102 protein-coding genes, 2 tRNA genes and 2 pseudogenes are annotated in these 115,343 nt (G+C 61.9%); 44 read left to right on the plus strand and 62 right to left on the minus strand.

The annotated features are described in order from the left end of the window. Positions 1-46: 46 nt before the first annotated feature. The 7 genes from ACX3OZ_RS06105 to ACX3OZ_RS06135 form a co-directional block, all read right to left on the minus strand. Positions 47-2,116: a methyl-accepting chemotaxis protein gene (locus ACX3OZ_RS06105; protein WP_459104036.1), complete on the minus strand. Its 2,070-nt coding sequence runs from the start codon at positions 2,114-2,116 to the stop codon at positions 47-49. A 106-nt stretch (positions 2,117-2,222) separates the two neighbouring features. Further along, a complete protein-coding gene (locus ACX3OZ_RS06110) occupies positions 2,223-4,748 on the minus strand; it encodes a methyl-accepting chemotaxis protein (protein WP_459104037.1) in 2,526 nt (841 codons plus the stop codon). A gap of 248 nt (positions 4,749-4,996) precedes the next feature. Further along, on the minus strand, positions 4,997-5,386 hold the full coding sequence (locus tag ACX3OZ_RS06115; protein ID WP_459093876.1) for a response regulator: 390 nt from the start codon (positions 5,384-5,386) through the stop codon (positions 4,997-4,999). A gap of 140 nt (positions 5,387-5,526) precedes the next feature. After that, the gene (locus tag ACX3OZ_RS06120; protein WP_459093877.1) at positions 5,527-6,576 is read right to left on the minus strand and encodes a protein-glutamate methylesterase/protein-glutamine glutaminase; all 1,050 of its coding nucleotides are present in this window, start codon (positions 6,574-6,576) and stop codon (positions 5,527-5,529) included. Beyond that, a complete protein-coding gene (locus ACX3OZ_RS06125; RefSeq protein ID WP_459093878.1) occupies positions 6,573-7,418 on the minus strand; it encodes a CheR family methyltransferase in 846 nt (281 codons plus the stop codon). The genes ACX3OZ_RS06120 and ACX3OZ_RS06125 overlap by 4 nt, the downstream gene beginning before the upstream one ends. 30 nt (positions 7,419-7,448) lie before the next feature. Next, entirely contained in the window at positions 7,449-9,011 is a 1,563-nt protein-coding gene (locus ACX3OZ_RS06130; RefSeq protein WP_459093879.1) for a methyl-accepting chemotaxis protein, read from the minus strand. Between the two features lie 209 nt (positions 9,012-9,220). Then, complete coding sequence (locus ACX3OZ_RS06135; protein WP_459093880.1) at positions 9,221-9,811, minus strand: chemotaxis protein CheD; 591 nt, start codon at positions 9,809-9,811, stop codon at positions 9,221-9,223. Positions 9,812-9,974: 163 nt separating this feature from the next. Here ACX3OZ_RS06135 and ACX3OZ_RS06140 point away from each other — a divergent pair, with 163 nt between their 5' ends. Both ACX3OZ_RS06140 and ACX3OZ_RS06145 read left to right on the plus strand, forming a co-directional pair. Beyond that, positions 9,975-10,322, plus strand: coding sequence for a hypothetical protein (locus ACX3OZ_RS06140; RefSeq protein WP_459093881.1), 348 nt, complete (start codon positions 9,975-9,977; stop codon positions 10,320-10,322). A gap of 240 nt (positions 10,323-10,562) precedes the next feature. Continuing rightward, the gene (locus tag ACX3OZ_RS06145; RefSeq protein ID WP_459104038.1) at positions 10,563-11,552 is read left to right on the plus strand and encodes an aldo/keto reductase; all 990 of its coding nucleotides are present in this window, start codon (positions 10,563-10,565) and stop codon (positions 11,550-11,552) included. Between the two features lie 75 nt (positions 11,553-11,627). Here the strand turns inward: ACX3OZ_RS06145 and ACX3OZ_RS06150 are convergent, their stop codons facing one another. The 4 genes from ACX3OZ_RS06150 to ACX3OZ_RS06165 all read right to left on the minus strand — a co-directional run bounded on the left by ACX3OZ_RS06150 (position 11,628) and on the right by ACX3OZ_RS06165 (position 15,248). Beyond that, on the minus strand, positions 11,628-12,116 hold the full coding sequence (locus ACX3OZ_RS06150) for a chemotaxis protein CheW (protein WP_291363876.1): 489 nt from the start codon (positions 12,114-12,116) through the stop codon (positions 11,628-11,630). Between the two features lie 81 nt (positions 12,117-12,197). After that, entirely contained in the window at positions 12,198-14,555 is a 2,358-nt protein-coding gene (locus tag ACX3OZ_RS06155) for a chemotaxis protein CheA (protein WP_459104039.1), read from the minus strand. Positions 14,556-14,592: 37 nt separating this feature from the next. Beyond that, entirely contained in the window at positions 14,593-14,961 is a 369-nt protein-coding gene (locus tag ACX3OZ_RS06160; protein ID WP_459093884.1) for a response regulator, read from the minus strand. Continuing rightward, positions 14,958-15,248 carry an STAS domain-containing protein gene (locus ACX3OZ_RS06165; protein ID WP_459093885.1) on the minus strand — a complete coding sequence of 97 codons (291 nt, stop codon included), beginning with the start codon at positions 15,246-15,248 and terminating at the stop codon, positions 14,958-14,960. The genes ACX3OZ_RS06160 and ACX3OZ_RS06165 overlap by 4 nt, the downstream gene beginning before the upstream one ends. Before the next feature lie 225 nt (positions 15,249-15,473). On the opposite strand from ACX3OZ_RS06165, the gene ACX3OZ_RS06170 reads away from it, so the two are divergent. Then, positions 15,474-16,790 (plus strand): NAD(P)H-dependent oxidoreductase, encoded by a 1,317-nt coding sequence (locus ACX3OZ_RS06170; protein WP_459093886.1) that lies wholly within the window; start codon positions 15,474-15,476, stop codon positions 16,788-16,790. Positions 16,791-16,811: 21 nt separating this feature from the next. On the opposite strand, the gene ACX3OZ_RS06175 is transcribed toward ACX3OZ_RS06170, so the two are convergent. Continuing rightward, a complete protein-coding gene (locus tag ACX3OZ_RS06175; RefSeq protein ID WP_459093887.1) occupies positions 16,812-17,780 on the minus strand; it encodes a zinc-binding dehydrogenase in 969 nt (322 codons plus the stop codon). Between the two features lie 186 nt (positions 17,781-17,966). Between ACX3OZ_RS06175 and ACX3OZ_RS06180 the strand changes: the two genes are divergently transcribed. From ACX3OZ_RS06180 to ACX3OZ_RS06215, 8 genes are all read left to right on the plus strand, one after another. Further along, positions 17,967-18,764: a siderophore-interacting protein gene (locus ACX3OZ_RS06180; protein WP_459093888.1), complete on the plus strand. Its 798-nt coding sequence runs from the start codon at positions 17,967-17,969 to the stop codon at positions 18,762-18,764. Positions 18,765-18,982: 218 nt separating this feature from the next. Next, a complete protein-coding gene (locus ACX3OZ_RS06185; RefSeq protein ID WP_459093889.1) occupies positions 18,983-19,990 on the plus strand; it encodes a Gfo/Idh/MocA family protein in 1,008 nt (335 codons plus the stop codon). 7 nt (positions 19,991-19,997) lie between these two features. Beyond that, a complete protein-coding gene (locus ACX3OZ_RS06190) occupies positions 19,998-21,014 on the plus strand; it encodes an SDR family oxidoreductase (protein WP_459093890.1) in 1,017 nt (338 codons plus the stop codon). A gap of 74 nt (positions 21,015-21,088) precedes the next feature. Continuing rightward, a tRNA-Ala gene (locus tag ACX3OZ_RS06195) sits at positions 21,089-21,164 on the plus strand. Between the two features lie 93 nt (positions 21,165-21,257). Beyond that, on the plus strand, positions 21,258-22,982 hold the full coding sequence (locus tag ACX3OZ_RS06200) for a DUF6538 domain-containing protein (RefSeq protein ID WP_459104040.1): 1,725 nt from the start codon (positions 21,258-21,260) through the stop codon (positions 22,980-22,982). A gap of 214 nt (positions 22,983-23,196) precedes the next feature. Beyond that, a complete protein-coding gene (locus ACX3OZ_RS06205; RefSeq protein WP_459104041.1) occupies positions 23,197-23,760 on the plus strand; it encodes a hypothetical protein in 564 nt (187 codons plus the stop codon). Positions 23,761-24,398: 638 nt separating this feature from the next. Further along, positions 24,399-24,950, plus strand: a complete 552-nt coding sequence (locus ACX3OZ_RS06210) for a DUF488 domain-containing protein (RefSeq protein WP_459104042.1) — start codon at positions 24,399-24,401, stop codon at positions 24,948-24,950. Further along, positions 24,947-25,996 (plus strand): site-specific integrase, encoded by a 1,050-nt coding sequence (locus ACX3OZ_RS06215; RefSeq protein ID WP_459104043.1) that lies wholly within the window; start codon positions 24,947-24,949, stop codon positions 25,994-25,996. Before ACX3OZ_RS06210 ends, ACX3OZ_RS06215 begins: the two co-directional genes overlap by 4 nt. A gap of 72 nt (positions 25,997-26,068) precedes the next feature. Here ACX3OZ_RS06215 and ACX3OZ_RS06220 read toward each other — a convergent pair whose 3' ends face one another. Beyond that, positions 26,069-26,314, minus strand: coding sequence for a hypothetical protein (locus ACX3OZ_RS06220; RefSeq protein WP_459104044.1), 246 nt, complete (start codon positions 26,312-26,314; stop codon positions 26,069-26,071). Between the two features lie 227 nt (positions 26,315-26,541). Here ACX3OZ_RS06220 and ACX3OZ_RS06225 point away from each other — a divergent pair, with 227 nt between their 5' ends. The 6 genes from ACX3OZ_RS06225 (at position 26,542) to ACX3OZ_RS06250 (ending at position 37,901) form a co-directional block, all read left to right on the plus strand. Beyond that, positions 26,542-27,285 (plus strand): NYN domain-containing protein, encoded by a 744-nt coding sequence (locus ACX3OZ_RS06225; RefSeq protein WP_459104045.1) that lies wholly within the window; start codon positions 26,542-26,544, stop codon positions 27,283-27,285. A 195-nt stretch (positions 27,286-27,480) separates the two neighbouring features. Beyond that, complete coding sequence (locus ACX3OZ_RS06230; RefSeq protein WP_459104100.1) at positions 27,481-30,567, plus strand: BPTD_3080 family restriction endonuclease; 3,087 nt, start codon at positions 27,481-27,483, stop codon at positions 30,565-30,567. After that, on the plus strand, positions 30,567-33,626 hold the full coding sequence (locus tag ACX3OZ_RS06235) for a site-specific DNA-methyltransferase (RefSeq protein ID WP_459104046.1): 3,060 nt from the start codon (positions 30,567-30,569) through the stop codon (positions 33,624-33,626). Before ACX3OZ_RS06230 ends, ACX3OZ_RS06235 begins: the two co-directional genes overlap by 1 nt. A gap of 2 nt (positions 33,627-33,628) precedes the next feature. After that, positions 33,629-34,012, plus strand: coding sequence for a DUF4357 domain-containing protein (locus ACX3OZ_RS06240; RefSeq protein WP_459104047.1), 384 nt, complete (start codon positions 33,629-33,631; stop codon positions 34,010-34,012). Positions 34,013-34,053: 41 nt separating this feature from the next. Next, positions 34,054-35,808, plus strand: coding sequence for a DUF262 domain-containing protein (locus ACX3OZ_RS06245; protein WP_459104048.1), 1,755 nt, complete (start codon positions 34,054-34,056; stop codon positions 35,806-35,808). Next, positions 35,805-37,901 carry a 3'-5' exonuclease gene (locus ACX3OZ_RS06250; RefSeq protein ID WP_459104049.1) on the plus strand — a complete coding sequence of 699 codons (2,097 nt, stop codon included), beginning with the start codon at positions 35,805-35,807 and terminating at the stop codon, positions 37,899-37,901. Before ACX3OZ_RS06245 ends, ACX3OZ_RS06250 begins: the two co-directional genes overlap by 4 nt. A gap of 746 nt (positions 37,902-38,647) precedes the next feature. On the opposite strand, the gene ACX3OZ_RS06255 is transcribed toward ACX3OZ_RS06250, so the two are convergent. Both ACX3OZ_RS06255 and ACX3OZ_RS06260 read right to left on the minus strand, forming a co-directional pair. Further along, positions 38,648-39,727, minus strand: coding sequence for an AbrB family transcriptional regulator (locus ACX3OZ_RS06255; RefSeq protein WP_459104050.1), 1,080 nt, complete (start codon positions 39,725-39,727; stop codon positions 38,648-38,650). 23 nt (positions 39,728-39,750) lie between these two features. Then, a complete protein-coding gene (locus tag ACX3OZ_RS06260) occupies positions 39,751-40,830 on the minus strand; it encodes a 4-oxalomesaconate tautomerase (RefSeq protein WP_459104051.1) in 1,080 nt (359 codons plus the stop codon). A gap of 252 nt (positions 40,831-41,082) precedes the next feature. Between ACX3OZ_RS06260 and ACX3OZ_RS06265 the strand changes: the two genes are divergently transcribed. Further along, positions 41,083-41,745: a cysteine hydrolase family protein gene (locus ACX3OZ_RS06265; RefSeq protein ID WP_459104052.1), complete on the plus strand. Its 663-nt coding sequence runs from the start codon at positions 41,083-41,085 to the stop codon at positions 41,743-41,745. Positions 41,746-41,787: 42 nt separating this feature from the next. After that, a complete protein-coding gene (locus ACX3OZ_RS06270) occupies positions 41,788-42,705 on the plus strand; it encodes a dihydrodipicolinate synthase family protein (RefSeq protein ID WP_459104053.1) in 918 nt (305 codons plus the stop codon). Here ACX3OZ_RS06270 and ACX3OZ_RS06275 read toward each other — a convergent pair. Next, entirely contained in the window at positions 42,702-43,640 is a 939-nt protein-coding gene (locus ACX3OZ_RS06275; RefSeq protein WP_459104054.1) for a LysR family transcriptional regulator, read from the minus strand. The genes ACX3OZ_RS06270 and ACX3OZ_RS06275 overlap by 4 nt on opposite strands. Before the next feature lie 198 nt (positions 43,641-43,838). On the opposite strand from ACX3OZ_RS06275, the gene ACX3OZ_RS06280 reads away from it, so the two are divergent. The 4 genes from ACX3OZ_RS06280 to ACX3OZ_RS06295 all read left to right on the plus strand — a co-directional run bounded on the left by ACX3OZ_RS06280 (position 43,839) and on the right by ACX3OZ_RS06295 (position 48,760). After that, positions 43,839-44,765, plus strand: coding sequence for a dihydrodipicolinate synthase family protein (locus tag ACX3OZ_RS06280; RefSeq protein WP_459104055.1), 927 nt, complete (start codon positions 43,839-43,841; stop codon positions 44,763-44,765). Between the two features lie 38 nt (positions 44,766-44,803). Then, complete coding sequence (locus ACX3OZ_RS06285) at positions 44,804-45,886, plus strand: ABC transporter substrate-binding protein (protein ID WP_459104056.1); 1,083 nt, start codon at positions 44,804-44,806, stop codon at positions 45,884-45,886. Positions 45,887-45,950: 64 nt separating this feature from the next. Next, the gene (locus tag ACX3OZ_RS06290; RefSeq protein ID WP_459104057.1) at positions 45,951-47,666 is read left to right on the plus strand and encodes an ABC transporter permease; all 1,716 of its coding nucleotides are present in this window, start codon (positions 45,951-45,953) and stop codon (positions 47,664-47,666) included. Positions 47,667-47,680: 14 nt separating this feature from the next. After that, entirely contained in the window at positions 47,681-48,760 is a 1,080-nt protein-coding gene (locus ACX3OZ_RS06295) for an ABC transporter ATP-binding protein (RefSeq protein WP_459104058.1), read from the plus strand. A gap of 1,131 nt (positions 48,761-49,891) precedes the next feature. On the opposite strand, the gene ACX3OZ_RS06300 is transcribed toward ACX3OZ_RS06295, so the two are convergent. After that, on the minus strand, positions 49,892-50,659 hold the full coding sequence (locus ACX3OZ_RS06300; protein WP_459093891.1) for a FadR/GntR family transcriptional regulator: 768 nt from the start codon (positions 50,657-50,659) through the stop codon (positions 49,892-49,894). Positions 50,660-50,785: 126 nt separating this feature from the next. Here ACX3OZ_RS06300 and ACX3OZ_RS06305 point away from each other — a divergent pair, with 126 nt between their 5' ends. Continuing rightward, complete coding sequence (locus ACX3OZ_RS06305; protein WP_459104059.1) at positions 50,786-52,186, plus strand: M20/M25/M40 family metallo-hydrolase; 1,401 nt, start codon at positions 50,786-50,788, stop codon at positions 52,184-52,186. A 143-nt stretch (positions 52,187-52,329) separates the two neighbouring features. On the opposite strand, the gene ACX3OZ_RS06310 is transcribed toward ACX3OZ_RS06305, so the two are convergent. The 4 genes from ACX3OZ_RS06310 to ACX3OZ_RS06325 form a co-directional block, all read right to left on the minus strand. After that, positions 52,330-52,692 (minus strand): DUF1304 domain-containing protein, encoded by a 363-nt coding sequence (locus ACX3OZ_RS06310; RefSeq protein WP_459093893.1) that lies wholly within the window; start codon positions 52,690-52,692, stop codon positions 52,330-52,332. Beyond that, entirely contained in the window at positions 52,689-53,168 is a 480-nt protein-coding gene (locus ACX3OZ_RS06315; protein WP_459093894.1) for a hypothetical protein, read from the minus strand. The genes ACX3OZ_RS06310 and ACX3OZ_RS06315 overlap by 4 nt, the downstream gene beginning before the upstream one ends. Before the next feature lie 61 nt (positions 53,169-53,229). After that, positions 53,230-54,114 carry a carbohydrate kinase family protein gene (locus ACX3OZ_RS06320; RefSeq protein ID WP_459104060.1) on the minus strand — a complete coding sequence of 295 codons (885 nt, stop codon included), beginning with the start codon at positions 54,112-54,114 and terminating at the stop codon, positions 53,230-53,232. Further along, positions 54,111-55,058: a pseudouridine-5'-phosphate glycosidase gene (locus ACX3OZ_RS06325; RefSeq protein WP_459093896.1), complete on the minus strand. Its 948-nt coding sequence runs from the start codon at positions 55,056-55,058 to the stop codon at positions 54,111-54,113. Before ACX3OZ_RS06325 ends, ACX3OZ_RS06320 begins: the two co-directional genes overlap by 4 nt. Positions 55,059-55,491: 433 nt before the next feature. Here ACX3OZ_RS06325 and ACX3OZ_RS06330 point away from each other — a divergent pair, with 433 nt between their 5' ends. From ACX3OZ_RS06330 to purU, 5 genes are all read left to right on the plus strand, one after another. After that, the gene (locus ACX3OZ_RS06330) at positions 55,492-56,583 is read left to right on the plus strand and encodes a polyamine ABC transporter substrate-binding protein (RefSeq protein WP_459104061.1); all 1,092 of its coding nucleotides are present in this window, start codon (positions 55,492-55,494) and stop codon (positions 56,581-56,583) included. Between the two features lie 56 nt (positions 56,584-56,639). Then, entirely contained in the window at positions 56,640-57,791 is a 1,152-nt protein-coding gene (locus tag ACX3OZ_RS06335; protein ID WP_459093898.1) for an ABC transporter ATP-binding protein, read from the plus strand. Next, positions 57,788-58,744 carry an ABC transporter permease subunit gene (locus ACX3OZ_RS06340; RefSeq protein ID WP_459093899.1) on the plus strand — a complete coding sequence of 319 codons (957 nt, stop codon included), beginning with the start codon at positions 57,788-57,790 and terminating at the stop codon, positions 58,742-58,744. Before ACX3OZ_RS06335 ends, ACX3OZ_RS06340 begins: the two co-directional genes overlap by 4 nt. Before the next feature lies 1 nt (position 58,745). Further along, entirely contained in the window at positions 58,746-59,558 is an 813-nt protein-coding gene (locus ACX3OZ_RS06345; protein WP_459093900.1) for an ABC transporter permease subunit, read from the plus strand. A gap of 318 nt (positions 59,559-59,876) precedes the next feature. After that, on the plus strand, positions 59,877-60,731 hold the full coding sequence (gene purU, locus ACX3OZ_RS06350) for a formyltetrahydrofolate deformylase (RefSeq protein WP_459093901.1): 855 nt from the start codon (positions 59,877-59,879) through the stop codon (positions 60,729-60,731). A gap of 64 nt (positions 60,732-60,795) precedes the next feature. On the opposite strand, the gene ACX3OZ_RS06355 is transcribed toward purU, so the two are convergent. The 25 genes and pseudogenes from ACX3OZ_RS06355 to ACX3OZ_RS06475 form a co-directional block, all read right to left on the minus strand. After that, the gene (locus ACX3OZ_RS06355) at positions 60,796-61,224 is read right to left on the minus strand and encodes an RrF2 family transcriptional regulator (protein ID WP_459093902.1); all 429 of its coding nucleotides are present in this window, start codon (positions 61,222-61,224) and stop codon (positions 60,796-60,798) included. A gap of 87 nt (positions 61,225-61,311) precedes the next feature. Beyond that, on the minus strand, positions 61,312-63,066 hold the full coding sequence (locus tag ACX3OZ_RS06360) for a cation:proton antiporter (RefSeq protein WP_459093903.1): 1,755 nt from the start codon (positions 63,064-63,066) through the stop codon (positions 61,312-61,314). 145 nt (positions 63,067-63,211) lie between these two features. Then, entirely contained in the window at positions 63,212-63,907 is a 696-nt protein-coding gene (locus tag ACX3OZ_RS06365) for a hypothetical protein (protein WP_459093904.1), read from the minus strand. A gap of 10 nt (positions 63,908-63,917) precedes the next feature. Then, positions 63,918-64,967 carry an ABC transporter ATP-binding protein gene (locus tag ACX3OZ_RS06370; RefSeq protein WP_459093905.1) on the minus strand — a complete coding sequence of 350 codons (1,050 nt, stop codon included), beginning with the start codon at positions 64,965-64,967 and terminating at the stop codon, positions 63,918-63,920. 13 nt (positions 64,968-64,980) lie between these two features. Then, a complete protein-coding gene (locus ACX3OZ_RS06375) occupies positions 64,981-65,823 on the minus strand; it encodes a carbohydrate ABC transporter permease (RefSeq protein WP_459093906.1) in 843 nt (280 codons plus the stop codon). Beyond that, positions 65,813-66,733 (minus strand): carbohydrate ABC transporter permease, encoded by a 921-nt coding sequence (locus tag ACX3OZ_RS06380; protein ID WP_459093907.1) that lies wholly within the window; start codon positions 66,731-66,733, stop codon positions 65,813-65,815. Before ACX3OZ_RS06380 ends, ACX3OZ_RS06375 begins: the two co-directional genes overlap by 11 nt. A 159-nt stretch (positions 66,734-66,892) precedes the next feature. Continuing rightward, positions 66,893-68,167: an extracellular solute-binding protein gene (locus ACX3OZ_RS06385; RefSeq protein ID WP_459093908.1), complete on the minus strand. Its 1,275-nt coding sequence runs from the start codon at positions 68,165-68,167 to the stop codon at positions 66,893-66,895. A 24-nt stretch (positions 68,168-68,191) separates the two neighbouring features. Then, a complete protein-coding gene (locus ACX3OZ_RS06390) occupies positions 68,192-69,808 on the minus strand; it encodes an FAD-dependent oxidoreductase (RefSeq protein ID WP_459093909.1) in 1,617 nt (538 codons plus the stop codon). After that, a complete protein-coding gene (locus ACX3OZ_RS06395; protein ID WP_459093910.1) occupies positions 69,805-70,836 on the minus strand; it encodes a LacI family DNA-binding transcriptional regulator in 1,032 nt (343 codons plus the stop codon). The genes ACX3OZ_RS06390 and ACX3OZ_RS06395 overlap by 4 nt, the downstream gene beginning before the upstream one ends. A 213-nt stretch (positions 70,837-71,049) precedes the next feature. Continuing rightward, entirely contained in the window at positions 71,050-71,736 is a 687-nt protein-coding gene (locus tag ACX3OZ_RS06400) for an aspartate/glutamate racemase family protein (RefSeq protein ID WP_459093911.1), read from the minus strand. Continuing rightward, entirely contained in the window at positions 71,733-72,266 is a 534-nt protein-coding gene (locus ACX3OZ_RS06405; RefSeq protein ID WP_459093912.1) for an RNA pyrophosphohydrolase, read from the minus strand. The genes ACX3OZ_RS06400 and ACX3OZ_RS06405 overlap by 4 nt, the downstream gene beginning before the upstream one ends. A gap of 9 nt (positions 72,267-72,275) precedes the next feature. Then, positions 72,276-73,400: a divergent polysaccharide deacetylase family protein gene (locus tag ACX3OZ_RS06410; RefSeq protein ID WP_459104062.1), complete on the minus strand. Its 1,125-nt coding sequence runs from the start codon at positions 73,398-73,400 to the stop codon at positions 72,276-72,278. Positions 73,401-73,501: 101 nt separating this feature from the next. Further along, the gene (locus ACX3OZ_RS06415) at positions 73,502-74,926 is read right to left on the minus strand and encodes a S41 family peptidase (protein ID WP_459104063.1); all 1,425 of its coding nucleotides are present in this window, start codon (positions 74,924-74,926) and stop codon (positions 73,502-73,504) included. A gap of 7 nt (positions 74,927-74,933) precedes the next feature. After that, entirely contained in the window at positions 74,934-76,289 is a 1,356-nt protein-coding gene (locus ACX3OZ_RS06420) for a murein hydrolase activator EnvC family protein (RefSeq protein ID WP_459093915.1), read from the minus strand. Positions 76,290-76,398: 109 nt separating this feature from the next. Continuing rightward, entirely contained in the window at positions 76,399-76,881 is a 483-nt protein-coding gene (gene rlmH / locus ACX3OZ_RS06425) for a 23S rRNA (pseudouridine(1915)-N(3))-methyltransferase RlmH (protein WP_459093916.1), read from the minus strand. 6 nt (positions 76,882-76,887) lie between these two features. Continuing rightward, positions 76,888-77,280, minus strand: coding sequence for a ribosome silencing factor (gene rsfS / locus ACX3OZ_RS06430; protein WP_459093917.1), 393 nt, complete (start codon positions 77,278-77,280; stop codon positions 76,888-76,890). Positions 77,281-77,455: 175 nt separating this feature from the next. After that, positions 77,456-78,097: a nicotinate-nucleotide adenylyltransferase gene (locus tag ACX3OZ_RS06435; RefSeq protein WP_459093918.1), complete on the minus strand. Its 642-nt coding sequence runs from the start codon at positions 78,095-78,097 to the stop codon at positions 77,456-77,458. Positions 78,098-78,128: 31 nt separating this feature from the next. Continuing rightward, positions 78,129-79,409, minus strand: a complete 1,281-nt coding sequence (locus tag ACX3OZ_RS06440) for a glutamate-5-semialdehyde dehydrogenase (RefSeq protein ID WP_459093919.1) — start codon at positions 79,407-79,409, stop codon at positions 78,129-78,131. Beyond that, positions 79,406-80,536, minus strand: coding sequence for a glutamate 5-kinase (gene proB, locus ACX3OZ_RS06445; RefSeq protein ID WP_459094779.1), 1,131 nt, complete (start codon positions 80,534-80,536; stop codon positions 79,406-79,408). The genes ACX3OZ_RS06440 and proB overlap by 4 nt, the downstream gene beginning before the upstream one ends. A gap of 20 nt (positions 80,537-80,556) precedes the next feature. Beyond that, the gene (gene obgE, locus ACX3OZ_RS06450) at positions 80,557-81,600 is read right to left on the minus strand and encodes a GTPase ObgE (protein ID WP_459093920.1); all 1,044 of its coding nucleotides are present in this window, start codon (positions 81,598-81,600) and stop codon (positions 80,557-80,559) included. Next, on the minus strand, positions 81,597-82,133 hold the full coding sequence (locus tag ACX3OZ_RS06455) for a GNAT family N-acetyltransferase (protein WP_459093921.1): 537 nt from the start codon (positions 82,131-82,133) through the stop codon (positions 81,597-81,599). Before ACX3OZ_RS06455 ends, obgE begins: the two co-directional genes overlap by 4 nt. 46 nt (positions 82,134-82,179) lie before the next feature. Then, positions 82,180-82,707 (minus strand): GNAT family N-acetyltransferase, encoded by a 528-nt coding sequence (locus ACX3OZ_RS06460; RefSeq protein ID WP_459104064.1) that lies wholly within the window; start codon positions 82,705-82,707, stop codon positions 82,180-82,182. 123 nt (positions 82,708-82,830) lie between these two features. Beyond that, positions 82,831-83,097 (minus strand): 50S ribosomal protein L27, encoded by a 267-nt coding sequence (gene rpmA, locus ACX3OZ_RS06465; RefSeq protein ID WP_459093923.1) that lies wholly within the window; start codon positions 83,095-83,097, stop codon positions 82,831-82,833. Positions 83,098-83,247: 150 nt separating this feature from the next. Next, positions 83,248-83,670 (minus strand): annotated as a pseudogene (rplU, locus tag ACX3OZ_RS06470) (50S ribosomal protein L21); the annotation flags it as partial. A gap of 223 nt (positions 83,671-83,893) precedes the next feature. Then, on the minus strand, positions 83,894-84,658 hold the full coding sequence (locus ACX3OZ_RS06475; protein WP_459104065.1) for an MBL fold metallo-hydrolase: 765 nt from the start codon (positions 84,656-84,658) through the stop codon (positions 83,894-83,896). A 221-nt stretch (positions 84,659-84,879) separates the two neighbouring features. Here ACX3OZ_RS06475 and ACX3OZ_RS06480 point away from each other — a divergent pair. After that, a tRNA-Ser gene (locus tag ACX3OZ_RS06480) sits at positions 84,880-84,969 on the plus strand. A 784-nt stretch (positions 84,970-85,753) separates the two neighbouring features. On the opposite strand, the gene ACX3OZ_RS06485 is transcribed toward ACX3OZ_RS06480, so the two are convergent. From ACX3OZ_RS06485 to ACX3OZ_RS06500, 4 genes are all read right to left on the minus strand, one after another. Beyond that, the gene (locus ACX3OZ_RS06485; RefSeq protein ID WP_459104066.1) at positions 85,754-86,104 is read right to left on the minus strand and encodes a VOC family protein; all 351 of its coding nucleotides are present in this window, start codon (positions 86,102-86,104) and stop codon (positions 85,754-85,756) included. 213 nt (positions 86,105-86,317) lie between these two features. Next, complete coding sequence (locus ACX3OZ_RS06490; RefSeq protein ID WP_459104067.1) at positions 86,318-86,452, minus strand: hypothetical protein; 135 nt, start codon at positions 86,450-86,452, stop codon at positions 86,318-86,320. Continuing rightward, complete coding sequence (locus ACX3OZ_RS06495) at positions 86,427-86,654, minus strand: hypothetical protein (protein ID WP_459104068.1); 228 nt, start codon at positions 86,652-86,654, stop codon at positions 86,427-86,429. The genes ACX3OZ_RS06490 and ACX3OZ_RS06495 overlap by 26 nt, the downstream gene beginning before the upstream one ends. 264 nt (positions 86,655-86,918) lie before the next feature. Then, positions 86,919-87,992: an AbrB family transcriptional regulator gene (locus ACX3OZ_RS06500; RefSeq protein WP_459104069.1), complete on the minus strand. Its 1,074-nt coding sequence runs from the start codon at positions 87,990-87,992 to the stop codon at positions 86,919-86,921. A gap of 390 nt (positions 87,993-88,382) precedes the next feature. Here ACX3OZ_RS06500 and ACX3OZ_RS06505 point away from each other — a divergent pair, with 390 nt between their 5' ends. From ACX3OZ_RS06505 to ACX3OZ_RS06525, 5 genes are read left to right on the plus strand one after another with little or no spacing between them, the layout of a single operon-like run. Beyond that, entirely contained in the window at positions 88,383-89,414 is a 1,032-nt protein-coding gene (locus ACX3OZ_RS06505) for a putative B6 ABC transporter substrate-binding protein (RefSeq protein ID WP_459104070.1), read from the plus strand. A 21-nt stretch (positions 89,415-89,435) separates the two neighbouring features. Further along, positions 89,436-90,974, plus strand: coding sequence for a putative B6 ABC transporter ATP-binding protein (locus ACX3OZ_RS06510; protein ID WP_459104071.1), 1,539 nt, complete (start codon positions 89,436-89,438; stop codon positions 90,972-90,974). Then, on the plus strand, positions 90,971-92,047 hold the full coding sequence (locus ACX3OZ_RS06515; RefSeq protein ID WP_459104072.1) for a putative B6 ABC transporter permease subunit 2: 1,077 nt from the start codon (positions 90,971-90,973) through the stop codon (positions 92,045-92,047). Before ACX3OZ_RS06510 ends, ACX3OZ_RS06515 begins: the two co-directional genes overlap by 4 nt. A 3-nt stretch (positions 92,048-92,050) precedes the next feature. Beyond that, a complete protein-coding gene (locus tag ACX3OZ_RS06520; RefSeq protein WP_459104073.1) occupies positions 92,051-92,986 on the plus strand; it encodes a putative B6 ABC transporter permease subunit 1 in 936 nt (311 codons plus the stop codon). A gap of 1 nt (position 92,987) precedes the next feature. After that, positions 92,988-93,434: a hypothetical protein gene (locus ACX3OZ_RS06525; RefSeq protein WP_459104074.1), complete on the plus strand. Its 447-nt coding sequence runs from the start codon at positions 92,988-92,990 to the stop codon at positions 93,432-93,434. A gap of 4 nt (positions 93,435-93,438) precedes the next feature. Here ACX3OZ_RS06525 and ACX3OZ_RS06530 read toward each other — a convergent pair whose 3' ends face one another. The 3 genes and pseudogenes from ACX3OZ_RS06530 to ACX3OZ_RS06540 form a co-directional block, all read right to left on the minus strand. Further along, positions 93,439-93,930 (minus strand): GNAT family N-acetyltransferase, encoded by a 492-nt coding sequence (locus ACX3OZ_RS06530; RefSeq protein WP_459104075.1) that lies wholly within the window; start codon positions 93,928-93,930, stop codon positions 93,439-93,441. 39 nt (positions 93,931-93,969) lie between these two features. Then, positions 93,970-94,173: a flavin reductase family protein gene (locus tag ACX3OZ_RS06535; RefSeq protein WP_459104076.1), complete on the minus strand. Its 204-nt coding sequence runs from the start codon at positions 94,171-94,173 to the stop codon at positions 93,970-93,972. Between the two features lie 437 nt (positions 94,174-94,610). Then, positions 94,611-96,039 (minus strand): annotated as a pseudogene (locus tag ACX3OZ_RS06540) (NAD-dependent succinate-semialdehyde dehydrogenase). A 210-nt stretch (positions 96,040-96,249) separates the two neighbouring features. Between ACX3OZ_RS06540 and ACX3OZ_RS06545 the strand changes: the two are divergent. The 5 genes from ACX3OZ_RS06545 (at position 96,250) to ACX3OZ_RS06565 (ending at position 102,283) form a co-directional block, all read left to right on the plus strand. Continuing rightward, positions 96,250-97,365: a phosphotransferase gene (locus tag ACX3OZ_RS06545; RefSeq protein WP_459104077.1), complete on the plus strand. Its 1,116-nt coding sequence runs from the start codon at positions 96,250-96,252 to the stop codon at positions 97,363-97,365. Further along, the gene (locus ACX3OZ_RS06550; protein WP_459104078.1) at positions 97,362-98,678 is read left to right on the plus strand and encodes an aspartate aminotransferase family protein; all 1,317 of its coding nucleotides are present in this window, start codon (positions 97,362-97,364) and stop codon (positions 98,676-98,678) included. The genes ACX3OZ_RS06545 and ACX3OZ_RS06550 overlap by 4 nt, the downstream gene beginning before the upstream one ends. A 9-nt stretch (positions 98,679-98,687) precedes the next feature. Then, positions 98,688-99,389, plus strand: coding sequence for a GntR family transcriptional regulator (locus tag ACX3OZ_RS06555; RefSeq protein WP_459104079.1), 702 nt, complete (start codon positions 98,688-98,690; stop codon positions 99,387-99,389). After that, positions 99,271-100,776 carry an NAD(P)-dependent oxidoreductase gene (locus ACX3OZ_RS06560; protein WP_459104080.1) on the plus strand — a complete coding sequence of 502 codons (1,506 nt, stop codon included), beginning with the start codon at positions 99,271-99,273 and terminating at the stop codon, positions 100,774-100,776. Before ACX3OZ_RS06555 ends, ACX3OZ_RS06560 begins: the two co-directional genes overlap by 119 nt. Before the next feature lie 85 nt (positions 100,777-100,861). Further along, entirely contained in the window at positions 100,862-102,283 is a 1,422-nt protein-coding gene (locus ACX3OZ_RS06565) for an amidase (RefSeq protein WP_459104081.1), read from the plus strand. On the opposite strand, the gene ACX3OZ_RS06570 is transcribed toward ACX3OZ_RS06565, so the two are convergent. Further along, positions 102,264-102,911, minus strand: a complete 648-nt coding sequence (locus ACX3OZ_RS06570; RefSeq protein WP_459104082.1) for a FadR/GntR family transcriptional regulator — start codon at positions 102,909-102,911, stop codon at positions 102,264-102,266. The genes ACX3OZ_RS06565 and ACX3OZ_RS06570 overlap by 20 nt on opposite strands. Positions 102,912-103,184: 273 nt before the next feature. Between ACX3OZ_RS06570 and ACX3OZ_RS06575 the strand changes: the two genes are divergently transcribed. Both ACX3OZ_RS06575 and ACX3OZ_RS06580 read left to right on the plus strand, forming a co-directional pair. Further along, positions 103,185-104,237 (plus strand): BMP family protein, encoded by a 1,053-nt coding sequence (locus tag ACX3OZ_RS06575; RefSeq protein ID WP_459104083.1) that lies wholly within the window; start codon positions 103,185-103,187, stop codon positions 104,235-104,237. 53 nt (positions 104,238-104,290) lie between these two features. Beyond that, positions 104,291-104,689: a nuclear transport factor 2 family protein gene (locus tag ACX3OZ_RS06580; RefSeq protein WP_459104084.1), complete on the plus strand. Its 399-nt coding sequence runs from the start codon at positions 104,291-104,293 to the stop codon at positions 104,687-104,689. Between the two features lie 3 nt (positions 104,690-104,692). On the opposite strand, the gene ACX3OZ_RS06585 is transcribed toward ACX3OZ_RS06580, so the two are convergent. Genes ACX3OZ_RS06585 through ACX3OZ_RS06620 form a run of 8 tightly spaced genes read right to left on the minus strand, consistent with a single transcriptional unit; the run spans position 104,693 to position 113,015 of the window. Next, complete coding sequence (locus tag ACX3OZ_RS06585; protein WP_459104085.1) at positions 104,693-105,982, minus strand: ArgE/DapE family deacylase; 1,290 nt, start codon at positions 105,980-105,982, stop codon at positions 104,693-104,695. A 29-nt stretch (positions 105,983-106,011) separates the two neighbouring features. Further along, on the minus strand, positions 106,012-106,869 hold the full coding sequence (locus ACX3OZ_RS06590) for an isocitrate lyase/PEP mutase family protein (RefSeq protein WP_459104086.1): 858 nt from the start codon (positions 106,867-106,869) through the stop codon (positions 106,012-106,014). Continuing rightward, positions 106,862-107,530 carry a 3-isopropylmalate dehydratase small subunit gene (gene leuD / locus ACX3OZ_RS06595; RefSeq protein WP_459104087.1) on the minus strand — a complete coding sequence of 223 codons (669 nt, stop codon included), beginning with the start codon at positions 107,528-107,530 and terminating at the stop codon, positions 106,862-106,864. The genes ACX3OZ_RS06590 and leuD overlap by 8 nt, the downstream gene beginning before the upstream one ends. Positions 107,531-107,542: 12 nt before the next feature. After that, entirely contained in the window at positions 107,543-108,949 is a 1,407-nt protein-coding gene (locus ACX3OZ_RS06600) for a 3-isopropylmalate dehydratase large subunit (protein WP_459104088.1), read from the minus strand. After that, entirely contained in the window at positions 108,946-109,788 is an 843-nt protein-coding gene (locus ACX3OZ_RS06605) for an adenylyltransferase/cytidyltransferase family protein (RefSeq protein ID WP_459104089.1), read from the minus strand. Before ACX3OZ_RS06605 ends, ACX3OZ_RS06600 begins: the two co-directional genes overlap by 4 nt. Continuing rightward, positions 109,785-110,447 (minus strand): isochorismatase family protein, encoded by a 663-nt coding sequence (locus tag ACX3OZ_RS06610; RefSeq protein WP_459104090.1) that lies wholly within the window; start codon positions 110,445-110,447, stop codon positions 109,785-109,787. Before ACX3OZ_RS06610 ends, ACX3OZ_RS06605 begins: the two co-directional genes overlap by 4 nt. Before the next feature lie 22 nt (positions 110,448-110,469). Continuing rightward, on the minus strand, positions 110,470-111,504 hold the full coding sequence (locus ACX3OZ_RS06615; protein ID WP_459104091.1) for a leucyl aminopeptidase: 1,035 nt from the start codon (positions 111,502-111,504) through the stop codon (positions 110,470-110,472). A gap of 11 nt (positions 111,505-111,515) precedes the next feature. Beyond that, positions 111,516-113,015: a 4-hydroxyphenylacetate 3-hydroxylase N-terminal domain-containing protein gene (locus ACX3OZ_RS06620; RefSeq protein ID WP_459104092.1), complete on the minus strand. Its 1,500-nt coding sequence runs from the start codon at positions 113,013-113,015 to the stop codon at positions 111,516-111,518. Positions 113,016-113,365: 350 nt separating this feature from the next. Between ACX3OZ_RS06620 and ACX3OZ_RS06625 the strand changes: the two genes are divergently transcribed. Continuing rightward, positions 113,366-114,031 (plus strand): FadR/GntR family transcriptional regulator, encoded by a 666-nt coding sequence (locus tag ACX3OZ_RS06625; RefSeq protein ID WP_459104093.1) that lies wholly within the window; start codon positions 113,366-113,368, stop codon positions 114,029-114,031. A 32-nt stretch (positions 114,032-114,063) separates the two neighbouring features. Continuing rightward, the gene (locus ACX3OZ_RS06630; RefSeq protein WP_459104094.1) at positions 114,064-114,603 is read left to right on the plus strand and encodes a flavin reductase family protein; all 540 of its coding nucleotides are present in this window, start codon (positions 114,064-114,066) and stop codon (positions 114,601-114,603) included. Positions 114,604-115,343: the final 740 nt, after the last annotated feature.

Below are 115,343 nucleotides of genomic sequence, written 5' to 3' on the forward strand. Positions count from 1 at the left end.
GAAAAACCGCTCACCGGGACGCGATGGCGCCCCGGTGAGCTGGTTTTTAGAACTCGGTCCAGTCGACGTCGACCGCGGCGTTGCCCCGGCTCAGATAGCTGCGGGCCGCCGACTTGAGCGCCTGTTGCTGCGGCGCCCGCGCCCGGGTCGGCGGCATGGCGCGCGCCGGGCTGGTCGGCATCTGATCGAGCGTGAACACCTCGACGATCCGGTCCAGCTCGCTGGCCTGCGCCTCGGTCTGCTCGATGGCGGCGTTGATCTCCTCGACCAGCGCCGCATTATGCTGGGTCATCTCATCCATCTGCCGCACCGCCGTGCCGACCTCTTCGATGGCCGAGGCCTGCTCGCGGCTGTCGCGGGCAATGCCGGTCATCAACTCGTCGGAGGAACGGGCGGCGGTCAGCATCACTTCGAGCTTGCCCGCCGCATCATGCACCAGCCCCGAGCCCTGCCGCACTTCGCTGGCGCTCTGCTCGATCAGCACCTTGACGTCAGCCGAGGCATTGGCAGCGGACTGGGCCAGCCGCCGCACTTCGACGGCGACCACGGCAAAACCCTTGCCGGCGTCGCCGGCGCGGGCTGCTTCCACCGAGGCGTTGAGCGCGAGCAGGTTGGTCTGGAAGGCGATGTCGTCGATCAGCCCGATGATGTTGGAGATCTTGCCCGAGCTTTGGGTAATGCGTTCCATCGCCTCGGTGGCGCGCTGCATCACCGCCCCGCCATCTTCGGCGGCGGTGCTGACGGTGGCGGCAACCGTGCTGGCCTGCCGCGCCCGTTCGGCATTCTGCATCACGGTGGAGGCCAATTGCTCCATCGCCGCCGAGGTTTCCTCGATGGTGGCGGCCTGGCGTGTGGTGCGTTCGGAAAGGTCATTGGCGCCGGAGAGGATTTCGCCAGTGGCGGTCTTCAGCGTGCCCGAGGTTTCGCGCAATTGCCCGACCACATCGGTCAGCTTGTCGGCCACCGCATTGACGTCGGATTTGAGCGTGGCAAAGGCGCCGTCATAATCGCCGCCCATGCGCCGCGTCAGGTCGGTATTGGCCAGCGCGCCCAGCACCGAGCCGATCTCGGTGACGCCATGGTTAAAATTAGACACCAGCGTGTTGACGCTGCTGGCCAGGTTGTTGAGTTCGGGATCGGGGAATTCGCTGGTCACCCGACCGCTGAAATCGCCGGCCACGGCGGCATCGACCACCTGGCCGAAGGCGTGCTGCAATTCGCTCATCATCAGCTGGCGGTTGTCGCGGTCGGCGATGATGCGGGCCGCTTCGGCCTCGGTCATTTCGCTGACGCGCAGGCCATTAGCGCGGAACACTTCCACCGCGCGCGCCATGGCGCCCAGCTCATTGCCGCGCGCCACATAGGGCACTTCGGTGGTGTAATTGCCGTCGGCAATCGCCTGCATCGCCCCGGCGATACGCGGGATCGGGCCGGTCAGCCGGCGCGACAGCAGCAGGCAGATGCCGCCCATCACCACCAGAAGCAGCAGCCCCATAATCGCCATGCCCGGCAGCGACCCATCGGCGGCGGATTCGGCCTGCTGCGCATCGCCACCGACAAAGAAGGCGCCGAGCGGCACATTCTTGAGATCGGTGAAGGGTTGGAAGGCGCCGTGGAAGCGGGTGCCCTGCATCATCACCTCGCCGTAAAACGGCAATCCTGCCGCCAGCGCCGCATGCTCGGGCGACGTCTTATCAATGGCAAAGCCAAGGGCGCGCTTGCCGTCGGGCAGCTCGAAGCTGGTGGATTTGGCGAGGAACTCGCCGGTGGCCGTATCGAGGCCGAAGATCGCGGCGGAACCCTGGGTGATGCGGGTGACCGAGTCGATGGCGGCGCTATCGTGGAAAAACGGCAGCGAAAATGCCTGGAACGCGGCCATCTGGCCGTCCTCCGCCCAGGTCAGCACCGAGCCGGACAGGCGCTTTTCCAGAATGGTGCCGGCCAGTTGCAGATTGGCCGCCTGCTGCGCCACGCTCTGATTGATCGACTGCCGCCGCAGGTCGATATAGCCATTGACCGAATAGGCCACGATGGTGACGAGAATGCTCATCAGCACCAGCCCGGCAATGGCTGTCGTCAGTTTGATATTGCCCCAGAAATCCGAAATCGACCGCATCGTCCGCCTGCTCCCCCGCTGGCATCTGCTTGTATGGAAGGCTTATAGCGGGGCGGAACTTAACGGCGCGTTGCTCTTGTATGGAAGACTGGCGGGCGAGCCTGCGCTAGAACTCGCTCCAGTCCTTCTCGACGGCGGCATTGCCGTGGCTGAGATAGGATTTGGCGACGCTGCGCAGCTTGTCCTGCAGGCCACGCGCGCCGTCGGCCACCGCCTGGATCGGCGCGGGGCGGCGCTGCGGCGCCGGGGCTACCGCATCGATGGCGAAGATATCGACGATGCGGTCGAGCTCGGTCGCCTGGGCCTCGGTCTGCTCGATGGCAGCGTTGATCTCCTCGACCAGCGCCGCATTGTGCTGGGTCATCTCATCCATGGTGCGAACCGCCAGATTGACCTCTTCGATGGCCCCGGCCTGTTCGTGGCTGTCCTTGGCGATGCCGCTCATCAGCGCATTGGACGAGCGCGCCGCGCTGACCATGGCTTCGAGCTTGGCGGCGGCATCGAGCACCAGCCGGGAGCCGCCCTTGACCTCGCCGGCCGACTGCTCGATCAGCACTTTGACTTCCGAGGAGGCATTGGCCGCCGATTGCGCCAAGCGACGGACCTCGACGGCGACCACGGCAAAACCCTTGCCGGCATCGCCGGCGCGGGCGGCTTCCACCGACGCGTTCAAGGCCAACAAATTGGTCTGGAAGGCGATATCGTCGATCAGGCCGATGATGTTGGAAATCTTGCCCGAGCTTTGGGTGATGCGCTGCATCGCTTCGGTGGCCTGCGCCATCACCTGCCCACCCTCTTCGGCGGTGTGGGTCACGGTGGCGGCGACGCCGCTGGCCTGCTTGGCGCGCTCGGCATTCTGCAGCACGGTGGAGGCCAATTGCTCCATCGCCGCCGAGGTTTCCTCGATGGTGGCGGCCTGTTTGGTGGTGCGCTCGGACAGGTCATTGGCGCCGGAAAGGATTTCCCCGGTCGCCGCTTTCAGCGTGCGGGAGGTATCCTTGAGCTGGCCGACAATATCGGTCAGCTTGTCGGCCACCGCATTGGTATCGGCCTTCAGCTGGGCGAAGGCGCCTTCATAGTCGCCCTCCATGCGCTTGGTCAGGTCGGTCTCGGCCAGCGCCGCCAGCACCGAGCCGGTTTCGCTGACGCCGCGATCGACGGTGGCGACCAGATGATTGACCGAGCGGGCCAGCCTGTTGAGTTCATCATCGGGGAATTCGGCATCGACCCGGCGGGTGAAATCGCCGGCAATCGCCGCATCCACCACCGCGCCGAAGGCTCGTTGCAGATTCTGCATCATGATGGCGCGTTCGGCCTGGCTGCGGATGATCTGGTCGGCTTCCGCCTCGGTCAATTGCGCGATGCGCAGGCCATTTTCGCGGAACACTTCCACAGCGCGGGCCATGGCGCCCAGTTCGTCCTTGCCATCGGCGCCGCGCACCGCGACATCGAGATCACCATCGGCGAGCGCTTCCATCGTGGTGGTGAGGCGGCCGATCGGCCGGCTGACCGACCGGGCGAAGAAATAGCCGGCAATCGCGGCGATGGCGAGCAACGCCCCGCCAATGGCCAGCATCATATTGCGCATGTCGGTGATCGGCGCATAGGCCTCGTCCTCGCCGACCGCCGTGACCACCGCCCAATTGGCACCGCCGAAAGCCAGCGGCTGGGCGGTCAGCATCATGGCCATGCCGCGATAATCCGACGCAATGCCGATGGCCTCGGTGCCGGCAAGCGCGGCTGCGACGATGGGGTTCTGGAAACTGGTGGCCAGTGAATCATCGGCCTCCGAGAAGCGGGAATCCGAGCGCATCAGGAAATCAGCGCCGACAAAGAAGCTCTCGCCGGTTTCGCCCAGCCCATCGGACTTGTTCATGATGGCATTGACCGAGGCGGTCGAAATGGCGACGGCGAGCACGCCGACCAGTTTCTGCCGGTTGTCGAAAACCGGGGTCGCCATGAAGCTTTGCGGCGCGCCGGCGGCGGCGCCATAGGCGGAGAAATCCTCGAACGACACCTGGCCGCCCTCGGCCATTTTCGCGGCCGCCTGAAACGCCTGGCCGAGCCCGGTTGCGGCACCGGGGCCGCTGGCAAAACTGGTGGCAAAATCGTCGCGCTTCATCACCGAATAAATCAGATTGCCGTTCGGATCGAGCAGCATCAGATCGGCATAGCCGCGCGCCTGCAATTGCCGGCGGAAGGCCGGATGAATCTTGGAATGGGTGAAGTCGTAATTGGTGCGCTTGTCGGCAGTCGACACGTCGAGCAGGTCGCGCTGCGCCTGGTCGGGATTGTTGGCAATATAGGCTGTTTGCAGCGCCGCTACCGGGTCGCTCGCCAGCGAGCCGGTAGAAAACTGGCCCCAGGTAATGTTGAGATCGCGCAGGATGGTCTGGGTCGATTCCGTCGCCGCGGTAATGCTCAGATCCTTGGCGATGCCCTCGAGATAGGAGCCCAGCTCGTTCGACGTCTGGGTGGCGACGGTCTCGATCTGCCGCCGCGACAATTGCTCGACCGTGGCCGAACCGATCAGGTAACTCGCCAGCCCCACCCCGGCACTCACCAGCAGCGCCGACCCGACCAGTGCCAATGGCAGTTTCTGGGCAATCTTCAGTTGCGGCAACAGTCCCATCGAACGCTCCAGCTGTTCGCTGACCGCCAGCCGCATGCCCCGGCGCTGCCGGTGACACGAAAATACCGCGCCCTTGCACGGCGCGGATTGCTGCGGTCGTCCCCCTCATGTCGGCTTTGCCGATCAATGGAAACGATACACTTGAGCGATTAACCACTCCTTACGCACAAATCTCGATGCCGAAAGGGCAGCCGGAAACGAAAAGGCCACCCCGAAGGGTGGCCCGATTTTTGTGCTGGCAGCGCGGTTTAGGTCAGCGCGCCGATCACCGCCTCGATGCGCTTTTTCATGGTCGACGCGTCGAATGGCTTGATGATGTAATTGTTGACGCCGAAGGAAATGGCTTCCTTGACCTGCTCCTTGTCGGAGCGTCCCGTGGCCATGATGAACGGCATGGACTGGGTGCGCGGGTGCTTGCGGATGACCTTGAGCAAGGTCAGCCCGTCAATATCTTCCATGTTCCAGTCGGAGATGACCAGGTCGACATTGGATTTTTCCAGCTTGCCCAAGGCGTCGCGGCCACTCTTGGCCTCGATGATGTCCTTGAAACCGAGCTGGGTGAGAATGTATTTGCAGATACCGCGCATGGACTGCTGGTCGTCGACGATCAGGACGCTGACTGCGCTGGCTTTAGGCATGGTCGTATTTCACCTTCCTGGCGAGTGGGGCCTTGAGACCCCGTATTTTCTGCCAAAACACTAGGCAACAAGCGTTACAAATCTCTCAACCGGGAGGTTGGAATTGACACGGAACGGCCTGATGCGGGCGTTGTGGCGCTTTAGGCGGCCGATTTAAGCCGCGTCAGCGCCTGGGCCAGCCGCGCCGCGATGGCTTCCACCGGCGCCTGTTCCATCACGGCGCCCTCTTCGAAGGCCACGCGCGGCATGCCATAGACCAGCGCCGAGGCCTGGCTCTGGCCTACCGTATAGGCACCGGCGTCGCGCATCAGCTTGAGCCCGCGGGCGCCATCGCGCCCCATGCCGGTCAGGATCGCGCCGACCCCCAGGGCACCGGCGGTCTTGGCCACCGATTCAAACAGCACGTCGACACTCGGGCGATGGCCGCTTTCCAGCTCATCCTGGCTCAGCCGGGCCTTGAGTTGCCCCGAGACCCGCTCGACGCGCAAATGATAGTCGCCGCGCGCCACATAGGCATGGCCGATCTGCAACGGCATGCGGTCTTCCGCCTCCAGCACCGTCAGCGCGCAGACCTCGTCGAGCCGGGCAGCAAAACGGCCGGTGAAACCGGCCGGCATGTGCTGGGCAATCAGGATGGGCGGGCAATCGACCGGCATGGCAGCCAGCACGGTGCGGATGGCTTCCACCCCACCCGTCGAGGCGCCGATGGCAATCAGCGCTCCGGGCGGGGCGGCGGCGGTCTTGACCGTAACCTTGGGGGCTTCGGCCCGATTGGCCGAGGCGCCATGCACATCGGATTTGGCGGCAGCGCGGATCTTGTCGCGCAGATTGGCGCCGAAGGCTTCGATGCCGCCGGCAAATTCGGCACTGGGCTTGGCGACGAAATCCACCGCGCCGAGTTCGAGCGCCAGCAGGGTTTCGCTGGCCCCCTTCTTGGTCAGCGTCGACACCATCACCACCGGGGTGGGGCGCAAGCGCATCAGCTTTTCGAGGAATTGCAGCCCGTTCATATTGGGCATTTCGATATCGAGCGTCACCACATCGGGGTTCAGCGTCTTGATCTTTTCGCGCGCATCGATCGGATCGGTGGCCGTGCCCACCACCTTGATATCGCCATCACGCATCAGCATGCGCGTCAGCACTTCGCGGATCAGCGCCGAATCGTCGACGACCAGGACCTTGATGCTCATGCCGCTTCTCGTCTGCTGGAGGTACGCTTGGATTGATAGATGGTCTTGCCGACAAGGCGGAAACCCTCGCCGCCCGAACCCAGATTTTCGGAATGCCCGATATAGAGGAAGGCCTTGGGCGCCAGCAGCGCGCTGAAGCGGCCGAACAGCTCGCCCTGGGTGGGCTTGTCGAAATAGATCGCCACATTGCGGCAGAAAATCGCGTCGAATGGCCCCTTCATCGGCCAGGCGCCAATCAGATTGAGCGGCTTGAACGACACCAGCTCGCGCGCCACCGCCGGAATATAGATCATGCCATCGTCGCCACGCTCGAACGGGCGGGCGCGCTCAGGGCTGAGTTCGGCGATCTCGCTGGCGGGGTAGAAGCCGCGCGCCGCCTTGGTGAGCACATTCGTATCGATATCGGTGCCCAGAATCTTGAAATCCCAGCGTTTCAGCTCGGGAAACGCCGTCAGCAGATCCAGGCCGATCGTATAGGGCTCCTGCCCGGTCGAGCAGCCGGCCGACCAGATGCGCAAGCGGTTGCCGCGCGGCTTTTCCGCGATCAGCGCCGCGACATGGCTGCGCAGATGCTCGAAATGATGGTCTTCGCGATAGAAGCGGGTGAGATTGGTGGTGAGGGCGTTGATGAAATCCTGGCCATCGCCGGCGCTGCCGCCATGCTCGAGATAGTCGACATAGGCGTCGAAACCCGGCAGGCCGAGAGCGCGCACGATCTTGCTCAGGCGCGAGATCACCAGCGTTCGTTTCGCATCGCTCAGCGAGATACCGGCAACCTGATAGACCCGGTTCTTGATGCGAGTGAACTCGCGGTCGCTAAGGGAGATTTCTCCCGGTTCCATGTGGCCTACCCCAATTCCCATTCGTTCGGGTCAGCCGCGTGCCCGTCGCGCCAGGGGAACCGAACTGGTTTCCTCGGCCGCACTGAACGACGCCATCCGCCCGACAAGGCGCTTCAGCGCCAAATCACCTTCGCCCAGTGTCGTGGCGATCGTATCGGTCTCATTGCTTAGATTGCGTAAATGCAGCTCCAGCCCGGCAATCACCGCCTGCAGCGCCTTGGTTTCGCCCACCCCGGTCTCGGACTGGGCCCGGCCGCGCTTGACCGCCGCCCTGATCTCGCGCGCCGAACGGCTGGTCAGTTGCGCCAGCTGGCGCACCTCATCGGCCACCACGGCAAAGCCGGCGCCGGCTTCGCCGGCTCGGGCCGCTTCGACGGCGGCATTGAGCGCCAGCAGGTTGGTGCGGAACGACACATCCTCGATGGCCTGCACCATCTGGTCGATATCGTGGGTCATGTGGTCGATCTCGCCGACCAGTGCCTCGGTGCGCCGCACGCCCAGATCGGCTTCGCCCGCCAGATTTTGCGCCTCGCGACCGAGCAGTTGAGCCTGGCGCAAGCGCCCGCTGCCTGTCGCCAGCGCCCGGCCGGTCACCAAGGCATCCTCGCGACTATCGGCGGCCAGGGCACCATATTGCGCCGCGCGGCGTTCGAAGCCGTCCAGCAGATGCCCGACCTTGCCCAGCCGCGCCTCCAGCGCCAGCCGCTGGGCCCGTTCGGTGTCGAATTGTTCGCTGATGGTTTCGATGAACTCATGCAGTCGTCGCGCCATGCTCCCCAAGGGGCCATCCAGCGCGTCCGGCAGCTCGTCGGCGCCCGACACCACCGCCTCCAGCTGGAGCAGCCCGCCATCAAGGGCACCGAGGCCGCGATTGAGCGCCGCCAGCACCGGCTGGGTCGCGGCCACATCGGCCTCGAAGCGGAACCCGGTCTGGCCGCTGGCCAGCGCACCGGCAAAGGCGTCCAGATCATCATCTTCGATATAGCTGCCGGCCGGCAGCATTTCGAGCAGGTAGCGGCCCTTGGCCAGCGGCCGGCGCAGCACGGTAAACCGCCCGCTGCCCAGCATCACCATGGTCTCTTCCGGGGCCCCGCCGCCCGATTGCAGATAGCCGGTGCCGAACAGCATATCGAGCGTCGCGCCCTCGCTGACCCCGGCCATCAGCCGCGTCGCGCCGGCACTGGCGGCATGAATGACGCCCTTGTCGTCCACCACCACGGCGGGCTGCCGCATCGCGGCGATGGCACTTTTGAAATGATGCGCCTTTTCCAGGCGCTTGCCGAGCCGCGCCACGATAGCGGCCATGCTGAGTGGCTCGTCGGGTTGCTCGCTCAAGCCGGCGGCCAGGGCCACCGAGGCCAGCGTGATGTCATGCTGCCGGTCAAACCGGGCGGCGAGGGCAAATGTGCCGATCAGCGCCACCAGCAGCAGGCCGATGGCACCGGAAAATCCGAGCCATCCCTGGCCGAACACAGCCAGCCAAGTGCCCCCCAGTGCCACCGCGCCCAGCCACAACAAGCTGGCGATCAACGCCAGCCGCCGCTGCGGCGTGGCGGGCATGATCCGCAAATCATCAGGGCGTGGGTCCAACATGATCGAACCCTACGGAGGAATGGTTAACCAAGTCTATAAAGCCGCTCCGGTGCAAGACTTTGCTAAGCCTGATTGTTGAAAGGTGAAGAACTGGACCGTTTTGAGACGGCGGCTTACTCGGAATGGCGTGACGAAGACTGACCCTACACTGAGATGATGACACTCGGCCTCCACCTGTGCCGCCCCGGCCCCCTCCGGAGGCCAAAAAACTAAAACAGTTCGATATCGTCGCGGGGCGGCCGGATCACGGTGCGACGACGCGCCAGCGCTGCTTCCTCGCGCGCCACATTGGCCCCCAGCTCGCTATCGAGCCGTCGCACGAAGGCGCGGCCGGAATGGGGTTTGAACAGCACGCGACGGGCAAAAGAGCCGCCCAGATCCTCGCTATTGGCGAAATAGCCTTCGTCGGCGAGGAACTGGCGCACGAATTCGATATTCTTCAGGCCGACATCGTCGAGCACCGAATTGATCTTGCCGCCGCCAAACACCTTGATCTCGAGATTGACCTTCTTACCGGTGCCCCGCGTCATCACCTGGTTGATCAATTGTTCCATGGCAAAGGCGCCATAGCGCGCCGAGGCGCCGTAGCGATCCTTGGCGGAGCCCGATTGTTCGGCCAGCAGGAAGTGATTCATCCCGCCGACATTGGCGACCCGGTCGCGAATACAGGCCGAGATGCAGGACCCCAACACGGTTGAATAGGTGAGATCGACATCATTGGAGACGTGGCAGTCGCCCTGGTGCACGGTGGTCACCACCCCGCGATCAAACTCGGGCGGTAGAGAAGTCGGCAATGCCATTTATCGTCTGCAACCCCAAAAGCCTATGTTCCGATCGTAGCGTTAAACTCGTTAGCCAATTGCTAACCATGCAGACCGAGGAAACCACTGCCGCCGAACACGGCAAGGAGAGCTTTAGAAAGATTGGGCTAGGGTGCCGCAACGGGGCTAGGATCGAATCTTTATGTCACTGCAGAAACTCGCGAGAGAACTCGATGAGACCGCGCGCCAGACGGCGTCGATGCTAGAAGGCATCACCGAAGCCCTCGACCTGCTGGCCGACAAGAGCCAGGACGCCACGGTTCGGCATGCCGTGCAGATGATCGTCACCGCCCTGCAGGGTCAGGATCGCATCGAGCAGCGCTGCCACAATATGGCTTTGGCCGTGCGCCAGTTCGCCCTGCTGCCGCCCACCGCCCCCGACAGTGTCTATGACGAAATCTGGGCCAGCCTGACGCTGGACGAATTGCGCGTGCCCGCGCTCAGCGGCATCGCCGCCCACCAGAGCAGCGGCGACGCCGAACTGTTCTAGCGGGTCTATTTTCCGGTCTGTCGTAAAGGGTGCCGCAAGGCGCCTTTTTTGTACGTGGACGGCTTTCGACCCCGCTCCGGCCGTCCAAGGCCTCGCGAATGTGTTCCAAAAGCTGACATTCATAGGCTGGGCCCCGGACCGGCTACAGCGGCGGCCCCAGTTTCCAAAGCACGGTCCTGCCGCAACGGTTGAGGGATCGGCGACCACATGCAACGATGCGGCGCCGGCGAGGAGAACGAAATGCAAAAACGCACGCTTGGACAGGGGCTGGAAGTGTCGGCGCTGTCGCTCGGATCGATGGGATATGGCAAGGCACGCGAAATCCCTGACCGACCAGAAATGATCTCGCTTCTGCGTGCCGTTGTCGATCGTGGCATGGACTTCTTCGATACTGCGGAAACCTATGGCCCTTGGACCAACGAGGAAATGGTCGGTGAGGCGTTTGCCGGTATCCGCGATCAGGTGAAGATCGCGACCAAATTCGGCTGGGACATCGATCAGGACACCGGTGAGCATCGCGGCGGGGTCAACAGCCAGCCCTCCCAGATCAGGCGCGCCGTCGAAGGCAGCCTCAAACGCCTCGGAACTGATTATATCGATCTCTACTACCAGCACCGCGTCGATCCCGATGTGCCGATGGAAGACGTCGCCGGTGTGGTCAAGGACTTGATCGCCGAGGGCAAAGTGCTGCATTTTGGCCTGTCCGAGGCGGGTGCCAGATCCATCCGCGCCGCCCATGCCGTGCAACCCGTTACAGCGCTGCAGAGCGAATATTCTCTATGGACCCGTGAGCCGGAAGCCGAAATCCTGCCCACGCTCGAAGAACTGGGCATTGGCTTCGTGTCATTTAGCCCCCTGGGTAAGGGCTTCCTGACTGGCACCATCGATCCGGCAGCCAGCTTTGTCAGCGGGGATTTCCGTGGTCAGATCCCCCGTTTCGCGCCCGAAGCCATGGCCAATAACCAGGCCCTGGTCGATCTCATTCGCCGCGTCGGCGACCGCCACGGCGCCACGCCTGGTCAGGTGGCCTTGGCCTGGATTCTTGCACAGAAGCCCTGGATCGTGCCTCTGTTCGGCACCCGCAAGCTCGATCGTTTCGACGAGAATGTCGGGTCGCTACTGGTCAAGCTGACCGCCGACGACCTTACCGAAATCGAGCAGGCCGCTGCCCAGATCAAGATCGCGGGAGAGCGTTATCCCGACGCGACGCTGAAACGATCAGGACTGTGAAAGCACGGACATAAAGTCAGCTGGGATGTATCTAAAAGGGCACCCTGCGGTGCCCTTTTTTTATTCCGGAGCCGGCTAGCCGTCCATCTTGGCGCCGCTGACCACGGCGTGCAGGTCGATCAGGCCGACCATGCGGCTGTCGTGGGTGACGATGCCGTTGAGCAGTTCGGTGTCGATTGAATTGCCTTCGGGAACATTGTGGATGTCGTCGCGCGACACGGTCAGAATGTCCGACACCGCATCGACCAGGATGCCGACCCATTTGTCGCCGACGCTCATCACCACCACGACGTGGTTCTTGGTGGGCGAGGTCTGGCCGTCGCCGAAGCGGGCGCGCAGATCGAAGATCGGCACGATGGTGCCGCGCAGATTGATCACGCCGCGCACGAATTCGCGGGTATTGGGCAGGGGCGTTGCACCGTTCCAGGCGCGGATTTCGCGCACCGTGGTGATCTCCACGCCATAGGTCTGTTCGCCGATCGAGAAGGCGATCAGCTGCAGGGAATTCTGGGCGGCGATGGCGGACTTGTCGCCCATATCGTCACGCAAACCGAGCGCTTCCATTTCTTTGCCTTTCTGCCGGCCTTCTGGCCGGCTACGCATTACTGTGGCGGCTACGCCATGTCATTATGCATGCAGCGGCGCCTAAGCCGCATTCTTATGCACGATAGTGGTTTTCAGTCCCTGAACGTCGACGATCAGCGCGACATTGCCGTCGCCCAGGATCGTGCCGCCGGCAATGCCTTCGACGCGTTCAAAATTCTCTTCCAGTGATTTGATCACCACCTGCTGCTGGCCGATGATGTCATCGACGATCAGCGCCACCTTGGCCGAACCTTCGGCCTCGCACAGCACGACGAAGCGGTTTTCCGGCTCGGTCTCGGTTTGCATTTCGAAGCGCTGCGCCAGGTCGATGACCTGCACATATTCGCCGCGCACCTGCAGCACCTGGCCGCCGCTCGGCACCCGCTCGAAGCTGGCGCGCGAGCACTGGATGGTTTCGACGATCGAGGAGAGCGGCACCACGTAAGGCGACACGCCGACCTTGACCAGCATGACGTCGAGCACCGCCAGGGTCAGCGGCAGGCGCAACGTCATCCGCGTGCCCTTGCCGGTCCACGAACGGACATGCACCGAGCCGCCGATTTTCTTGATGTTGGAGAGCACCACATCCATGCCGACGCCACGCCCGGAAATATCGCTGACCGCATCGGCGGTCGAGAAGCCCGGGGCGAAAATCAGCTGGTCGATCTGCTCGTCGGTTGGCGTCACATCGGGGGCGATGATGCCCTTGTCGCGCGCCAGGCCCAGCACGCGCTCGCGATTGATGCCGGCCCCGTCATCTTCGACGATGATCAGGATATTGCCGCCGGCCTGTTCGGCGGACAGTCGAATGGTGCCGGTTTCCGGCTTGCCGCGCGACAGCCTTGATTCCGGGCTCTCGATACCGTGGTCGGCGGAATTGCGGATCATATGGGTCAGCGGATCGCTGAGCTGCTCGATCACCGTCTTGTCGATTTCGGTGTTCTCACCAATGGTCTCGAGCTTGATCTTCTTGCCGGTCTTGGTCGACAGCTCGCGCACCAGGCGCGGCATGCGCGAAAATACCGATTTGACCGGCTGTGCGCGGATCGCCATCACCGAGTCCTGCAGCCCGCGCGTGGTCTGGGCCAGCACTTCGAGGCCGCGCACCAATTCGGTGTAGCGGGCGCGCAGCGTCTCATCCATCTGCTGGGTGAGCATCGACTGGGTGATCACCAGCTCGCCCACCATGTTGACGACGCGGTCGACCTTATCGAGATCGACGCGGATCGACTGCACGCCGACACTGCGGCCGCCGCCACTGCTCTCTTCGCCGTCAGCGGGAGCCGCCAGCGGCGCAGCCCGCAAGGGTGTCGGCGCGACGGGCGCGGGCCGGGCAATCTTGCTCGGCTCGATGGTGGCGGCCAGCTCGGCAAAGCTCAGGCTGGGCGGCTCGTCAAAACTATCCTGCTCGGTCACGGGGGCCGGTGCGGGTTCGGGCTCGAAGCTGGCTTCGGGGATGCTGAAATCGAGCAGACTCGCCACTTCGTCATCGGCCAGCGCCAGCAGATCTTCGCGGCGCGGCTCGGACAACAGGGCCGATTCGAACATCGACACAGCCGGGGGTTCGATCGGCGCGGGCTCCTCCAGGGTGAGCTCCGGCAGCGGCGCGGGGGCGCCCAGCTGGGCAATGACGATGTCGCAATCGCCGTCGACGAATTCGAAGACTTCGCGGATCAGTGCTTCGGTGACGGTGGGGGAGATGATGGTGATCTCCCACGCGCAATAGACCGCAAACGGCTCGAAATCGGCCAGCGGCGGAATTTCTTCCAGCACGGCATGCACATGCATGTCGCCCAGCGATGCCAGCTCGCGGAACAGCAACAGCGGATCATTGGCGCGGGCATAGAGCGCGCGATGCGGGGTGAAGCGGATTTCCCAATGGCCGGGCTCGACCTGCATCGGCACCGCGTCGAAAGCGTCGTCCACCGGCGCTTCGCCGCTGGCCGGTGCGCCGTCAAGATTGACCATCACCGGGGTGAATTCGATGTCGAATTCGTCAAGCGGGTCGCCGCCGACATCGGCGTCAGTCGACTCGCCGCGCGCCAAGGCGTCGAAGCGCTCTTTTTCGTCCATGCCGTAATCGGCCGGCAGGGCCTCGCCGGTCTGGGCCGCCTTGACGTGATCGGCGACGATATCATTGGCGCGGATGCACAGCACCACCACGTCATCGACCAGCTCGATGCGGCCGTCGCGGACATAGTCGAGCAATGTCTCATAGGCGTGGGCAAAGCCCACCAGGGCGGAAAAGCCGAAAGCGCCGGCGCCGCCCTTGATCGAATGGATGGCGCGGAACACCGCATTGAGCCGATCCGCATCGCGCTCGCCCGCCTCGATTGCGGCGAACTGCTCTTCAAGCTCGGTCAGAAGCTCGGAGCATTCGTCGAAATAGGTGGCTTTGAAATCGTCGAGATCGCTCATCCGGACACGCCCAACCCTTCTGGGTTTTTACTACTGCTTAGTGAACCACGCGGTGGATGACCGAAATAAGTTTTTCCGGATCGAACGGTTTGACGATCCAGCCGGTGCCGCCTGCGGCCTTGCCCTGATCGCGCTTGTCCTGGCTGGTTTCGGTGGTCAGGATCAGGATCGGCAGGCTCTGGTGATTGCCCCCGGCCCGCACATTCTTGATGAATTCGATGCCGTCCATCACCGGCATATTGATGTCGGTAATCACCACATCGACCGTTTCGGTCTTGAGAACGTCAAGCCCCTGCTGGCCATCTTCGGCCTGCAGCACCTCGAACCCGGCATTGCTCAGGGTATGGTGCAGCATGGCGAGGATGGTCCTCGAATCGTCCACCGTCAGAACCCGCAAAGTCGTCATCCTCTCATCATCTCTGAAAACTGGGCGCCCAGGCCCAGACGCTCGATCGCGCCCACAAGGGCTGCGCTCGGCTGCTTGATCGCAAAGCTATATTGATTTCGCCGCGCCGCTTCGGCGGCGCTGATGAGCATGAACAAGGCGTTGGTCGAAACCCGCTCAACTGCACCGGCGGCAATGCTGACCGGGCCCTCCTCAATGGCGTCGATCAGGTCATCGCGGATGCCGTCGAGCGCATCCAGATCGATGACTGCTGGCAAAGCGATGATTTTCGCGGCCTTGCTGACCATGATTTATGCGCGCCCCCCGGAGTGTTCTCCAACGCGCAGTTTCCATGGGAACGGTTTAAGAAGTGCTAACCCTGATGCTGTTGCCGTCCGCCCGTCCACAGTATCCGCTTACAGTCCGGCAAAGATGAGCGACGAGGCCGTTTTAGCGTCGGCAGCGCCTTTTCCCTTGCCGCCGGCAATGGGAGGGGGGTAACCCAGAGACGCCTCTTTGCGTTGGACTTTGTTATGACCGCCAATATCGCCCTGACCGGCCTCGCCCGCGACCTCGCCACCCGTGCCGACTCCGGCAAGCCGATCCGCGTCGGCGTCATTGGCTCAGGCGAGATGGGCACCGATCTGGTGACCCAGATGAGCCTGATGACCGGCATCGAAATGGTCGCCATCGCCACCCGCCGGCCCCACACCGCGCTGGCCGCCATGACCATTGCCTATGGCGATGACAGCCATGGCCGCGAAGCCGAGAGCCCCGCCCAGGCCACCGCCGCCATCGAAGCCGGCAAGATCGCCATCACCAGTGCCGACACTCTGGTCAACACCCCCAATATCGACGTGGTGATCGACGCCACCGGCAAGCCGGGCGTCGCCGCCGATTATGCGCTGCAGGCCATGGAGCATGGCAAGCATCTGGTGATGATGAATGTCGAAGCCGACGTCACCATCGGCCCCTATCTCAAGGCCCAGGCCGACCGGCTCGGGGTGATCTATTCCGTCGGCGCCGGCGACGAGCCCAGCTCCTGCATGGAACTGATCGAATTTGTCAGCGCACTCGGCCTGCCCATCGTCGCCGCCGGCAAGGGCAAGAACAACCCGCTCAAGCATGACGCGGTGCCCGACGATTATCGCGAGGAAGCCGAACGCCGGAACATGAACCCGCGCATGCTGGTGGAATTCATCGACGGCTCCAAGACCATGGTGGAAATGTGCGCCATAGCCAACGCCACCGGGCTGGTGCCCGACGTGCCGGGCATGCATGGCCCCAATGTCGACCGCGACAACATGGCCAAGGTGCTGATCCCCAAGGCTGATGGCGGCATTCTCAATGGCAGCGGCGTAGTCGATTTCACCATCGGCAAGGGCGTGGCCCCCGGCGTCTTCGTCATCGTCAAGGCCGAGCATCCCCGCATCATCGAGCGGATGGATGACCTCCATATCGGCCACGGTCCCTATTACAGTTTCTTCCGGCCCTATCATCTGACCAGCCTCGAAGTGCCGCTGACCTGCGCCCGCATCATGCTTTATGGCAAGCCCGACATGGTGCCGCTGCCCCGGCCGGTGGCCGAGGTCTGCGCGGTGGCCAAGCGCGATCTGAAAGTCGGCGAAACCTATGATGCGATTGGCGAAACCTGCTATCGCAGCTTCACCATGACCATTGCCGACAGCCGCGCCGCTCATGCGGTGCCGGTGGGCCTGCTCGAAGGCGGCAAGGTGACGGCGGCGGTGAAAAAGGGCGAGCTGCTGACCAGTGCCAATAGCCAGCCCGATGTCACCACGCGCCTGTTTGCGCTGCGTCAGGCGCAGGACCGCATGCTGGGCCTGCTCTGACGCTTTGGGCGCTGGGCGGGCTTAGCCGCGCAGCGCCACCTTGCCCTTGCGGCCCGGCTCGCCACTGGCCTGGACCGCCTCCACGACCTGCTCAAGCCCGAACACCGTCTCAATCGGCAGCACCAGCTCGCCCTTGGCGGCGGCACTCACCAGCTCACCCAGCAGCACGCCGATCCGCTCCGGCGCAACCGGTGGCTTGGCGCCCCAGAAGCCCTTGACGGAAATGTTGCGGAACAGCAGGTCGCCAGCCGAAATCTTCAGCGGCCGCTGCGTCATCGCGCCAAAACTGATCAGTTCGGCGCCGTCAGCCACCACCGACAGCAAGGCCGTGGGCCCGTCACCGCCCAGCGAGTCGATGGCCTTAGTGATCGGCGCGCCATTGGTCAGCGCCTTGACCCGTTCCTGCCAGTTTTCATGTTCGGTGGAGACCACATTGGCAATGCCCTGCGCTTCCAGCTCGGCCACCGCCGCATCGCGCCGCACCAGCCCAACGACATTGATGCCCTGCTCGGCGGCAAAACGCGCCACCAGCTTGCCCACCGCGCCATTGGCGGCATTTTGCACGATCCAGTCGCCGGTTTTGAGCCCCATGCTGTCGATGATCATCTTGGCGCTGAGTGGCATCGACACCAGCTGGCAGGCGGTTTCGTCGCTCACCGCATCCGGCACCGGCACCAGCCGCCGGGCATCGGCCAGATAGAATTGCGCCCAGGTCTGCTCGCCGCCGCCGGCCACCCGCTGGCCGAGCTGCAAATGGCTGACGCCGTCGCCCAGCGCCTCGACCACGCCAACCGCCTCGGTACCCGGCACCGCCGGCAAGCTCGGCTTGAAGCCATACTGACCGGCAATGGTCATCAGATCGTGATTGTGGATCGGCGACAGCAGCATGCGCACCAGCACCTGGCCCGGACCCGGCACCGGCTGCGCGCGATCCTCGCGGCGCAGCACCCGCTCGGGGGAGCCAAATTCTTCATAGACAACACTGCGCATCGGGTCGGCCTTTCTGTTTTGCTTGCCCTTCACATAGGCCTTTGCCGGGCCGGTTCAATGCTGGGCAAGGCCATTCATGACAGCGGCAAATTGGCTAACGCACTGTCAGCATTGGCGCGGGCGATGGTTGCATTTTCGGTCACCGCCCGCTAATTCCTGACAAAACAATTCAGGAATAGGTCACCCATGTCCGAAATCGACCCGCGCGCACCCCAGCGCGTCCGCCACGAGACCCGCTCGCGCCTGCTCACGGTGACCAAAATCACCGACATCACACCGCTGATGCGCCGGTTCCGCTTTGCCGGCGACATGACCGGCTTTGCCTCGCCCAGCCATGCCGACCATATCAAGGCCTTCTTCTTTCCCGCGGGCGTCGAGCCCTTCCTCGCGCCAATTGGCCCCAATGGCGCGCAATGGCCCGGCGAGCGCCCGCAAATGCGTGACTACACCCCGCGCGCCTGGGACGTCGACGCCGGCTGGATCGACCTCGATTTCGTGCTGCATGGCGATGGCCCCGCCTCGAGCTGGGCGGCCAATGCCAAAATCGGCAGCACGCTGGTGATCGGTGGCCCGCGCGGCTCGACCGTCGTGCCGATGACCTATGACTGGTATCTGCTGGCCGGTGACGAAACCGCCCTGCCCGCTTTGGGCCGCCGTCTCGAGGAACTGCCGACCGGCGCCAAGGTGCTGGCGGTGATCGAAGTGGCCGACGCTGCCGAGGAACAGCGCTTCACCACCCGCAGTGATCTGTCGCTGACCTATGTGCATCGCAGCGGCCAGCCCGCCGGCACCACCAGCCTGGTGCTCGACACCATCACGGCGCTGACTTTCCCCGCCGGGGTCGGCTACGCCTATATCGCCGGCGAAGTCACCATGGCGCAGGCGGCACGGGCGCATCTCGAGGCGCGGGGTTTCCCGGCGCAATATATCAAGGCGGCGGGTTATTGGCGGCTGGGTGTGGCGGATGCGCAGGAAGATCACTAGGGGGATCCGCGCCCGTTGCTCCACCCCCTCCTAGCCTCCCCCATCTAGGGGGAGGTATCAGATCGAGTGTTTGGCACACGCTAACCGCACCCACAGAATGGCACCTCCCCCTTGATGGGGGAGGCTGGGAGGGGGTGGAGCCGCAATCGCCTTTCCTTCCATACTAGCCAAATCCCCTCCCCACCGCTAAGTCTCTGACCAACATGGGAGACGCGCGCATGAGCCATAAAAAAGTCCGCTGGGGCATTCTGTCCACCGCCAATATCGGCATGCAGAAGGTCACGCCGGGGATCATGAAGTCGGCCCATTCCGAGGTCGTCGCCATCGCCTCGCGTGATCTGGGCAAGGCCCAGGCGGCCGCCGCCAAGCTCGGCATCCCCAAGGCCTATGGCTCCTATGAAGAGCTGTTCGCCGATCCCGACATCGACGCCATCTACAATCCCCTGCCCAACCATCTGCATGTGCCGATGACCGTGGCCGCCGCCAAGGCCGGCAAGCATGTGCTGTGCGAAAAGCCGATCGCCCTCAGCGCGGCCGATGCCCAGGCACTGCGTGAGTGCCCGCCCGACCGCATCATCATGGAAGCCTTCATGGTGCGCTTCCACCCGCAATGGGCCCGCGCCCGCGAAATCATCCGCTCGGGCGAGCTGGGCACCATCCGCGCCATCAATGCGGTGTTTTCCTATTACAATGCCGATCCCAATAATGTCCGCAATCAGGCCGATATTGGCGGCGGCGGCATCATGGATATCGGCTGCTACCCGATCACCGCCGCGCGTTATCTGTTCGAGGGCGAACCCAAGCGCGTCGTCTCGCTGGTCGAGCGCGACGAGGATTTCGGCACCGACCGGCTGGCCAGCGTGCTCGCCGATTTCGGCCAGGGCCGCCAGCTCAGCTTCATCTGCTCCACCCAGGCGACCCCGCATCAGCGGCTGCAGGTGCTGGGCAGCAAGGGAAAGCTGGAAATCATCATCCCGTTCAACGCCCCGCCCGACGAGCGCACCGCCATCACCATCGATACCGGTGCGCCGTTTGACGGCTCGCTCGCCCGCCGCGAAATCCTGCCCGCCGTCGATCAATATACCGAGCAGGCCGAAGCCTTTGCGCTGGCCGTGCTGGGCGAAAAGCCGCTGCCCTGGGGCATTGAGGACGCCATCGCCTCGATGCAGGTGATCGACGCCATCTTTGCCAGCGAGAAGAGCGGCGGCTGGGCCACGGTCGGCTAGCCGCATCATGACCGACCGCGTGCTGCTCACCGGTATTTCGGGCTTTCTCGGCGGCCATATCGCCCTGCAACTGCTCGACGCCGGCTATGCAGTGCGCGGCAGTCTGCGCGATTTGTTGCGGGCTGACGCAGTGCGGGCCAGTCTCAGCCGGGCCGGCGCCGATATCAGCCGCCTTGAGTTTGTGGCGCTCGATTTGCGCCATGACGCGGGCTGGGCGGCGGCGGCGCAGGACTGCCGCTATCTGCTGCACACCGCCTCGCCGCTGCTGCTCAAAACCCCTTCCCATCCCACGGACGTCATCGCCCCGGCGGTCGGCGGCACCGAGCGGGCCCTCAACGCCGCCAATGCGGCCGGCGTCGAGCGCATCGTGCTCACCTCCTCGATGGCCGCCATCGCCTATGGCCACGCCAGCGACCGTAGCGGCCCCTTCACCGCCTCTGACTGGACCAATCTCGACGGGCCCGGCCTCAACGCCTATCAGCGGTCCAAGACCCTGGCTGAGCGCCGCGCCTGGGCCATCATGGACGCTGCCGGTCGCCATGACGCGCTGGTGGCGATCAACCCCGCCGTCATTCTCGGTCCGTTGCTTGACGATGATCCGGGCACCTCGGCAGTGCTGGTGCAGCGCCTGCTCGACGGCTCGGTGCCGGCTTTGCCGCGCATGGAGTTGAACGCCGTCGACGTGCGCGACGTCGCTGCCGCCCATCTCGCCGCCATGATTGACCCGGCCGCCGGCGGCCAGCGCTTCCCCATGGCCGAGCGCAGCATGGCCTTCGCCGACATCGCCGGCCTGCTACGCCAGCATTTTCCCGACCACCGCGTGCCGCGCCTGGTGCTGCCCGACTGGATGGTGCGGCTCTATGGCCGGTTCGATGCCGATGTTGGCGACAATCTGGCCGAACTGGGCCGCAGCAAGCGCCTGAATTCCAGCGCCATCACCACCCTGCTCGGCCGTCCGCTGACGCCGATGCCCGACGCCGTGCTGGCCACCGCCGGCGCGCTGATCCGCCATGGACTGGCCTGATCACGACTGCAAAAAACCGCAATCCCGCTCTTGCTCTCGCAGTATTTTCTGTTTCATATCAGCACCGTCGGAACGGGGCTGTAGCTCAGTTGGGAGAGCGCGTCGTTCGCAATGACGAGGTCAGCGGTTCGATCCCGCTCAGCTCCACCATTCCGATCTTAAGGGCTTAATTTCCTTATATCTTCGGCATTTCAATGGCTTAGCTTTCTTGGTGTTGCACACATTTGTGCTATACATATGAGCATGAGCGACGTGGCCGGAAATCACAATCTGATCCAGATCAAGGGAACGTGGTACTATAACCGCCGCGTTCCGCAGGGGCTTGTGGCCCACTTTGGCAAGACGCTAATTCGGGTGAGCCTGTCCACAAAGGACAAGTCACAGGCCAAGAAGCTGCGAACCATCAAAGACGTTGAATGGGACGCCATATTCGACGCAGCGGAAATCCAACTTGCCAGCAACATTCCTAGCGGCACGCAATTTTCGGCCCCATCGAAAGAGCGGATTGTGCGCGAGTACGTTGATCGCCAAACCGCAGCGATGGACAAGGCCGTTGCCATTTCGGCTCCACCAGACGCGGAGACACACCGCGAGTGGATCAACGAGGCCGATCAAACGATCTGTATTCTACGCGACCCGGCCAATCCAGAGCTTGCTACGTGGGTGACACGGACCGCCACCAACCTTCTCAACGACGCCAAATTGCCAATACCGGGTGAAGGTGAGGGTTACGCCCAATTCGCCGCTCTGGTCATCCGAGGGTTAATTGAGGTCGAGCAGCGGCGGATTGCCAAATACTCAGGCGATCATTCACGAACCCACTTCGATCACCTCTTCGGTCCTTCGCATCGCGAAGAATTGCCATTTGGCGAGCTGGCCAGTCAGTACCTGCAGCAGCGAATTGAGGAGGCCAAGGCGAACCGACGGGGCCAAAAGACCATCGACAAGATCACCGCCGCCGTCGCCACGATTTGTGAACTCGTCGGTCGCGACACAGCTGTGCACGAAGTTGACTATGACGCCAGTCGGCGCGTTCGCACCATGATCGCTGGGATGCCGACGAACCGTTTCAAGGTTTTTGGTAAGTTGCCAGTGGAAAAAGCCATTGAGCGAGCAGCGAAAGAAGGCCGAAGAACTTTGGCAGCTCACACTCAAGGAATGTATATCTCGACCTTCAAGGCGATCATGGAACTCGCCGCCGAGAAAAAGCTCATTTGCCACAACCCCGCTGGTAAGCTCCGCGCCCTGACGCAGGAGAGCACCTCGGCCCAAGACAAGCGGGCACCATGGTCACTAGATCAGGTAAAAACGTTCTTCACTTCAGATTTCTATCGTTCATGTGCGCCGAGCACCCCGTCCCCCTACAAGCTAAAAGATAGAGACTGGCGATTTTGGGTGCCCCTCATTTGCTTGTTTATGGGGATGCGCCCGAACGAAGTCTGCCAGCTGTTAATCTCGGACGTGCGCCAAACCAAAGCTGGCGTCTGGTACCTCGACATCACAGATGTGGGCGACGGCGGGACCAAGACAGTAAAGACCCCGGCCAGCCGCAGGAAAATGGCACTACACCCTGAACTGATCCAAATTGGCCTGCTGCAGTACCATGAGCGACGATTGGCAGCCAAGAACGGCAGCCGCCTCTTCATCGGTTGGAAACCCGATAAATATGGCAACCATGCAACTTATCCGCTGAAGCGGTTCAACGAAAAATTCCTGCCCGAGACCATGACACTCGAAGAAAACCAGTCATTTTACAGCCTTCGCCACACGTTTCGTGATGCCTTACGGCGTGCAGATGCCTCGCCAACCATCCTGAAGGCATTGGGAGCTTGGGAGCACGGCACCTCGGTCAGTGACAATTACGGCAACCAGCATGATCTTGGCCTGCAAGTTGATGCCATAGCGAGGGTCAGCTACCCCGGCCTCGACTTGGCCTTCCTACATCAGCCAGATGTGTTGCCGACCTAGCGGGGAAAGAACCCAGCCTTCTTTGCTTCATGGGCCTATGGTCGGGGAATATGAGCAATGCTGGCATATGCAACGAAAGCCCACCCCATGATCAAGGATGGGGTGGGCACTGCGAGACGAGCAGGCGCTCGAAGCGACGGATGAATTGGACTTCACCCATGCATCATAGCGCTTGTCCATAAAATTGCAATCAATTGCAAAAGATCGGTCAAGAATGATGAACAATCAGAAACCTAAGCTCAAGCTGGTGATCCCCAAGCCTGCAGCTAAACCCAAGGTCGCCAGTCCCAAGAACAACTTTAGCGTGCGCCCCGGCACCATGGCAGTAGTGTCCCGGCTGGCATCCACCGACGGTGCCACACGATTGCTCCATGGCCTGTTGGAGCTTTGGGTTGAGGCCAAAAAATACGTGGAGCGGGAGCACGACGGCGAGATGCGCAAGTTCCTGTTCCTGACCGACAAGCAACTGCAGACCCTCACTAATATGTCATCCAAGCAGCTGGAACGGGCGTTCGCCGCCCTCAAGTCCAGCCCCTTCGTGCTTGTCGCATCGAAACGCCTGACCGTAGACAGCCCAAACCAGCGGGCCATCCATCTGGACCAGGCCGGGATATGGGATGAGGTGAACGGCATCTTGGAGGCCACGGTCCCCATGCTCATCGACAAGCCCAAGAGCTTTATGGACAAGGGGCCAGCGATCAAGGAAACCGTCTACGTGGTGAATGAAAAGGTTTTGCCCTACCTGTTCAGACGGCTTTATCACCGGGTGAAGTCGTAACCAAGACCACCGATTTCGGGAGACACTCTACGCGCGAGAGAAATCCTCGAAATCGGGGGCTTCATAAATCCACCGATTTCGGGGGCTTTCCGCGAGAAACCCCTAATATCGGAGGCCACTCTACGAGAATGTTCCATATGGGAAGAGCACTACGTGCAATAGGAATGAAAGAGGTTCTATACCTGATATTCATTAAGAATGAACATCAGGGCGCGCAGTCGGCTTCGCCTCCCGTGCGCAATCCCGAAAGCAAGAGCACATTCGTCCAAACACTTCGGGAAGAAAGAAAGGAAGAAAGGCACTCCCCCATAGCCCCCTCTCGCCGGAGTGACTTCGGTCGGCTCGGCACTGGCTGTTCGCAGGCGCGCTCACAGGACCGACTTTTCTCTCGGGCAATACACGCCTACCCTAAGAGGCAGCAAAGGCGCCTGCGGCCATCTCTGACGGCTACAGACGCCTGCCATCTGACCTTCAGGGCGGCAACCCAGCAGGGGCATAAGGCGCCGTTTCATAATGAAGGCAAGACGTCGGGGAGACTGGGAGCAAGTAAATTAAAGTCAAGCCATTGTAATAATTGGTATTTCTATGGATTTGGCGAGGTTTTTGGGCTATTCTCTTGATCATGGAGAGTACTCAGTATGCTGGCCTTCACCATCGGCACCTCGACCCACGACTGGTCATCCTTCCAACGCCTGCTCGACCGGCACCGGATAGGCTGCCTCGTGGACGTGCGATCCTACCCACGGTCACGGCTGACCCATTTCAACCGCCCGATATTGCGGGTCAGCCTGAACCGAGTTGGCATCAGCTATGTCCACCTCGGCGACCAACTCGGTGGGCGTCCACGTTCTGGCTCAGACCGCTACGACGACATGGCGCAGACCCCAGATTTTTTGGCGGGGATCGTAACGCTGCTGGAGATGGCCCCGCGCACCCGCCTCGTCCTGTGCTGCGCGGAACATGATGTCATCACCTGCCACAGATTTTTGCTGGTCGGGCGACATCTAGCCCAGCGCGGGGTCGATCTCCACCATATTGCCCGCGACGGCAGCCTTGAGACCCAGCACGACGCCGAGGAGCGCCTATTGACCCGCACCAAGGTCCAAGCCGATTTGCTCCAATCCCGAGATGAGCGGCTGGCGGAGGCGTATCACCGCCAAGAGCAGCGCCTGCGGGGCGAACCTGCATGAACGCAGCCCAGAATGGCCTAGAGGATGATTGGACCGCCAATTGTTTGCCAATTCCTGCCCCTAATTTTTGCCACGGGGCTGGGCATCAGCCGATGATTGGACCTGCAGAAACTGGCATCACGGGTCACTCGCAGAAACTGCCAGCCGATTTGGGCATCGATCAGCCCGTCGTAGACCTGATCCGAGATGGCGTGGCACCCAGCACCAGCCGCGCCTACACCTCGGACCTTGCCAAGTTCCGGGCGTGGGGTGGCACGGTCCCGGCCAGTCCCAGCGCCATCGCCCGATTTGTCGCTGAGCTATCCAACACCCATAAGGTCGCTTCGATCAGTCGGATGCTGGCGGCGTTGGCCAAGGCTCATACCGCTGCCGGATTGAATAACCCATGCCGGAGCGAACTGGTCCTCGCCACGATGCGGGGTATTCGCCGCCGTCTCGGCATGATCCAGCGTCAGGCACGCCCCCTGTTGCGCGATGATCTGTTCGAGCTGCTCGACCACCTTGGTGAGCGCCCGAAAGACGTGCGGGACAGAGCGGTATTGCTTTTGGGGTGGGCCACCGCGATGCGGCGCTCCGAGTTGGCCTCCCTGCACGTCGAAGACCTAGAATTTAGCGGGCGCGGGATCATGGTGACGCTGCGGCGCAGCAAAACCGACCAAGAGGGTCGAGGCCGGCAAATCGCTGTGCCGTTTGGCAAAACCCGCCATTGCCCGGTACGCGCCTTGGAAGGCTGGCTCCGCTTGGCCGAGATCAGCAGCGGTCCGCTTTTTCTCAGCCTGAACAAGCACGGCCATATCCTGCCTGAACCGATATCGGGCGAGGCGGTTAGCTTCATGTTGAAATCGCGTCTCACTGCAGCGGGTTATGATCCCGCACTGTTCTCGGGTCATTCGCTACGGGCCGGCTTCGTCACGGCAGCAGCCCAAGCCGGAGCCCCCTCGCATAAAATCAGGCAAACCACCGGCCATCGCTCAGAAGCCAGTCTCGCCCGCTATATCCGCGCTGTCGATCTGTTCGATGACCCAGCCATCGCCAAGCTGCTGTAAACCCGCTTTGCAATCAACGTCAGGGGTTACAACACTTAACTTCAGGGCCAAGCCTGTTGGCGCTCGGCCTGCTCAGTTAGCGCGTGCAATGACGTGGTGCCAGCCGGCCCCAGATGGCAGTCGAACACGGCAACGGTGCAGTTGTAGCGGCTCACCGAGCTTCGCCAATGCCCGCCGCACACTCTCCTTATGCGCCCGGCCCAGCGCCGCGCCGGGATAGACCATTGCCGCCAGTTGCTCAACCGTCCAACTGCCCTGTGGCTGCTGCTCGTAGACCGCAATGATCCGCTGCTGAACGACGCCAAATCCCCGGCTCATGTCCGCCTCCGTCTGCTGATTTTTCACACATTAACCATAGCAGATTGGGACGATCTGAGCACCGCCCGATGTCGCGGAAAGCGGCGGTTCAGCTGGGATAATTACCATTATCACGAGTTAAAATCCGCCGCTAGAGCCCCAGTTTTGGGGTGGATAGAACACTGGCCTTGTGCCTTGACGAAACGGGCCGCTCCACCATTATTGCCGTGCCGATGAATGGATCAACCATGCCAGTTGAAACCCGCTCCCCTCGCCTTGCCGTGCTGATCGATGCCGACAATGCCTCGGCCCGGATCGCCGATGGTTTGTTTGAAGAGATTGCCAAAATTGGCGAGGCCAGCGTCCGGCGCATCTATGGCGATTTCTCCAGCACGCGCTCCAAGGCGTGGGCCGACGTGCTGGCGAAACACGCGATCATCCCGCAGCAGCAGTTCGCCTACACCACCGGCAAAAATGCTTCGGACATCACACTGGTGATCGACGCTATGGACCTGCTGCATAGCGGGCGCTTCGACGGCTTTTGCCTCGTGTCATCCGATAGCGATTTTACGCGGCTGGCCGCTCGCATCCGTGAACAGGGGGTTGATGTGTTCGGCTTCGGTGAGCAGAAGACGCCCGAGAGCTTTCGGCAAGCCTGTCGCCGGTTCATCTATACCGAGAACCTGCTGCCGAGCGCGCCGGCCAACGCCGAGAATGCTGAACTTAAGGCCGCGCCGCTCCAGTCTCCTGCCGATGCGGTGCCGATATTGGTCAAGGTGCTGGCCCAGATGGAGAGTGAAGACGGCTGGGTGCCGCTGGGCGCGGTTGGCAATCAACTGGCCAATCTAGCCTCGGACTTCGACCCTCGCACGTTCGGGTTCCGCAAGCTCAGTGATCTGGTGCGTCAGACCAACGCCTTCGATGTCATTCACCCCGAAGGAGGCGCACTGCGCATTCGGGCCAAGCCCACCCCAGCGAAACGGCCGCGTTGACGTTTGGTCCCAGAAAAGTCTTCGGACCGAGCCTGTCCTGTGCGCTCCCATCTACGGTCATTCCAGTATGCCGGTTGCGCCGCACTCGTTCGCTGAGTTTGGGGGCACCGACTCCCAAGGCACTGTGCAACCTAGCGCCCCTCTGACTTGCAAATGGGTGTTTGAGACGCTCTAGTGTCGCGCATTGAATCAAGAATGCTGGGCAACAGCATTTCGACCGGGGGCATTTACTTGAAGCCGTTTTACGCGCAGCCGATCCTAAATTCCCCGTATCACCCACCGACGCGCCATCACGCCCTGGGCGATAATGGGCAACCCCTCGAACTCGATCCCATTCGCGGGCGCCGGCGCTCGCGCTACATGGTGCCAGTACCGCTCAGCAAAAAGCAGAGCGCAAAATCATCGCAGGGTGAACTCGGACTCGACGAGCAAGTTGGCACAACACGGTACAGTGAAAACTCGATCGTCAATGAGATCCGCTCACATCTGGAAGCTTGGCGCGGTTTGCCCAATGCGGCCGACTGGGGGGTGACGCCCGTCACCCAGCGCTTACTGCAACATTGGCGGCACCATGATTTTACCAATCAACGGCCGTTTTTCTGTCAGCTTGAGGCGGTCGAGACAGCAATCTGGCTGAGCGAGGTGGCGCGCGGTAAGCGGCAATACGCCAATATCTTCAAAACGCTCGACGTGGCTAACCTGGACGCCAATCCGGAACTGTTTCGGCTGGCGTTAAAGCTGGCCACTGGCGCCGGTAAAACCACGGTGATGGCAATGCTGATCGCCTGGCAGACCATCAACCATGCCAGACAACCCGGCTCATCTCTCTTCTCGCGTGGTTTCTTGATCGTGGCACCAGGCATCACGATCAAAGACCGACTGAGGGTGTTGCTGCCATCCGACCCAGAAAATTACTATCGAACTCGCGAGCTGGTGCCGCCGGAGATGCAGGGCGACCTAGGTAATGCCAAGATCGTTATTACCAACTATCACGCCTTCCAGCGGCGCGAGTGGCTCAACACCAACAAGACCGGCCGCGCTATGCTCTCAGGCTGGCGCAACGAAGCTCTGATTACCACAGAGACCGAAGGTGAAATGCTGCAGCGCGCCTGCGGCGATCTGCTGTCGGTCAAGAACGTGGTGGTAATCAACGACGAGGCACACCATTGCTACCGGGAAAAGCAGCAAAATCCGGCTGATGAGGCGTTGAAGGGTGACGACAAAACCGAGGCTGCGGAAAACAGTGCGGCAGCTCGGCTTTGGATTTCTGGGATCGAGGCGCTGCAGCGTAAGGTGGGGCTTCGGGGGGTTTACGACCTTAGCGCTACGCCGTTTTTCTTGCGTGGGTCGGGCTATCTTGAGGGCACGCTGTTTCCTTGGGTAATAAGCGATTTCTCGCTGGTCGATGCTATCGAATGCGGCATCGTGAAACTACCGCGCGTGCCGGTGTCGGACAATTCGCTCAACGCTGATGGCCCCGTCTTCCGCAATTTATGGGACCATATCGGCAAGAAGATGCCCAAGAAGGGCGCGGCTAAATCCGGCGTACTCGATCCGCGTAGCCAGTTTCCCGATATGCTGGCAACCGCATTGCACGCGCTCTATTCTCATTATGAGAGGGAGTACAGCGAGTGGGACAAGGCAGGGATCGGTGTGCCGCCGGTGTTCATCGTGGTGTGCAACAATACTGCCAGTTCACGCCTGGTCTATGAATGGATTTCCGGCTTCCAGCGCGACGAAGAAGGCGAACAGCGCACCATCCACCAGGGCAATCTAAGGTTGTTCTCGAATTTCGATGCGCATACCGGCAACCCGCTGGCGCAGATGAACACTATTCTGGTGGATAGCCACCAGATCGAATCCGGCACTCTGGACGACGCCTTCAAGCAGATTGCCGGTGGCGAGATCGAACAGTTCCGTCGCGAAAAGGCGCAACGGGAGGGTGCAGCTTCGGCCGGCGCCGTTACCGATAGCGAAATCCTGCGCGAAGTGATGAACACCGTCGGGCGCCAGGGTCGTCTCGGCGAGCACGTGCGCTGTGTCGTTTCAGTATCGATGCTGACAGAAGGATGGGACGCGAACACGGTGACCCATATTCTCGGCGCTCGCGCCTTCGGCACGCAATTGCTGTGCGAGCAGGTGGTCGGTCGCGGCCTGCGGCGTCAGTCCTATGAACTGGGAGAGGACACTGACGCGGAGGGGCACCGTCTGTTTGAACCCGAATATGCCGATATCCTCGGCATCCCCTTCGATTTTGCTACCGAGCCGACCGAGGTCACCAAGAAGCCGCCCAAGCCTGTCACTCGTATCGCCGCCGTTAGGGAGCGCATCGCCTTGTCGATGCGGCTGCCGCGAGTTGCGGGCTATCGCACCGAGTTGCCGGATGACCACCTGTCAGCAACATTTACCGATCAACACAGGCTCGTGCTGGATCAGTCGATGGTTGGCCCCACCCGCGCCCGCATGGAGGGGTTGGTCGGTGAGGGCCACGATATCTCGCCCGAGGTGTTGGACGAAATGCGCCCAGCAGCGATTGCCACGCATCTCAGCAAATATTTGCTGGAGCACCATTTGCTTGATGGCAGCGGCAAGCCGCAATATCACCTCTACTATAAACTGCAGCCGATTGTGCGCCGCTGGATGGCGGAGTGCTTCTCTGCCGTGGGTGGCACCAAGCCCGGCATGCTGACTTATGCCAGCGTGGCATCGCGTGCCGCTGAACTGATCCATACGGCCATTCTACATCAAGGCGAGGATGGCGAACCGCAGCGGGTCAAGGCGTTGCTCGACCCGTACAATCCCGCCGTGGTGACCGACCACGTGCAGTTCATCACCTCCAAGACCGCGCTATGGCAGACCGACCCGAGCAAGTGCCAGATCAATTACGTGGTGGGCGACAGCCAGTGGGAGCTGGAGTTCGCTCAGGTGGCGGAGCGTCATCCGCAGACGCTGGCCTATGTCAAGAACCAGGCGCTGGGTTTCGAAGTGCCCTATCTCGCGGGGAGCGAGGCGCGGCGCTATTTGCCGGATTTCATCGTCAAACTCGATGACGGGCACGGGCCGGACGATCCGCTGATGTTGGTGGTCGAGATCAAGGGCGAACGCGATATTGACGACCAGATCAAGGCGGAGACCATGCGCACTTTGTGGGTGCCCAGCGTCAACAATCTGGGCGATTTCGGGCGCTGGAGCTTCATCGAGCTCCACGACGCTTTCAACATGGAACACGATTACGCGGCAGCCATCGCGACGCTGACGGCGCCTAGGAAAGAATACGCATAATGGCCAGGCCTCCCAAATCCAAAGATGTCGAAACGCTGCGTCATCAGGATCGACGCATCAACAATCCCACGGCCGAGATGGCGCCGATCTATGAGCAGAACGAAGAGCTCATGGGGATCAAGTGGAAGGCCATGAAGATGCCACGAGCATTTCCGCTAGCGGAGGGTGAAACGCGACCGCGCGATGGCGATCTTGATCCGCAGATCGTCTGGAATGGCATCAGAATTTCGCTGACCGAAGTGCAGCGCGCGCAACTGACCGAGACCGGCACGGTCGAAATCGGCGATGCGCAGCTGGTGTGGCGCGGTAAGGATACACAAGACTGGTCCGATCTCATCGTCAATGCGCCGCCGCTCTATATCCAGGAGAAGGTGCATCCCAAGGCGATCATCGACGATCTCAAGCGCCAGACTGACGCGAAGCGCGCCGAGCAGGACGACGCGCCGGACTTGTTCGCCGATTTCAACGGGCTGACCGATCCGGAGGCTCGGGCCGAGTTCTATCGCCATTCCATGCACTGGCAGAACCGCTTCATCCTGGGCGATAGCCTGCAGGTGATGGCGAGCCTGGCGCAGCGCGAGGGGCTCAAGGGCAAGGTACAGGCGATCTACTTCGATCCGCCCTATGGCATCAAGTTCAATTCCAACTGGCAGGTCTCCACCCTCAGCCGCGACGTCAAGGACGGCAAGCAGACCGACATCACCCGCGAGCCCGAACAGGTGAAGGCCTTCCGCGATACCTGGAAGGACGGAATCCATTCATATCTAACCTACCTGCGGGATCGGCTGACCGTTGCACGGGAGCTGCTGACGGAGAGCGGCAGCATTTTTGTGCAGATTGGGGACGAGAATGTCCACCGGGTACGGGCGGTTATGGATGAGGTGTTTGGGGCGACGAATTTTGTAAGCTCTATTGCTTATCAAACCACTCCTTATGCAACGAGTAATTTTCTTCCTCCGGTCTATGATTCAATTCTGTGGTACGGGCGGAATATTAAAGAACTAAAGTACCGCCAACTATTTAAGCTGAAATCCGATATGGCGAGCGTAAATCGCTTTAGCACGTTGCGTGCGGACGACGGCGCTACCGTGAGGCCATCTACGGTGCAGGAACGAGAGCTAGGGTTTCCTGAGGGCTGGTCTCCCTTCCAGGCAGTTTCACTCGTATCGCCCGGCGCTGCCTCAGAGCTTCAAACTTTCAGATTTGAGGGCAGATCATATCTTCCGCCAGGGTCATCTCATTGGAAAATTCGCCTAAGTACTATGGACCGAGTGGGAAAGTCGGGTCGTCTGCATAAGACCAAAGCTGGCGTGCGCTTTCGAAGCATGCTCACCGACTTTCCAGTTTCAGTTACTCATAACATTTGGACTGACACCAGTGGCGGCATCTCGAGCCGGACGGACGAGAAAAGATATGTGGTCGAAACTTCTACGGGAGTAATAGAGCGTTGCCTGCTAATGGCCACCGATGCCGGCGACCTCGTGCTCGATCCCACCTGCGGCTCGGGCACGACGGCGACTGTCGCCGAACAGTGGGGACGCCGCTGGATCACCATGGATACATCGCGCGTTGCGCTTGCGCTTGCCCGCACGCGGCTGATGAGCGCGCGCTATCCCTATTATCACTTGGCCGACAGCGCCGAGGGCCGGGTGCAAGAAGGCAAGGTCACTGGCAGGCTGCCCGTCAGCGAGCCGGCGCCGGGCGGCGATATCCGCGAGGGCTTCGTCTATGAACGTGCGCCGCACATCACGCTTAAATCCATCGCCAGCAATGCCGAAATCGACATCATCTGGGACAAATGGCAAGCCGCGCTGGAGCCTCTACGTGGAGCGATAAATGCAGCCCTGTTCCGCACCGAGGGGAGGCACGCCCCTGCTAAGGGCGCAGATGACGAGCACTCCCTTGGTAAGAGGGAGGCCGAGAGTCCCGGCTGGCAGGAATGGCAGATTCCGCGTGATCTCGATACTTGGCTCGTTAGCAAGGACGGCAAAGCCCATGCCGCGCTTGTAAACCGGAGCGTGCGCGACCTCCATGTCAAATGGTGGGAGGGCCGCGTTGCCCGGCAGCAGGAAATCGACGCCTCCATCGCTCGCGCCGCCGATGTCGAACTGCTCTATGACCGCCCCTACGAAGACAAATCCAAGGTCCGCGTCGCCGGGCCGTTCACCGTGGAAAGCCTGTCGCCGCATCGCGTGGTGACGGCGCGCGACGATACGCTTGGGTCCGAACTCGCCGCCGCCGAAGGCCAGATGCAGCCGGGCCCGAAAAACATGCCCGGGGCCGACTTCGGCGCCATGGTGATCGAAAATCTCAAGAAGGCCGGCCTGCACCAGAAGGACAAGGCTGACACGATCCACTTTAACTCGGTGGAGCCCTGGCCGGGCAAATGGCTGGGCGCCGAGGCCCGTTATACCGATGGCGAAGGCTGCGAACGCCGCGCCGGCGTATTGATCGGGCCTGAATTCGGCACGCTGACCCACAGCCAGATCACCGCTGCGGCCCGCGAAGCCGCCAACGCCCGTTTCGATGTGCTGATCGCCTGTGCCTTCAACTTCGACGCCATTTCGGGTGAACTCGATCGCCTCGGCCCGCTCGCCATCCTCAAGGCCCGCATGAACCCCGATCTGCACATGGCCGATGAACTCAAGGCCACCGGCAAGGGCAACCTGTTCGTCGTGTTCGGCGAACCGGACATCGACATCCTCGATGCGCCGGACGGAGAGCTGAAAATCCGTGTCAACGGCGTCGATGTGTTTGATCCCTCGACCGGCGAAATCCGGTCCGACGGCAAGGACGGCATTGCCGCCTGGTTCATCGATACCGACTACAACGAAGAAAGCTTCTTCGTCCGCCACGCCTATTTCCTCGGCAGTGCCTCCAGCGGTGAGGGGCCCTACAAGTCGCTCAAGACCGCTTTGCGCGCCGAAATCGACGAAGATGCCTGGGCGACGCTCTATTCAGATACGTCACGGCCGTTCCCAAAGCCCAAGACGGGTCGCATCGCAGTGAAGGTCATCAATCACTTCGGAGATGAAGTGCTTAAGGTATTTGGGGTTTAGCATTGGACAAGTCTGCATCTAACATTTCTGCGCAACATCTTTTTGATCGAGTTTTTTCGTTCAGCCGCAGCCAGATTCCGGCTCGTGGCAAACTCATGCCAGATGGCAAGTTTGTCGTCCTGGCGGGTTCAAATGCCGTTCGGCAGGGAACAGCGCAGGTCAAACGAGATAAGCCGGAACGAGATCGGCTGATTCGTGAGGGCGTTTTGCAGTCTGTGCCTGGTGCTGATTTTTACGTTTTCGCGAAAGACCAGACCTTTGGGAGCCCAAGCTCTGCTGCGGGCGTCATTCAGGACGGGAATGCGAGCGGTCCAAAATACTGGACCGATCCTGACTCCGGGAAGTCGCTACACGAACTTGGTTACAATCGAAATCCGGTCAAATAGAGCTCATGCCATATTCAGCAGCAACTGTCGCCGAGACGGTCATGAACGTCAATCATCGCTATTTTCTGCCTGCTATTCAGCGTCCCTACGTCTGGGACTCCGAGCAGATTGTCCGCTTGTTCGACTCGCTGATGAAGGGTTTCCCGATCAGCTCGTTCCTGTTTTGGGATATTAGCCCAGAGAACAAGAACAACTGGCAAAGCTATCGCTTCGCCGAAAATTTCCGCCAGGGTGAAATCCACAACGAACATGCCAATCTTGACGGTCTGAAGGTGACCCTAGTGCTCGACGGTCAGCAGCGGTTGACCTCGATGCTGATCGGGTTGCGCGGATCTTTAACGGAGAAAATCAAGCACAAGCGGAGTTCAAGTTCTGACGCGTGGCGAACTAAGAAATTGTTTCTCGATCTACTGATCGAACCCGACAACATTTTTGACGAAGATGACTCCGAGCACGATGAGCAGCTGTTTGGTTTTGCATTTCGTGAAGGGCTGCCCGCATCGCTCCCTGGTCAGCTATGGATGAAGGTCGGCGACATTCTTGAATTGGAGGACGATGCCGCTTTCGAGCACTACAAACTGAAGATAATTGGCAATTTGCGGCAAGATGCGACGCAGGCCGAGAGAGATCTTGCGGCGCGGAACCTGGACCGTTTGCGCAGTATGGTTTGGATCGACCAATCGGTCTGCTTTTATACCGAGCAATTGCAGGACTACGATCGCGTGCTTCGCATATTCGTTCGGGCAAACGACGCTGGGACCAAGCTCAGCAAGGTTGACCTGATGGTGTCAATGATTTCAGCGCGATGGTCCGATATTTCGGCGCGCGAGGAACTGGTCAATTTGGCCGACGAAATCAACAAGGACGGTCACCGCAAAAATGCGGTTACGCGTGACTACATTATCAAGGCGACGTTGCTGCTATCTGGCTTGGATCACCACTATCAGGTTCGCAATTTGACGCTGGCTAATCTGGACACCATGAGAATTGCCTGGCCAAGCGTTAAGAAAACGCTGCGCCGAACCTTCGCCTTGCTCAATGCCTTTGGACTCGACGAGAGCAACCTGACCAGCTTGAATGCCACCTTGCCGATTGCGCAATATCTGCACAGCACGGGGCATGACCTTCTCGCACAGGACACGACATTCAATATCTTGAACGCCGAGCGCATTCGCCGGTGGATCATTGCCGCACTGTTGAACTTAGTGTTCGGCGGCACATCAGATTCGACAATTGCGGTGGCTCGCAAGGTCGTCGAAAAAGTGCAGCCAGGAGACGATTTCCCATTCGCTGGCTTGAACGCCGAGCTTTCTCGTCACCTCAAGCGCTCATCGGCCTTTGAGGATAGCTCCATAGAGGCGGTGCTTGGTCTCGGCTATGGCCAAAAGCTCACGTTCTTAGCTTTGACATTGCTTTATGACGAGCACCGTTGGGGGATGATGCCATTCCACGTTGATCACGTTTTCCCGCAAGCCCTTCTGTCGCGTGCAACACTGATGAAGCAGAACCTGCCCCAATCAAAGATCGACGAAATTCAAGGATTGACCAATCGGTTTGGTAATCTGCAGCTCCTCTCCCAGAGCGAAAATATTGAGAAAAACGCGCAAGCCTTTGGCACGTGGATCAGAACGAGGGACGACCAGTTTACAAAGAGACACAGCCTGCCACCTGATGAGCATCTGCAAACAATTCTCATGCTGCCGAAGTTCATCGAAGAACGCGAAAAGCTTGTTCGTGCGAGGTTGAAGCGGCTTCAGCTCGATCCTTCGGTTGATATTCAACCTATGCAAGCATGAGCACCATCCTCGCCGAAAGTTTCAGCACGGCCCTCGCCAAGCTCAACGGCAACGAGCAGAAGCAGGCCAAGCTAACCGTCTATGACCTGCAGGAAAATCCTGATCAGCCGGGCCTGTCCTTCCATCGGATCGACAAGTCTCGTGACCGAAATTTCTGGTCGGTGCGGGTTTCCGGCGACATTCGGATCATCGTGCACAAGGCCGGTGACAGTCTGCTTCTCGCCTATGTCGATCACCATGACGCCGCTTATGCTTGGGCGGAGCGTCGGGTTATCGACGAGCACCCCCACACCGGGGCTATCCAGATTCGCGAAGTGCGAGAGCTGGTACAGGAGTTGCGCCGGCCCGTTGTGTCGCCAGAGCCAGACGCAACTCCCCCGGTTCCGGGGAAGGCTTCTGCACCCCTGCCACCGCTATTCGTCACGCTGAGCAATGACGATCTGCTATCGGTCGGCGTGCCGGCGGACTGGATTGAGGACGTACGGGCAGCCACTGACGACAGCTTTTTTGACGTCGCACCTCATTTGCCCGAAGAAGCCCGCGAGGGTCTACTGGACTTTGCTGCAACTGGCGTGCTCAAGCCCACAGCGCCCCCAACTGCTGACCCACTGCAACACCCTGATACGCAGCGCCGGTTTCGCATCATGGAGGGCGTGGAGGCGATGCAGGTGGCACTCGATGCCCCGTTCGAGAAGTGGGCCATCTTCTTGCACCCAACGCAGCGCCAAACGGTTGAGCGGACTTTTGGCGGTCCTGCGCGGGTCGTGGGCTCGGCTGGGACCGGCAAGACCGTGGTGGCGCTACATCGGGTTCTGAGCATCCTGCAGGCCGACCTGGATGCACGCGTCCTGCTCACTACCTTCTCCGATCCACTGTCGAACGCATTGGCACGCAAGCTCAAACTTCTCGTTGGAGAGCGGGCCGAGTTGCTCAACCGGGTGACCATCGGCGCGTTTTCGCGTGTAGCATCGCAGCTTTATACACTTGCAACCGGGTGGCAGCCCAACATGGCGACGGCTCAGGCCATCCGCACGCAAATACTTAAGGCGGCTGAGGCCACAGATACGGGTGGAATCACATCTCAGTTTTTGCATTCAGAATGGGAAAATGTGATCGATGCTTGGCAGATACAAAGTCTGACCGCCTATGCTGATGTGCCACGGATCGGGCGTAAGAACCGCCTAGGCGCCAACCAGCGGGAACGTCTCTGGCAGGTGTTTGAAATAGTGCGGTCCCGGCTGGCGGAACGCCGCCTTCTGACCGAGGCTGGGCTGTTCGACGCAGTGTCGACATCCTACCGAGACCGACCAAATCGGCCGTTCACCCACATTGTCGTAGATGAAGCGCAGGATCTCGGGGTTCCCGAATTGCGGTTCCTGGCCGCCATTGCTCCGGATCGACCGGATGCGCTGTTTTTTGTCGGCGATCTCGGTCAGCGTATATTTCGCCAGCCTTTCTCCTGGAAAGCACTGGGGGTGGACGTTCGTGGTCGTTCCGTAACATTGAAGGTCAACTACCGGACGTCGCATCAAATCAGGCGGGCGGCGGACAGATTGCTGCCAAAGAGCGTCCGTGATCTGGACGGCATCGCTGACGAACGTGCCGGGACGATTTCGGTTTTTAACGGTCCAGATCCCGAGGTTCTGTTGCGCGCCGACGAAGCGACGGAAGCGGGGGCGGTTGCTGAATTACTGCGGAAGGCGCAAGCGAGCGGCATCCAGCCAGCCGAGATCGGGGTCTTCGTTCGATCTGAAGCGCAACTCAGTCGGGCGCGCGCCGCCATCCGAGAAGCAGGACTAGCGAGCCGTTCATTCGTTGATCCATCGGCTGATGGCAGCCAGACCGTCCTAGCCGGAACCATGCACCTCGCTAAGGGCCTTGAGTTCAGAATGGTCGTGCTAATGGCGTGCGACCAAGATGTGCTGCCGCTTGCCGAACGTCTGGAGCAGGTTTCGGACGAATTTGAACTCGATGAAGTGCTGACTACCGAGCGGCAATTACTTTATGTGGCTGCAACACGTGCGCGAGATCGCCTGGTCATTTCTGCCGTTGAACCAGGTTCCGAATTCATCGACGATTTTGATGCTAATTAGGCCAGGTTTTAGGGTCATCTTGGGCAACTTGCAGAGCTTGATGATCGAGCACTGCACCATGATTTCAAACCAGTGCGGACCGTTCTAGCGCAGGCCGAAGCCTCGTTGGGAAGTGACCGCCCACACCTGAACTACCCTGCGGCCTTCATATCTGCGCCATATCGTCATAGCGATCTGAGCCAGTACGCGGACGCCCACCGAGTTGGTCGCCGAGGTGGATATAGCTGATGCCGACGCGGTTACGCGGCCAACTTGTTGACCCCCACCTCAGCGGCGATTTTGGTTTTTCCTCCAATGGCCAAGTCGTCCACGTAGGATCGAACATGGAGGTGATCGCCTAGTCCGCGCAATGTCAATCATGCTCTGGCACGAGCCGGGCATCAGGATCGCGTTGACCACCGCACCCTCGAAGCCCAACGCCGTGATACAGAGCGTCAGGCGGCCTCCGCGCGCCGCCAAGGACAATGCGCGAGCGGAGGCTATGGAGGGGGAAGGCGGTCGTTCTTGACCGCGAACCGCAGCCGAAAATCGGCCATGCCGCGATGGCGCTAGATAGAGCGCCAGTGCACCGAGCGCGGTGACCGATGGCGCCCGGTCATGGCGCGGAACCTTGTTGGGTTGCATGGCATCCATCTTGGCCTCGTCCGCTGATGGCACGTCGCGGGGCTCGAGAGCGGGTTGTAAATCGCCTGCTTCGTCACGCGCCGATGCACGAGCTCCTGGGCGGTGGAGGCATGTCCTTGCACTCACCTATGCCTAAATAGGTAGTGATCCAGACGCGCTACCGCGGAAAAAAATCCCGCGGACATCAGCAGCGTCCACACCTGGGGCGCCAGCGAATTGACCAGGATCACCCTGGTAACGTGGAAGCCGGTGACCAGCACTACGCCGAGATTGAAAATGTGGGCTGTGGATGACATTTCCGCCAGCCCTCCGAGCGAAACCGCCAGGATCATGGTTCCGGCTGGCATTCCGCTGAACTGGGCAAGAAGTTGGGCATACCCTAGAAGCAGTGCCGTGCTGAGAAAGATGAACATCGTGGCGGGCAGCAGCAGTCTGGCGCATGCCCTGATTGCGTCCCGCTTGAACCGGGAGCCGATGACGACACCCACAAATAACTGGCCGGCATTGAACAGGGGGGTGGGCATGCCACCTTCTGTTAGGCCAAGGCCTGACAGCAAGCCAATCGTCGTTAACGCCCCGATGACCCATGGATTGCTGAGGCGCAGGGCCCCTGCCACCAATACGCCCGCCGTTGCAATGACCAGCACGACCGGTACCATCCAGTGGTCGAGGCTAGGCGCCAGACTTGCGACAGTCGGTGTGCTGCCCGGCTCCGACAAGTAGCCGACCACTGTCGGCACGACGGTCACGATAAGCGCGACGCGCAGGGCTTGGGTGAAAGCGATAGGTTCTGGCTGTGCGCCAAGCTTTGCCGCGTTTACAGCCATTTCGCTCACGCCGCCCGGTACCAGAGCAAAATACGCGGTCTTCGCGTCCAGCCGGCCTAGGCGCGCGTAGAACACGCTAAAAAACGCAGTCAGAGCGATGCTGATGAGCGCCGACAGGATCATGATTGGCGCCCAGGCCACCAGAGTTGCAAACACCGTACCGGTGACGCCGAGGCCGAGCGTCGTGCCGATGAGCAACTGGCCGGCGCGGCGTCCGTGTTGCGAGGCAAAGACTTCGACGCCGCTTATCGACAGGGCTGCGCTGGCCAGCATCGGCCCCAATAGCCAGGGCAGTTGCAAGCCTGCCAAATCGGCCAAAAAACCGACCAGAACGGCGACTAGGATGCTCGCAGCCGCTCCAAATCGGGTGCGCACAAGGTTTGGAAAATTGTGCCAGGTCAGAGTGCGGGAACCACAATATTACCCTCGAACAGGCGGCGGGCGGTGCGAATGAGCGAACTTCGCTGGATTTGTGGGATTCCGGCCTGAACGCCGGGTCCGGTTTCGACCTGGATTAGCATTGATCCTGCCGGATGTTCTATGCGCACCGTTCCAGAAGCGTCGATCGGCGCCTTCAGTAGGTCGCTTGCCACCGAACCGGGAACGAACAGGCTGGTGGCAATGGTGATCGCGCCGGTCACCGCCAGCGAGCGATGGCATGTCAGAGGAGTCAGGTAGCGAATCAGCGCCGTGCCGCCTTGGCGCGACGGGGCGACCAGCGCAACCTTTGGGGTCACCTTGCCCGCCACATCACCCATGCCCATTGCAAGCCCTGCCTTGCGCCGCAGGCCCTCGACCTGATCGAGCGCGCTCCGGTTGCTGTCGATCTCTTCAGGCAGTTCCGCGCCGGTGAGGCCGACATCTTCGGCGCGGATGATCATCAGCGGTACAGCGGCGTCGATCAGCGTCATCTCAATGCCGTCGATCACGGAACGGGCCTGTTTTGCGGGCAGCAGGTGCCCCGTCACGGAGCCGATCGCGTCGCGAAAGCTGAGCTTGATCGGTGCTGCGGTACCCGGAACGCCGTCGATGGAGACTTCACCTTCATAGTCGACCACCCCGCCGGGGGTCCGCACCACCGCGTCCACAATCGTACCGCTGTTGATATTGCGGATGCAGAGGCTTGTTTCGTCGCCATTCGCCGCTATCAGGCCGGCGTCCAGAGCAAAGGGGCCGACCGCCGAGAGCATGTTGCCGCAATTGGGATTGCGATCGACGGTGGCCGTAGCCACGTTCACCTGGACGAACAGATAATCCAGATCGACGCCCGGTACGGTGGACCGGCTGACGATCGCCACCTTGCTCGAGAGCGAGTTGCCGCCGCCCACGCCATCGATCTGCAATGGGTGCGGCGAACCCATCGCGGCGATGAGAATGCGGTCTACCGCAAGCTCGTCTTCCGGCAGGTCACTAGCCAGGAAGAAGAGGCCGCGCGATGTTCCGCCCCTCATCAAGACACACGGGATACGCAATTGCATGGCTAACTCCTCCGGCTACCAGTGGACGGAGCCGTGCGGTCGAGTGAGCACCGACTTGGTCCGAACCTCTTCTTGCATCAGCGGTGGGGATCAATAAGTGCGTTTGTGGAGAAGATCAGTGCGTCATACGCAATAAACCGACCATGGATGGGATTGGTGCGTCTGGCGCAATAAAATCTACGACCATTGCACTTTGTGCTTGAAATGCTCCGGGCCACTATGTCGCCATCCCATTTAGATGTGAAAGCTGCCATGCCAAGCGCAATTGTCTCCTCCACACTCGCCCACTCCGTCCCGACCTCCCTTGCAGAGTTCATTCCGCCACAGCAGACCGCGCTCGTATTGTGGGACATGCAGAAGGGACTTGCCGGCAAGGCGAGCAATGTCCACACCGTACGGGCATCGACCCGGCGACTGATCGAGGCAGCCGATGCGGCGGGGGTGCTGGTGATCTGGAGCCGGCATCTGCTGCCTCCGCTGGACCTGACGGTCGGTCCGTTCCTGTTGTTTCTTATGCGCAAGCAGCAGGTCGATCACCCCAGCAAGCTGCGGCCATTTATGCAGGCGGGTATGGAGGAGACCGAATTCCTCGATGGTTTTGCGCCCGCCCCGCACCATCTCGTCATCGAGAAGAGCATGCCTTCGCTCTTCGTGGACACGCCGCTGGACCTGCGGCTGAAGGCCCGCGGCATCAGCACGATCGTGCTGGCTGGCGTGGCCACCGATATCGGCATCGAGTTCACTGCCCGCCACGCGGTCGCATCGGGCTATTATGCGGTGGTGGCCGAGGATGCTACGGGCGCCTATACGGAAGAGGCGCACAACCGCTCCATCGCCTTCCTGCGTACTGCCGGGCCGGTGGTTTCCACGGACGAAATCTGCGCGCTCTGGACACCGCCCGCAGCTTCGGACTGAAATGGCGCGCCGCAATTCGCGGTCGCAACAGCAGGCCCGCCCATGACCAAGCATCTGAGTGCCGTCGTCATCTCGAACACGCCCTTTCTTTCCGATGGGCAACTCGATGAGGCGGGCTTTCGACGCCAATTGGGCAGGCTACGGGACGCTGGGCTGTCGGTCTATGTGGCCGGCAGCGGCTCAAGCGAGGGCTATGCGCTGACCCCCGAGGAGCGCGATCGCGTGCTTGAAATCGCGGTCGCTGAACTCAAGGGCCGCGTCCCCGTCCGAGCCATGGGGTGCGAGCCCCATACGGCGCAGGAAATGGTCGACTTCCTGCAGGCAGCCCACCGCAGCGGCGTCGATGCGGCGCAGATATTCTCGCTCGACATCGGTCATGGCACCAAACCGACTTTTGCGGAAATGGACCGCTATTATTCCAGCACAATCGGTGCCACTGATCTGCCGGTCTATCTGTCGAGCCATCATGCAGCCGGCTACTACCTTCCGTTGGACTTGATCGAGCAATTGGTCGACCGCTTCCCCACCATTGCCGGCATTGCCTATGGCGGGTCCGACATTCCCTACCTTGCCGAGTTAATCGCGCGTGTCGGCGATCGCGTGGAGGTGCATTGCGCGGGCCCGGCCAATGCCCTGACCACGCTGGGCCTGGGGGGCAACGGCTTCATGGGAGGCGAAGGAAATTTTGCACCCGAAATGGTGGCTGACGTCGTCCGTGCCTATCGCCTGCGCGACATCGACGCCATCCGGCGTGCCTTTGCTGTCTTGATGGCCTTTGCCCGAATCTATCTCCGCTTCGGCGGTTCATCCATGCGGGGGATGAAACCCCTTATGAACGCTTACGGCATGCCCGGTGGCCACTTGCGCCCGCCTCGCCTGCCTATCGCGGAAGCGGAACTGACCGAGATGATTGCCCTGGTCCATCGCCTGGCTCTGCCCGGCATCGCAAGGCCGGACTAGACCGGCTCGGGTCGTGGAAGGGCTAGCAACATATCCCACAGCAGCGCTGCTGGTGGACGCAGGCGTTTGCCACGCAACTTGATTAGACCGATACTGCGCGAAATCACCGGGTCGACAAGCCTGACGGACCGCAGATCGGGCCGAGGCTGCCGGTCGAAGACTAGGCGGGGCACGACGGCAATGCCCACGCCGGCATGCACGAGCTCGATAGAGGTGTCGATATGCTTGACCTCATGGGAGCATCGGATGCGGATGTTGCGACGCGCCAGCTCTGCATCCATGAGGATGCGGATGCCTGCTCCCTTCCACGCGGCGATGATCGGGATCTCGGCAATCTCGTCCCAGCTGACGTCCGCACGATCTCCGAACAACCCATCATGGCGTGTGGCCACCACAAACGCGTCCTGCAACACAGGTTCGAAGTCGACTGTGGTGTCCTCCTGTCCGAGGTAGTTGATGCCGAAATCTACCTCGCGATCCTGGATGGCATCCATCACCTCATTGCCCGTCGTATCCACGATACTGAGGTGGATATTGGTATGTTCCCGGGCAAAGAGTTGAAAGGCGCCGATGAGATGGGTCTTGGTTGCCGAAGGCACGCAAGCCACCACCACGCGTGTCGCTGGCGGTGAGTATTTGTCCTGCAGCGCCAGGATCATCTCCTCGAAACCCTTGACCAATTCCTGCGAGCGGGCAAGCAACTGCCGGCCGATGGGGGTAAGCTTGACTTCTCGGGTGGTGCGCGCGAACAGCTTCACGCTCAGCGCCGTTTCCAGTTTCTGAATGCGCCGGCTGAGCGCTGACGGAGAGATGTTGAGCTTCTTGGCCGCAGCCGAGAAGCTGCCGTCTTGGGCCACCACAATGAAGGCGTTCAGATCGCTGAAATCTACCTTTGAAAGCATCGCCTGAAAATCCTCCTCGACCCCGCTGAGCAAGCCGGCCGATCATCCGCGACTATACAGTGCCTCGCATTACCCGAATTACTGCAATGCGCGCAACAATCATTGTGGGTTTTGCGTGACGAGCTCAACCCCGGGGCGTGCTTAGCTATCGCTATGAAACGCGCATCGGAAGCGCGGCTGGGCTGTGTGGAAACGTTCACCAGCAGGGACGCATTTGTCAGGGAGATCCGCATGGCACGCAAGTTGAGCGTCGTCGTTATCATCAATACCCCATTCGACGCTAATGGCGCCCTGGACGAGGTCGCTTACCGCACTCAGCTGCGCCGCCTAAATCGACCCGAGATGGAAGTCTATGTCGGCGGTAGCGCCTCGAGCGAGGGCTATACCCTTTCGCCGGACGAGCGCGATCGCGTGCTGGCGATTGCCGTGGAAGAGCTCAAGGGCAAGGTCCCGGTTCGCGCCATGGGCTGCGAGCCGCATGTTCCCAGTGAAATGGTCGACTATCTGAAGGCAGCCGAGCGCTGCGGGGTCGACGCCGCACAGATCTTCTCGCTGGATATCGGGCATGGTACCCGGCCCACCGTGCCGGAGATGGAGCGCTACTACCAGACGACCATCGAATCAACGTCGCTGCCGATCTATCTTTCCAGCCATCGTGCCGCAGGATACTTCCTGCCTCTGGACATGGTAGAGCGTCTGGTAAGTCGCTATCCGAGCATTGTCGGCATCGCGTACGGCGGTGACGACATTCCCCATCTATCGCAGATCATCAAGCGCCTCGGTGACCGAATCGAGGTGCATTGCGCCGGCCCCGCCAACGCCCTGTCGGTCTTGGGCTTAGGCGGCAACGGCTTTATGGGCGGAGAAGGCAACCTGTCGCCCGAAATGGTCACTTCCGTGATCACAGCCTATGCGGCAAACGATCAGGAAGCGTTGCGGGTCAGCTTCGCTCGGCTGATGGCCTTCGCAGGCATCTACAACCGTTTCGGCGGGGCAACCCTTCGGGGTCTTAAGCCACTCATGAACGCCTTTGGTCTGCCGGGCGGCACCTTGCGTCCCCCGCGCGTCGCTATCACCGATGACGAACTGCAGGAAATGATCCGCCTGGTACTTCCGCTCAATATTCCCGGCCTGCCCGCACAGATGGTCGGCGCCTGACTGCATTACAACGGTCAACAATGACCGAGGAGGAAACAATGAAGAAGCACGTATTCGGGGGTCTCGCTCTCGCCACGCTCATGAGCGGTTCCGCTTGGGCGCAGGACGTCGATTCGGCGCTGGCCGATTCTTGGGCGTTCATGCAGGCATCGATGCCGGGCATTGGCTATGACGTGCTCGAAGCCGCCTGCGCCGAGGGTGCGGTGACCATCTATGCCGGGACCTGGACCGACGCCCAGGCCAGTCAGGTGGCGGAGTTCGAGAAGCAGTTCCCCTGCGTCGACGCGTCCATCTTCGAATTGTCGACCGGCCCGCGCCGTGAGCGCTTTCTGGCCGAGACGGCAGCCGGAAACCACATCGTCGATATCGTGCAAGACACCGATGTGGGTGCGCTGAACCAGCAGATCGACAATGGAATGCTTGCCGAATATACGATCTCGAACGACGCATCCTTCGACCCCGCGCTCAGCCGCTCGGGCTTCTGGTATCCGATGCGCATCTCCATTGCAGTCAATGCCTGGAACACCGACCTGGTGACCAGCGAGGAAATCGAAATTCTCAAGAAATGGGATGGCGTTACCAATCCTGTGTTCAAGGGTCGTGTGGGGATTACCGGCCCTGAAGGTGGTGGCGCCACCTACCTGCCGTTCTATGCTCTGCACCAGTTGTATGGCGATGAGTTCATGGCCGCCTTTGCCGCGCTGGAGCCGCGCGTCTTCACACTGTCCAACGTGGGTACGGCCCTGGCCGCTGGCGATATCGATGTCGCGCTGGCCATGAGCGAAACGCCGCTTACGGCGCTTTACCTCGCTGGTGCTCCGATCCAGTGGTCGATGCCGACCCCCGCCGTGGGCGCCATCGCTGCACAGGCCATCTCTGTAAATGCGCCGCATCCCGCGGCCGCTCGGCTCTATCAGGAATATGCCTTCACGGAAGAAGGCTATGGTCACTGGCAGCGTTTCGGTGGGCCGCCGGCCCGCAATGGGTTCGTCGATCAGCGCGAATTCGCCTCAGCCGATTGGTTCGACTATCCGACCGAGTTCTATAAATACGACCCCGCACATGTGAATGCGACCCAGGTCGAACTCTCGGCAAAGCTGAAGAGCTGGTTCGGCCTCTAGTCTCCCACTGCAAGCGCTCCGCGGTCTCGATCGCGGAGCCAAAATCAATGCAAGGACCCCCCGGATGCGATCCCTTCCTGGCGTTACGGCACGCACGAAAGCACTCGACGTTGAGAATATCGTCACCAAAGTGGTGTTCGTTATAACTATAGTCGTCGTGTTTCTGCCCATTCTTTACATGCTGTGGGGTTCGTTCCAAAGCGACTCTCCCGGGGCCGCAGGAAGCCACTTCACATTCGGCAACTGGCAGCGCGTCTATGGCAGTTCCGAATTCGGCATCGCTTTCCTCAATACGCTGGCGCTGGCAGCTACCGTCGCGGTCCTGTCCGTGGCGCTGGGTATGGTGCTAGCCTGGATCGTGGCGCGGACCAACGCCCCAGGGGTGCGCAAGTTGGGGCCACTGCTGGCACTGCCTTTGATGATTTCCACACTGGTGACGACGCTCGCCTGGATCGCGCTGGCGGCGCCCAATGCAGGCTTCATCAATGCGGCCGCCAACGCCATGTTCGGCATCAAGACGGTGTTTGACATCTATTCTTTCCAGGGCATGGTTCTCGTCCTGGTGCTGCACTACGCCTCGTTCGCGTTCATCTCCATCTACGCAGCTTTGCGCTCCATCGACTCGTCGCTGGAAGAGGCTTCCTACATGCTGGGTGCAGGTGCCGTCCGGACGGCACTGCGCATGACATTGCCATTGATCTGGCCGGCGATTGCTTCGACCTTCCTGATGATCTTCATCTTCGTCTCGGAAAATTTCGCAGTGCCCACCCAACTGGGCAAGAACATGCGTTTCGAAACACTGATGACAGCAATCTACCACGCCATGACCTACGAGCCGTCGAGCCCAACACTGGCGGCCACTGCTGGCACCATGCTGCTTTCCATCGCCATTGTCGGCACGCTCTGGCAACGGCGGATCATCAAACAAGCAGGCCGCTACATCACTGTCGGCGGCAAGGGTGGAAGCCACCAAGTGGCCCAACTGGGCAAGTGGCGCTACCTGGCCTCGGGTATTGTCGCGTTCTACATTCTGGCCTCGGTCGTCATTCCCTATCTGGCGCTGATCGCTGGCTCGTTGATGAAGTTCGTCACGCCCAAGATAACGCCTGCGCTCTTCACGTTCGACCACTATACCAAGCTCTTTGCCACCGACGTCATGCGGCCCATTCAGAACAGCCTTCTGCTGGCCACTGTGGGTGCGGCTGTCGGAACGCTGTTCTACATCCTGCTGGGCTATCTAATAAAGCAGTCCAAGGGTTGGTCAGGCCGCGCCATGGACTATGCCGTCATCGTGCCGACCGTGACCCCGGCGCTGGTCTTGGGCGTGGGCTTCGTATGGGTCTATGTCGGCTCGCCGGTTGCGATCTATGGCACCATCTGGATCCTGTTTCTCGGCTACATCGTGCGCTACCTGGGCCAAGGCGTCCGGCAGGCTCGCTCAGCCTTTGTGCAGATTTCGGGCGAGCTGCCCGAGGCTGCTCGCATGTCCGGCGCTTCGCCGCTGCGCGCTTTTGCTGACATCCTGCTGCCGCTGATGCGCCCGGCGATGATCTCGATTTGGACCATCATGTTCATCCACTTCTTCATGGAAATCAGCCTGACCATCATCCTGTACACGCCGCAGACCATCACGCTTCCCGTGCTGCTTTGGACGCGAATGCAGGGCGGCCTGATTACCGGCGCCTATGCGGTGGCGGTGATCGAGGCGACGATCATCTTCATTTTCCTGCTTGTCGCGAATGCCCTCTTCGGCACGCTCAAGAACACTCTCGACCGCTAGGTGAGTACAGTACAATGGCCTTTATCGAAGTAACCAATCTGCGCAAGTCCTTTGGTCTTGCTACTGCGGTGCATGACATCTCGTTCTCCGTCGATGCGGGCGACATACTGGTCATCGTCGGTGCCAGCGGGTGCGGCAAGACGACGACCCTACGTTGCATCGCAGGTCTTGAGGAGGCCACGGCAGGCACGATCAAGATTGCTGGCGAAACCATGGTGGAGGATGGGTTTTCCCTGCCCCCGGAGCGCCGCGGCATCGGCATGATGTTCCAATCTTATGCGCTGTGGCCGCACAAAACGGTCTACGATAACGTCGCCTATGGATTGACCATCAAACGCGTGCCCAAGGACAAGGTGCGCGAAGCCGTCACCAACGTGCTCGACCTAGTCGGACTATCGGGCATGGAGGGTCGCTATCCGGCTACCCTCAGCGGGGGTCAGCAGCAACGCGTGGCGCTTGCCCGCAGCGCTGTTGCCGAACCCAAGGTATTGCTGCTTGATGAGCCACTCAGCAATCTGGACGCAAAACTGCGCGAGCAGATGCGGGTGGACCTGCGGCACATGATCAAAACCCTCAACATGACGGCGATCCACATCACCCATGACCAAACCGAAGCAATGGCGATTGCCGATCAGGTGATCTACATGCGCAATGGTGTCATCGAGCAGAAGGCTGCACCACGCGATCTTTATCGCCGTCCCGCCACGCGGCACGTGGCGGCTTTCGTGGGCAATGCCATGTTCCTCGATGGAAAAATGACCGGCAGTGACGATGCAGGCCATGTTCGTGTGAAGCTTGCCGACAGTGTCGAACTGCTCGCCACCCCCGCCGCCACTCGTCCCGCCAGCGAGGATGTGACGCTTTCGATCCGCTCTGAAAGCGTCGAGCTTTTCGCGGAAAACCCTGGTGGACCGAATTCTTTTCCAGGAACGATCGCGCAGGAAACCTTCTTGGGCGACCACACACAATACATGGTCGATGTCGGTGGCGCCCAAATTCCGGCGCGTGACAGACGAGATCTTCCGGTAGGCAGCCGCGTTTTCCTCAAGGTGGCACCAGAAGATATAGTTTGCTTCGCACGGAAGATAGTGTGATCGGCCGCGATGTTCTCTTTGCGTTTTGGGTGGGGTGTTCTTGATGGCGTAGTGTAGGAGGCCGCCTCAGCTACATGGGCCTTGACCTCGCGTCTGGTCGCGTGCTGGCGGCCAGCGATGAACCAAACTCGAACGTTGCCTTTGAGCCGAGTCTGCCTAGCGCAATTGTGCAATGCTCAGCTTTTCGTCAATTGTCGCGGGACGGTCTGGGCTGTCTATAATTATGACTGGGCGCGAAGCCGTTGCTGCCAGGAGACGAAGAATAGCCGCCTTGCGGCTTTGAAGTTTAGCTGCGAATGATCTAGACGGCTCGGGTCTGGCACACAGCACGTTGGCAAGCTTGAAACTCGACGGCGGCCCACCCCACTTCAAGCGCAGAAAGTGGTAGAGACTGGCGTGGCTTTGCTGGGCCTTCCGGTGAACGTCAAGCGTCATCAGTCGGCGTGAAGGCAAGATCGCAGAGACCACGGGCGGTGCCAGTGACGCTGTTGTAAGGCGTGTGGCAGTTGTAGGCACTCGGTATCGGAATTTACAATCCGATCGCGCTGGGCTTGATTAGATCGGCCAGTCTCAATGTCACGCTGCGCCGGTTCTCGGCGCGAAGCTCTGCCGCACAGGCGGGGGTAGCGATGACGACGGGGGCGCGATCAAGATCGTCATGACCGGCCCGGCCTCAGATCCGCTCGGCTGGCAATTTCACACCAACAGGCCGTGACAATCTGGCTGCCCCGAACAAGCGGCTGCGGCAACGTGATGAGTGGGGCCAAGCCAATATCGGGACATCCCCAATTTCCAGATGGATCTACCACGCCATCCTGAACTGCCGACCCGCATAAAGATCGCGGGATCAATACCCCCCAAATCGACTAACCGTCGCCCAGAATCGCCTAAGTCGTTTCTGGTGGATGCCAGTGGCATCAACATCATGGCGTCCTTTAACGTCCAGCGAGCGAGGCAAACTTTTGTGGCCTGCCACCCGTAAATCATCCTTCCACCTTGTCGGGGTCGCACACAAATGTTACACACTTCAATGGAGTAACGTCCTGCTAAGCTATTGAAATTTAACGCTCGTGTGCTGTGAGGGGCTTCTCCCGCTCAGCGCCACCATTCCGACTTTCCGCACCGCAAGATTTAACCCTTGACCGCCATCCGTTCAGAGGAGCGGGCGAAGCCGTCGGTGATGACGGCGCGCATGAGGTCGCGGGCCTGGTCGGGATTGCGGTCGCGGATGGCTTCGGCGATGTGGCGATGGGCGGCGCTGGTTTGGGCCAGCTTTTCCTTGTCTTCGACCGGCGAGCTGATGGTGAATACCGCCGTCAGCGCCACTTCGACCAGCGTGCTGATCGAGGCCATGAATGGATTGGCCGAGGTTTCGGCGACGGCGCGGTGGAAGGCCAGGTCGGCGCGGGCGAATTCCTCGGCGGTGGTGGCCTGGCCCATGGCATCGGCCAAAGCCAGCAACTGCTCAGCCTGTTCGTCGCTGCGCCGCTCGGCGGCCAAGGCCGCCGATTCCAGCTCAATGCCGATCCGCACTTCGGCGACGCTGCGCAGAAAATCCACGTCGGGTCCGGTTTCGAAATGCCAGGCCAGCACATCGGCATCGAACAGGTTCCAGCGTCGGCGCGGCAGCACCCGCGTGCCGATGCGGGCCCGCGCCTCGATCATGCCCTTGGCGGCCAGGGTTTTCAGCGCCTCGCGCAGCACGGTGCGCGACACGGCGAAATCCGCCAGCAATTCACTATCGGAGGGCAGGATGCTGCCGACGGGGTAATGGCCGCCGACAATGGCGACGCCCAGCTGCCACAGCACCTGGGAATGCAGATTGCGCGACGGCACCCGGCCGGAAATGGCGGCAATCAGATCGCTCGTCGTGGTTTCCGCCGCATTACGCGCAGCCATCGGCATATCCCCCAGGGCGCGCAACGCAGCGCACATCAATTAGTATGACAATACCGATGCAGGCGCGGCGGCGCTAGACAGCGTGGTCCAGTTTGGTGAGGGTAGCAGCAAAAAGGATTCGTCCCCATGACCACGACCACCGCCGCCAGCCTCGATGCCGTTCTCGCCCAGGTGGATGCCGGGCTCGAGCAGAGCCTGGAGCGGCTCTATGCGCTCCTGCGCATCAAGTCCATCTCCACCGATCCCGCTTACGCGGCGGAATGCCAGCGCGCGGCCGACTGGATCACCAGTGAACTCACCGGGCTGGGCTTTGATGCTGCCGCCCGCCCGACCCCGGGCCATCCGGTGGTGGTGGCGCATGGTCCTGAGCAGGCCGGCCCGCATGTGCTGTTTTATGCCCATTATGACGTGCAGCCGGTCGATCCGCTGAATTTGTGGCACACCGACCCGTTCGAGCCCGAACTCAAGACCGATGCCAATGGCCGAAAAATCATCGTGGCGCGCGGCGCCTCCGACGACAAGGGTCAGATGATGACCTTCATCGAAGCCTGCCGCGCCTGGAAGGCGGTGACCGGGGCGCTGCCGGTCAAGGTGTCGCTGATGCTGGAAGGCGAGGAAGAAAGCGGCGGCAAGAACCTGCCGCCCTTCATGGAGGCCAATAAGGCTGAACTAGGCGCGGCCGATATCGCACTGGTCTGCGATACCGATATGTGGGACCGCCAGACCCCGTCCATCACCACCATGCTGCGTGGGTTGGTCGGCGAGGAAATCGAGATCAGCTGCGCCAACAAGGATCTGCATTCCGGCATGTTCGGCAATGCGGCGCGCAACCCCAATCAGGTGCTGGCCGAAATCATCGCCAGCCTGCGGGCGCCCGATGGCTCAGTGACGCTGCCGGGGTTTTACGATGACGTGGCCGAAATCAGCCCGGCGTTGAAAGCGCAGTGGCAGGGCCTCGGCTTTGATCAGGCGGCGTTTCTCGGCGAAGCCGGCCTGTCGGTGCCGGCCGGCGAGCAGGATCGCTCGGTGCTGGAAATGCTGTGGGCGCGGCCGACCTGCGAAATCAACGGCATGATCGGCGGCTACACCGGCGACGGCTTCAAGACCGTCATCCCGGCCAAGGCCAGCGCCAAGATAAGCTTCCGGCTGGTGTCGGGCATGGACCCGGTCAAGATCCGCGCTGCCTTCCGCCAGCATGTGCAGGCGCGCATTCCGGCCGATTGCTCGGTGACCTTCACCGAGCATGGCGGCTCACCCGCCATCACCGTGCCGGACGATGGCACCCATCTGCGCCAGGCGCTGGCCGGACTGTCCGGCGAATGGGGCAAGCCGGCAGTGATCACCGGCTCGGGCGGCTCGATTCCGGTGGCAGGCGATTTCAAGAAGATCCTGGGGCTCGATACGCTGCTGATCGGCTTTGCCCATGTGGACGACGCCATTCACAGCCCCAACGAAAAATACGATCTCGAGAGCTATCATCGGGGCATCCGCAGTTGGGTGCGGGTGCTGGCGAGCCTGGCGGGTTAGGTTCTCCCACCGGGGGGCCTACCCATCCCAGATCGTCACCCTCGGGCTTGACCCGAGGGTTCTGCACTTGCGGCGCGGTTGCTAAGTGAAACACCCTCGGGTCAAGCCCGAGGGTGACGGCCGGTGGTATGACGGCGGCGCGCTTACGCGTACATCACCGCCAGCATGGCCAGCACCGCCGGAACGGTCTGGATGAACAGGATTTTTCGGCTCGCCGTCACCGCGCCGAAAATGCCGGCGACGGCGACACAGGCGAGGAAGAACATTTGGATCTGCCAGCCGAAAGCCGGATCCGGATAGAGCAGGCCCCAGATCAGCCCGGCGGCGAGGAAGCCGTTGTAGAGCCCCTGATTGGCCGCCAGCGCTTTGGTCGACTGGGCGAATTCGGGCGTCAGGCCAAAGGCCTTCTGGCCGCGCGGGCCGGTCCACAAAAACATCTCAAGAATGAGAATGTAGAGGTGGAGCAGCGCCACCAGAGCGACGAGAATGGGGGCGATGAGGCTCATTTGACCTTGGTCTTTCTCGGTTGTTCGGCAGCATCCCAAACGGCGTGGCGCGCCTGCTCGGCTTCGTAAGCAGCCTCCTGATCGGCCAGCGGCTCGCGGCTACCGCCCTGAAGCACCAGCTCTTCCAGCACCGCTTCGACGGCCGGGCCTTCAACGGCGCAGGTGTCGGGCTTGTCGAGCGCAGCGAAGGCCGGTGCGTAGAAATAGCGGTCATAATCGGCAACGGAGAGGCCGAGTTCGCCGCGCGCCAGCAGATCGGCGGAATCAACCAGCAGCGACCATTCCGCGTCGCTCACGGCGAAGTCGGGGCAATTGGACGAGACGACATTGGCCAGCACCACCGAGGAGAGCAGTTCCTCGGCCTGATTGCTGGTAAACGGGCCAAATTCCGGCAGCTGCACATAGATTTTGCCATCGGCAAAGGCGGGCGTGGCAAGGGTGAGGCAGAGCAGGGCGGCGGCGGGCAGACGCTTCATATCGGTCTCCTTCTGGTCGCCTTGCTATGCGGCCAGACTATGCGCAAAGCGGGGCAGAAAATCAGGTAGGCTGCCCGCCGATCGACTGCACCGCCTTGGCGCCAGCGGCAATGGCCTTGCCCAGCGCCATGGCCTCGTCATCACCCGCCAATCGCGCCGCGATGAAACCGGCGGCAAAGGCATCGCCCGCCCCGGTGGAATCGACGACCTTGACCAGTTGCGCCGGCAGTTCGACCCGAATGCCGTCGCGGCCGCCCAGCACGGCGCCCTGCCCGCCGCGCTTGATCAGCACGGTGCCATAGCGCTCGCCCAGCGCCTGCATCTGCGCCACATGACCGGTGAGCCCAGTCAGCGCTTCGGCCTCGCTTTCATTGGCAAAGATCGCATCGGCACCACGCGTCCAGTCAAGGAACTGCTCAGCGCCGACCTCGAGCAGGAAGCCGACCGAAGCCGGATCGACGGCAACGGCAATGCCGCGCGCCCGCGCCGTGGCGAACAGCCCCTGCACCGCGGCACGGGGACCGGGGGCAAAAAAGCTGTAGCCCGAGACCATGACCATGCCGATATCGTCGAGCAGGCTGGCCGGCAGATCGTCGGGGCTGAGCTGCAGATTGGCGCCACGATCGGTGAGGAAGCTGCGCTCGCCATCGGGATCGACAATGGTGACCAAGACGCCCGAGGGTTGGTCGGGGTCGCCGGCCAGCACCGGCACCACATTGAGCCCGCGAAAGTAATTCTCATACATGGTGCGGTCGGCGGCGCCGACCCGCGCGGCGAACACCACATCGGCGCCCATCGCTCCGAGCCAGACGGCCTGGTTGGCGCCCGAGCCGCCCGGCCGGCTGCGCACCGTAGCGCGTCGGTCGGACCCCTTCACGATGGGGCCCTCGGGCACCACGATGACGTCGGTCATCACATCGCCGACGACGAGAACCTTTTGGCTCATGCGCGCAGCACACCCGGCTTGGGAGCAGTGCGGGCCGCCAGCGACACGGCGATCTGCGCCGCGACCTTGGCGTTGTTTTCGACCAGCGCGATATTGGCGACCAGCGACTTGCCGTCGGTCAATTCAAAGATGCGCTTGAGCAGGAACGGCGTCAGATCCTTGCGCGACACGCCTTCGCGCTCGGCCCCGGCCACCGCTTCGGTGATGCGGGCTTCGATGGTCGCAGGATCCAGCGCGTCAGCCTCGGGGATCGGGTTGGCGATCAGCACGCCGCCCATGCCCAGTTCGGCCTGCAGCGCCACCACGCGGGCGATATCGACAACATCGTCAAAGCGGTGATCGACCTTGTGGCCGCTCTGGCGGGCCCAGAAGGCAGGGAATTCATCGGTGCCATAGCCGAGCACCGGCACGCCATTGGTTTCCAGCACTTCGAGGGTCTTGGCGATATCGAGGATCGACTTGGCGCCGGCGCAGACCACCGCCACCGGGGTGCGGCTCAATTCGCCCAGATCGGCGGAGATATCAAAAGTCTCCTCGGCGCCGCGATGCACGCCGCCAATACCGCCAGTGGCAAAGACATGGATGCCGGCCAGCGCCGCGATCTGCATCGTCGTCGCCACAGTGGTGCCGGCGATGGCATCCTTGACCAAAAGCGCAGAGACGTCGCGGCGGCTGGCCTTAGCCGCCTTGCCGCCTTCAAGCGCCAGCCGCTCAAGATCTTCACCCGACACGCCGACGCAGAAGCGGCCATCCATGATGGCGATGGTGGCCGGCACAGCGCCATTGGCGCGGATCACCGCCTCGACATTCTGCGCCATTTCCAGGTTTTGTGGATAGGGCATGCCATGGGTGATGATGGTGGATTCCAGCGCCACCACCGGCTTGCCGGCAGCCAGCGCCTGCTTCACCTCGGGGCTGATCGAGAGGTAGGATTTGGCGGTCATTGGGTTACTCGCTTGTCAATCTTGGTTGTGGGCAATATGGCCCCGTTTGGCGCGGGTTTTGCGCCCGCTTGCGACCGAACGTCAACCCCCGTGGAAACATGGGAGCAAGGCGCTTGTCGCCCTGCCAATTTGGTTCTAGGTTGCCCCAATTACTCCAGCGTGGAAAGGGCACTTCGCTGCAGACAGAATTGGTTGATCGCGCGTTTGGCGCCGATCGATACGCGCCCGGCTCCGGGCTCAGTCCTGCCAATGTGCCCAGCGCTTTCCAGCGCTCTCTCTCCGTATCATCGTTTCACACCGGACCGGCCCGTCCGGGCACTCCAAGATGAGTGCCCGTCACTAACTGTCCGTGCCCCATGGGCACACGAGACCGCCGCGCCACGTGCGCCCCCCGATATCCAAGATCAAAATTCTGAACAGGAGCTCTATCCGAATGAAGAAGTCGCTCGTCCTTGCTCTCGGCGCAGTCATGGTCGCCAGCCCCGCGCTGGCCCAGGACGAGCCCGTGCTCAACGTCTATAACTGGTCCGACTATATTGCCGAGGACACCATCGCCAATTTCGAGGCGGAGACCGGCATCAAGGTCAATTACGACGTCTATGACAGCAATGAAATTGTCGATGCCAAGCTGCTGGCCGGCAATTCCGGCTATGACATCGTGGTGCCGTCGGGCAATTTCGTCGAACGCCAGATCAAGTTCGGCCTGATCGCGCCGCTGGATAAGTCCAAGCTCCCCAATCTGGTCAATCTCGACCCGACCGTCATGGCTGCCGCGACGCGGCACGACCCCGACAATGCCCATGCCGTGCCCTATATGATCAACACCATTGGTCTGGGCTACAACGTCGCCAAGGCCACCGCTGCCCTGGGCGAGGGTGCTGAACTCGACAGCTGGGACCTGCTGTTCAAGCCGGAGGTCGTCTCCAAGCTGGCGTCCTGCGGCGTCGCCATCATCGACAGCCCGTCCGAAGTCATCGGCATCGCCCTGCATTATCTCGGGCTCGACGCCAATTCGGAAAGCACCGAGGATCTGGCCAAGGCCGAGGCGCTGATGAACTCCATCAAGCCCTATGTCCGCTACTTCCACTCGTCGCAATATATCGACGATCTGGGCAATGGCGAAATCTGCCTGGCGCTTGGCTATTCGGGCGACATCTTCATCGCTTCCGACGCGGCGGCCGCCGCCAATCAGGGCGTCGAAGTGAACTATGTCATCCCCGAGGAAGGGGCCGCGACCTTGTTCGACTTCCTGGCGATTCCGGCCGATGCGCCGCACAAGGACAACGCCCACAAATTCATCAACTACATCCTGCAGCCCGAAGTGGTGGCGGCGATCACCAATTACGTGTTCTACGCCAACCCGAACCTGCCGGCGATCGAGTTTGTCGACGAAGAGGTCAAGTCCAACCCCGGCATTTATCCGCCGGCCGAGACCCTGGCCAAGGCCTTCGTGATGTCGGCGCATAGCCCCGATTTCGAAGAGGTCTTGACCCGCACCTGGACCCGCATCAAAACGGGCCAGTAATAACAGTTAAACAGGGGCGGCCATGGCCGCCCCTCAACCATTTTATAGAGTCTGCCATGGCCAAGAAGCCACAGCTTGCCGTCGATACCCGCCCCTGGCGCGATCCTGCCGGCAACAAGCCCTTTGTGCGCATCAAGAATGTCTCCAAGAAATTTGGCGACGTCTCGGCGGTGCATGAGGTGTCGCTGGACATCTACAAATCCGAACTGTTCTGCCTGCTCGGCGGTTCGGGTTCGGGCAAGTCGACGCTGCTGCGTATGCTGGCCGGCTTCGAGACCCCGAGTTCGGGTACCATCGAGATCGATGGCCAGGACATGACCAATGTGCCGCCCTATAATCGGCCGGTGAACATGATGTTCCAGTCCTATGCGCTGTTCCCGCATATGAGCGTGGAGCAGAACATCGCCTATGGCATCAAGCGTGACCACCTGCCCAAGGGCGAAATCGCTGACCGCGTCGCCGAGCTGCTGAGCCTGGTCAAACTGCAGGATTACGGCCGGCGCAAGCCGCACCAACTGTCGGGCGGCCAGCGGCAGCGCGTGGCGCTGGCCCGCGCGCTGGCGAAGCGCCCCAAGCTGCTGCTGCTCGATGAGCCGCTCGGCGCGCTCGACAAGAAGCTGCGCGAGGAAACCCAGTTCGAGCTGGTTAAGATCCAGGAGTCGCTCGGCGTCACCTTCATCGTCGTCACCCACGACCAGGAGGAGGCCATGACGCTGGCCACCCGCATCGGGGTGATGAACCAGGGCGAAATCGCCATGACCGGCGAGCCCACCGATATTTACGAATTCCCCAATTCGCGCTTTGTCGCCGGCTTTATCGGCTCGGCCAATATGGTGGAGGGCACCGTCACCCAGGACGAGCCCGACCATATCCGCATCCACTCGGCCGAACTGGGCTGCGATATCTATGTCGGCCACGGCGTCGACTGCGCGCCCGACCAGCTACTGTGGTGGGCCATCCGCCCCGAAAAAATGGCGCTGAGCCGCGAGCGGCCGGAGAATGATTTCGACGCCAATGTGACCAAGGGCATTGTCGAGGAAATCGCCTATCTCGGCGATATCTCGCTGTATCAGGTCAAGCTCGCCAGCGGCAAACGCCTGCGCGTCAGCCAGACCAATTCGGTGCGCGGCAACCCCGACGCCATCACCTGGGACGAGGAGGTTTTTGTCACCTGGAGCGACAACGCCGGCTCGGTGCTGACGGTATGACCACCAACCACGAACCCACCATTCCGCCGCCCCGGCGACTGCGCCCGTGGAATGCGGTCGAGCGCCACCTCGCCAGGGTCGGCATTTCCGGCCGCATGCTGGTGCTGATCGCGCCGGTGCTCTGGTTGCTGGTGTTTTTCCTCGTGCCGCTGGCCGTGGTGTTCGGCATTTCGCTGGCCACCAAGCAGTTCGGCCGCCCGCCTTATTCGCCGCTGCTGGTCACCACCGAGGAAGGCACGGTGCAGCTGACGCTGCATCTGTCCAACTATATCAAGCTGTTCAGCGACAACCTCTATGTCGCCGCCTATCTCTCTTCGATCCGCATCGCAGCCATCGCCACCATCATCACTTTGCTGGTCGGCTATCCGATGGCCTACGCCATCGCGCGCGCGCCCGACAAATGGCGCAATATCCTGCTGATGCTGGTGGTGCTGCCGTTTTTCACCTCATTCCTGCTGCGCGTCTACGCGCTGAGCGGCTTCATGCGCGGCAATGGGGTGATCAACCAGTTTCTCGGCCTGTTCGGCATCGAACCGCTGGTGATGATGCAGACCGATTTCGCCGTCTATGTCGGCATCGTCTACACCTACCTGCCCTTCATGATCCTGCCGCTCTACACGACGCTGGTGAAGCTCGACACCTCGCTGTTCGAGGCCTCGGCTGATCTCGGCGCGCGGCCTTTGCGCACCTTCCTCTCGATCACGCTGCCGCTGTCGCTGCCCGGCATTGTCGCCGGCTCGATGCTGGTGTTCATCCCGGCGATTGGCGAATTCGTCATTCCGTCGCTCCTTGGTGGCCCGGAAACGCTGATGATCGGCCGGGTGCTGTGGGACGAATTCTTCAGTGCTGCCAACTGGCCGCGCGCCGCTGCCGTGGCTTGCGCCATGCTGGTGGTGGTCGTCGTGCCCATCATGCTGCTGCAAAAGGTGCAGGGCGCCGTGGTGGAGAAGTAAAATGTTTTCTCGTGGCTGGTTTCTCCCCATCGCCGCCTCGCTGGGCTTTGCCTTTCTCTATGCGCCCATCGTCTCGCTGGTGATCTTCTCGTTCAACGAGAGCAGTCTCGTCACCGTCTGGTCGGGCTTTTCGACCAAATGGTATGTGGCACTGTTCAACGATCCGCAGCTGCTCGGCGCCGCCTGGCTCAGCCTGCAGATCGCAGCCCTCAGCGCCACCATCGCGCTGGTGCTGGGCACGCTCGCCGCCGTAGCGCTGGTGCGCTTCCGCCGCTTCCGCGGCCGCACGCTGTTTGCCGGCATGGTTTCGGCCCCGCTGGTGATGCCCGACGTTATCACCGGTTTGTCCTTGCTGCTGCTGTTCGTGGCCATGGAGGGCCTGCTAGGCTGGCCGCAGGGCCGGGGCATGCTGACCATCGTCATTGCCCACGCTACCTTCTGCACCGCCTATGTCTGCGTCGTGGTGCAGTCGCGGTTGTCCGACTTCGACCGGAGTCTCGAAGAAGCGGCGATGGATCTGGGTGCTTCCCCGGTCCGCACTTTCTTTGACATCACCCTGCCCATCATCGCCCCGGCCCTGGTATCGGGCTGGCTGCTCGGTTTTACCCTGTCGCTCGACGATCTGGTGATCGCCAGCTTCGTCTCCGGCCCCGGCTCGTCGACGCTGCCCATGGTGATTTTCTCCAAGGTCCGGCTGGGCGTCTCGCCCGACGTCAATGCGCTGGCCACCATCATCATCGGCATCGTGGCGCTGGGCGTGCTCGCCGCCACCATTCTGCAACTGCGCGCGCGCCCGAAAAAGGCGCGGGCCTGACCTCGCAAAACCACGCAGGCCGGTGAGGCTGGACAGATCGAAAAAATCAGGGCACCATCCTCTCATGTTCAACCAACGTGAAGGAGGTGATCCAATGTCTTTTGAGATGACGGCGCTCGAAGCAGGTCTTGGGTGCAAGGTGTTTGTGCGGGAGATGCTCGCCTAACACCCCTCCTTCAGGCCACGAGGCCGAAACTCAGAAAGGGCCATCCGCAAGGGTGGCCCTTTTTGCTGCGCCCTTGACGGGGAGCACCAAGCCATTGATACCGCTTGTCGAAGCGGTAACGCGTCTAAATTTGAGAATCTGGAGCTGCCGCGATGAATCCGGCCAATTTCGTCCTCACCCTCTCCTGCGCCGACCGGCCGGGGATTGTTGCCGCTGTCACCACCGAGCTGGCCGCGCTCGACGCCAATATCGCCGAATCCAACCAGTTCTGGGATCGGGAAACCGGCCAGTTCTTCATGCGCCTGGCCTTCACCGCGCCGGAGGGCATGAGCCGCGAGACTATTGAGCGCGCCCTCAAATCGCCGATTGCCCGCTTCTCGATGAAGACCGCACTGACCGATGTCAGCCGCAAGAAGCGCATCGTCATCATGGTCTCCAAATTCGACCACACGCTGCTGCATCTGCTGTATCAGATCCGCGTCGGCTGGCTCGACGCCGAAGTGGCGGCGGTGATTTCCAATCACCCCGACGCCCAGAAAATCGCCGGCGACGCCGGCATCCCCTTCCATCTGCTGCCGGTGACCAGGGACACCAAGGCGCAACAGGAAGAGCAGGTGCTGGCGCTGATCAAGCAGAGCGGCGCCGATCTGGTGGTGCTGGCGCGCTATATGCAGGTGCTGTCGGATAATCTGTCGACCCGACTGTTCGGTCAGGTGATCAATATCCATCACTCGTTCCTGCCCAGCTTCAAGGGCGCCAAGCCCTATCACCAGGCCCATGAGCGCGGCGTCAAGATCATCGGCGCCACCGCTCATTACGTGACGCCCGACCTCGATGAAGGCCCGATCATCGAACAGGAAACCGCCCGCGTCACCCACGCCATGAGCCCCGACGACCTGGTCGCCGCCGGCCGCGACATCGAAAGCCGCGTGCTGGCCCGCGCGGTAAAGCTGCATCTGGAAAGCCGGGTCATGCTGAACGGCCGCAAGACCGTGGTGTTCGGCTAGGGGCTACGCCTCACCCTTCTTCCCTCCTGGGAGAAGGGGCCCGAAGGGCGGATGAGGGGCTAACCTAAACCGGCAAATCTTCCAGCCGCAGCGAATCCGCCAGGCTGGTGCTGTCGAGCACTTCGCGGGTGGCCAGGGTCACTCGTTCGAAGACGTGGCGGATTTCGCAACTGTCTTCGTCGCGGCAATCCTCGCATTTGCGATAGGCGATTTTGGAGAGACACGGCAGCGGCGCAATCGGGCCGTCGATCAGCCGCAGCACCTCGCCGAACATGATCTGCTCGGGTTCCTTGAGCAATTCATAGCCGCCCGAGCGGCCGCGCCGGCTGGCGACAAAGCCGGCCCGCTTCAGCTCCAGCAGGATCTGTTCGAGGAATTTCTTGGGGATCGACTGTTCCCGCGAAATCTCCCCGATCATCTTGGTTTCCCCGCGTCCGGTCCGGGCGAGTGACACCAGTGCGCGCAGGGCATATTTGGCTTTTTGCGAAATCATTGGCCCACACTATTCCCCGTCGCCGCAGGCGGTGCAAGCGCGACGGTGGAAACTCTATGCGCCAGACCTCAAGCCTTTGACAAGGAGCTAGCTTTTGGGCTCGGGCACGACATGCGGAATCGCGCTGTCGGTCACCGGCTCGGGTGTCTCGGTTTCGGGCTCCGGCTCGGGCGGCGGTGGGCCACCTTCGCTGGTCAGATCGGCCTCCTGTTCGGCCAGTTCCTCAGCGACTTCGGCCGGCGTTTCGGCGGGTTCAGGCGGCTCGGGCTCAGACGTCTCGGGTTCAGTGGGGGTGGAAACCATCACCTCGTCAATGGCGGCAGGCGCTTCGCCCACGGCGGGCGTGGTGGTGTCGCTGGCATCGACGCTTGGCGCTGCCGGCGGCGGCGCCAGGATGATGACATTGTCCGCGGGCTCCTCGGGGGGAACTGTTGCTGCCGCCTCTGGCTCAGCCTCGACGGCCTCCGGCTCGGCTTCAGCCGCCACCACTTCGGTGGCGACGACGGCGGCCGGGGCCACGGCCACCGGCGTAGCGGCGGCCTTGGACAGCAGATTGTCGGACGGGGGCAATTTGGGTTCGGGAACCGTTTCGGTCGGTTCGATCCGCTGCTCGTCCCGCGCGCCCATGCGGGCCTCGACCCGCGGTTGCAGCCGGGAGGCGCCCCAGAACACCAGCGGATTGAGCAGGATGGAAATCAGCGTGCCGGCGAGGATCAGCTGTAAAGCCTCGGGCGGCAGCAGCGCCAGCGCCACGCCCATACTGGCGAGGATGAAGGAAAACTCGCCGATCTGCGCCAGCGTGGCGGCCAGCTCGAGCGCCTGCCCCACCGGACGCCGGAACAGCACCATGACGGCAAACGCCGCCACCGACTTGCCCAGCATGATGATCAGCACAGTCGCCAGCAGCGGCAGCGGTTGGGTGAGGATAATGGCCGGATCGACCAGCATGCCGACCGCCATGAAGAACAGTACGGCAAAGGCATCGCGCAGCGGCAGGGTCTGCCGCGCCGCCCGGCCCAGACTGCCGCTTTCGCTCAGGATCATGCCGGCAAAGAACGCCCCCAGCGCCAGCGTCACGCCGAATAGCAAGGCCGCGCCCAGCGCCAGTGCCAGCGCGATCGCCACGATGGTCAGGCGGAACAATTCGCGCGAGGCCATGCGGGCCACGCCATGCAGCAGCCAGGGAATAACACTGCGCCCGGCCACCACCATGAAGCCGACAAAGGCCGCCAGCTTGATCGCCGTCAGGGCAATGGCGCCCCAGAGCCCGACCGAGGTGCCGAGCAGGCGTTCGACCAGTGACACGAAGGGGTCATAGACCTCCGTGTTACCACTGAGGCCGGCGACGGCAGGCAGCAGCAAAAGCACCAGAACCACGACCATATTCTGCAGAATAAGCCAGCTTTTCGCGTCATTTCCTGCAGCATGCTGACGGTTTTCTTGCAAAATGACGACGCCGGAGGCGACCGACAGGCCGAGGCCGAAGAGCAGCCCGGTATGGGGCTCCCAGCCCAGCAAAAATCCGAGCCCCAAGCCGAGCAAAATCCCCAAGGCGAGTTGCGCCAGCGCGCCGGTGATGGCCAGCGGACGCAAGCCCAAAATTTCCTTGAGCGAAACTTGTAGGCCCACGCCAAACATCAGCAGCACGATGCCGAATTCGGCCAGCTGGCGCCCCAATGCCGGATCAGCCACCAGCCCTGAGACATGCGGGCCGACCAAAATCCCGGCCAGCAGATAGCCCAGCACCGGCGGCAATTTGAGCCGATGCGCCAGCAGGCCCAGCAGGGCGGCCAGCACCAGGCCCACGGCAATCGTGGCAATCACGGGGGTGTCGTAGGGCATGATGGCTCCGTCGTTCGGGGCACGACCCGGGTGAATTGGCAGGCGTCAGACGATAATGAGCGCCGCAACCGAATGCGGCAACCCATTGTCTGTCGATGCAGCGGCCCAAGTTTGGCTTTGTTATGGCGCGGCCAGCGCCGTCGCCCTAGCGGTCGGCAGCGATGGCGGCGACGATGGGGGTCACGGCGGCCCGCATCGAGGCGGGCGTGTCGCCGGTGACGATGGCGCCCAACAGTGGAGCGGCAATGCCGGCGGCGCGCAGGCGCGGCATGTCGGCGGCGGTGAATTTGCGCTGGCTGGGCGCAATCACCGGAATGCCGGCCTCGGTGACTATCTCGCCATAGCGAACAATATCGGCATCGGTGAGCGGTTGGCCATAGCCGGAAAACTCGACAATGGACGCTTCCAGCATGGCGCCGGGCAGAGCGACGATGCGCGCGAGGTCATCCGGTGTGCTGTCGGACGACAAGGCCGGCATCGGGCGCAGCCGTGACTGCAGCAGATGCGGCTGCAGATGGGCGAAATAGACGTTGAAGCCTTCAAAGCCGAGATCGGCCAGCAGCTCCATTTCTTCGGCTGACGGTACAGTCTCCTGCCCCGCCATCAGCAGCAGCGGCGCACCGAGCTTACTCAACTGCTCGAAGAAGGGCCGTTCCTCGGCAAAGCTACCAAAACTAGTGCCGGTGGCGCGGTGATAGGCATTGAGATGGGTCTTGAGCGCCGTGGCCCCGGCATCGAGCGCCGCCTTGGCCAGATCGATATCGTGGCGCGCCAGCGAGACAATGACCGGAAATTCGCCGGTGGTGATGGCAGTGTGCAGCTTGGTTTCGGGATAGCGCATGGTCCGCTCCTTAGTTCAGGCGGGTGCCGGTGGCGGCATCGAACAGATGCAGCTGGGCCAGATCGGGGCGGATATGGATGGTGTCGCCGGGCCGGGCCTGCACGCGCTCGCGGAACACGCCAATGATGGTGTGCTCACCAATGGCCATGGTGACCTGGGTCTCCGAGCCCATCGGCTCGACCAAGGCAACCTTGGCGGCGATGCCGGCCTGATCCAGCGCCAGATGTTCGGGACGGATGCCATAGACCGCCTTGGCGCCGATATTGCCGGTGCCGGCAGGCAGTGGCAGCATTGTGCCGGCGGCAGCAAAGCCCTCGGCGGTGATGGTGCCGCTGATGAAATTCATCGACGGTGAGCCGATAAAGCCGGCAACGAACTGATTGACCGGGCGATCATAGAGATCGAGTGGCGCGCCGATCTGCTCGACCCGCCCAGCATTCATCACCACAATCTTGTCGGCCATGGTCATGGCTTCGACCTGGTCATGCGTCACATAGACGGTGGTGACGCCGAGGCGCTGGTGCAGGCTCTTGATCTCGCCGCGCATCACCACGCGCAATTTGGCGTCGAGATTGGACAGCGGCTCGTCAAACAGGAAGACCTGCGGATTGCGCACGATGGCGCGGCCCATGGCGACGCGCTGGCGCTGGCCGCCCGAGAGCTGGCGCGGGAAGCGGTCGAGATAGGGCTTGAGGCCCAAAATCTCGGCGGCCCAGTTCACCCGCTCGGCGATCTCGGCCTTGTTGCCGCCGCGATGCTCCAGCGAAAAGCCCATATTCTGCGCCACGCTCATATGCGGATAGAGCGCATAATTCTGGAACACCATGGCGATGTCGCGATCCTTGGGCTCCAGATCATTGACCACGCGGGCGCCGATGGAAATATCGCCATCAGTGATGGTTTCGAGCCCGGCAATCATACGCAGCAAAGTAGACTTGCCGCAGCCGGAGGGCCCGACCAGCACGACGAATTCACCATCGGCGATATCGACGTCGATGCCGTGGATGATGGCGAGGTCGCCATAGGACTTCTTGACGGATTTCAGGGTTACGGGAGCCATTTGGATATCCTTGTCAGCCCTTGAGGCCAGTATGGGCGAGGCCCTCGACGAACTGCTTCTGCGCCACGATGAACACCAGCAGCACCGGAATCGCGGTCATGGTCGCGGCGGCGAGCTGGATGTTCCACATGGCGCCGCCATAGGCGTCGGTGAACTGGGTCAGCGCCTGCGGCAGGGTGAACATATTGGTCGAGGAGAGGAACACGATGGGTTCGAGATAGAGGTTCCAGCTGTGCAGGAAGGTGAAGATCGCGACCGCACCCAGCGCCGGCTTGGCCAGCGGCAGGGCGATGATCCAGAAGATCTTGAACCGCCCCAGCCCATCGACGCGCGCGGCTTCCTCCAGCTCGCCCGGCAGGGCGATGAAGAACTGGCGCATGACGAAGGTGGCGAACACCGACGGCGCGCCAAAGATCGGCACCAGGATCAGCGGCCAGTGGGTGTTGATCATCCCCCATTTAAGGAAGATCTGGAACAGCGGCACGATGGTGACTTCGGACGGGATCAGCAGCCCGAGCAGCACCACCATGAAAATGGCGTTGGAGAAGGGAAAGCGGATGCGCGCGAAGGCATAGCCGGCCATCGACGAGATGATCATGGTGCCGATGGTGACCAGCGCCGCGATATAGGCCGAGTTCCAATATTGCTGGGCAAAGGGCTGCAGCTCGAACACCTTCTGATAGGTGGTGAAATCGAAGCGGCGCGGCCAGAGGTCCGGCGGGAAGGCGAAGATATCGCTGATCGGCTTGACCGATGAGGTGACCATCCACCAGGTCGGGAAGACGAAGGGGATCAGCAGCACGCACATCAGGCCATAAAGCCCGGTTTTCATGCGGAGCGAGAGATCAGTTTTCATAGAACACGATCCTCTTGCGCAACTGCCACTGGGCGAAGGTCAGGGCGGCGACGATGACGAACAGCAGGATCGACAAGGTCGAGCCGTAGCCGAAGAAATGGAACTGGAAGGCCTGCTGGTAGAGGTAATACACCAGCACGGTGGTGCTCATGCCCGGACCACCCTGGGTCAGCACCGCAATCTGGGCGAAGACCTGCAGCGAGCCGACAATGGTGATGATCGAGGTCAGCAGCATGGTGGGCGAAATCAGCGGCAGGGTGATGCGGCGGAATTGCTTGAAGTGCCCGGCCCCATCGACGCGCGCCGCTTCATACAGCTCCTTGGGTACGCCCTGCAGCGCGGCCAGGAACAGGATCATGTTGAGCCCGACATTCTTGAACACCTGCACCACCACCACCGAAACCATGGCGGTGGAGGGATGGCGCAGCCAGTTGGGGCCTTCGACGCCGATCATTTGCAGCATGCCGTTGATGCCGCCATTATTCTGCAACAGGAAGCTCCAGACGATGGTCCAGGCGACCAGCGAGACGACGACGGGCGAGAAGAACAGGGTGCGGAACACCACCATGGCCTTGAGCTTCTGGTCGAGCAACACGGCCAGCAGCAGCGCCAGCGACATGTTGAGCACGACCAACCCGGCCGAGAAGATGGCGGAGGACAGCAGCACCTGCGGCAGCGCCTTGTCGCTCAGCAGCATCTGGTAATTGGCGCTGCCGACGAAATTGAAGGTGTTGGCGAGCACGTTCCATTCATGCAGCGAATACCAGAACACCAGCCCGAGCGGGATCAGCACGAAAATGATGATGCCGAGCAGCTGCGGGGCGATGAACACATAGCCGGCGGCCGCATCGCGGCGTTCAATGGTCCAGAATGGACGTTTTCTGGGGGGAGATTCTGCCGTCAAGCTCATGCGGTGGTTCCTTCGTCTCCCTCCCCCTTGTGGGGAGGGATCAAGGGTGGGGGTGAGTCACGAACATTGCGCTCGCGGATAGTACCCCCACCCGACCCCTGCGGGGCCACCCTCCCCACAAGGGGGAGGGAGGCTGACTGCGAGTCAGGTGGTTGGCGCTTAGCGTGCGAGCAGCGGGTTGATGCTGTCGCAGACGGACTGCAGCACGGCCGGCACGTCGGCATCGGCAACCCACAGGCTGTCGAGGCTGGCGCGGACGGTCTGCTGGATCTGGGCGAAGTTGGTGTGGCCCGAGATCACCTTGCCGGTGCTGATGCCGTGGACGACGACAGTCTCGATCTGCTCAGGCGAGAGCAGCGGATTGGTGGTTGCCAGCGTCGTGGCGTTCAACAGGCTGGCACGGGCCGGCGGGAAGAACTGCGCCAGCTTCTGGCTGTTTTCCGGATTGGTGAAATAGCCGAGGAACTCGACGGCCAACTCGGTGTTGGGACGGTTTGCAAAGGCGCCGACACCGGCCTGACCGACCACGGAATACTCACCCGCCGGACCCTGCGGCAGCGGCACCAGATCCCAGGCGAACGGGTCTTCCTTCGGCAGCAGCGAAGCGCGCGAAATCTGGGTGATGGTCATCGCCGCGTCGCCGGTGAAGAAGTCGACATTCTCACCCGGTCCCGGCAGCGCACCATCGACGAAGATCGCGTTGTGAATGGTGGTCATGGCATCGACCATGGCCGGCTCGGTGAAGCCGCAGGTCTTGCCGTCGTCGCTCCAGGCATTGGCACCCCAGCCGCGCCACACGGCGGTCAGGTTCTGCCAGAGCTGGTAGTTGAAGTCGCGGACGATGAGGCCTTCCTTGTCGCCGGAAGCGGCGACGGCCTTGGCGGTGGCCAGGGCGTTGTCCCAGGTCCATTCGCCGGCAGCGATCATCTCGGCCGGGGTCTTGGCGCCGGCAGCGGTGATCAGATCGTTATTGGCGAACACCGCGAAAGGCGAGGTCGAGAAGGGATAGGCGAACAGCTGGTCGTCGCGCTTCCAAAGGGCCGTGGCCGAGTCGGTGACGTCAGCCAGATCATAGCCATCGGTCGCGGCGAAGGCGTCGCTCAGCGGTGCCAGCACGCCCGAATTGACGAAGTCGGCGGCGCTGGTTTCAAAGATCCAGGCCAGGTCGGGGGCGTTGCCGCCGGCGATCTGGGTGGTCAGCGTGGTCGAATAGCTGTCGAAGGGCAGCGGCTCGAAGGTCACGGTGACATTGGGATGGGTCGCCTTGAAGCCTGCGGCGATCTCGTTGAACACCGCCATATGGGCCTCGTTGGCGCTCCAGGTGGTCATGCGCAGATTGACGGCGTCCTGGGCCCAGGCAACGCCGCTCCAGGCGAGCGGCAGCAGAATGCCGGCCGCGGCCGCTGCAGATTTGAGATGGGTGATCTTGGTCATGATGGGTTTCCTCCTGTTGTATGCTTAGTAGCCGCGCACGTCTGGCCAGCGGATCTCGATCCCCTCGCCATAGAGCCGGGTCTGGAAGGCCTCGAGCTGGGCATCATTCTCCTGCACCGCATGCGGTGTGAGCCCGGTTTCGAGGCAGTGAGCGGCGAGCAGGCCGGCGACTTCGCCGACATTCCACTCCACCGGATGCAGGCGGTAGCAGCCATTGGTAATATGCGTGGTGCCGATATTCTTGCCCGCCGGCAGCAGGTTGCGCAGGCGCTGGGGCAGCAGTGCACCCAGCGGAATTTCGAAGGGGGAGGAGTCGACGTCGACATAATTGTCGCCGCCGGTCGAGGGATGCAGATCGATGCGGTACATGCCGATGCCGATGCTGTCGCGATATTGGCGCGACAGGGCATTGCCATGAATGAGCATCGAGACGTCCTGCTCGACAATGGTGGTGACCGCCTTGATGCGGCGGCTCTCACGGATATAGGGCGCCATGGCGAGGCCATGATCGGTGCCGGTCACATCGCCACGCAGGCGCAGACCCTTGAAGCCCTGCCCGCCATCGAGGCGCGGCGCCTCGGTCTGCAGCCAGTAGAACACCGAATAGGAGAGGTCGGCGGCAGCCTTGAGGTGGCGGGCCTTTTCCTCTTCCGAAACGTCGATGATGGAGCCTTCCATATAGTCGATCATCGGCCAGTTCACGAGGCAGATGTCCGAATTATAGGCACCGGGCACGAAGTTGCGGCGCGCCGCGATACGGCGGAAAGTCCACAGATTGCCATCGCCCGGATTGCGGCGCTGATCGGCATCGACCAGCAGCGGATCATCATCGGGATTGGGCGTGAACGAGCGCTCGACAATCTCCAGCGTGCGCGGATGCGGCGCCTTGAAGCCGAGCAGCGGGCCGCCCCAGAAGCTGGGCTGGTACTGGCGCCAGAAGTCGTAATTGTCCGGCTTGTCGATGGTGTGATCGCCATCGACATGATCGACGGCAAAGCACACCGAAACCGCCTGCACATTGTCGGGCTGCGCCACTTCGGGCGCGCTCGGCTCGCCGGTATTGTGGCGGCTCTCAAAGCCTGTGACATATTCGGTGCCGGTCATCGGCAGCAGATCACCCAGCTCGGTGGCGTCGATCACATAAGGCGCCGAGCAGGTGATTTCAGCGCCGGTATCGCGGTGGCGCACGGTGATGGCGCGGACAGTGTCGCCCTGCACATCGGCAGCGACGGGACGATAAGGCTGCAGCACGGTCAGCTTGCCGCCGCCGCGATAGGGCGCCAGCATGGCTTCGAGCACTGCAACGCCAGCGCGCGGCTCGGCGCAGAGGCGGCTGACCCAGCCGGCGCCGGGATTGAGATCGCCCCAGGCGCGGCTGGCCTCGGTCAGCGGATAATTGTCGCGATAATACTGGCGAATGCCATTGCGCAGTTTGCGATAGGAGCGGGTAATGCCGAACTGCTCGACCCAGCTATGCTCATCGGGCGGCACCGCCTGGCTGGTCAGTTGACCGCCGATCCAATCGAATTCCTCGGTCATGATGACCGAACGGCCATTGCGCAACGCGCCCAGAGCCGCCGCGACGCCGCCGAGGCCGCCGCCAATAATCAAGATATCTGCGCTGAGTTCTTTAATGGTCATTTGGTCCGCTTAGTCATGGCGCCGAGGGTTTCGCCCGCGACGGGTTCACAGGGGAGCAGCACTTGCTGCCCGGGTTCCTGGGTCTCCACCCGGCGCACCAGCATGCGGGCCGCACCGTGCCCCATGGCTTCGCGGGGGATGGAGAAGGAGGTAAATCGGGTGCCGGTCTGTTCGGCCCGGATGTGATTGCCCAGCACGACAATCGACAGATCGCCGGGAATGCTGAGACCGCGCTGCCGCGCCAGCCGCTCCACCAGGATGGCGTCGGCCAGTTCGATGAAGAAGGCGACGCTGGCCTGGCTGGCGATGAGGGTGTCGAGGGTCCCGGCCGCCGGCTGTGCGGCAGCCGGGACATGGGCAACGAAGTCCATGCCTTCGATGGCGCGGCTGAAACCGATCCAGCGATCGACGGTGGATTCGGCGCCCTGCGCAGGGCCGATATAGGCGATGCGCGAATGGCCAAGGTCGCGGGCCTGCTGCACCAACGTCGCCGTGGCCGCGGCATAGTCGGCGCCGACATAGGGCACCGGCCCCCCGGCATCGTTACGCCGCCCGACCGCGACAAAGGGATAATCGCCACCGACGAGGCGCGTCAGTTCGTCCTGATCGAATTCACGCCCTAGCACCAGACAGCCATCGGCCAGCCGCAGGCGGTTATTCTCGCTGAAAATCTTGCGCTGGCCCTGATGGGCCGCGCCGGTGAGCAGCAGCAGATCATAGCCGACCTGCTGGGCCGCTTCCTCGATGCCGAACAGGAAGGGCCCGAAAAAGTCGGCCTGCTCGCTGGGGAAAGCCGGCTCATAGGTGAACACGCCGATAATGCGATTGAGGCCCTTGGCCATGCGGCGGGCAATCGGATCGGCGACATAGCCGGTATCCCGAATGGCTTTCTGGACGCGGTCGCGGGTCTCTTGCGGGATGCGGCCTTCGGCGCTGGAGGCCGCATTGAGCACCAGCGAAACCGTCGCTTGGCTGACGCCAGCCAGTTGCGCAATATCCCGTTGCGTCAGTCGCTTTGAGCCCATCAACGGCGCTCCCCCATGAACAGCCATTCTGCTAATACGCATTAGCTGCTAATACGTATAAACGAATTAATTCTCAGACTGTCAAGCCGGATTCTAGAGGCAGCAAGGACACAGCGACAGCAGTCGGCCGCGCGCCCAACGCCTTCTGAGGGCGTGCGCTAGCAATGCTTCGAGGGGGAAGAAGGTGGGTTGGCCAGCTAATCCGGGCGTGAACGCCTAGGACAGCGCCGCGTCCACCAGCGCTTTGGCGTGCAGATCGGTGGTGTCATAGACCGGCAGTGGGCTGACCGAATCATCGATCAGCATGGTGATTTCGGTGCAGCCCAAAATCACTGCTTCAGCGCCGCGCCCGGCCAGCCGTTCGATGGCGTTGACATAGAGCCGGCGCGATTCCTCGCGCACAATGCCCCGGCACAGCTCGTCATAAATGATGCCATTGAGATTGGTGCGGTCGACTTCGGGGATCAGCGAGGCCAGCCCGCTGGCGGCCAGCCGGTCGCGGTAAAATCCCATTTCCATGGTGAAGCGCGTGCCCAGCAGCCCGACCGTCTCGAAGCCATCGGCGCGCAACGCCGCGCTGGTCGGATCGGCAATATGGATAAATGGCACCTGCACCGCGCCGCTGATCTGGTCGGCGACGATATGCATGGTGTTGGTGGCCAGCCCAATCACCTCGGCTCCTGCCGCTTCCAAGCTACGGGCAATCGCCGCCAGCTGCTGGCCGGCGCCGTCCCAGTCGCCCGCCGCCTGCATGGCGGCGATGGGGGCAAAATCGACCGAATGCACGATGATCGAGGCCGAATGCAGCCCGCCCAACCGCGCCGCAATGGTCTGGTTGATGACGCGATAATAATGCGCCGTCGATTCCCAGCTCATGCCGCCGATGAGGCCGATGGTTTTCATGCGGCGAAACGCTGCGGAATGTCGGCGAAGGCGGCCACGACCTTGTCATAGGCCGGCTTCTTGAAGGGCACGATCAGGCCCGGCGTGCGGCTGAGTTTTTCCCAGCGCCAGGCGTCGAACTCGGCCGGAAACTTGCCGCCACCGGGGCTGGTGACGTCGATTTCGTCATCCTGGCCGGTAAAGGCGAAGGCGAACCAGCGCTGCCGCTGACCACGGAACTTGCCCTTGAGGGCAACGCCCAGCGCCTCGTCCGGCAGGTCGTAATAGATCCATTCCGGCGCTTCGGCGAGCAGGCTCACACTGGTGATACTGGTTTCCTCATGCAGCTCGCGCAATGCGGCGCGCAGCGGATCTTCGCCAGCATCGATCCCGCCTTGCGGCATCTGCCAGGGGGCGCCCAGTCCAGCGCTGTTCTCGGGGTCGTCGCCGGATCGGCGTCGGCCGACAAACACCTGCCCCGCAGCATTGAACACGGCAATACCGACGCAATCACGATAGGGCAGGCTGTCTCGGTCAGGACGGGTGGTCATGGCAAAACTCTATTTCATCAGGGCGCTGGCCGGAACCAGCATGAAACCCTTGCTCTCAAGCTCGCGCGCCCATTCGGTCACCGCAGTCACCGAGATCGGCAGCGCACTGACAATACCAATTGCCTGGCCATTCTCCAGCGCTGTGGTTTCAAGGCTGGCAAGCGCTGCGAGAATGGATTGGCGCGACGGATTGGCGTCGATCACCAGATCGGCACGGGAGAACGGCACCTTGTTGCCGCCCGCCAGCTGCTGCGCCAGCGAACGGTTGGACGAGCCATCATCGAGATAGCCCAGCCCGCGCGCGCCCAGTTCTTCCATGACAGGCGAAAAATCAGCGGCGGCAGCGGTTAAGCGCGCGCCCATATTGTTGATCACCCCGACATAGCCGCCAAAGCGCGCCATCAGCCAGAACAGCTTGTCCAGATTGGCACGCGGCGCTTCGCCGGTGAGCAGCGTCTGCGGACCAGGATCGTTCTGCGGATAGTCGAAGGGCTCGAGCGGAATTTCCAGCAGCACTTCGTGGCCATCGGCCCGCGCCGTCGCCACCGTGCTCGGCAGCGACTTGCCATAGGGGGCGAAGGCCAGCGTGACGTCGCCGGGCAGATGGTCGATGGCCTCGAGCGAGCCCTGTTCGTTGATGCCCAGCCCGGTGACGATGACGGCGATCATCGGCAAGCCGCTGGTGACGGCCGCGATCGAGGGACGGGCATAGGCGGCAAACGGGGTCTGGCCACTGGCCGAAATGCGGGGTATCGGCCCTGCCCCGGTCTCCTCGCTGAGATCGGGCAACGCCCCGGACATATCGGACAGACCGGTGATGGAGCCGGCATCCGTGGTGCCGCTGGCCACTGCGGTTATCGAACTGCCGGCGGGGAATTGTTGGGGGTCGGCGGTGATGGTCACCGGGCCGGTGCTGACGGCACTGGCCACCGCATTGCTGTTGCGCGTCGAGGTGATGGCCACCTCCTCGCTGGGGCGACCGCCATTGGGGTCATCGGTCAGCACCAGACGCAGCACGAACGCCACCGCGATCAGCGCCAGCAGCGCGAACAGCGTGCGCGCAATCGGCAGATGCGGCCGCGGGCCAGGCTTGCGCTTGCGCCCGCTCAACGGCGTTGTCAGGTCATTGGCCATGGTTCACGAATTCCGCCCCGACACTAAAGACAGTGGGGGCGAGGCAGCGAATCAGCCGCCTCGCCCCCACCAATTTCATACCACAGCGGCCCGCTCGGCCGTCAGTCGGCCTTGGGCGGGAACGCCGCATCGGTCTCTTCGCCATTGATCAGGCGAATGGCATATTGCAGCTGGGTGTCGTCGGCCTTTTCGATCGGCACATAGACCGAGGAGCCGACGCTGGTTTCTTCCTGACCCTCGATCTTGATGTGGCCGGCCAGGCCCGCCTCACCAATGATCTCGTCGCGGCCCTGGAATTCAGCCGGCACCACCTGCTTGATCTCGATGTCGGGCGTAATGCCCAGCGCCTGGATCGAGCGGTTATTCGGTGTGTAATAGCGCGCCGTGGTCAACCGCATGGCGCCATCGGGGCCCAGCGAGATGATCGACTGCACACTGCCCTTGCCGAAGGAGCGCGTGCCCACCAGCGTGGCGCGCTTATGGTCCTGCAGCGCCCCGGCGACGATTTCGGCAGCCGAGGCCGAGCCGCCATTGATCAGAACCACCAGCGGCACATCGGCGATCATGGCATCGAGCGGATCGGGCTGGGCGTCATAGCGGGCGCTTTCCTCGGCGATACGGCCGCGCGTCAGCACCACCGCACCCTGCTTGAGGAAGGCGTCCGTCACATAGACTGACTGATCGACCAGGCCGCCCGGATTGTTGCGCAAATCCAGAATGATGCCCTTGGGGGCGACATCCTTGCGTTCGGCATAGATCGCCTTGAGCGCCGCCTCGAGGCCGACAAAAGCCTGCTCGGAGAAGCGCGACAGACGCAGCACGGCGACATCGCCTTCCATGCTCCAGCGCACGGCGCGCAGCGCGATGGTGGCGCGGGTCAGCTCGAAGCTGAGCAGATCGGGAACGCCCTCGCGGAACACCGAAATCTTGATCGAGGTGCCGATCGGCCCACGCATCTTTTCCACGGCTTCGTCCAGGGTCAGGCCCTGCGCCTGCACGCCATCGATCTCGACAATCAAGTCATTGGCCATGATGCCGGCCTTGGCCGCCGGGGTGTCATCGATGGGTGAGACCACCTTGACCACACCGTCTTCCATGGTGACTTCGATACCGAGACCACCGAACTCGCCGGTATTGCTCTCGCGCATATCGTCATAATCGGCCGGCGGCAGATAACCCGAATGCGGATCGAGCGAGGTCAGCATGCCCTGGATGGCGGCGCGGATCAGCTCCTGCTCATCCGGCGGATCGACATATTCGGCGCGAATCCGGTCGAAGATTTCGCCGAACAGGTTGAGGTCGGCATAGATCTCGAGCGGGTCACGCGGCGCCGCGGCATTTTCCTCCGGCGTCGGTTCGGGCTGCTCGGCCGCTGGCGCTGGTTCGGCTGGCGGGGCCGGCTCGACCGGGGGGGCTTGCTCGGCCGGCGGCGCCGGCACCGGTGTCGGTTCCTGGGCCATCAGCAGGCCGGTCGGCAGCGAGAGCGACAGGACAATAGCGAGCGTGCGAAGAGGAGTCAGGCGCATGAGGGTTCTATCCACTCTGTGTCAGGTTTGCCCACCATCCAGTTGGATCGACGGGCTCGTTGTTCTGTCGGAATTCAATATAGAGGGTCGGCTGGGCCGCGCCAGCATTGGTGGTGACCGAACGGCCAATTGTGCGTGATCCCATCGTGCCCAGCGGCATGCCCATTTGCACGAACTGGCCGATGTCCACACTGATGGCGTCCAAACCCGCCAACAATGCGGTGTAGTTCTGCCCCGTATTGAGAATGACGATTTGGCCGTAATTGAGGTAAGGCCCTTTATACAGCACCCAGCCATCGGCCGGCGCCACCACCTGCGCCTCGGCACGGGTGACCACCGAGATGCCGTGGCTGATGCCACCAAAGCCGTCTCCGGCGCCGTAATCAAGCACATTGACGCCATTGGCCGGCATGGTGAGATAGCCCCTGGCGGCGCCAAACGGGATGGCCGGCTCGGTACGGGCACTATTGGCCAGCGCCAGCTGCACCGCCTCGGCGGTGAGTACCGGCGCATCGGGGTCGATATTGGCATCAGCCGCGGCACTGGCGCTGGAGACCGAAGTGGCGCGCTGCGACAGGCTGCCGATCAGCTCCTGCAAACTCGTGGCCCGCGCTGCCAGAGCCACCGCCTCGGCCTCTTCGGCCGCCAGCTCCGTGCTGCGCATCGTGATGCCCTGCCGGCGGGCCACAATCAGCGTGGCGATGCGCAGGCGCTCCTCTTCCAGCACCGAGTAATTGGCCTTGAGCGTGGCCTCTTCGGCCAGCGCCTGCGCCTTGATGTCGGTCAGCGCCGTGAGGTCGGCCGTCACCGCATCGGCGCGGGTGCGCAGCTGCGGCACGATGGCGGCAATCAGCATGGCGCTGCGGGCCGAACCCAGGGCATCGTCAGGGTCGACGATCAGCGCCGGGGGTGGATTGAGGCTGATGCGCTCCAGCGCCGCCAGCACATTGGCGATCTCGGCCTTGGAGCCATCGAGCCGCCCGCGCACTTCCAGTTCGGAGATGATCAGCGTCGACAGCCGATCCTCGATATCGGCCACTTCGATTTCCGCCAGCTTGACGCGTTGCGCCGCTGCGATCAGCGCCGCGTTCTGCTTGGTGCGGTCGCCTTCCATTTCGGCAATCTCGGCCTTGAGCGCATCGATGCGCTCCTGGCTCAGGCTCAGCGAGGCTTCCACCGCTGCAAGATCTTCCGGCGTCGGTGCGGCTTCCACCGCTGGTTCTGCCGGCGTCTCAGCCGTTGGCACGGCCTCGGCCGGGGGCGGCGTCGTCTCCAGCTGGGCGAGCACAGGCAGGGTCGCCACGCCCGCCAATAACAGGCTGGCCAGCACCAATCCCAGTCTCTTGCCCGGCCCGACCGCCATGACGTCTCCAGCAGAAGCGCTACGCGCCCGAATCATTCCTCGCACCATAGCAAGCCGCCCCCAAACCGCAGGTTAACGTTGCTTAACCATGACGTGATGATCGTGCCGCTCAATCGCCGCGATGGTAGGGGTGGCCGCTGAGGATGGTGGTGGTGCGGTAGAGCTGTTCGGCCAGCATGATGCGGACCAGTTGGTGCGGCCAGGTCAGCGGGGAAAAGCTCAGCACCAGATCAGCCTTGGCCACGAAATCGGGCTCCAGCCCATCGGCGCCGCCTATGACGAAGCTGACGGCCGGGCGGCCATCATCGCGCCAGCGGCCGATCTGCTTGGCCAAGGCTTCCGAGCCGATGGCCTTGCCGCGTTCGTCCAGCGCCACCACGATGCCATCGGGCAAAGCGGCGCGTAACGCTTTGGCCTCGTCAGCCTTGCGGCTGGCCGAGGACGAAGCACGAGATTCGGTGAGTTCGATAATGTCGAAGCCGGTCAGCGCCAGCGATTTGCCGCCGCCGACCGCGCGATCGAGATAGCGGGAAATCATCTCCCGCTCCGGCCCGGCCTTCATTCGGCCGACAGCCGCGATTGTCAGGCGCATAGGCGCTTAGTGGGCGTCGGCCGCGAAATCGGCCTGCCACATTTTTTCGATATTGTAGAACTCGCGCACTTCCGGACGGAAGATATGCACGATGACGTCGCCGGCATCGAGCAGGACCCAGTCGCAATGCGGCAGGCCCTCGATGCGCGGCTTGTCGAAGCCGGCTTCGCGCAGGGCCTTGACCATCTGGTCGGCCACGGCGCCGACATGGCGCTGGCTACGGCCTGAGGCGACGACCATATGGTCGGCCAGCGAGGACTTGCCAGTGATGTCCACGGCAACGATTTCCTCGGCCTTGGCATCGTCAAGGCAATCAAGGATCACGTCGATCATCGGGCGTTCCGGAGTTGTCTGGGAAGCGGTGGGAGCGGAAACGGTGTTCTCGGGCAGCGCGGCCATCAGCAATGGCCTTCCGCCCATGCCAGTGCATGGGTCATGCGTGGGGTCAGCATCCTTGGTTGTTGATCGGAATGTTGCAGGCGTTGTGAAAACGACAAGCAGTCAGTTCCTGTTCAGGTGACTAAATCACAAACTTCAATATGCGCTTTCTGCAAGCATTTCGCAAGATTGCCGCTCACATTGGCTTGTTGTGTTGCTGGCGTGCCCGAATCGCCGAGGACGAGAGGGCAGATTGGCGGCCATGCAGATAGACCCAGGCCGGCGCCGGCAACGATGCCAGCAGCGGCGCGTCGGCCTCATCGAGCCGCCAGCGGGCCAGCGCATTGGCGGCCAGCGACACCGGCGCCCGACGCCCCGAACCGGGCCGCACATAGACCGCCATGGGCACCATGGCCGCGATATCGCGCCAGCGTTCCCAGCGGTGAAAATCGACCAGATTATCGGCGCCCATGATCCAGACAAAGCGCCGATCCGGCAGCGCCTCGGTGAGGAAGCGGATGGTCTGCCAGGAGTAACTAAACCCTTGAGCGGCCTCAAAACCCGTCACCCGCACCTGCGGATGAACCAGCAGCTTGCGGGCAGCCTCAACCCGGTCGGCCAACGGCGCCAGCTCGTCATGGTTCTTGAGTGGATTGCCCGGCGTCACCAGCACCCAGATGACGTCAAGCTGCAGCCGGCGCAGCGTCTCTTCCAGCACCAGCCCATGGCCTTCATGGATGGGATTGAAGCTGCCGCCGAACAGCCCGATGCGCATGCCGGCCCCGGAGGGCGGCAGCTCGGTGATCCCGGGGATGCGGATGGGCGCGCGCAGAGTCAAAGCGCGCCCCGGACGGCGGGTCTGCGTCCCCTCACGGCCGCGTCTGGCCGTTGCCGCGGACGCGATATTTGAAGCTGGTGAGCTGTTCCACACCGACCGGCCCGCGCGCATGCATTTTGCCGGTGGCGATACCGATCTCGCCGCCAAAGCCGAACTCGCCGCCATCGGCGAACTGGGTGGAGGCGTTGTGCACCAGAATCGCCGAGTCGATTTCGTTGAAGAATTTTTCAACCGCCGCCGCATCTTCGGCGATGATCGCCTCGGTGTGGTGGCTCGAATAGGTCTCGATATGGGCAATGGCCGCGTCGACGCTATCCACGAGCTTCACCGCAATGATCGCGTCCTCATATTCGGTGCGCCAATCCGCTTCGGTCGCGGCTTTGGCTTCTGGCACCAGCGCCATCACCGCCGCGTCACCGCGGATTTCGCAGCCCTTGGCGATAAGCGCCTCGATGATCGGCACCAAATGAGTGTTGGCCACGTCGCGATGCACCAGCAGCGTTTCCGCCGCGCCGCACACGCCAGTGCGCCGCATCTTGGCGTTGAGGGTGACGTTGACGGCCTTCTCCAGATCGGCGCTCTTGTCGATATAGACATGCACCAGCCCTTCGAGATGGGCGAACACCGGCACGCGCGCCTCGTCCTGCACCCGAGCGACCAGCGTCTTGCCGCCGCGGGGCACGATGACGTCGATATTGCCGTCCAGCCCCTTCAGCATTTCGCCCACGGCAGCGCGGTCGGTGGTCGGCACCAGCTGCACGCATTCGGCCGGCAGGCCGGCCAGGTGCAGCCCGTCCAGCAGGCATTCGACAATGGCGTGGCTGGAGTGGATGCTGTCGCTGCCGCCGCGCAGGATCACCGCATTGCCCGACTTGATGCACAGCGCGCCAGCATCGGCGGTGACATTGGGGCGCGATTCAAAAATCACCCCGATGACGCCGAGCGGCGTGCGCACGCGTTCGATATGCAGGCCATTGGGCCGATCCCATTCGGCGATGGTGGCGCCGACCGGATCGGGCAGCTCGGCAATAATCTTCACCGCGTCAACAATGCCGTCGATGCGCGCGTCGTTCAGCTCCAGCCGATCGAGAAAGGCGCTGGAAATGCCCTTGTCGCGTGCCGCCGCCATATCCTGCGCATTGGCGGCGAGGATTTTCTTGCGGTGAGCGTTGATGGCGCCGGCAGCGGTCAGCAGCGCCGTGCGCTTCTGCTCCGATGTAGCCAGGGCCAAGGCGCGCGCGCCGATGCGGGCGTTGCGGCCCAGTTCGGCCATGATGGTGGCGACCGACGCAGCGGCGTCATGGGCGTTCATTGACTGTCCTCCTTGGTGCCGACCAGCACCAGATTGTCCCGATGCACCAGAGCGGCGCGATTGCTGGGGCCGAGCAGCGACTGCACGGTGTCGCTGCGCTTGCCCATGACCAGCCGCGCATCTTCGCTGTTGAGCCCGGCCAGGCCCCGGGCGATTTCGGCCCCGTCTGGGTTGAGCACGGCAATGGCGTCGCCGCGCTCGAACTCGCCGCTCACCTTGGTGACGCCGATCGGCAGCAGCGATTTGCCGGTGCGCAGGGCGCGCGCCGCGCCGGCATCGACCTGCAGCGTGCCGGACACGGCCAGCGTGCCCATGATCCAGCGTTTGCGCGCTTGCGCCCGGCTATGGGCGGGGTGAAACAAAGTATGCCGACCGCCTTCGGTCAGCGCCTGCAGCGGATGGTTCTCGGTGCCTTTGGCGATGATCATTGCCGTGCCGGCCTGGGTCGCGATCTTGCCGGCTTCCACCTTGGTGGTCATGCCGCCGCGCGACAGATGGCTGGCGGCGCCCCCCGCCATCGCCTCGATCTCCGGCGTGATGGCGCGGACCAGCGGCAAATGGGTGGCATTGGGGTCTTTGGCCGGCGGGGCGGTATAGAGCCCGTCAATATCGCTGAGCAGCACCAGACAATCGGCCTCGATCATCGTGGCGACGCGGGCCGACAGGCGATCATTGTCGCCATAGCGGATTTCGGCAGTGGCGACGCTGTCATTCTCATTGATGATCGGAATGGCGCCCAACCCGAGCAGGGTGGCTATGGTGGTGCGGGCGTTGAGATAATAGCGCCGCTCTTCGGTGATATTGGGCGTGATGAGAATCTGCCCGGTCACAATGCTGTGCCGACCCAGCGCCTCGGCCCAGGCCTGGCTCAGGGCAATCTGCCCGGCGCTGGCCGCCGCCTGGCTCTGTTCAAGCGTCAGCGCCACTGCCGACAGGCCCAGCAGTCCCCGCCCCAGCGCGATGGCGCCCGAGGAGACGATCACCACCTCGCAGCCACTGGCTTGCAGCGCTGCGATATCGGTGGCGATGCTGGCCAGCCAGTCGGCGCGCAGCCGACCGGCCTTGTCGACCAGCAGCGCCGAACCGATCTTGATGGTCAGCCGTTTATAGGGCGCGAGGGCGTTCACCTGGTCGGCCGCCGCAATGACTACGGCGCCCAATTGGGCTCAGCCTTGCGACGGGAGGCTTCGAGCTTGGCGGCCTTTTCGGCATCCAGCGTTTCGATGATGCCATAGAGCACCATATCGACGCCCTGCCCGGTCACGGCGGACACCTGCAGCACGTCCTGCTTGCTCAGCTTCTTGAGGGTTTTGACCTTGTCCTTGAGCTCGTCGGCCGGGATGGAATCCACCTTGTTGATCACCACCAGCTCAGGCTTTTCGCCCAGCAGCGGATCATAGGCCGCCAATTCGCCGCGAATGGTCTTATAGGCCAGGCCGACGTCTTCCTGGGTGCCGTCGATCAGATGGATCAGCACGCCGCAGCGTTCCACATGGCCGAGGAAGCGGTCGCCAATGCCGGCGCCTTCGCTGGCGCCTTCGATCAACCCAGGAATATCGGCCAGCACGAAATCGCGCTCACCAATGGAAACCACGCCCAGATTGGGATGCAGCGTGGTGAAGGGATAATCGGCAATCTTGGGCTTGGCGGCCGAGACCGCGGCGAGGAAGGTCGACTTGCCGGCATTGGGCATGCCGACCAGACCCGCATCGGCAATCAGCTTGAGCCGCAGCCAGATCCACTTTTCCACGCCCGGAATGCCCGGATTGGCGTGACGCGGTGCCTGATTGGAGCTGGTCTTGAAATGGGCATTGCCGAAGCCGCCATTGCCGCCGCTGAGCAGCACGACGCGCTGGCCGACTTCGGTCATGTCGGCGATCAGTGTCTCGTTGTCGTCTTCAAACACCTGCGTGCCGGCCGGTACGCGCAGCACGATGTCGCCGCCATCGGCACCGGTGCGGTTCTTGCCCATGCCATGGACACCGGTCTTGGCCTTGAAGTGCTGCTGGTAGCGATAATCGATCAGCGTATTGAGCCCGTCGACGCATTCGAGCACGACGTCACCGCCGCGCCCGCCATTGCCGCCATTGGGACCGCCGAATTCGACGAATTTTTCACGCAGGAACGACACGGAGCCGCCACCGCCGTCGCCGGAGCGCACATAGACCTTGGCCTGGTCGAGGAACTTCATTTTTCTCTGGCCTTCCAGACGCCACGCGTCAGTTTGGTGTCGATATGCTCCACCTCGGCGTCGCGCGCAAGGCAGAGCAGGGTTGAGCGTCCGGTTTGGGTAAACCCGAGCTTGGTTTGAATAGCGAGCGAAGCCGCATTGAAATGGAACACGCCCGAGTAAATCACTGGCGCCACCGAGATGGCAAAGAACCAATCGAGGCTAGCCACGACCGCTTCGGTCATGATGCCGCGTCCCCAGAAGGGCCGCCCCAGCCAATAGCCGAGAACCGGGCCGCTGGCCCCCTGATGAAAGCCGACATGGCCGGCAAAGCCCTCGCCCGGCAGCTCGATGGAGAAATTGGTCTCCTCGGGCGGCAGGCCGGGCAGACGGGTGCGCAGCCATGCCTTGGCGTCGCTCAGATGATAGGGGAATGGCACCCGCGCCAGATTGCCGGCCACGCCGAAATCATTGAGATAGCGGGCGATCGGCTCGGCATCGCCCAATTGGGGCGGCCGCAGGATGAAGCGGGGCGTGCGCAGCGTGACATTCATGACGCGCGCCATCCCATGATCGTCATCGGCAAAGCATCGCGTGGCGTCATGATCCGAAATCCAGTCGCATCTGCATGACCTTCTGACCGGCCAGCGTGCCCTTCTCGTCGACGGCCTCGCCGGTCTCGACAAAGCCGGCCTTGCGCAACACTTTGCGCGAGCCGGCATTGCTCAGCAAGGCGCGCGAGCGCAAGGCTGGCGTGCCGCTGGTCCTGGCCGCTGCCACCACGGCCATGGCGGCCTCGGTGGCATAGCCCAGGCCCCAATAGGGTTCACCCAGCCAATAGCCCAGCTCGGGCAGCAGGTCGGGCAAAAAATGCAGGCCAATGGTGCCGATATAATGGCCCTGCAGCAGAATGGACCAGGCGAATTCCTCCGGCCCGCGCGCGATATTTTCGACAAAGAACCGGCCATGGCTCTCGTCATAGGGATGCGGCAGGCGCGACAGCACCGCATGGATGGTCTTGCTGTTGGCCAGCACCGCCATTTCCGGCACATGCTCCAGCGTCGGCGTGGTCAGCACCAGGCGATCCGTCGTGATGATGGCGGGAAGGCGGTGCTTGATGCTGTCCATTTTGCGCTCTGCTGCAGAATACGAAAAGGGGAACCGGCGAGCCGGTCCCCCTTGATCTGATTTCGCATGGTGCGAACACGAGCCGGGGACCAGGTCACCGGCGGGTTCACAAAACCTGCCGGGTTATTCGGCGGCTTCTGCTGGGGTGACGGACACGAACACCTGCGACTTGGCGCGGGTGCGGAACGTCACTGCGCCATCGACCAGTGCGTAAATGGTGTGATCCTTGCCCAGGCCAACGCCGGTGCCGGGATGCCACTTGGTGCCGCGCTGACGGATGATGATGTTGCCAGCGATGACGGCTTCGCCGCCAAACTTCTTGACGCCAAGACGACGGCCAGCGGTATCACGACCGTTGCGGGATGAACCGCCTGCTTTTTTGTGTGCCATCTCTAGGGCTCCTTATTCCTTGTCGGCCTTAGGCTCGGCCTTCTTGGCCGGGGCCTTCTTTGCCGGCTTGTCAGCGGCAGCTACGTCGGCGGCAGCGGCCTTCTTCGGCGCAGCCTTCTTGGCCGGAGCCTTGGCTTCGGTCGCAACGACTGCCTTGGCTTCAGCCGCAGCAGCAGCCTTGGCAGCAGCGCGGACCTTGGCGGGCTTGCCGACAACCACGGTTTCCGTGGGGGCGACAACGCCGACTGCCTTGATCGTCGGCTTGGCGCCGCCGGTCAGGATTTCGGTGATGCGCACCGTCGACAGCAACTGGCGGTGGCCGTTGCGACGACGATAATTGTGGCGACGGTTCTTCTTGAAGATGATGACCGTCTTCTGCTTGCGAGTCTCAAGCAGCTCGGCAGCGACAAGCGCGCCTTCGATCAGCGGAGCACCGACTTCGCCGTCAATCATCAGCACCTGGTCGAAGGTGACGATGGTGCCGGCTTCGGCGTCGAGCTTTTCAATCTTGAGAACGTCGTTGGCGGCAACCTTATACTGCTTGCCACCGGTTTTGATCACGGCAAAAGTCATAGCTTAACCGGGAGCGTCAAACGCCCGGTCCCATTGTGTCGCGCTCTGTGGCGCCGCAGGTTAAAGCCGAAGCCCTGCGGTCTTCGATCGGCAGCCGGTGATCAAACCGGCGGGCAGCCTCGAACAGCGTTTTCAAACAAAGAAGGCGCGCCAGACCAGCCAGCACGCATTTCCGTCGCGGCTTATCGGGGGAAATGCCCCAAGAGTCAAGCCTGACGCCGGATTACTGGCCGTTCGGATACCAATCGCGCAGCCGGACCTCGGTATGGTCTCCGACCTGGGCCTCCAGCACCGACAGATCGCTCTCGCCATAGTGGTAGGGATAGACGATGGCCGGCTTAAACACGTTGACCGCCTCGGCCGCCTGCTCGGGCGCCATGGTATAGGGCAGGTTCATCGGCAGGAAGGCCACCGCAATGTCGGTGAGCGCCAGCATGTCGGGGGTCGGCTCGGTATCGCCGGCCACATAGACCACCTTGTCGCCCAGGGTGAGCAGATAGCCATTGCCCACGCCCGGGGGGTGATAGCGCAGCCGGTCGGCGGTGATGTTGTAGGCCTGGATCGCCTTGATGGCGATGCCGTCAAGGCTGGTTTCGTCGCCATTGGCCAGCGCCGTGGCATTCACCTTGAGCCCCTCAGGCAGCTTGTCGAACACCTCCTGGCTGGCGAGGATCGGCGCCAGACCGGCAATCGCCTCCAGCGTCGGAACGTCAAAATGATCGCCATGCCCGTGGGTTACCAGAATCGCGGTCGGCGCCGGCAGGCCCGCATAGCGCTCCGCGCCACCCACCGGGTCGCAATAGATAACCTGATCACCAAAGCCGAGCACGAGGCTGGCGTGATCGACCGGATGGACGATGATGTCGCCATCCGCCGTGGGGATCGCATCCCCCTCCAATGCCGCCTGCTGCGCCCAGACGGGCCCCAGGCCCAGCGACACGATGGGCAAAACCGCTATGCCGGCGACGACTTCACGACGTTTAACCATGGCATCCTCCCATTTCGAGCCGAGCGCTGTGATGCACGCCGGCGCACGGGATTTTGCACAAAAATGTGTCGCGAACCGGGCGTCGGCGCGCCCTCCAGCCCCTGCCCCGCCGGCAAAATTGCAGGAAGGCCCACAAGGGGTGTTGCGGGCCAACCATTGCTATGGCATAAGCCGGCCCGTGTCGACCAGCCGGCCCCTTCGGGGGCTCGTATCGATCTCGCGGAGAGATGGCAGAGCGGTTGAATGCACCGCACTCGAAATGCGGCATGGGGGCAACTCCATCGGGGGTTCGAATCCCTCTCTCTCCGCCACTAAGTCCTTGAAATGCATGGATAATTTAGTTTATCATAGCAATGAGTCCTAAGTCCCTGGAATGTCGCGCCAATACGCTCTGGCCTAGCCTGCAAGTCCTGTGGAGACCCCTCCCCTGCGCCTGAAATAGAGGGTGTATGGATGCGTTCTCCAAACGCCATTTCGGCGATAGACTGAGTTAGTGCATCGTCCAGTGCGGCCCTCGGCGCCCAAGGATGGCGCCAGGAAGGCAGTCGCCACATTCGCTGGCTTGCTGTGCCTGGTTCAGCTGGCCAATTCCGTCGATCTTATCCGCGTTGAACCGCTCGACTGGCTTCTCCCCGATCGCGACTTGCCCGCTCTGGCCTATTCCGGCCTCTCGGAACTATTGGGGGTTGTGCGGGCGACGACAAAGGACCCGCAGAGCTTTCGCGGTCGCTTCGACGAGCCGGGCTTTTTGTTGCCACTATCGCATGGCTGCTTGCTCCAAAGGCCCCTATAGCGCCAGGGAGGGCGTCTCTGCCCAAGCGGAAGCCCTCCCGACTTGCTCCCTATCCAAATGGAGAATATCGCCAGAAACCGGAATTATCGAAGTTGGGGCCGCATCCACCCGATGCCCGCTGCGAGGGAGCCACCGAGCCCCCAAGCAAGCCCCCCTCGCAGCGCCCTGTCCTGTTGGTGTCGCAACCAACCAAGCCCGCCATCGAGCGGGCCTTTTGTTGCCCTCATCATCGCCCTTGCCAGCCAAGCTGGATCGTCACACAATAATCTGCGGCGAGGGGCTCATTCCTCCCAACGTCCCTGTTATCCGGGATTGAGCCCCTCGTGGCTCTTGACCTCAGTCACCGCGCTAGCCCCGCCATCGAGCGGGGTATTTCTTTGCTTAGGCCTCAGCGACAGAGTCGGCTGTGATGTCACGCTGCAGCCCTTGCGACCGGAGAAATCCTGCATATCCTGGCCCATCAGGCCTTGGTCGCCGATGTCGATCCAGGCATGCATGATACGGTCCAAGTGATCTTCTGGAACCGTTTCTGCCATTCCGGGCATATCGCGATGGCTGATCATCGCACGGACCTCGCCGCCAAGAATGCTGGCATAGGTGGTAAATGCCTCGCGGCAATCGCCATCGAAATCAATGTTTGCAACGACTTTCATGAATTCCTCCTCGCCTGAACTGCGCAGCGGACATAGCAAGCTATTTGAACCAGAATGTGACTGAGCGTGCCAACGAATGGGCGTGCCGCGTTCACGAGCATGGTCGGCGGGGTGATCTGGCTGGTCACCGCAGGGCTGAACGCCTGGGAGGCGTGTAAAGGCGACTGGGGAAAGAACGGGCAAGGCCGCCAATTTGGCGGCCTTGTTCTTATCTTATGCAGCCTTCTTCACGGCCTTTTTCAGCGCCTTGATCTTCTTTTCGTGGTTCTCGACCTTGGCTTCACGCTTCTTGATCTGCTGCTTGATGGAAACGACGTTCTTCTCAGCTGCTTTGGCTTTCTTCGACATGAAATGTCTCCTTGCTTGTATGGCTTTTAGTGGGTGTGTTCTGTTGGATGAACCCACGAATGAACTGCCTGATCTCGCGAGCGGCGCTGGTATCCAGCTGTTCGCATAACTGCACGAACTGATCGCGCTCTAGAGTGCTGATACGGATCAGCAATTGGCTATCTTTCTTGTTGAATTTCACCTTCTTGGGCTTGTCTGACATGGCGCTCACAAAGATGGTTCACATAAAGACATATCGACAATGTATATACATAATCGCCGGTGTCAAGACGGGGTAGTTTGGCACCATCGTGGGCCGGTTCCGGCGGGGCGGTGTCGATGTTGTGTGCGATGACGTGGTTGAAGATGTCCGACGGCTGAAGAGATCGTCACCAAACTTGGGCAGGTCGATGTACTGACCTCGCAGGGAAAAACGGTCGCGGAGGCTGTGCGCGCGATAGCTGTGACGGAAGTAACCTATTACACATCACGGAGGGGGTGCTCGTCGGCACAATAAGTTAATCAGCGGCGGTCCGAGCAGCAGGACGGCGAAGAGGCGAGTGATCTGGAGGGTGCTGATAAAGATCAGGTCGGCGGCGCTGTGAGTGGCGATCGCGGTTACGGAATCGATGCTGCCCGGCATGGTGGCGAGCAGCGCGGTGGCCATGTCGATTCGGCCGAGCCAGGCGATCAGCACGCCGCCGGCCGCGCAGATGAGGATGAGCAGGCCGACCGCGCCAAACAACGGCAGCAGGATCAGCCGGATCTGACGCAGGATCTCGGGGGTAAATTTCAGGCCGATATCGATGCCGATGACGAAAAAGGCCGCCAAGACCAGCCAGCTGGGCAAAGCGAACTGCACAAGTCCCGAGCCTTGCAGGGCAGCGCCGATCAGCAGGGGCACGATGGTGGCGATCGACGACATTCTCGAAAACAGCCACGAGGCGAGGATGCCGGTTGCCGACAGAGCGACGGCGATGAGCTGAGCGTCGAGCGGCGGCTGAAAGGCTGGCGCCACCAGAGCGGGCGCGCCGATGAATTGAGGGATGGCGCTCATGATGGCGACGACGCAGACCAGCCGCGTGACCTGGATGGTAGCCACCAACTGGATCGGCAGGTGATTGCCGCGCGCAAGCGCAACCACCGACCCGGCCATGCCCGGCAGGAACCCCCAGAGGGTTTCGCGTAGGTTCGACATCGTGCCCCGGCTAAACTGCACGCCTGCCACGGCGGCGGCGAAAAGAGTAAGGACGGCGGTGAATAGCGTGGCGGGCCAGATATCAACAAGACGCCCGAGAATGGCTGGGCTGAAGTTTTGCGCCACAAGACACCCCGTGACGCCCTGCGCGAACTGAAAGACTGTGCCGTTGAGGCGCGCAACGCTGCCTCGCAGGCCGAAGGCGATGCCGACCAGCATCGGACCGATCAGCATGGCCATTGACAGGCCCAGCCGCTCGAGGACGAATATCACCCCAAGTGCAGCCAAGATCAGCGCCACCCATGCCCTGGCCTGTGCCGCCGAATCCCGTCCGCCACCCTCGGACGGCGTTCCCCTGCTCATCTGCGGTACCTTTCCAGGGCAGATGCCGGCGCCGGACGACTGCACCACCACCTACCAAACCAAAACCAACTGGTTTTAACAATAGCAAGAGCTTGGTTGTAAAATCTATCATCATTATTTGACGCAATCATCACGTTTCGTCATCAGCGTCATGCGGCTTGGCGCCCAGGCGGGTCCGAAAGCGCGCCAGCTATGACTTGAATTTACTCATTTATTTTCATCACCCAAGATGCGCTCCACGGGCGAGCCGGATCAATCCACCAGTCAACCATAACGCGACCAAATAGATTTTTATTGACGAATTACCGGTGCGATGGTTAGGTCGTGGTTGATGATGTCTACCGTGTTGGTTGGAGGACCTGGCAGATATCCATTCTTAGGGAGGGCAGGATGAAGAGCTTCATCAGAACGCTATTGGGCAGCGTTGCGCTGGCCGGTATGGTCGTCAGCGGCGCGATCGCAGCCGACATCGACACAATCGCCATCGTCGCCCCTGAACAGGGCACTGACTTCGGCTGGAACCAGCAGGGCGTGGAGGGCGTGCGCAAGGCCGCCGAGGCCGCCGGCATCAAGGCGATCATCGCCGAAGGGCTCGGCTACGGCAATATTCGTCCGACGATCCGCGAACTAGCCGAGGACGGCGCCGACCTGATTATCGCACACGCGGCGGGCTTCACCACCGATGCCATCGATGTGGCGCGCGAAATGAACGTACATGTCGCGGTCGGCTTCCCGTCCGGTCCTCCGCTGGTGGGCAACTACGAGCTGATGGCCGAACAGGCCGCCTATCTAGCCGGGTACCTGGCGGCGCGCACCACAAAGACCAATGTGCTCGGCATCGTCGTTTCCGCCGAATCCCCGAACTGGAACCCGCAATCGGCGGCCTTCGCGCAGGGCGCGCGCTCGGTCAATCCCAATGTGGTCCTGCGCTATGCGATCATCGGACCAGCCGCCTATGCGGACGTGGCCGGCGCGCGCCGCGTCACTGAAAGCGTGATCTCCTCCGGCGCCGACATAATCTTCGGTCAAGGCAATGGCTCGACCTTCGGCATGCTGCAGGCCGTCGAAACCATCAAACCGGCATCGGGCGACAAGGTGTGGTTCATCGACGTAATCGGCGACAAGACGCCGATCGACAAGGGGCACCTGCTCTCGTCGGTGATCTGGGACATGGCGCCGATCTTCGGCCGCATGATCGAGGACGTGCGCAATGACACGTTCGGCCAGCAGGAAAACTACCAGCTCTCGCTTGAAGACGGCAGCCAGGCGCTGCTGCGTACCGCCCATGTCGGCGACGACGTATGGGCCGAGATCGAGGACGTGCGCCAAAAGATCATTGCGGGCGAGATTGCCGTCGATGTGGTTCTTGACCCGGGGGGCGTCCGCGCGGTCATGTCGGATGCCATTGATGCTGGCAACTAGACCGCGAGGGAGCCAAGGGCCGTGACCAGACAATCCACCATAACACTGCACGACCTCACCAAGCGTTTTCCCGGCGTGGTCGCCAATGACAGGGTCAGTCTCAGCCTGTTTCCCGGCGAGGTGCATGCCCTTCTGGGCGAAAACGGCGCCGGGAAATCGACTCTGATCTCGATGCTCGCCGGCGTGCAGCAGCCCGATGAAGGCGAGTTCCGGATGGACGGCAAGTCCATCCGGATCACCGATCCGGCCCATGCGTTGCAACTCGGGATCGGCACGGTCTACCAGCACCGAATGCTGACTCCAACCCTAACCGTGGCGGAAAACCTCCTGCTAGGGGACGCTTGGTGGCGGCAGCCCGACCGGCGCTCGGTGGTGGCGCGCTTTAAGGAAAGCTGCGCCAGCTTCGGCATCGAGATCGACGTCAATGCGCTGGTGGGGGACCTTTCCCTCGGCCAGCAGCAGCAGGTGGAGATCATCAGAGCCCTGTGGCGGGGCGGGCGCGTGCTGGTTCTCGATGAACCCACTGCCATGCTCACCCCAAACGGCGTCGAGGAACTGGGCCGGATGATGCGCAGGATGTGCGAATCCGGCATCAGCCTTGTGTTCATCACCCACCATCTCGACGAAGCGTGCGAGTTCGGCGACCGGGTGACGGTGTTGCGCTCAGGCAGGAGCGTGGGCAGCATTCCGCCCGAGGAGATGCGGGCGCTCGACCGCCCCACCCTACTCGACCGCATCGTCAAGCTCATGTTCGGGCAGGATGCCGCGCTGACGGTGCAGGCGGTGCGTAAGACGCAACCCCAGGACGACGTGTCTTTCGAGGTGCGGGGCCTCTCCGGGCAGAGCGACAAAGGCGAGGAATCGTTCGAAGATGTCAGCTTCGCTGTGCGGAGGGGCGAAATTTTCGGCATTGCCGGCGTGGATGGCAACGGCCAGACTCCGCTGGCCAAAGCGATGGCCGGACAGGTGCCGGCGAGCGGGCAATTGCTGCTCGAGAATGCCCCGGTGGTGCAAGAGGGCGTCGGCACGCGCTATGCACTGGGCATTCGCTATGCCACCGACGACCGGCTAGGCGAAGGCGTTGTCGGCTCGCTGCCGATTTCACTAAACATGGTGCTCAAGGAAATTGGCAAGCCGCCGTTCTGGGTCGGATCGGTGCAGAACGACAGCGTGATCGATGCGCATGCCTCGACTCTGTTCCGGACGTTCGACGTGCGAGCGCCATCGATCCATACCCCGGTCGGCAAGCTATCGGGCGGCAATATCCAGAAGGTTCTGCTGGCACGCGAACTGTCGTCGGGGGCGCGGATCGTCATTTACAACAAGCCCACGCACGGGCTCGACCTGCGCAATATCCAGACGACGCGACAGCGCATCTGCGACATCGCCGATGAGGGCGTTCCGACTGTGCTGATTTCGACCGATCTCGAGGAGATCCTGGAACTGTCCGACCGTATCGGCGTGATGGTACGCGGCCAGCTTGTCGGCGTTGTCGACAACGATGGACCCGAAGCCCGTTTCAAAGTGGGCGCGCTGATGGCAGGAGCAAAGGTACAATGACCCAAGATACTCTGGCTATCGCCTTAGACGAGCGTCGGGCGCTGTCGCGACGCCTCACCCGGCTGCTCGCTCTGTCCGTCCTGCCGGTGGTGGCGGCGCTCCTGGCCAGCGCGGTGATCCTGCTACTGGCCGGAGGCGACCCACTTGCATATTACGGCTTGGTGATCGAGCGCGGCCTGCTGCGCGCCACCGGCTTCCAGGCCACCCTCGTCTATTCAATTCCGATGCTGATCGTGGCCAGCGCCCTGATCATCAGCTTCCGGGCGGGCCTGTGGAATCTCGGCGTCGACGGGCAGGTCTTGCTCGGCACCATGGTGGCAGGTGTTACCGCGCCTCTACTCGCCCAGCACATGCCGATCGAGTTGGCGCTCGTCATCGCGCTGTGCCTCAGTGCAGTGGCCGGGGCGCTCTGGGCCATCCCGATGGCGGTGCTGAAAGCCTATCAGGGCATCAACGAGATCATTTCCGGCTTGATGATGAGCTTTCTGGCAGGCTCGTTCTGCGCGGCGATGATCAAGCTCGTCTTCCGGGACGAGACCTCCTACAACCCGCAGACAATGACACTGGCCGCCGATGATAGGCTGTCGCAACTGTTCGGGTCGAGCGTTAATTTCGGGTTAGTGATCGCTGTCGTTCTGGTGATCGGCACTCATCTGATGATCACCCGCACCTCGTTCGGCCTGCGGCTGCGCCTGCTCGGGCTTAATCCGAGCGCGGCCCAGCATGTGGGCCTGCCGGTCCCGCTGCTGACGCTGCTGACGCTCTGCCTGTCAGGCGCACTGGCGGGACTGGCGGGCGGCGTCGACCTGGTGGGCGTGCTCGGCAACATGAAGGCCGACTGGAATCCCCAGTATGGCTTTGCCGTGGTGCCGCTGGTCTTTCTCGCCCGGATGAACGGCTATGCCTCGATCGCCTTCATCTTCGTGTTCTCCGTGCTCGAGGTGGGTAGCGCCAGCGCTGCCACCCGGCTCGGGATTCCTATGGACTTCACGCTTATAGTCGTGGGCCTGCTTCTGGCTTTCCTGGCGCTTGCCGAGTATGCCGAGCAGCACGCCGACCGACGGAAGGACTGAGCTATGGACGTTTTCCTGTCCCATGAATTCCTCTCCGCCCTGTTGCGCGGCTCCGTGATCGCCGCCATTCCGCTGCTGCTGGCGGGCCTGGGCGAACAGTTCTCCCAGAAGGCGGGCGTGCTCAATATCGGCATCGAAGGCGTCATGCTGGCGGGAGCCTTTGTCGGCTTCCTGGTGGCGCTGAACACCGGATCGCTCTGGGCCGGCTTTCTCGCCGGCGCGGCGGCCGGGGCGCTGATCGGCCTCGTGATGGCGATCTTCTGCGTGCGGCTGGGTCTGAACCAGATCATTGTGGGTATCGCCATCACCCTGACGGCGACCGGCATCACCTCGCTGCTCCACTATTTCCAGTTCAGCAAGACCTATCCGCGCCTGCCCGCGACTGACCTGCTAGCCATTCCCGGTCTGTCGTCGCTGCCGGTGCTGGGCGCGGGCTTTTTCAACCATCACCCGATGGTCTACTTGGCACTGCTGGCAACGCTGGTCTTCTCCTTCATCTATGCAAAGAGCTTCTTGGGCCTAAACCTGACCGCGGCAGGCGAGAAGCCCGAGGCCCTAGACGCGGCAGGCGTTAATGTCGGCCGGACCCGGACGGTGGCGCTGCTGGTCGGCGGCGCCATGAGCGGGCTGGGCGGCGCCTTCCTGTCCGAAATCGGATCAGGCGTCTTCGTGCCGCACATGGTTCATGGCGCCGGCTTCATGTCGATCGTTCTGGCTATGCTTGGACGCGGCCGGCCCACCTGGGTGCTGATCGGCGCGCTGATTTTCGGCACCTGCCTGTCCGCCACGACGGCCTTGCAGGTGGCGGGGGTGAACGTTTCCACCGACATCATCCAAATGCTGCCCTTTCTTGCGATCATGCTAGTGCTCATCGTGCTCGGCAAGCGGTCGCGGCTGCCGGCGGCGCTGGGCGTGCCCTATCAGCGCGGAGCGCGCTAAAGTGTTTCTGAAAGGAAGCGCCGGGCCGTCGGCAGCCGCCCTCTGCCTGGCGCTCCTTGTCCCAGCCGGGGCAGTGCGGGCCGAGCAACTGCCGGAGGTGCTGACAGAACTGTCGAGCGGCGTGCAGAACGATTCCGACAGGCCGCTCGCCTGCGGCGTCCTGCTCGCCCACTGGTTCCGCATCGATTTCCCTACCACCGCGCCGGGCGACAGGCTAGCGATCCCCCTCCAGCTCGATCAGCGGACGGAAGCCGTCTATCTCTACAACGTCCAAGGTCACCCGATGGCGTCAGAGACGCTGTTCTGCGGCTATGCTGGCGGCGCCTGGAGGGACATAGCCCTGCCCAGTATCCGCGAGTTGGCGCTGCGAGCAGCCGAACAGGCGGACGCTACGCTCCACTGCCAGGCGGACGGCAGCGAAACACCGGCCTGCGCGCTGCTGCCCTGAACGATTAGGCGGCGCGCACTTCCCATTCGGGACGCAGCAGCGCCATCAGGATGAGGTCGGCCCGGCGGCCATCGGGATAGCGCAACGCCTGGCGCATCAGCCCCTCCTCGAAGAAACCGACCTTCTGATAGGCCCGACGCGCCCGCGCATTGTCGGGCAGCACATCGAGAACAATCCGGTAGATCGCCATTTCCTCAAAAAGCTTATCGCAGACCAGGCGGGTAAACAGCGTGCCGGTGCCTTTGCCGCCCTCGGCCACTGCAATGCGATGAATGCTGACAATGCCCCAGGGATGGCCGAAACCGGTGAGCACGGCAAAGCCGATTATCTGCCCGTCGCTCTCCAGCACAAAATGCCGGTAGGAGGGGTTTGCCATGTCCTGGCAATGCTCGTCATGGCTGCGCGACCCGACAAGGTCGGCATAGCCCGGCAAACGTTCGATGGCCATGATGGCGGGCAGATCCTGCTCGTTGGCGCAGCGCAGAGTTGGGGTCATTTCGGACTGTCCTCGGATTGTCAGGCGGGCGTTGCCGCCTCATGGGCTAGGGCGTCGGAAGCTGCCGCGCGCATCAAGCAGGGGCACGGCCTCCTCGTGATGTTGCACGGCGCGCACCTCGCCGAACAGGACGCTGTGGGTTGAGGCTGCATAGACTGTGACCAAGGCGCAATCAAAGGCGACCCAACCTTCGGCGGTGGTGACGATCACCCCGACGCGGTCTCCCGGTTCGCCCGCCGTCACCACGGCGCTGCTGGCGCAGATTGCGCACTGCGTATAGAAAGGCAGCCGGTTCGATGACGGACGCGGATGAGGATGTGTTGAGTGTAGACATGTTCTGTTCCCGTCCCGTCTGCCCCTTACCCCACGAAGGGATCGGAGAGTTCCCCGATCAGCCAACGATCGATGGCGCGATAGTAAGTCATTATTGCGCCCTGGGCGGCGACCGGATCGCGCGAACATATGACCGCCAGCGCCATTTCGTGATGGCGGAAACCCGTTTCCTCGGTGAAATGCCAGCGCAGAGCGGGGATCCACTCCGACAGCTTCGTCGGGGAGAGACGGGGTTAAGGTGCCGTCGGAGTGGATCTTGTTGGCGTGAACCAGATGTCGCTCCCAATAGGTGACATGCTGGCAAACGCGATTCAGAGCGACATGAAGGGGTCGATTCAGCGAATCCGTCACATGCCCATTTCCAGCCGTCCAAAGTAGGCATATTTCAGTTCGCTGAATTCCAGGATGCCACCGGACGACCCTTCGCGGGAGTTTCCACTCTCCTTGACGCCGCCAAACGGCGCGAGTTCCCTGGAAATCAGTCCGGTATTGGCGCCCACCACCCCATATTCCAACCTCTCGATGACGACGGAAAATGCTGGCTATGTTGCGAGAATAGAAATAGGCGGCAAGGCCGGTTTCGGTGTCGTTGGCGGCCACGATCACTTCCTCTTCGGTGTAGAACCGGAACACTGGCGCCAGCGGACCAAAGGTTTCCTCGCTGACCACCATCATTTGGGATGTCACACCGGTGAGCACCGTCGGCTGGAAGAAGGTGTGGCCTAGCGCATACCGGCTACCGCCCGTCATCACACTTGCTCCCTCGGCAACAGTGTCGGTTGTGTGCTCCTCCACTTTACGGACCGCAGCCTCGGTAATCAGTGGTCCCTGGTTGACGCCATCACCGATCTGGAGCGCCTCGACGCGCACCGCAATCCTCGTGGCAAAGGCATGATAGACCGCCGATTGCACGTAGATGCGGTTAGTGCAGACGCAGGTCTGCCCCATGTTTCGACATTTGGACACCATGGCGCCTTCGACGGCCGCATCGAGATCTGCATCATCGAAGACTATGAAGGGGGCATTGCCGCCCAGCTCGAACACAACCTTCTTGAGGGTCGTCGAGGCTTGGGCCATCAGCAGCTTGCCCACCGGCGTCGCACCAGTAAAACCGACCAAGCAGACCTGGCTGGTCAGCACGCCGCCAATGGATCGGGCGTCTCCAGTCACGATGTTGATCGTGCCTGCCGGAAATCCGACACGGCGGGCGAGTTCGGCCAGCGCCAATGCGGTCAAGGGCGTTTCCAGTGCCGGCTTGACTACGACGGTACATCCGGCGGCCAATGCCGAGGCAATCTTGCGGATGATCATGGCCGCGGGAAAGTTCCACGGCGCGATCGCCGCCACTACCCCAATTGGCTGGCGCGGGACCGCGATACGCGCATCGGCGCGGTGAGACGGCAGCAGTTCGTCGGCAATACGCCTAGCCTCTTCCTCACAGGATTCGATATAGTCAATCTCGCCGAGCGTCTCGTCAAATGGCTTACCTTGTTCGCTGGTGAGGATGGTCGCCAGATCGTGGCGATTGGCAGCGACCAGGTCGAGCCACTTCCGCAGGATAATGCTGCGCTCCTTGGCGGTTCGTGCCGCCCAGGGATGGAATGCCAGTGCGGCTGCATCCACAGCCACGGCCGCTTCCGCCGCACCATGATTGGGCACGAAACCCAGCACGTCGCCATTGGCCGGGTTGGTGACATCAATGCTGGCCTGGCCGACAAAGACACCGTCGATATAACACTGCGACTTGAGTAGCGCGGGATCGTTGAGCATCGGCATAGCGACCCGGTCAGACATTGGCGGATGCCGCACTGCCGCGCTTCAACGAAATGGCCGCAACAGCGACATACCAGCCGGCTGCAAGCTGAACGCCAGCTTTCAGGCTCAGTGCCAGTGAACATACTAGCGCAACCATCGCTGCTCCCCTGCTTCTTAATTGTTATAACAAATATCTTGCAACAGTCAAGCAAGCTGGGCTAGGCTTTGGCGATGAAACACTCCCTTCGCTTCTTGTCACGGGCGGACATCCTTTCGACCGCTTTGGTTGGCGCGGATGAACTGCTGACCAAACAACCGCCTCTCTTGTCGGTCGGGACGGTGCACAGCTTGCTGGTGCAGCAGTATGGCGTCACCCCCAGACAGATCGCGGTCCTGACTGCCGAGAGAGACGCAAACTACTGCGTCAGTTTCGAGGATGGCCAGCAGGCGCTTTTCAAGATCACCAACGACAGTGAAGACACTGCGGTCACCACGATGCAGGTCGAAGCGCTGCTGCATTTGGCGGCAGTCGCACCGGAATTGCCGGTACAGCGGGTGTTCGCCACGGTTGACGGAAAGGCTCAGGCGCAGGCTACGGGCGAAGACGGGCGCCTTCACGCCGTCCGGCTGGTGTCCTTTCTTGAGGGAACGCTTCTCAACAAGGCCGCCGCGTCTGCCGAGCTATACTCCGACATCGGACGGACGCTGGCGCGCCTGACCTTGGCCCTGCGGGGGTACTTCCATCCGGCGGCAGGCCACATGCTGCACTGGGACCTCAAGCAGGCGCACCTGCTGCGCCCAATGCTATCAGCCATCGACGACGTCGAGGTCCGTGCGCGGGTCGATCGCGTGCTTGCACGGTTTGACGATGTGATCGCGCCGCGCCTGCCGGTGCTGCGTGCGCAGATCGTCCACAACGATTTCAATCCGTTCAACTTGGTGGCTGACGGCGTCGATGCGCGACGAATTACCGGCGTCATCGACTTCGGCGACATGGTGCATACTCCGATTGTCTGCGATCTGGCTGTGGCGGGCTCCTACCACATTGGCACAGGTGCAGACCCGTTCGAAGCCTTGTGCTCACTCGTCGCAGGGTATCATTCGGTCTTGCCGCTGGAGGAAGAAGAGATCAGCCTTCTGCCCGACCTGCTTGCACTCAGGAATGTCGCGACGCTGGCGATCACGGCTTGGCGTGCCAAAATGTATCCGACCAATCGCGCTTACATTTTGCGCAATGTTCCTGCTTCACTGCGCAGCCTGGATGCCTTGGAGACAACCGGCATCGGACCTACTAGCGACCAGATCAGGACGGCCATCGAGACCGGTCCCGGAGGAAAACGTCCATGACCATGGTGAATGCGTTCGATACCGCGAACGCTCCTGAACTCAGCGCAGAAGATGCCGCGCTGATCGCCCGACGGAACCGAGCCCTGGGCCCGGCCTATCGTCTTTTCTATCGGGAACCGCTTCACGCCGTCGAGGGCCGTGGCGTCTGGCTCTATGACCGAAAGGGCGATGCCTATCTCGATGCCTACAACAATGTCGCGTCAGTGGGGCACTGCCACCCTCATGTCGTTGAAGCGATCTCACGGCAGGCAGCAAAGCTGAACACCCATACGCGATATTTGCACGACACGGTCGTCGATTATGCCGAGCGTCTGCTGGCCAAATTGCCGTCTTCGCTTGGCCACATGATGTTCACCTGCACCGGTTCAGAGGCCAATGACCTGGCGCTTCGCATAGCGCGCGCGGCAACCGGAAGGCAGGGTGTCATCGTAACGCGCCTCGCCTATCACGGCTTGACCGAGGCTGTGGCCGAGGCATCTCCTTCTCTGGGTGGGCACATTGTGCCAAGTCCGCGCGTCCGTTTCGTGGACGCACCGGATTCGCTGCGCGTGCCGGCCGGCCAACAGGGGGAACGCCTGAGAGCCGGCGTTGCCGAGGCTATCGCATCCATGCGCGCCGATGGCGTCGAGCCGGCAGCCCTCCTTATGGACTCCATCTTCGCCAGTGACGGGATATACCCAGATCCGGCCGCGTTTCTCGGGCCCGCTGTGGAGGAAATTCACAAAGCAGGGGGAGTTTTCATCGCCGACGAGGTTCAGCCCGGGTTTGCGCGCACGGGGGAAACGTTTTGGGGCTTCCAGAGGCACGGTGTCGTTCCTGACTTCGTGACGATGGGCAAACCTATGGGCAATGGATTTCCAGTCGCGGGCGTCGCCATGCGGCCCGATCTGGTTGCGGATTTCGGGGCGCGCGCCCGCTATTTCAACACGTTTGGTGGCAACCCGGTCGCAATGGCCGCGGGAATGGCGGTGCTCGACGTCATCGAGCAGGAAAGCCTAGCGGCCAACGCCGTAACGATGGGCGCGTACCTGCGCGACGGCATAGAGGAAGCGTGCAAGGGCAGACCAGACATCGCGCAGGTTCGCGGTGCCGGCCTGTTTATCGGCGTAGAATGTGTCTTAAGCGCAAGCCAGAACACGCCGGATGCGGCGCTGGCGTCGGCAATCGTCAACGGCCTTCGCCAAAACCGCGTGCTGATCAGTGCCTGCGGCAAGGGCGCCAACATACTCAAGATCCGACCGCCGCTGGTCATCCAGCGTGAAGAAGCAGATATCTTCCTCAGGGCCCTCAGGGCCGTGTTCGATACACTTTAGGAGCTCGGTTTGGCTTTGGAATTGGCGCCCCTCAACAGTGAACCACTGCACGAGCAGGCATATTCCGCATTGCGTGACGCCCTTCGGCGTGGTCGCTTTCCTGTCGATCGTTCTGTTCCCTTGCGCGAACTGTCGCTGCAACTCGGAATCTCGGTCACTCCGGTGCGCGACGCCCTGCAGCGACTCGTGGCGGAGGGCGCTTTGGAATTGACGCCGACGCGGCGGATCCGCGTGCCGCCGATGACGCCAGAGCTTTATACGGAGATAATCGATATACGGCTGCGCCTCGAACCGATGGCACTTGCCAGAGCCCTGCCTCGACGCAACCCAGCACTGCTCGACGACCTCATCGATCTGTCCCAGCAGATGACTGAAGCCATGGTCGACAATCGGTTCAGCGACTATCTCGTGGCCAACGAAGCCTTTCATTTTCGCCTTTACGAAGCCTCGGGACAGGACTTTCTGGTGCAGATCATCAGCAACTGCTGGCTCCGAATAGGTCCCTGGCTCGCCATGCTGGTCGCGGAAGGACGTTTCCATGCCATCGCTAATACCGAGCACGACCGCATGATCGAGGCACTGCGAGAGGGAAATGAAGCTGAACTGGTCGCGGCTCTCGATCGGGACATTCAGGATGCTGCCGACAATCTGCTCTCCCGGTTGCGCCGGACTGATGATGCCGGCCGTGAAACTGGTGGCGACCATGACTGACATAAGGCCGTTCGGTGTGCTAGTCTGCGACAATGTGGGCCTCGCACTGAGGTCGGACGGACGGCCAGATATCAGAGAAGTGGCGACGCACGTGGAGCGGCAGGGCGCTGTCTTCCTATCTGGATCGCCTGCTGACTACCCCGCAGCAGAACCCGGCTCGATAACCTTTTACTATCGCCCCGAACTCGCTACTCCGGCGGATGTCGCCGCGGAGACGACGGCGCACCACTACGACGTGCTCATCGCAGCCGCCAAGATCATTCCGGCGGAGGCGCGCGTTGCCGTTGGCGCTGTGCGGATTGGGGCGGGTACGGGCAATATGCGCTCTGCCAGCTGGGGTGGCAGCGATGGGCTGGGTGGTGCGGCGGCTCTCATGAACACGCCCGGCATTAACGCGCGCGCAACGGCGCAGATGGTGCTGAAGGCAATCCTGCATTATCGGCCAGATCTGCCAGTCAGTCTTTTGCACGGCAAGGTGATGGCGCGCACCTTCGACACTGCCCGTGACCTTAGCGGGTTCCCGACCAGCAAGGTCGAAGGCATGCGGATCGGGGTGATCGGCGCTGGCAACATTGGCCGTGAAGTGGCCCGGCTCTGTGCTGCCTTCAAGATGAACGTGGTCGTGCATGCCCGGGAGCGCCACCGCGTCTGGATCGAGGCTGCGGGCCACGAGTTCGCGCCCACGCTTGAGGCCGCCGCCCGCGACGTCGACATTCTCACCATACATACCGGCCTAGGTCCGATCGCGCCGAAGACTGGCACATTCGCCAATTCCGGCCTGATCAGCGCCAAAATCCTGTCGCTGCTGCAGCCTGGCGCCTTGGTGATCAATTATGATCGCGGCGAGGTGCTCGATGTCGCTGCCCTGCGGAACGCCATGGCGTCCGGAAGAGTGCGAGACGTTGCGATCGATGCCGATATATTTCTCCATGGCGGTGAACCAAGCGGCCCGCTCTTACCCTATCTGGAACTAGGCAGGCTGTTTGGGGACCGCATCAGTCTTCTGCCTCATGCCGCCGCTGACACGGATCACCCGAGCCGCGTTTCCGGCGCCAAGCAGGCGGTCGACATGACGATTGCCTTGCTGCGGGAACGCCGCGTGCACAATCTGGTTGGCGCCTTGCCGCACGGACTGGTCGACGGGGGAAAAATCGGCGTTCCGGGGATCACGCCCATCGATCGCCGTGCGATCCACGATCTGGACCGCGCGGCCGTCCGCGGCCTTGCGGAAACGTCAAAATCACTAGCAGATTTTTTGTTCGCGCTGGCAGCGGGCGAGATAGATCAGGACAACGATCTTGGGGCTGGCGTTGTGGCGGCCAACCAGGTCGCAACCAGGCTGCAGGATATCGGCCTGATGGTCCCGTTCGACGCGGCGGAACCATGAAACTCCGTGATCGAGGCCCTCTTACACGCGGCATGGCGGCGGTAACAAATAACGTCCGGCCAAGCGACTGCCCTCAGGACATTGCATGAGTGAGATTGCCGATATCTACGACCAGCTGGATGCAACCGGCATGGCGGAACTGGTGCGGTCAGGCGCTGTAGAGCCCGATGCATTCGTAAAGGAGGCACAGCGGCGCATCGCCGAGCGCAACCCATCGATCAATGCAGTGGTGCACCAGTTCCCGGCTCAAATGTCGGCCATGCCGCGTCAGGGTGCCTTTGCAGGCGTTCCGCTTCTGCTGAAAGACATTGGCATCGCAGTGCGGGACACGCCGATGAGCTGCGGCAGTGCGCTGATGCGCAATCAGGTCTGTGTGGCGGACAACACACTGGCCGCGCGCTATAGAGCGGCCGGGTTTGCCTTTATCGGCCGCACGTCTACAGCCGAATTCGCCCTGAGCTTCACCAGCGAGCCTGAACTGTTCGGACCCTGCAGAAACCCGTGGGACCTAGCACTCAGCGCCGGCGGCTCCTCAGGGGGAGCCGCTGCGGTTGTAGCGGCCGGGATTGTACCAGTCGCGCAGTGTTCGGATGGCGCTGGCTCCACCAGAGTTCCCGCTGCCCACTGCGGCCTTTTTGGATTCAAGCCAACCCGGATTCGCAACCCTCTAGGCCCGCTGCTTGCCGAGGGCAGTGCGGGAATGTCGACGCCACATGCCGTCACCCGGACGGTGCGAGACAGCGCGCTGATGCTAGCTGTGAGCTCCGGTCCCGATATCGGAGATCCCTATGCTGCGCCGCCGCCGGCGCGGCCTTTTCTGGACGCCTTTGGTGAACCTCCCCGGCATTTGCGCATAGGAGTGCTGGCCAGCAGTGAGTTCGGTGCTGTCGATGACTTTTGCAAGCTGGCAGTCGAAAGTGCAGCAAGCCTGTGCTCAGAGCTTGGTCATATCGTCGAACCGGCATACGTGCAAATGGACCAGGCCCTGCTGAAGCAGGCGTGGTTCACCGTTTCGGCCGTGGGCGTGACACAATGGATCGACCAATATGCGCAGGCGCACAGCATCGCCCATCCCGAGGATTCCATCGAGCCGATAAACCAGCAGTGGATCGAAGCAGGCCGGGCGATATCTGGCGTTACCTATCTAGACGCTGTGCAGGTGCTGCATCGTTCAAGTCGCGCGCTAGGCCAGTTCTTTCAAAAGTACGATCTGCTGATGTCTCCCACGACCGCAGAGACGGCCCGGCCGATCGGTGACATGGCTGGCGCCGGTATCAATCTCGATGACTTCTTCAATCGCTTCTGGCGACACTCGCCTTTCACAGCTATCTTCAATGCTTCCGGGTGCCCCGCGATGAGCGTCCCGTTGTATCGGACGGCGGGTGGCCTTCCAGTGGGGGTTCAATTCGGGGCCCCCCTAGGGGCAGACGAGTTGCTGTTTTCGTTCGCCGGCCAACTTGAGCAGGCTCGTCCCTGGCCCGCCTCAGTCAGAAGTGCGCGGTATTGATTTGCGTATGCAGATTGGCCAGATGCGCCCGCATTTCGCGCTCGGCCGCTTCCGGATCCCGGTCCGCTATGGCCTGAGCGACGGGCAAATGCTCGCCGGGAGCACCGGGCTCGCGATCACCTTCGATCTCCGTCGCTATCTTTTCGAGCAACTGCTGAATTTCGGCCGCGACAGTGTTTCCGCTGGCCACCGCGATCAGACGGTGGATGCTGGTCTCAGGCGAGGTACGCTTGTCGGAAGCTGCTGCCCTGCGAATGGCCGCGATCATCGGCGGCGTTGCCCTCAATGCCGCCAACCGGGCCAATGTAGGTTCGATCATCAACCGGAGTTCTATGACCTCAAGCGGGTTGCTATTCTGCGCAACCTGTCCTGCAAACTGGCTATTGCTGCGTGACCTGGGTGTCCGCGGGGCGGTCTCTCTAACCATCTCGCCCGAATTCTGCAACAGCTTCAGGGCACGTCTTAACTGATGGCGTTTGACGGAAAGCTCTTCTGCCAGTTTTCTCTCAGCGGGAAGCGTACCGTGTTGGCGAATATAGGCACGGACGCTGTCGGCCAATTCGGCCAATGCCTGCGGACGTTCGCCCGATGCGGAAAGTCCTGCACGAGAGTTGGACGTCGAACTCACCAGTTCCCCCACGATCATATTGTTGTAACTATCAGCTGCTGGCCGCCATTTAGCATCTTCCGGTGCGCAGCTTCAACCACCGACGAGAGTGAGGTGCCCTTTCAATTCGCCAAGCCGGGTATCATGCACTACCCACCCTCAAAAACTCAACCACAAACTCATGGTTTATACGTTGGTTCATATTTATCGAATCGCGGTTGATTAAATAGGTTGATTATTTGGTTTCTTGTGGTTGAATAGTTGTGCCGGGCCATTGCGGAGATTGCCACGGGGATGTCTGATAAACGGAGTGAGGGAATAACAATGAAAATCAGGACGAATTTCGCAGTTTTGACAGGACTGCTGCTGGCAGGACTAAGCACGCCGCTGCTGGCGCAGCAGGATGTCGAGTCCATCGCTATCATGACCCCCGAACAGGGCAACGATTTTGGTTGGAACCAGCAGGGTGTCGAAGGCATCCTGCGGGCTGCCGAGCAAACCGGGACGGAAGCGATTGTCGCTCAGGCACTCGGCTATGGCAATGTGCGCCCCACGCTCATGGAACTTGCTGAAGACGGCGTGGACCTGATCGTGGCCCATGGTGCCGTCTACACCACCGAGGCGATCGAAGTGGGCAAGGCGGAAGGCATCTATATCGCGGCCGGCGCGCCCTCCGAGGCTCCCCTGATCGGCGAATATATCCTGATGGGTGACAAGGCGGGCTTCCTTGCGGGCGTATTGGCTGCACGCACGACCAAGACCAAGGTCATCGGCATTGTCGTTTCCTCGGAATCGCCTAACTGGAACGCGCAGTCGGCTGGCTTTGCCCAAGGCGTTCGTTCGGTCGCTCCGGAGATCGAGTTGCGCTATGCGATCATCGGCCCGGCAGCCTATGCGGACGTGGCCGGCGCCAAACGTGTAACCGAGAGCGTCATCGCCGCAGGTGCGGACGTCATCCTCGGCCAGGGCAACGGGTCGTCCTTTGGCATGTTGCAGGCGATCGAAACGACCACCACCCCGTCGGGCGAAAAGGTCTGGTTCATCGACGTGATCGGCGACAAGACCGCAATCGACAAGGGGCACCTGCTCTCGTCGATCGTCTGGGACATGGCTCCGGTCTATGTGCAGATGGTCGAAGATATCCGGGCCGGTACTTTCGGCACGAACTCCTACGCGCTCTCGCTTGAAAACAATTCGCAGGCGCTGCTGCATTCGCAATACATACCAGACGACGTGTGGGCCGAAATCGAAGTTGTGCGCCAGCAGATCATCGATGGCACGATCGTGGTCGACTTCGTCGTCGACCCCGAAGCCACCCGGGCGCTGATGTCGACGATCGCGCAGTAACCATAAACTGGCAGGCCGGCATCGTGCCGGCCTGCCTATAGCTCTGGCCAACAATGACCCATCCTGAACTCATCGACCGCTTCTATGCGGCTTACAACGCCCACGACGCAGAGCAGGCCGCTTCGCTCTATGCGGGCGACGGCTCCCATACCGAGGCCGCATCCGGGCGTTCCCGCACCGGCCCCGACGCTTTGGTGGCCGGCTTGACGGGATTTTTTAAGATGCTCGAAGGGCTGCGCTTTGATGTGGAAAAGCAGGTAGAGGCTGGCGACCATATCGTGGTTTTCTATGCCATGCGAGGGACCATGACCCGTGCAATCGGCCCCTTTGCCGCAAATGCCCGCGAAGTCACGTTGCAGGGGGTCCATCGCTTCGTAATCCGCAACGGTCTGATCCATGAAACGCACGACTATTGGAACTGGGATATTTTCGCCGCCCAGTTGCAGGCCTGACACTCAGTTCTGAGCAGGGCTGAGGCCACACCAGTTCGCGATGAATAGAGCCATAGTCTTGGTGACCTGGCGCACGGATTCCAGGTCAACGCGCTCGTCGTGGCCATGCGCTGAATCACATATCGGACCGTAGACCAGCGATGGCGTGCCATCATACAAGCCATAGAAGCGGGCATCAGTCGCTGCCGGCGTGATGTGTTCGGTCAGAGCCGTGCCAAAGACCGAATGGTGCGCGTGGGCCAAGGCTGCCTCCTGGTCCGGCGCGCCTTCGAGAACATAGCCCTCGGCATAAAAGCCGTGGAAATCGACGGCCACTGTCGCGCCATGCAACTCAGGGATGGTGGCGCTGGCCGACTGGACGAACTCGCGTATTTCCGACGCGGCTGCGTCGCGACTCCTGCCGGGCAATATCGCGCAACGCGCCTCCAATGTGCAACGAGCTGGCCCGCTCGACGGCCATTCGCCACCTGATATCTTGCCCAAGTTGAAACGCAAAGGGAGGGGATGCTCGCCGAAAAACGGGTCCTGTCGCGCCCGCTCGTTCCAGCTCGTTTCAAGGCTCTTGACGGCCTCCCACAGGCGAAGCGCCCCCTCGATTACATTGTTGCTTCGCGTCTGAAACCCCGAGGCATGTTCGGGTGAAGCATCGAGATCGATCCGAAACCAGATGGGGCCGATCTGCGCCCGCGTGAGGCTGGGACCAAATGGTTCGGGCACAAACATGCAGTCCGCGCGGTACCCTCGCAACAGACAGGCAAGCGTGCCGTTTCCGGTGGCCTCCTCTTCGACGACACTCTGGAAGTGAATACGACCATTGGGCTGAAAGCCTGCAGCGCGAATTGCCTTATAGGAAAAAAGGGTGCCGACGAGGCCTGCTTTCATATCCCCCGCGCCACGTCCATGCATCCAGCCATCGCGGACCATCGGCCCGAATGGAGCCGTGGTCCAGCGTTCAGGATTGCCAGGGGGGACAACATCCACATGACCGTTGAATATGAGCGAGCGCCCGGTCTCCTGGGCCGGACGCCAGCTTCCCACTACATTGGTCATGCCGTCATAGGAAATGGCAATGGGAGAGTGTCCGGGATGCTGAGTCAGCGCTTGCGCATCAAGCAGAAACCGATCAACAACAAGCCCGGCAGCCGCCATAGCGGAGGCCATGACATCCTGCGCCGCTGCCTCATGGCCACGAAGGGAGGGGCAAGCTACCAGCTCACCGGTCAGAGCGATCTGTTCATCGAAGTTGCGATCCACAGCGTCACAGATTACCAAGATAGCCTGATCGTCCAGCATGCTCGCTCTCCCTTTTTTCGTTGTACAGTTTAGCCGGACACGGCCACCCGATCGGCATCCCAGCCGTCGATATTGACGCGCTGCAGCACCTCGACTATGGAAATTTCCTTGAGCGGCACCGGGATGACGCCGGTATCGAGCAGCCCCTGGAGCGCTGCCTCGTAAGCGGTGATGACAGTCATCAGCGCCATGCCGGGGGTGATCACGATGGAATAGCCCATTTCACGGAGATCACTATAGGCAACGAGCGGAGTCTTGCCGCCACGCACGATATTGATCATGCATGGCCCCTTAACGAGTTTCGGGATAGCCCGGACCTCGTCAAGCGTTTCGGGTGCTTCGACAAAGCCAACATCGGCGCCGGCATCAAGCGCCGCATTCACCCGGCGCACCGCCTCCTCGAAGCCGAGCTTGGCCCGCGCATCGGACCGCGCAATGATGGTGAATTCCGGATCCTTGCGGGCATAGGCAGCCGCCTGAATTTTGCCTACATATTCCTCAAGCGGCGCAATCTGCTTGTTTTCCAGGTGGCCGCACTTCTTTGGAAATTCCTGGTCTTCGATGTGGATCGCTGCGCAGCCGGTGGATTCGAACTCGCGAACGGCGTGGACGACGTTGAGTGCGTTGCCATAGCCAGTGTCCGCATCGGCAATGATCGGGACGTTTACCGACTTGACCATGCGGCGGAGCACGTCGGTAATCTCCGACATTGACAGCAGGCCGTAATCAGGCAATCCAAGGGCTGCGGAAACACCGGCACCGGTCATGTAGATGGTCTGAAATCCGATACGCTCCACCAGCATTGCCGTCAGGGGGTCATAGGCTCCGGGAGCTAGGACATTGCGATCGGCGAGAAGCTTGCGAAACGCGGTCGTCGTTTTAGTCATCTTGCTTTCCTTGTATTGAAGTCGTTGATCGGATGAATGCGTCCATGGCCAGTCGATCGAGGCTCGCCCATGGGGCCGCCTCCTGCCATTTGCGGAAATGCGCCTCGATGGCCGCGGTGTGCATGCTGGTCAGTGCGATCTCGTCCTCGCCGCGGAGCAGGCTCTCGCGCTCGTCCGCCCGCATGGAAAAGGGCTGTGTGCTGCCGGCCGGAAGACTGATGACCCCAGATTCGAGGTCCACCGTGATCGCCTTGAGGCTCTGGGCACTTGCCGCCAGATCCCTGCAGGCATCCTCTTGTAGCGCAACAGGCAGGATGCCGTTTTTGATACAATTGCTGCGGAAAATGTCGCCGAAACTCGGCGCGATGATTACCCTGATGCCAAAGCCCGCCAGCGCCCAAACTGCGGCTTCACGCGACGAACCGCATCCGAAATTCCGCCCCGCGATCAGAATTTCTGCCCCTCGAAGATCAGGCGCGTTGAGCGGATGGTCGGGATCGGGCGTACCGTCAGCGCGGCTGCGCAGCATCTCAAAGACGTAGCGCCCGAGCTCCCGGCGCGAAACGAGCACCAGCCGCTCGATACGGATGATCATGTCGGTGTCGACGCTGTCGCGCAGCAATACATGGGCGCGGGAGGTGACGGACTGAAAAGGACGCAAGTTAGACCACCATCAATCTGGTTGTGCGATATAGCCGGCAAGTGCCGAGGCAGCAGCCACCGCGGGGCCGGCGATATGGGTGCGCGCACCGGGGCCCTGGCGCCCGACAAAGTTACGGTTGGACGTCGAAATGCAGCGCTGTCCAGCCGGCACCGTTTCCCCGTTGGCAGCCGAGCAAAGCGAACAGCCGGACTGACGCCAGTCAAATCCGGCAGCTTGGAACAGCCGGTCGAGGCCCTCTTCTTCGGCGCGCGCACGCACGGCTGCCGAGCCGGGGACGACCCAGCCCGTGACGCCATCGGCAATATGCCGGCCGCGCACAATTTCGGCAGCAATCCGCAAGTCCTCGAGACGCCCGCCGGCACAGGATCCGATGAAGACCCAATCGACGGGGATAGACGACATGGCGCGCCCCGGCTCCAGCCCCATATAGTCTAGGGCAAGCTCCATGAGGCGCCGCTTTGGCGCGTCAGTCTCCGCGGAGGGCTGCGGTACTACGCTATCCACACCGACCACATGCTCAGGCGTCGTGCCCCAGGTGACCTGATAAGAAATGTCGGAGCAGTCGAATGATCTTTCGATGTCGAAAGTGGCTCTCGGATCGCTCTTGAGTCCGCGCCACTCGGAAATAGCTTTGTCCCAAAGGCCTCCTTCCGGCGCGAAGGGGCGCCCCTTGAGGTAGGCAAAGGTGACCTCGTCGGGGGCGATGAGTGCAACCTTTGCTCCCATTTCTAGCGTCATGTTGCAGAGCACCATGCGCTCTTCCATCGACATGGCGTCCACGACGGGGCCCTGGAATTCTATCGCGGTACCATTGCCTCCGGCGACGCCGAGGTCCCCTATCAGCTTCAGGATCACGTCCTTTGCGCGCAAGCCGGGCTTCAAGCTGCCTGCCAGCCTGATCCGTTGCGTCTGTGGACGCGTCTGCCTGATGGTCTGGGTCACCAGAACATGGGTGACCTCGGACGAACCGATGCCCCAGGCGAGCGCCCCAAAGGCGCCATGGGTGGTAGTGTGGCTGTCGCCGCAGACGACGGTCAGTCCAGGCAGGACCATTCCTGCCTCCGGCGCGACCACGTGGACGATGCCCTGTCCCTCGCCATCGAGCGGCAAGAGCGGGATTCCATGCTCGGCGCAAAGCAGGCTCATGGCGGGAAGATAGCGCTGGCTGATGGGTGTCGACATAGCGTTTCGGCCCACTGCGGTAGATACCGTATGGTCAAGTATGCCGATCGTCAGGTCAGGGAAAGCCGTGTGCAGGTGGCGCTCGGCCATTTCCTCAAGGCTGATAACGCCGGCGAGATCGTGGAGCAGGTGACGGTCCACCGCAAGCAGATCGACGCCCGCCGGCATGGCGGAGCCAAGGTCGATGACATGGGCGTCCCACAGTTTGGCAAACAGGGTCCTAGCGTCGCTCATGGCGCGATACGCCCGAACAACGAGGTCCAGGTCACGCCCGCTGTCAGATCGTGCAATTGCGCGGCCGCTAGCGCATCGTCCTCAATCTCCAGCCGCCCCGCTCCCAGCAAGTATCCAGCCCGATCAAAGCAATGGACCATGTGCAACCCATCGGGCGGCAGGATGACATCGGGAGCAATGGACCAGCCCTGCGCCGAGTTGCTGACCGGCAGTTCCCAATCGCGGCCCAGCAGGTCAGCCGCGAGCGCGAGGTCGCCGGTACGAATGGCCGACCGAACGGCAGTCGACGATATTCGTGCGCCGGCCCCATCTACGATGTCGTCCAATACCCGCACTGCCAGTCCGTACCGGTCACCGAGTGCCCGCAAGCTGTCAACGTTTCCCGCTCGCCTGTGTCCGAAATGGAAATCGCTGCCGCAGATGACTGTCTGCACACCGAGGTCTTCCACCAATGCCCGGGCGACGAATTGCTCGGATGACTGTGTGGCAAACGCCGCGTCGAAGACCGGCGCATAAATCACGTGAATGCCGAGACTTTCCAGCAACCGCGTTGGTGGCGTCCCTGGGGTGATGCGGAAACGTCGGTCGGTGGAGAAATAGGTCCGCGGATGAGGATTGGTGCACATGACGATCAGCGGCGCCGCGCCGTCGATGTAGGAGGCAGCTAGCCGCGCCACGGCCCGGTGGCCGCGATGAAAACCATCAAAATTCCCCAGCATGATCCCGCCGCCGCGCAGCGACGCCGGCAGCGGGCCGTCGCTGGCGGGGTTCCAGTGCAACATGGTGTTCTGGCTGGCCACGCGCACTGACACAGCGGAGTTGGAGTGGGCTGCCATCATGGCAAATCACAGACGAGTTCGAGAATATCGCCCACTGGAAGGACTTCCGCATATTTCCGCATCATGTCATCAAGGCTGGCGAAGTGCCGGCTCTCATGCAGGTCCGCTACACATTCCTCGGGCACGAAGGTCCGAAACCCCCGGCTTATCGAATCCACCACGGTGGCGCGCACGCATCCCGATGTGGAACCGCCCGTCACAATAACGGTATCGATGCCGTGAAATGTGGCCAGCGAGGTCAGATGCGTTTCGAAAAACGCCGAGGGCATACGCTTGTTGATAACGAAATCGGCGTCATCGACCTCGGCACGTGGATCCAGTGCGGCCCGTTCCGAGCCATGCTTGAGGTTCTGCAGGCTGAACGGTTGATCGTCGCGGCTGCCATGCACACCGCAATCCGCCCCGCTGATGTGGTAGGCGACATAGGTCCAGACAACCGGAAGTCGGTGGCGACGCAGTTCGCGCGCTATCTGGTTCACGTAAACGATCTGGTTGGGATCGGTCTCGTAGGCGGTCGGCGACATACCCACCTGGGTATAAGCGCATTGCAGGTCGACATTGACCAGCATCGGGCGCTTGCCGAAAGTGTAGCGGAGCCTTGATGGGTCCGACCTGAGCTCCATGTAGAGCTGGCGCGCCGTCTTGTCCGATGTTTCCACGTTCAGCTCCTTAACGGCCGCGTCATGCCTGCAACTCGGGAATGACGATTTTCCCGTTCTCCACAATGACCCGCCCGTCGAGGGATAGCGACGCGTTGCGGAGCGGGATGTCGAGGTGGCAGGCGGTATCGTTGGTGCCGCCCAGTTCGGTGTTCGGCCCGAGCGAGAACAGGACGTTGCCGTAGTAGGACAGCGAGTTCACCCCGATCTCGGCCGTGGCAGTGCGCGTGATGATGCTGTCGTACCACCGTGCCGGCTTGAGCAGTCCAAAGCCAATATGGCTGATGGCGTAGGCCCGGGGGTCGTCATAGTCGGCGATGTAGTCGCGCATCATCGCGGCGTCGACGCCGCTGCCCTCGATGCTGGTTACCCTGCCGCCGGAGATGGTGAGGGCAACCGAGCTCTCGACACATCGCCCGAAGCCCATGACCCGATCGCCCGGAGTGACCACGACTTGGCCTTCGACCATGCCGTCATATGCTTGGCTCAGAACCTGGCCGGTGCCCAGATGATCCCAGCGTCCAGGCGTGTCTGTAAAGCCATACTGCGTCATGACGCGATACTGGCCGAGCTGGTATCGGGCATCGGTACCAGCATCCGACCAGATGCGCATTTCCTTCGCGTTGGCGAGCAGCGTCTCCCCAAATTCGATGCGACGGCGCAGATCGGCATCCGGGAAGTTTCGCGAAAGAATGTCAAACGGCTCGTGGATGAAGAGCATCCTTGTCCCGCTCGCGCAGATTTCCTCCTGCTCGTGCGAGAAGAGCATGCCCATCAGATCGATGATGATATCGGCACCCTTGAGCACCTCCACCAGATGCCGGTTGCCCGCCACGGGGTTTCTTCCCGCAGCAATCATGGCACCGCGTGCGGCCCGTGGCGCCAGTTTGATCTGGAAGGCGTTCGCGCCGATTTCGCGGGCAGCCAAGAGACAGGCCGTCGCATAGTCGGCACGGATTTCGCCTTCACAAAGGATTATGACGGTTTCGTCGCCGGACACCTTGCAAAGCTGTAGTGCCGAACGAAAGAGATTGACCATTTCAAGCTGCGTTGCCACGGGTCACACCATCAATCGAGGTTGGCGAGCTGGCGGGCAAGCTTTACCATGCCGGTGCGGTCGAACTCGTCGAAGAGCCGCTCGCGAAGCCGCGGAGCGGGGCTGGCATTGACGTTCTCGAACAGCGCCACTCGACCAGCCAAGGCCGAGCAGGTAAGATCCCAGATGAAGTTCATCAGCTGCTCTTTCTGCATGCCAGTCACACCCTTGCCGGGGAGCAGCTCTTCAAGGTGATGCTTGATATCAGGGTTCTCGAAGGCCGCCTTGCCGAACCGCATGACCAGCCCCTGACCGCACATTTCCTGCAGGATGTGGACGATCGTCGGATAGTTGCGGATCGAGAACAGCCGGCCAGCCGTGATCATGGTCACGTCTGGCGCCATCGTGCCGGTGGATGTCGGCTTCGCCATGGCTTCGGCCGCCGTGATGAAGGCCGTTAGTGCGCGGTTGTATTCCACGATATCGGCAAGCATGGCCTTGACTGCAGGAATCTGTCCGGTGCCAAGAATTTCCGTCAGCATTTGCGCGCAACCGACAAATATTTCGGATTTGACCATCAGGCGCGTCAGCACGTGCCAATGGGCCCAGAGCACACACTTCCCCGACATCCCCAGCAGACCCTGGTCACCCAGATTAAAAATGCGATCCTTGGGGACGAAGACATTGTCGAAGATGACTAGCTGGTCCGCCTCTTCACCCTTCGAGGTGAGCGGATGGTCAAACGGGTCTTCGCCGGGCTGCGACAGCATTTCGCGGCTGACTAGCTTTATGCCGTCCGAGTTGATCGGCACCGCGCCCCAGATGCAGGCCTCCGGCGGCGTGCCGGGATAGCCCAGATTGGTGAAGAAAATCTCGTCGGTCTGTGCGGCGACAGAGCCCACGGACTTTGCGCCAGAGATCCGCACACCGTCCTTTGACACCGACTTCACGCGCAGAAGGGAGGCAGCCTGCGCCATGGGCGAGGAGCGGTCGTTCTGCGGACCGGTAAGCGATTCGGCGGCCGTGATGCTGTTGAGCCGGCCATACTCCACATAGCGCTGAATATTTTCGACGAAGTCGGGCTGGCACTCGCTGAACGTTGACTTGGCGCCCTTGAAACCATCAATGTTTGCGGCGATGCCGATAGCAATCGTCGGGGCCAGATCGATCGGCCGACCGAAAGTGCCAGCCGTGACGCGCGACGTATGCTCGATCATCTTGCGACGGGCAATCATCTCGTCGAACGTCTTGGGCTCCTGCCAAGAGCGACCGACAATAAGACCGCTCTTGTCGTCGAGGACCGTGGTTGCTTCGCGATGCTCGTCAGTAAACTGGTCGTCGAACATCTGCGCCATGAGACGGACGCCCCCGGCCAATGCCGGCTCGTCCATAACCTTCTCGACGCGCCGCCCCTTGACCCAGAGTTTGCGCCCGTCATCGAGAGAGTTGATGTATTGATCGCCGCTGCGCAAGGCATGCTTGCGGCCCTCGACCCAATTCGATGCATTCGCGTTGGTGCGTCCTTCAGACATATTCCGTCTCCGTTGGATCTGGTGGCCGACCGCCCGGACATATCCGCGCAACCATTCCTATGACCACAGTTACTCCTACGCCCGTCGGTTCATGTCAACCACGAACTTTGGGTTGACCCGTGAAAATATCGGTTGTTAACCGCGACCTGCGAATAACTCCGGGCTAATCCGCTGTTTTGACTGCCTTTAGGTCGAAACATCATGCACAGCCAAGCGTGGGGCGCTCTTGCTCTAGCCAACCAGATTGCCGTGTAAGTTCATCGTTTTTCGGGAATGGTCGATTATTGGTTGAAAGTTTCGCGCAATTCTGGTTGTATTCACAAAACCACTAACCGAGGCTTGCGACAACCATGGCTCTGGATATCCCCACTCCTGGCGATACGGCCGAAACCAGCGATGCCATTCTCGTCCGACTGGAGGAGTTGCTGGCCGCAGATTCGCGGCGCCCCAGCGAGCGAAAATTAGCAGAGCTGCTTGGAGTGAACCGCTATGTGCTGCGCCGGGCTTTGGCACGGCTCAGCGAAGAGGGACGGATATCGCCTCTGGCTCGCCGGAGACGAAAATCAAGCGTGCTGGGCTGGGTGGAGCTATCAAACCAGACCAATCCTGTTGAAATCGGTGAGATACGCATCGCCCTGGAGCCCGGGCTCGCCCGGTTGGCCGCCATGCGAGCGACACCCAACGACATCGCGCAACTCACGGCATTGCACGAGGAAGCCCTATCGCGACCCTATGATGTGGATCTTGATCTTGCATTTCACCAAGCAGTAGCGAAAGCGAGTGGCAACCAAGCCGCCTTCCTGCTGATCTCCACCCTCAACGAAATTACGCGCGATCCCGATTTCATCATGAAGATGCCGGCCTTTACCGAGGAAACCGGCTTCCGTCATCACGCCACCGTGCTAGCGGCCATCCGGGGTCGCGACGGCAATAGCGCACAGGAGGCGATGCTGACCCACTATCGGGCCATTCAGCGCTGGCTGCTCGGTGAGCAGCCCGAGGCTGCGGCGCCGTGACCTCATCAAGCGGTTATTCGAAGGGTTACGACATGAACCACCGACCTCAAGACTCATCCTCCAGAACAACGGTCGACCCGGCCGCCTTCCGGGACGCCATGCGCAACCCGGCGAGCACAGTTGCCGTGCTCACCGCTGGCTCTGCCGGTCAGAGAGTGGGCGTAACGGTTACCGCAGTGAGCTCCCTTTCAGACTCTCCTCCCATGATGCTGGCCTGTGTAAACCGACTCTCAACTGCCCTGCCCGTCATGCAGGAGGCCGGGGCGTTTTGCCTCAATTTCCTGTGCGAAGGGCAGGATGATGTTGCCGCCATATTTGCTGGCAAAGGCGGCCTGCGCGGCGATGACAGGTTCAGCCTCCACCAGTGGACTCAACTGGCGACCGGCGCGCCGGTGCTTTCACAAGCCCTGGTCGCCTTCGACTGTTCTCTCGTAGAAATTCACCAGTCCAGCACGCATGCCATTCTGTTCGGAGAGGTCCACGCGCTGCATCATCGTGCTGATGCAGGACCGTTGCTCTACAACCGTGGAAGTTACCGTTATCTCGCGCAAATCGGGCCATCGGCGATTTGAGCATTCGCCTCCGGCGAGCAGGCGAGCAAATCAGGCGGGAGCCCATCGGCCGGCAACGGAGCAGTTACCTAGAAGACGAACAACTAAGACCGTCCTTGACCCGCGATTTGCTGGTTCGCCGGCGGACCGACGCTTAATGCGCTGCCTGGCCCTCCGGCGGAATATAGCATTGTGGCCGCCAACGAGCCCGTTCATATCCAGTGCTCGCCGAAATGCTGGACAATCCGACGGCGGGTTGCCGGCAGATGTCATCGCCTTGTCCCAGATGCTGTTCGCTCAAATTGCGCGCTGAACGAGCGCATGGGCTCACTCGACAAGGAATTGCGCCTCCGGTCTCGCCGGGACGATACCGCCAAACGCCTAATGACGATCCCCGGCATCGGCGTGATCTGCGCTACCGCTTCGAAGCCTTGGCGCCACCGATCGAAAGCTTTCAAAAAGGGCGCGACTTCTCAGCATGGCCGTGGCTGACGCCGAAGCAGAACTCGGCGGGGCGGCAAGACACGGCTGGGCTCTACCTCAAAGATGGGGCAGCCTGACTTGCGGCGGCTGCCGATCAGCGGGGCTATGACCGTTGTTTGATGGGCGGACCGGAAGGGCGCGCCCGAGGGATCCTGGCCGGCGCGCATGCTGACCAGAAAGCCGCGCATGGTGGTCCGCGGTGGCGCTGGCCAACCGTATTGCCAGGATTGCATGGGCCCTCATCCAGAAGGGCGGGATCTACAGAGTTCCGGGTGCTG

The organism is Devosia sp. A369, from assembly GCF_054489345.1.

Bases quoted from the DNA above. Each gene is read 5' to 3' on its own strand.
- ACX3OZ_RS06105 (WP_459104036.1), bottom strand. From the start codon at position 2,116: ATGCGGTCGATTTCGGATTTCTGGGGCAATATCAAACTGACGACAGCC.
- ACX3OZ_RS06110 (WP_459104037.1), bottom strand. From the start codon at position 4,748: ATGGGACTGTTGCCGCAACTGAAGATTGCCCAGAAACTGCCATTGGCA.
- ACX3OZ_RS06115 (WP_459093876.1), bottom strand. From the start codon at position 5,386: ATGCCTAAAGCCAGCGCAGTCAGCGTCCTGATCGTCGACGACCAGCAG.
- ACX3OZ_RS06120 (WP_459093877.1), bottom strand. From the start codon at position 6,576: ATGAGCATCAAGGTCCTGGTCGTCGACGATTCGGCGCTGATCCGCGAA.
- ACX3OZ_RS06125 (WP_459093878.1), bottom strand. From the start codon at position 7,418: ATGGAACCGGGAGAAATCTCCCTTAGCGACCGCGAGTTCACTCGCATC.
- ACX3OZ_RS06130 (WP_459093879.1), bottom strand. From the start codon at position 9,011: ATGTTGGACCCACGCCCTGATGATTTGCGGATCATGCCCGCCACGCCG.
- ACX3OZ_RS06135 (WP_459093880.1), bottom strand. From the start codon at position 9,811: ATGGCATTGCCGACTTCTCTACCGCCCGAGTTTGATCGCGGGGTGGTG.
- ACX3OZ_RS06140 (WP_459093881.1), top strand. From the start codon at position 9,975: ATGTCACTGCAGAAACTCGCGAGAGAACTCGATGAGACCGCGCGCCAG.
- ACX3OZ_RS06145 (WP_459104038.1), top strand. From the start codon at position 10,563: ATGCAAAAACGCACGCTTGGACAGGGGCTGGAAGTGTCGGCGCTGTCG.
- ACX3OZ_RS06150 (WP_291363876.1), bottom strand. From the start codon at position 12,116: ATGGAAGCGCTCGGTTTGCGTGACGATATGGGCGACAAGTCCGCCATC.
- ACX3OZ_RS06155 (WP_459104039.1), bottom strand. From the start codon at position 14,555: ATGAGCGATCTCGACGATTTCAAAGCCACCTATTTCGACGAATGCTCC.
- ACX3OZ_RS06160 (WP_459093884.1), bottom strand. From the start codon at position 14,961: ATGACGACTTTGCGGGTTCTGACGGTGGACGATTCGAGGACCATCCTC.
- ACX3OZ_RS06165 (WP_459093885.1), bottom strand. From the start codon at position 15,248: ATGGTCAGCAAGGCCGCGAAAATCATCGCTTTGCCAGCAGTCATCGAT.
- ACX3OZ_RS06170 (WP_459093886.1), top strand. From the start codon at position 15,474: ATGACCGCCAATATCGCCCTGACCGGCCTCGCCCGCGACCTCGCCACC.
- ACX3OZ_RS06175 (WP_459093887.1), bottom strand. From the start codon at position 17,780: ATGCGCAGTGTTGTCTATGAAGAATTTGGCTCCCCCGAGCGGGTGCTG.
- ACX3OZ_RS06180 (WP_459093888.1), top strand. From the start codon at position 17,967: ATGTCCGAAATCGACCCGCGCGCACCCCAGCGCGTCCGCCACGAGACC.
- ACX3OZ_RS06185 (WP_459093889.1), top strand. From the start codon at position 18,983: ATGAGCCATAAAAAAGTCCGCTGGGGCATTCTGTCCACCGCCAATATC.
- ACX3OZ_RS06190 (WP_459093890.1), top strand. From the start codon at position 19,998: ATGACCGACCGCGTGCTGCTCACCGGTATTTCGGGCTTTCTCGGCGGC.
- ACX3OZ_RS06200 (WP_459104040.1), top strand. From the start codon at position 21,258: ATGAGCGACGTGGCCGGAAATCACAATCTGATCCAGATCAAGGGAACG.
- ACX3OZ_RS06205 (WP_459104041.1), top strand. From the start codon at position 23,197: ATGATGAACAATCAGAAACCTAAGCTCAAGCTGGTGATCCCCAAGCCT.
- ACX3OZ_RS06210 (WP_459104042.1), top strand. From the start codon at position 24,399: ATGCTGGCCTTCACCATCGGCACCTCGACCCACGACTGGTCATCCTTC.
- ACX3OZ_RS06215 (WP_459104043.1), top strand. From the start codon at position 24,947: ATGAACGCAGCCCAGAATGGCCTAGAGGATGATTGGACCGCCAATTGT.
- ACX3OZ_RS06220 (WP_459104044.1), bottom strand. From the start codon at position 26,314: ATGAGCCGGGGATTTGGCGTCGTTCAGCAGCGGATCATTGCGGTCTAC.
- ACX3OZ_RS06225 (WP_459104045.1), top strand. From the start codon at position 26,542: ATGCCAGTTGAAACCCGCTCCCCTCGCCTTGCCGTGCTGATCGATGCC.
- ACX3OZ_RS06230 (WP_459104100.1), top strand. From the start codon at position 27,481: ATGCTGGGCAACAGCATTTCGACCGGGGGCATTTACTTGAAGCCGTTT.
- ACX3OZ_RS06235 (WP_459104046.1), top strand. From the start codon at position 30,567: ATGGCCAGGCCTCCCAAATCCAAAGATGTCGAAACGCTGCGTCATCAG.
- ACX3OZ_RS06245 (WP_459104048.1), top strand. From the start codon at position 34,054: ATGAACGTCAATCATCGCTATTTTCTGCCTGCTATTCAGCGTCCCTAC.
- ACX3OZ_RS06250 (WP_459104049.1), top strand. From the start codon at position 35,805: ATGAGCACCATCCTCGCCGAAAGTTTCAGCACGGCCCTCGCCAAGCTC.
- ACX3OZ_RS06260 (WP_459104051.1), bottom strand. From the start codon at position 40,830: ATGCAATTGCGTATCCCGTGTGTCTTGATGAGGGGCGGAACATCGCGC.
- ACX3OZ_RS06265 (WP_459104052.1), top strand. From the start codon at position 41,083: ATGCCAAGCGCAATTGTCTCCTCCACACTCGCCCACTCCGTCCCGACC.
- ACX3OZ_RS06270 (WP_459104053.1), top strand. From the start codon at position 41,788: ATGACCAAGCATCTGAGTGCCGTCGTCATCTCGAACACGCCCTTTCTT.
- ACX3OZ_RS06280 (WP_459104055.1), top strand. From the start codon at position 43,839: ATGGCACGCAAGTTGAGCGTCGTCGTTATCATCAATACCCCATTCGAC.
- ACX3OZ_RS06285 (WP_459104056.1), top strand. From the start codon at position 44,804: ATGAAGAAGCACGTATTCGGGGGTCTCGCTCTCGCCACGCTCATGAGC.
- ACX3OZ_RS06290 (WP_459104057.1), top strand. From the start codon at position 45,951: ATGCGATCCCTTCCTGGCGTTACGGCACGCACGAAAGCACTCGACGTT.
- ACX3OZ_RS06295 (WP_459104058.1), top strand. From the start codon at position 47,681: ATGGCCTTTATCGAAGTAACCAATCTGCGCAAGTCCTTTGGTCTTGCT.
- ACX3OZ_RS06300 (WP_459093891.1), bottom strand. From the start codon at position 50,659: ATGGCTGCGCGTAATGCGGCGGAAACCACGACGAGCGATCTGATTGCC.
- ACX3OZ_RS06305 (WP_459104059.1), top strand. From the start codon at position 50,786: ATGACCACGACCACCGCCGCCAGCCTCGATGCCGTTCTCGCCCAGGTG.
- ACX3OZ_RS06310 (WP_459093893.1), bottom strand. From the start codon at position 52,692: ATGAGCCTCATCGCCCCCATTCTCGTCGCTCTGGTGGCGCTGCTCCAC.
- ACX3OZ_RS06315 (WP_459093894.1), bottom strand. From the start codon at position 53,168: ATGAAGCGTCTGCCCGCCGCCGCCCTGCTCTGCCTCACCCTTGCCACG.
- ACX3OZ_RS06320 (WP_459104060.1), bottom strand. From the start codon at position 54,114: ATGAGCCAAAAGGTTCTCGTCGTCGGCGATGTGATGACCGACGTCATC.
- ACX3OZ_RS06325 (WP_459093896.1), bottom strand. From the start codon at position 55,058: ATGACCGCCAAATCCTACCTCTCGATCAGCCCCGAGGTGAAGCAGGCG.
- ACX3OZ_RS06330 (WP_459104061.1), top strand. From the start codon at position 55,492: ATGAAGAAGTCGCTCGTCCTTGCTCTCGGCGCAGTCATGGTCGCCAGC.
- ACX3OZ_RS06335 (WP_459093898.1), top strand. From the start codon at position 56,640: ATGGCCAAGAAGCCACAGCTTGCCGTCGATACCCGCCCCTGGCGCGAT.
- ACX3OZ_RS06340 (WP_459093899.1), top strand. From the start codon at position 57,788: ATGACCACCAACCACGAACCCACCATTCCGCCGCCCCGGCGACTGCGC.
- ACX3OZ_RS06345 (WP_459093900.1), top strand. From the start codon at position 58,746: ATGTTTTCTCGTGGCTGGTTTCTCCCCATCGCCGCCTCGCTGGGCTTT.
- purU (WP_459093901.1), top strand. From the start codon at position 59,877: ATGAATCCGGCCAATTTCGTCCTCACCCTCTCCTGCGCCGACCGGCCG.
- ACX3OZ_RS06355 (WP_459093902.1), bottom strand. From the start codon at position 61,224: ATGATTTCGCAAAAAGCCAAATATGCCCTGCGCGCACTGGTGTCACTC.
- ACX3OZ_RS06360 (WP_459093903.1), bottom strand. From the start codon at position 63,066: ATGCCCTACGACACCCCCGTGATTGCCACGATTGCCGTGGGCCTGGTG.
- ACX3OZ_RS06365 (WP_459093904.1), bottom strand. From the start codon at position 63,907: ATGCGCTATCCCGAAACCAAGCTGCACACTGCCATCACCACCGGCGAA.
- ACX3OZ_RS06370 (WP_459093905.1), bottom strand. From the start codon at position 64,967: ATGGCTCCCGTAACCCTGAAATCCGTCAAGAAGTCCTATGGCGACCTC.
- ACX3OZ_RS06375 (WP_459093906.1), bottom strand. From the start codon at position 65,823: ATGAAAACTGATCTCTCGCTCCGCATGAAAACCGGGCTTTATGGCCTG.
- ACX3OZ_RS06380 (WP_459093907.1), bottom strand. From the start codon at position 66,733: ATGAGCTTGACGGCAGAATCTCCCCCCAGAAAACGTCCATTCTGGACC.
- ACX3OZ_RS06385 (WP_459093908.1), bottom strand. From the start codon at position 68,167: ATGACCAAGATCACCCATCTCAAATCTGCAGCGGCCGCGGCCGGCATT.
- ACX3OZ_RS06390 (WP_459093909.1), bottom strand. From the start codon at position 69,808: ATGACCATTAAAGAACTCAGCGCAGATATCTTGATTATTGGCGGCGGC.
- ACX3OZ_RS06400 (WP_459093911.1), bottom strand. From the start codon at position 71,736: ATGAAAACCATCGGCCTCATCGGCGGCATGAGCTGGGAATCGACGGCG.
- ACX3OZ_RS06405 (WP_459093912.1), bottom strand. From the start codon at position 72,266: ATGACCACCCGTCCTGACCGAGACAGCCTGCCCTATCGTGATTGCGTC.
- ACX3OZ_RS06410 (WP_459104062.1), bottom strand. From the start codon at position 73,400: ATGGCCAATGACCTGACAACGCCGTTGAGCGGGCGCAAGCGCAAGCCT.
- ACX3OZ_RS06415 (WP_459104063.1), bottom strand. From the start codon at position 74,926: ATGCGCCTGACTCCTCTTCGCACGCTCGCTATTGTCCTGTCGCTCTCG.
- ACX3OZ_RS06420 (WP_459093915.1), bottom strand. From the start codon at position 76,289: ATGGCGGTCGGGCCGGGCAAGAGACTGGGATTGGTGCTGGCCAGCCTG.
- rlmH (WP_459093916.1), bottom strand. From the start codon at position 76,881: ATGCGCCTGACAATCGCGGCTGTCGGCCGAATGAAGGCCGGGCCGGAG.
- rsfS (WP_459093917.1), bottom strand. From the start codon at position 77,280: ATGGCCGCGCTGCCCGAGAACACCGTTTCCGCTCCCACCGCTTCCCAG.
- ACX3OZ_RS06440 (WP_459093919.1), bottom strand. From the start codon at position 79,409: ATGAACGCCCATGACGCCGCTGCGTCGGTCGCCACCATCATGGCCGAA.
- obgE (WP_459093920.1), bottom strand. From the start codon at position 81,600: ATGAAGTTCCTCGACCAGGCCAAGGTCTATGTGCGCTCCGGCGACGGC.
- ACX3OZ_RS06455 (WP_459093921.1), bottom strand. From the start codon at position 82,133: ATGAATGTCACGCTGCGCACGCCCCGCTTCATCCTGCGGCCGCCCCAA.
- ACX3OZ_RS06460 (WP_459104064.1), bottom strand. From the start codon at position 82,707: ATGGACAGCATCAAGCACCGCCTTCCCGCCATCATCACGACGGATCGC.
- rpmA (WP_459093923.1), bottom strand. From the start codon at position 83,097: ATGGCACACAAAAAAGCAGGCGGTTCATCCCGCAACGGTCGTGATACC.
- ACX3OZ_RS06475 (WP_459104065.1), bottom strand. From the start codon at position 84,658: ATGGTTAAACGTCGTGAAGTCGTCGCCGGCATAGCGGTTTTGCCCATC.
- ACX3OZ_RS06485 (WP_459104066.1), bottom strand. From the start codon at position 86,104: ATGAAAGTCGTTGCAAACATTGATTTCGATGGCGATTGCCGCGAGGCA.
- ACX3OZ_RS06490 (WP_459104067.1), bottom strand. From the start codon at position 86,452: ATGTCGAAGAAAGCCAAAGCAGCTGAGAAGAACGTCGTTTCCATCAAG.
- ACX3OZ_RS06495 (WP_459104068.1), bottom strand. From the start codon at position 86,654: ATGTCAGACAAGCCCAAGAAGGTGAAATTCAACAAGAAAGATAGCCAA.
- ACX3OZ_RS06500 (WP_459104069.1), bottom strand. From the start codon at position 87,992: ATGAGCAGGGGAACGCCGTCCGAGGGTGGCGGACGGGATTCGGCGGCA.
- ACX3OZ_RS06505 (WP_459104070.1), top strand. From the start codon at position 88,383: ATGAAGAGCTTCATCAGAACGCTATTGGGCAGCGTTGCGCTGGCCGGT.
- ACX3OZ_RS06515 (WP_459104072.1), top strand. From the start codon at position 90,971: ATGACCCAAGATACTCTGGCTATCGCCTTAGACGAGCGTCGGGCGCTG.
- ACX3OZ_RS06520 (WP_459104073.1), top strand. From the start codon at position 92,051: ATGGACGTTTTCCTGTCCCATGAATTCCTCTCCGCCCTGTTGCGCGGC.
- ACX3OZ_RS06530 (WP_459104075.1), bottom strand. From the start codon at position 93,930: ATGACCCCAACTCTGCGCTGCGCCAACGAGCAGGATCTGCCCGCCATC.
- ACX3OZ_RS06545 (WP_459104077.1), top strand. From the start codon at position 96,250: ATGAAACACTCCCTTCGCTTCTTGTCACGGGCGGACATCCTTTCGACC.
- ACX3OZ_RS06550 (WP_459104078.1), top strand. From the start codon at position 97,362: ATGACCATGGTGAATGCGTTCGATACCGCGAACGCTCCTGAACTCAGC.
- ACX3OZ_RS06560 (WP_459104080.1), top strand. From the start codon at position 99,271: ATGAAGCTGAACTGGTCGCGGCTCTCGATCGGGACATTCAGGATGCTG.
- ACX3OZ_RS06565 (WP_459104081.1), top strand. From the start codon at position 100,862: ATGAGTGAGATTGCCGATATCTACGACCAGCTGGATGCAACCGGCATG.
- ACX3OZ_RS06575 (WP_459104083.1), top strand. From the start codon at position 103,185: ATGTCTGATAAACGGAGTGAGGGAATAACAATGAAAATCAGGACGAAT.
- ACX3OZ_RS06580 (WP_459104084.1), top strand. From the start codon at position 104,291: ATGACCCATCCTGAACTCATCGACCGCTTCTATGCGGCTTACAACGCC.
- ACX3OZ_RS06585 (WP_459104085.1), bottom strand. From the start codon at position 105,982: ATGCTGGACGATCAGGCTATCTTGGTAATCTGTGACGCTGTGGATCGC.
- ACX3OZ_RS06590 (WP_459104086.1), bottom strand. From the start codon at position 106,869: ATGACTAAAACGACGACCGCGTTTCGCAAGCTTCTCGCCGATCGCAAT.
- ACX3OZ_RS06600 (WP_459104088.1), bottom strand. From the start codon at position 108,949: ATGAGCGACGCTAGGACCCTGTTTGCCAAACTGTGGGACGCCCATGTC.
- ACX3OZ_RS06605 (WP_459104089.1), bottom strand. From the start codon at position 109,788: ATGATGGCAGCCCACTCCAACTCCGCTGTGTCAGTGCGCGTGGCCAGC.
- ACX3OZ_RS06620 (WP_459104092.1), bottom strand. From the start codon at position 113,015: ATGTCTGAAGGACGCACCAACGCGAATGCATCGAATTGGGTCGAGGGC.
- ACX3OZ_RS06625 (WP_459104093.1), top strand. From the start codon at position 113,366: ATGGCTCTGGATATCCCCACTCCTGGCGATACGGCCGAAACCAGCGAT.
- ACX3OZ_RS06630 (WP_459104094.1), top strand. From the start codon at position 114,064: ATGAACCACCGACCTCAAGACTCATCCTCCAGAACAACGGTCGACCCG.